Here is a 112,416-nt window from a genome sequence, read left to right as displayed (position 1 = left end):
AGGAGCCGCAGGTCGGGCCGCAGCGCCGAACGCACCTCGACGAGGAAGGCGAGGGCCAGGTCGGAGTCGAGGTGCCGTTCGTGGCACTCGTCGAGGATCACCGTGGCCACGCCGGCGAGCTCGGGATCGGCCTGCAGCCGCCGGACCAGCAGTCCGGTGGTGACGACCTCGACGAGAGTCTCGCGGGAGACCCGGCGCTCGCCGCGCACCGAGAAGCCGACCCGCTGGCCGACCTGCTCGCCGAGCAGGGTGGCCATCCGGCGTGCCGCGGCCCGCGCGGCGACCCGGCGTGGCTCGGCCACGATCACCCGGCCGCCCGGCGTGGCCAGTGCGAGCGGGACCAGTGTGGTCTTGCCGGTGCCGGGTGGCGCGACCAGGACCGCGGCCCCGGCGTCGGCCAGGGTGGCGGCCACCTCGGGCAGCACGGGACGGACCGGTAGGTCGGGCAGGGAGCCGGCGGGGATGAGCACGCGCCAAGTCTGGCCCATGCCTACGACACTTCCCGCAGTTGTCCACAGAGGCTCGCGGATCACCGGCGGATCACGGCCCGGTCGCGGCCCGGTCGCGGGCCGGAAAGCCCCGCTCACCGCCTCCCGGACCGGTACGCGCAGCGTGCACCGGTTATCCACAGGCCTGGGCCGAGGGCGAGATTTCCTCACGGCATTCGTGGCAGGGTGGCCCTTGTTAATTCTTCGGTCCGCTCATGCCTGTCCCGGTTCCGGCCTGCTTGACTGATCGACATCGACGAGGGGGTGACCGATGGGTGCGGTGGAGGTGTTCAACGCCCTACCTGCCGAGCGGTTGGAAGCCGAGCTGCTCGCCTGTTGCGCGGCGCCTGCCTGGGCTGCCACGGTCGCCGCGAAGAGACCGTTCGCGGACCGTGTCGGGGTGCTGGCCGCGGCCGACGCCGCCAGCGGGGTTCTGACCTGGCCGGAGGTGTTGCAGGGCCTGTCCGCGCATCCACGGATCGGCGAGCGGGCCACCGGTGACTCCCAGGAGGCCGCCTGGTCGCGGGCCGAGCAGTCGGCCGCCGCACAGACCGCCGACGACGTGACCAGGGCAGAGCTGGTCGCGGCCAACCGGGCCTACGAGGAGCGCTTCGGTCACGTTTTCCTGATCTTCGCGAGCGGCCGGTCGCAGGCCGAGATTCTGGCCGCCGCACGCGAGCGGCTCGGCAACGACGAGGCCGTCGAGCGGGCGGTCGTGACCGGTGAGCTGGGCAGGATCGCCCGGCTCCGGCTGGAGCGGATGCTCGATGCCCTCTGACGGTCTCGCGTCCGAGTTCCACGCCCGGATCTCGACGCACATCCTGGACACCGTCACCGGCGAGCCCGCCCGTGACGTCTATGTGCGGCTGGAACGCCGCGACTCCGACGGCTGGCGCACGATCGCCGAGGGCCGCACCGACGACGACGGCCGTCTTCGCTACGAGGTCCTGCTGCACGAGTGGCAGGCCGGCGGCTACCGCCTGTTCTTCTACGTGGAGCCGTACCTCGGTGGGGACTGCTTCTTCCCGGAGATCACGGTCGCCTTCCACGTCCACGACCCGAATCGCCATTACCATGTGCCGCTGCTGCTGAGCCGGTACGGGTACACCACCTACCGAGGGAGCTGACGAGTTGGGGATCGTGCTCGGACCGAACCGCTACGGCAAGGCGGAGACGCGCCTCGTGCGGGTGCACCGTGACGGTGACACGCACGGCCTCGTGGACTTCAATGTCAGCATCTCGCTCTCCGGCGACCTCACCGCGACGCACCTGACCGGCGACAACACCGGTGTTCTACCGACCGACACGATGAAGAACACGGTGTACGCGTTCGCCAGGGAGCACGGCGCCGGCGAGCCGGAGTCGTTCGCGTTACTGCTGGCCCGGCATTTCGTGGAAACTCAGCCTCAGGTCCGTACAGCCGAGGTCTCGATCGAGTCCTTCGCCTGGGACCGTCTGGGCCCGCACTCGTTCCGCAAGCGCGGCGACCATGTCCGGACGACCAGGGTGTCGGTTACCGGGGAGACGGCGCAGGTGGTCTCCGGTGTGACCGGCCTGGTGCTGCTGAATTCGACGGACTCGGAGTTCCACGGCTTCGTCGAGGACGGTTACACGACGCTGAAACCGACCACCGAGCGCATCCTGGCGACGGCTGTGGACGCCCGCTGGCGGCATGCCGGTGACGACACGGATTGGGCGGCCTCGTTCGCGGGCTCGCTGGAGGCGCTGATCGCGGCGTTCGCCGGTACCTACAGCTACTCGTTGCAGCAGACGCTCTACGCGATGGGGGCCCGGCTGCTCGAGGAGCGGGCCGAGGTGGCCGAGGTGCGGCTGGCCCTGCCGAACAAGCATCACTACCTGGCCGACCTGTCGGCGTTCGGGCTCGACAACCCGAACGAGGTGTTCATCGCCGGGGACCGGCCGTACGGCCTGATCGAGGGCACCGTGACGCGCGACGACGCGCCCGCCGCGACCGCGGAGTGGTGGCTGTGATCATCATCGAGAACGTCGCGGTCGCCACCGTCGACGCGGCCGGGACCGAGTTCCCCGACGGTCACGTGGTGGTCGGCGACGACGGCCGGATCGTCGCGGTGGGCGCGGGCCGGTCGGAGCTGGCCGGCGACCGGGTCGACGGCACCGGCTGCCTGGTCACACCCGGCCTGGTGAACACGCACCACCATCTCTACCAGTGGGCGACCCGCGGCCTTGCACTCGACGAGACACTGTTCGGCTGGCTGACCACCCTCTATCCGATCTGGGGCCGGCTGGACGCGGAGATCGTCGGCGCCGCGGCGGGTGCGGGTCTGGGCTGGCTGGCGCTGTCCGGCTGCACCACGAGCATGGACCACCACTACGTCTTCCCCCGTGACGGCGGTGACGTGCTGGCAGCCGAGATCGAGGCGGCCCGGTCGATCGGCCTGCGGTTCCATCCGACCCGCGGCTCGATGGACCTGAGCCGCAAGGACGGGGGCCTGCCACCGGACCACGTGGTCGAGGACACCGACGAGGCCCTGGCGGCCACCGAGGCGGCGATCGACCGCTGGCACGACCCCTCGCCGGATTCGATGCTGCGGATCGCGGTGGCGCCGTGTTCGCCGTTCTCGGTCACCACGCGCCTGATGGAGGAGGCGGCGGTGCTGGCCCGGCGCCGGGGCGTACGGCTGCACACGCATCTGGCCGAGACCGACGACGAGGAGGAGTTCTGCCTCAAACAGTTCGGCTGCACCCCGGTGGAGTACGCCGAGCGTGTCGGCTGGCTCGGCGACGACGTCTGGCTGGCCCACGGCGTGCACCTGGACGACTCGGCGATCGCCAAGCTGGGCGCCACCGGCACGGGCGTGGCGCATTGCCCGAGCTCGAACGCGCGGCTCGGCACAGGTGCGGCCCGGGTGCGTGAGCTGATCGACCACGGTGTCCCGGTGGGACTCGGGGTGGACGGCGCCGCCTCCCAGGAGGTGTCGCATCTCGGGGCCGAGCTGCGGCAGGCGCTCTACACGGCGCGTCAGCGCGGCGGCCCGAAGGCGATGGACGCCCGTGAGGCGTTGCGGCTGGGCACCATCGGCGGCGCCCGCTGCCTCGGCCGGCAGGACGACATCGGTTCGATCGAGCCAGGCAAGCTGGCCGACCTGGTGATGTGGCGGCTGGACGGACTGGGCCACGACGGTATCGACGATCGCGTGGCGGCGCTGGTCTTCGGCCCACCGGCACGCGTCGATCTGGCCCTGGTCGGTGGCCGCCGGGTCGTCGAGCGTGGGGAGCTCGTCAACGCGGACGCCGACACGCTGACCGCCGCCGCCCGGCGGGCCCACCGCCGGTTGATGGCGACCTCCTGACGGGCGGCGATGAGGGCCATGAATAATGCTCGATTACGGTACGGGGGAGTAACCACACTGAGAGGAATCGTCAACGATGACCGAGATCCTGTCCGACGAGGCCGTGGCATTTGTCGCCGACCTGAACCGGCGCTTCCGGCCTCGCCGTAACGAGCTCCTCCAGGCGCGTGCCGCGCGCCGTGCGGAGATCGCGGCCGGAGCCACGCTGGGCTTCCTGGCGGAGACCGCGGACATCCGCGCGGCCGAGTGGTCCGCCCCGCCCGCCCCGGCGGACCTTTCGGACCGGCGTGTGGAGATCACCGGCCCGACCGAGCGGAAGATGACGATCAACGCGCTCAACTCGGGCGCCAAGGTGTGGCTGGCCGACCTGGAGGACGCGAACACCCCGCACTGGTCGAACGTGGTCGACGGCCAGCAGAACCTCCACGACGCGATCCGGCGCACGATCTCGCTCGAGACCGAGAAGAAGACGTACGAGCTGAACGGCGGGCCGTACCCGACGATCGTGATGCGCCCGCGCGGCTGGCACCTCGACGAGCGGCACCTGCCGGTGGACGGCGAACCGGCCGTGGGCGCCCTGGTCGACTTCGGCCTCTACTTCTTCCACAACGCCGCCGAGTTGATCAGCAGGGGGAGTGGCCCCTACTTCTACCTGCCCAAGATGGAGTCCCACAAAGAGGCCGCCCTCTGGAACGACGTCTTCACGTACGCCCAGGAGAAGCTCGGCATCCCGGTCGGTACCATCCGCGCCACCGTGCTGATCGAGACGATCCCGGCCGCGTTCGAGATGGAGGAGATCCTGCACGCGCTGCGCCCGCACATCTCCGGGCTCAACGCCGGCCGCTGGGACTACCTGTTCAGCATCATCAAGTACTTCCGCGACAACCCGAACATGATCCTCCCGGACCGGGCCGCGGTGACGATGACGGCGCCGTTCATGCGCGCCTACACCGAGCTGCTGGTCTCCACCTGCCACAAGCGGGGCGCGTTCGCGATGGGCGGCATGGCCGCGTTCATTCCGAGCCGCCGTGATCCGGCCGTCAACGAGGTGGCCCTGGCCAAGGTCCGTGAGGACAAGGAGCGCGAGGCCGGGGACGGTTTCGACGGCTCGTGGGTGGCCCACCCCGACCTGGTGCCGGTCTGCGGGGAGATCTTCGGCCGGGTGCTCGGCGACAGGCCCAACCAGCTCGCCAAGAAGCGCCCGGACGTCGCGGTGGACGCCGCCGACCTGCTCCACGTCGCCGGCACGGGCGGCTCGGTCACCCGTGCCGGGCTGCACAACAACGTCAACGTGGCTCTGCAGTACCTCGAGGCGTGGCTGCGCGGCAACGGCGCGGTCGCGATCCACAACCTGATGGAGGACGCCGCCACCGCGGAGATCTCCCGGTCCCAGGTGTGGCAGTGGATCCACAACGGCGTGAAGCTCGAGGACGGCACCCCGATCACCGCCGAGCTGGTCGGCCGGATCGAGGACGAGGAACTCGCGAAGATCCGCGAGACGGTCGGCGACGAGGCGTGGACGGCCGGGCGCTACGACGACGCCCGCAAGCTGTTCGAGCGGGTGGCGCTCGCTGACGACTTCGCCGACTTCCTGACCAGCGCGGCGTACGACTCCATCGATTGATCGACCCCCGTGCGGCCGGGCCGGGAAGGTCCGGCCGCACCGGGGCAGGTAGGAGAGGGTGACAGGTGCGCCTGACCGGGGACGACTACGACGAGATCGACGCGAGCCTCGCCGCGCATGACGCCTTCCTGACGGCCCGCTATCCGGGCGACCGCCCGGGCCGCCAGCCGGTGCACACCGTCTACGTTCCGGCCGACCGCCTGGACGACTTCCGCGACTGGGGGTCCATCGCCCTGGAGGCGATGGACCGGCACGACTTCCCCTGGCCCGACCCGGCGGTCCGGGACAAACTCGCGCGCGAGCCGATCGAGGACCTGCGGGTCGACTTCGAGGACGGCTACGGCGTCCGCGACGACGACCAGGAGGACGCCGCGGTCCGCAAGGCGGCGGCGATCCTGGCCGGCGGACCGAGACCACCCTTCCTCGGCCTCCGGATCAAGTCCCTGGAAGCGCCCACCCGGCGGCGCTCCCTGCGCACGCTCGACCTCTTCCTCGACGGCTACCAGGACATCTTCACCATCACCCTGCCCAAGGTCAGCGGTTCCGACCAGGTCTCGGCGATGGTCACCCTCTGCGAGAAACTCGAGCGGTCGTACGGCTTGAGCGCCGGCACCCTGACCTTCGAGATCCAGGTCGAGCTGCCCTCGGCGGTGCTGGCCGCCGACGGGACGGCCGCGGTCGCCCCGCTGATCACCGCGGCGGACGGCCGGTGCACGGGCCTGCACTACGGCACCTACGACTACAGCGCCGCCGCCGGTGTGGCCGCCGCCTACCAGTCGATGGAGCATCCGGCCGCCGACTACGCCAAGGCCGTGATGCAGGCGGCCGCCGCGCAGACCGGTGTGCGCCTGTCCGACGGCTCGACGAACATCCTCCCGGTCGGTGACACCGCACAGGTGCACGCCGCCTGGGAGCTACACCGCCGCCTGGTCCGCCGCTCACTGGAACGCGGCTTCTACCAGGGCTGGGATCTGCAGCCGGCCCAGTTGCCGACCCGGTACGCGGCCACCTACGAGTTCTTCCGCGATGGCCGGGACGCCGCGATCACCCGGCTGCACCGCTACCTCGACCGGCAGGACAGCGGCATCGCCGACGAACCGGCCACCGCGCGGGCGCTCGCCGGTTATCTGCTGCGCGGACTGGACTGCGGCGCACTCGACGACGCGGGATTTCCCCGGGACCGATTGATCGGTCTGTCCTGAGGCGGAACGTGAACGGGGAGGCTGAAGTGGGTTACAGCACCGATTTCGCCGGGCAGGTGGCGATCGTTCCGCCGCTGAATCCCTCGGAGGTGGAATACCTCGATCGGTTCGCCGAGACACGGCACGAGCTCCGGGATGCGGGGCCCTATGCGGTGAGCGGATTCGGATTGGCCGCCGAGGACATGTACGGCGGCAACGAACCACCACCACAGCAGCCCGGATACTGGTGCAAATGGGTGCCTACGGCCGCCGGTGACGCGTTGACCTGGAATGGCGCCGAGAAGTTCTACGACGCCGAGGTGTGGCTCGCGTACCTCATCGACACGTTCCTCCGACCAGGCTCGGCGATCCGTGGCGAAACAGCGCCGGGATGGGTCCTGCCGCCGCTCTTCGAGCACTTCACCTGCGATCACGTGCTGAACGGGGTGATCGTCGCGCAGGGCGAGGAGGAGGACGACAGATGGCGGATCGAGGTACGTGACAACGTCGTCCACGTGGTACGCCCGCCGTCCTGGCCGGCGGACGGAGAATCGGCGGACGGAGAGCCGGCGGACGGAAGACCGGCGGGCGGAGGATCGGCGGGCGAAGGACCGGCGGGCGGAGGATCGGCGGGCGAAGGACCGGCGGACGACCACGTATTCGTGGTCGGCGCGAATGGTGATCTCCGCGATCTGGGACCGGCCGTCTCGAACGGATTCGAGAACTGATCGGCGCTCAGACCATCGAGAAGAACGGGACGATCAGCAACGCGCAGAGAGTGAGCCAGGTGGCGAACTGCTCGTGCCCGCGGTTCCCCTCCCGGACGGCCTTGTAGAGCATCGCCGCGATGAGTGCGGCGAGCCCGAAACCGGCCAGGAGCGACGGGGTGCCGGGTTCGGCGAACCATTCGGGCGCCAGGCTGACCAGCGACGCGGGATCGATGGCGGCCAGTCCGGCGAAGGCGACCACGGCGACCGCGAGGATCGCCACGGCCGTGCCGCGTAACAGGATGTTGGGGCCCGCTTCCATCGAGGGCTTCTGGTTCGTCACGCCGGTTGCCTTCCGTGATGGTCCTGATCGGTTGGACCACCTTAGCGGCCCTGGCAAATCCGGTGTGGATCGAACCTTTCCAGGTCGTGGCGAGTACTACAGGACGGGACGGCGCGAAATCCTGGAGGAGACGGTGCGGTGACGGAGAGTAACGCCGAACACGTGTGTGAGCGACCATCCTGGCAGTGCCGTGCCTGTGGTGAGCCGTGGCCGTGCCCGCCGGCGCGGACCTCGCTGGCGGGCGGGGCCGATCGCGTCATGCTGACCATGTACATGTGGGGCCATCTGGACCGGGCCATGACCGAACTGCCGCCGGGGCCGCCCGCCGAGCTCTTCGACCGCTTCCTGCGCTGGACCGACGGCCGCCTGGAAACCGCCGGCTGTGCCGTACCGCTGTCTCAGAGCGCCTGAGACAGCGGTACGGCACAGCCACGAAGATCGGGACCAGCGGTGAGGCGGCCGCGGGTGTCCGGGCACGGGTGCGGCGGTCAGAGGGTCAGGCTGCGGGGACGATCTGTTCGCGCAGCCAGGACGGGTCCGGGTTGACGTGGCCCTGACCGCCGATCACCACGGTCGGCACGGTCTCGTCGCCGCCGGTGATGGATCGGACCGTGGCGGCCGCCGATGGGTCCTGCCAGATGTCGACCCAGCGCAGCCGGTCCGCGTCGGCGCCGAGCCGGGCCCGCAACCGCAGGCAGAAGACGCAGCCGGGCCGCCAGTACACGACCGGCCGGTCATCGGAGGTGGCGTCGGCGGCTGCGCGCGGGAACGCCAGCGGCGACAGCACGAAGCCGAGCACCAGGAATGCGGCCATCAGCAGGGCGGCGGTGCCGGGCGCGCCGTCGCCGATCTTGGCGGCGGCGATCAGCACCCCACAGGTGGCTGTCAGAACCGCCGCACTCCACCGTCGCAACATGGAGCGGCACGGTACTCCGCTACCCGCGGTAACGATATCCCTGACAGGACTGATGCGCGCCGGTGCGAAACAAACCGCCGATAAGGTCGATCCATGGCTGATCTTGTAGTGCGGTCACTGCGGGCCGTGACCGCGGAGGGCGAGCGTCCGGCGGCGGTCCTGGTGGAGGACGGAAAGATCATCGCGGTGCTGCCGTACGACGCCGAGGTGACCACCGGAGCCGAGGTCGATCTCGGCGCGACCGCGCTGCTGCCCGGTCTGGTCGACACGCACGTGCACGTCAACGAGCCGGGCCGGACCGAGTGGGAGGGGTTCGCCACGGCGACCCGGGCGGCCGCGGCGGGCGGTGTCACCACGATCATCGACATGCCGCTGAACAGCCTGCCGCCGACCGTGAACCCGGACGCACTGAAGATCAAGCAGGCGGCGGCCGCCGGGCAGTGCCACGTCGACGTGGGTTTCTGGGGCGGTGCGATCCCCGGCAACGCCGCTGACCTGCCGGGCCTGCACGCCGCCGGCGTCTTCGGGTTCAAGGCGTTCCTCGCCGACTCCGGGGTGCCCGAGTTCCCGCCGGTCGACCCGGCTCAGCTGGCCGAGGCGATGAGCGCCGCCGATGCGCTGTTCGTGATCCACGCCGAGGATCCGGATCACCTGCGGGACGCGGCGAGCTCGTCCGCGTACGCCGACTTCCTGGCCTCCCGCCCGCAGGACGCCGAGCATGCCGCGGTCGCCACCGCCATCGCGGTGGCCCGTGAGGCGGGCCGCCGGGTGCACATCCTGCATCTGTCGGCCGCTTCCGCGCTGCCGTTGATCGCGCAGGCGAGAGCCGATGGGGTACGCGTGACCGCCGAGACCTGCCCGCACTATCTGACCCTGGACGCGGCCGCGATTCCCGACGGCGCGACCGAGTTCAAGTGCTGCCCGCCGATCCGGGACACGGCGAACGCCGACCGCCTGTGGGAGGCGCTGGCCGACGGCCTGATCACCTGTGTCGTCAGCGACCACTCGCCGTGCACGCCCGACCTGAAACGGCAGGACACCGGCGATTTCGCGGCCGCGTGGGGCGGGATCGCGTCGGTGCAGCTCGGTCTTCCGGTGATCTGGACCGCGGCCGCCGGACGCGGGCATACCCTCGCGGACGTGGTGAAGTGGATGGCGCGCCGCCCCGCCGATCTGGTGGGATTGCGGAACAAGGGCCGGATCGCCCCCGGCGCCGACGCGGATCTCGTGGCGTTCGAGCCGGACGCGGAGTTCATCGTCGACGCGCACGCCCTGCACCATCGGAACCCCGTCACGCCGTACGCCGGAAAGGTCTTGAAGGGCGTCGTCCGGACCACCTGGCTGCGCGGCAGTGCGGTGACCGGCGCGGATGCCGGCGGGGTCCTTCTGAGCAGAACCGAGGAGATGTGATGGACTTCACCGCACTTCCCGACCTGGCGTCGCGGGCCTTCGGCGGGGGAGTCGTGCACTTCAACGACGAGTTCTTCGCCGCCGCCGACCACCTGGTGCTGCCGGAGCCGCCGGGGCACGCGCCGAAGACGTTCGACCACAAGGGACAGGTCTACGACGGCTGGGAGACGCGCCGCCGCCGTGAGCCGGGGCACGACTTCGCGGTGATCCGGCTCGGCGCGCCCGGGATCATCCACGGCGTCGACATCGACACCGCGTTCTTCACCGGCAACTATCCGCCGTTCGCGTCGGTCGAGGCCGTGGAGCTGCCCGGTTATCCGGGCACGGACGAGCTCGAGGCCGCCGACTGGATCGAGGTGCTGCCGAAGTCGCCGCTGAAGGGCGACGGCCGCAACCTGTATCCGGTGGAGGACCGCAGCCGGTTCACGCACGTGCGCCTCAACATCATCCCGGACGGCGGGGTGGCCCGGCTGCGCGTGCACGGTGAGGTGGTGCCGGACCCCGCGCTGCTGCCGAAGGTGTTCGACGTGGCCGCCGCCGAGTACGGCGCGACGGTCGTGGACTGCAGCAACATGTTCTACGGCAACCCGCAGCGGATGCTGATGCCCGGGCTGGCCCGCAACATGGGCGACGGCTGGGAGACGTCGCGGCGGCGTGACGACGGCAACGACTGGGTGCTGGTGAGACTGGCCGCACCGGCCGTGCTCAGGTTCGCCGACCTGGACACCAGCCACTTCAAGGGCAACGCTCCGGGCTGGGCCACGCTGACCGGTTTCGACCGTGACGGCGTCGCCGTCGAGCTGCTGCCGAGGACGGCGCTGCGCCCCGATACCCGGCACCGGTTCCCGCTGGTCAAGGGACCCGAGGTGACGCAGGTACGGCTGGACGTCTTCCCGGACGGCGGCATGGCCCGGCTGCGCCTGCTGGGGCGTGCCGACCGGGAACACCTGCGTGCGAGACTCGGCCGGTGACACGTACCGTCTCTCTCGTCCTCGTCGATCCGGCGGGTGACCTGCTCGGGCAGTTGCCGCCGTTCACCGTCGGGACGCCCTGGTGGCAGGAGGTGTCCGATGTGGTGGCCGCGGCGGGCATCGACGTCACCGTGCTGCGTGTGCTGCACGGCGACCGGCCGTCCCCGCCGGGCGGGCACGTCACCTACCTGGCGATGACCTCGGAGCGTCCGGCCGGGCTGCTGCCCGCCGACGCCGGCCTGGCGCCTCATCCGCTGCGGGCGTCCTATGCCGAGCCGGCAGGCGCGTCGGCGTCGCTGGCCTGGGCGGCCGGCGCGCTGGACCGGATCGGCCTGTCCGGGACCACGGCCCGTCAGCAGCGCACCTGGAATCTGTCGGCGATCTGGCGGTTCGACCATCCGGACTCCGGGCCGGTGGCGTGGCTCAAGCAGGTGCCGCCGTTCTTCGCCCACGAGGCGGCCGTCTGCCGGCTGGTCGAGGCCGTCGCGCCCGGCCTGACGCCGTACGTGCTGGCCGCCGGTGATGAGGGCCGTGCCCTGCTCGCGCACGTGCCCGGCGAGGACCGCTACGACGCGGGCCCCGAGTTCCGCCGGGCCGTGCTGACCGCTCTCCATCCCGTGCACGAGCACTTCGCCGGGCGGCTGGACGACCTGCGCGCCGCCGGTGTGCCCGAGATGTCCCTCGAGAAGATCTTCAAGGTGGCCGAGCCGCACCTCGCCACGATCGACGGGCTGGGCGACCTGCTCGACGACCTGCCCCGCCGGCTCGCCGAGGTGGACGGCTGCGGCATGCCGGACACCCTGGTCCACGGTGACCTGCACATGGGCAACGTGATCAGCGACGGCGAGTCACTGACCATCGTGGACTGGGGCGACTCGGTCATCGGCAACGCCGCCTTCGACGTGGTGCGGCTGCCCGGCGACCCGGACCTGCTGGCCGCGTGGGCGGACCTCTGGCCGGGCCGGGACGCGCTGCGGGCCGCGACGCTGCTCGGCCCGGTCGAGTTCCTGCGCCAGGCGATCGTCTACGCGGGCTTCATGGAGAGCATCGAGCCGTCCGAGTGGCCGTACCACGCCACCGATGTCGACCGCTGCCTGCGGACGGCGGTCGAGCAGGCCGGCGGGCATCCATAGGTTTCACCGTGCCGGCGATATCTTCCGTACCGTGTCAGGCATGGAGGATGCCCGCCGGCACTATCTCGCCCAGATCCGGCGCGACGGCGCCGAGCTCTCGCCCGCCCTGGCAGAGGCGTTCGCGACGGTGCCACGCGAGATCTTCGTGCCGGACGGCTTCCACCGGCGTGACGGGCGGCGGGTCGTGCCCGCCGATCCGGAGTTCCTGCCGACCGTCTACAGCGACGACGTGCTGGTCACCAAGATGAACGGCGAGGTGCCGGTCAGCTCGTCCAGCCAGCCGTCGCTGATGGCCACCATGATCGAGGCGCTGGACGTGTGGCCCGGGCTTCGAGTCCTGGAGATCGGTGCGGGGACCGGTTACAACGCCGCGCTTCTCGCTTCGCTCGGCGCGGTCGTGACCACGGTGGACGTTCAGTCCGACGTGGCGGCACGGGCCAGGTCCGCGTTGGCGAGGGCGGGCATTGCGGGCGTACGGGTGGAAGCCGCCGACGGCTACACGGGGGGCCCGCCGGAGCGGTACGACCGGATCATCGTGACCGTCGGCGTCGCCGGCGTCTCTCCGCACTGGCTCGATCGGCTGGAGCCGGACGGCCGGATCGTCGTCCCGGTCGCGCACGGTGGCATCCACCCGGTCCTCGACGTGCGCCCCGCGCCCGCCGGCCCGCCCGCGGTCGCGGGTCCCACCGCGACCGTGGTGTGCTCGGCGGGTTTCATGGGCGCGGCCGGGCCGCTCGGCGCCCGGCACCCGCGCAGCCATCCACCCGCGGCCGTAGGCCTGGAGGACCTGGCCGAGACGTCCCCGGCCCGCTGGCAGCCGCCGCTCGATCCGGACGCCTATCGCGGCCTCTGGTATGCGGCCGCCAACTGGCACCACCGGGTGAGTCACGCCTCGATCCCCGGCCGGGAGCAGAGCTACCTGGCGCTGCTCGACGACACCGGCCGGGCCGGCGCGGTGGTGCTGGCCGACGGGGCGATCCTGGCCTCGGGCGCGGAGGCGGAGCGCTGGACCGCGGTCGGGACCGCGCTGGCCGACCGCTGGCAGGCCGCGGACCGGCCGCCGATGCGTGCGTGGCGGACCGGGTTCGCGCTGACCGGCGACCCGGCCGCGCCGATCTGGGCCCCGTCACGGTGGACCTTGTCATCGGGCGCCTAGGAAGGTCAGCACGGCCATCACCCGCCGGTTCGTGTCGTCGGTGGGTGGCAGGCCCAGCTTGGCCAGGATGTTGCCGACGTGCTTGCCGACCGCGGGGTCGCTGATGAACAGCGCGGCCGCGATCGCCGAGTTGGACCGGCCCTCGGCGATCAGCGCCAGCACCTCCCGCTCCCGGCTGGACAGCCCGGCGAGCGGGTCCTGCGGCCGGCTGATCAGGCGGCGGACCACGTCGGGGTCGACAACGGTGCCGCCGGCGACCACGGTGCGCAGCGCCGCCACGAACTCGGCGATGTCGGCGACCCGGTCCTTGAGCAGGTATCCGACGCCGTCGCCGGTGGCGATCAGGTCGGCCGCGTAGTCCTGCTGCACGTACTGGCTGAGCACCACGACCGGCAGGCCGGGGCGGGCTTGACGGAGGCGTACGGCTGCCTGAAGCCCCTCGTCGGAGAAGGACGGCGGCATCTTGATGTCGGTGACGACCAATCCGGGGTCGTGCTCCCGGACCGCGGTCTCGAGCTCGTCGGCGTCACCGACCGCGGCCACCACCTCGAAGCCGAACCGGACCAGCACCCCGACCAGGCCCTCGCGCAGCAGGACGCCGTCCTCGGCGAGCACCACGCGGGTCACAGCTCGACCCGCAGCAGCGTCGGGCCGCCTGCCGGGCTGGCCAGCAGGAGCTTGCCGCCGGCCGCGGCCACCCGGTCGGCCAGGCCGGTCAGCCCGGTGCCGCGTGCCGGGTCGGCGCCGCCCCGCCCGTCGTCGAGGACCTCCAGCGCGATCCCGTCACCGGCACGGAGCAGGCGAACCTGGACCGTCGTGGCGTGGGCGTGCTTGACGACGTTGGTGAGCGCCTCGGCAGCCACGAAGTAGGCGGTCGTCTCGATGCGCTCCGGCAGGCGGCCGGTGATCTCCGTGGCGTCGACCGTGACCGGGACCGGCGAGTTGCCCGCCAGCTCGCGGAGCGCGGCCGGCAGCCCCAGGTCGCCGAGTGTCTGCGGGCGGATGCCGTGCACGAGGTCGCGCAGCACCACCATCAGCTCCTTGGCCTGGTTGTGGGCGCGGCCCAGTGGCTCGGCGGCAGGGGAGTCGTCGGGCAGGTCGAGCCGGGCCATGCCCAGTTGCAGGGTGAGGCTGGTGAGCCGGTGCTGGGCGCCGTCGTGCAGGTCACGCTCGATCCGCCGCCGCTCGGCGTCGAACGCGTCGGCCAGCCGGGCCCGCGACTGCGCCACCTCGGTGAGCCGGTCACGCAGCCCGTCGCCACCGCCGAGCAGCCGCCGGGCCAGCGCGCCGTGCGCCGCCGCCAGCACCCCGGCGAGGTAGAGCAGGATTGGCGCCAGGACGATGCCGAGCAGCACGAACGGCACCGAACCGATCCCGCCGTTGATCACGTAGGTGCCGAACTGCCACTCGGTCAGGCCCGGGCTGAGCAGGAGCACCAGCTCGAAGACGAACAGCACGGCCACGCCGAACCAGAACGGGGGAGCGAGCAGGCCGAGCAGGGCGGCGTAGAGGACGGCGCGCCAGGTGGACTCCTCGCGGTACCGCGAGACCAGCCAGGTGACCGGGCTGGCGGCGAGCGGGCGGTGCGGCCCGGTCAGCGGCCGCTCGTCGATCAGGCCGAGCCGGCGGCGTTCCAACGCGGCCAGCGGCAGGGCCACCACCGGCCCGCAGGTGACCAGCAGGACGGCCGCGAGCAGCATCAGGACGAGCACCGCGGGCTGTGGACCCCGGCCCTCGCTGACGTCCCGGACGGCCACCATCCAGGGCAGCAGCAGCGTCCAGAACCCGGCGGCGACCGGAGCGGCGATCACCGCGGTGACCGTCAGATGCAGGAGGGACCGCCACGGCCACGAGGTGAGCAGATAGCGGCGGTCTTTCAGGGCTTTGGTGAGCACCGGCTCACGGTAGCCAGCCGGTCACCGCCCGGCCCAGCCGTTCAGGGACACCATCCGGGGTAGTGCTGGGTATACCTTTTGCGGATGAGAGCGGCCTACGACGAGATCGCGGACTGGTACGAGACCGAGTTCCTGCCGTCGACGAGGCCCGGCGATCCGCTCGGCATCCGGCGGGCGATCACCGAGCACCTCGGTCCCGGATCCGGCCGCTGCCTGGAGATCGCCTGCGGCACCGGAGTCCACGCGGCCCAGGTGCGCGAGCTGGGCTGGACGCCGTTCGGCGCCGATCTGTCGGCCGGCATGCTCGGCCACGCCGCCGGCCGTCTGCCGATCGTGCGCGCCGACGCGAGCCGGCTGCCGTACGCGGACGCCTCGTTCGACGCGGCGATCACCGTGGTGGCGCACACCGACATGCCCGCGTACCCCGCCGTGCTACGCGAGGCCCGCCGGGTGCTGCGCCCCGGCGGGCGGTTCGTCCACATCGGTGTTCACCCGGCCTTCTGCGGCGGGTTCGCCGACCGCGCCGACCCGGCCGCGGTGGTCATCCGGCCCGGTTATCTGGACGGTCACTGGACGAAGAACTCATGGACTTCCCACGGGGTACGGGACAAGGTCGGCGCCAGTCACTGGCCCCTGCCCGAGCTTCTGAACGCGTTCCTCGCCGCCGGCCTCGTGTTCGAGGGCTTCAGCGAGGGTGGCGCACCGGTTCCCACGATCCTCTCGATCAGGACATCAGCAGCATCGCGGCAGTGCCCATCAGCACCAGCATCAGGACCGCGATGAGCAGGCCCTTCTCGGCGGAGTCGGTGGCTTCGGAGATTGGCGTCGTGGTCAGGGGCTCACTGCTCATGCGTGTCGCTCCTCCGCGGGGGGATGGCGGTCGCCACTACCGGATGCGAGCGGCGGCCGGGAGGCTTACCGTGAGGGCGTCGTCGACCTCGAAGGGGTTGCAGTGCCGCCGCAGGAATGGCTTCTCTCCGCTGCAGAACGCGGCAACCCGGACACCTCCATACCCATATGGAACACCGGAAACACGGTCGAGCCACTCATTCACGGGCAAAGTTACTTCGATCGGTTGGTGACCGAGGTCGAGGCACTCGAGCCCGGTGATCACCTCTTCTTCACCGACTGGCGCGGTGACCCCGATGAGCGCACCAGTGACGGCGGGCCGACCGTGGCCGAGCTGTTCGCCGCCGCCGCCAAACGCGGCGTGGTCGTCAAGGGCCTGCTCTGGCGTTCGCACGTCGACAAACTCGCCTACAGCGAGGAGGAGAACCGCAACCTCAGCGACGATATCGAGGCCGCCGGCGGCGAGGTGCTGCTCGATCAGCGGGTCCGCCGCGGCGGGTCACACCATCAGAAGCTCGTCGTGCTGCGCCACCCGAACCGGCCGGAACGCGACATCGCGTTCGCCGGCGGCATCGACCTGTGCCACAGCCGCCGCGACGACGCCGAGCACCACGGTGACCCGCAGGCGGTGCGGATGGCGAAGGCGTACGGCCCGAATCCGCCCTGGCACGACGTTCAGCTGGCACTGCGGGGACCGGTCGTCGGCACGCTCGATCAGTCGTTCCGGGAACGCTGGTGCGACCGGGTGCCGCTCGACCAGGACGGCCCGATCGCCACGATCACCGACAGGCTGCGCGGCGAGGACATGAGTCCCGACCCGCTGCCGGAGCAGCCGCCCGACCCGCCCGAGTGCGGCCCGCACACCGTGCAGGTGCTGCGGACCTACCCGGCGATGCGCCCGCCGTACGGCTTCGCGAAGCTGGGCGAGCGCAGCGTGGCCCGCGGCTACACCAAGGCGATCAAGCGGGCCCGCCGGCTGATCTACGTCGAGGACCAGTACCTGTGGTCGAAGGAAGTCGCGCAGCTGTTCGCCGAGGCGATGAACGACAACCCGGACCTGCACCTGGTCGCCGTGGTGCCCCGGCACCCGGACGTGGACGGCGGGTTCGCCCTGCCGCCCAACCAGGTCGGCCGGGAGCAGGCCATCGAGCTGTGCAAGCGGGCCGGCGGTGACCGGGTGCACGTCTTCGACCTGGAGAACCACGCCGGTACGCCGATCTACGTGCACGCCAAGATCTGCGTGATCGACGACGTGTGGTGCAGCGTCGGCAGCGACAACTTCAACCGTCGTTCGTGGACCCACGACAGCGAGCTGTCCTGCGCGGTCCTGGACGAGACCCGCGACGAGCGGGCCCCGGCGGACCCGGCCGGGCTCGGCGACGGTGCCCGAAAGATACCCCGTGACCTGCGGCTGTCGCTTCTCCGGGAGCACTTGGACCGGGCCGACGGGGACGACGCCGACCTGCTCGATCCGGAGAGCGCGGTGGCGGCCCTGACCGAGGCCGCCGACCGCCTGCGCGACTGGCGCGACAACGGCCGGATCGGCACCCGCCCGCCGGGCCGGCTCATCCCGCACCAGACCGAGAAGCTGCCGTGGCATCAGCGGCTGTGGGCGCTGCCCGCGTACCGCCTCGTCTACGACCCGGACGGCCGGCCCTGGCGGGCCCGCCGAGCCGGCACCTGGTGAGCGGTCAGAGCACCCATTCGTCGTTGCGGATGATCTCGACGGTGCCCTTCGGGCCGGTCCCGGTGACCGTGATGCCGTCGCCGCCGATCACCACGTCGGTGTGCACGGCCGACGTGTTCAGGCCCAGCTCCTCGCGCTCCGCCGCGCCCATCTGCGGTCCGCCCGGCACGGCGAACGGGAAGCTCGAACCCCAGGCCACGTGACAACCCGCGTTCTCGTCGAACAGTGTGTTGTGGAAGACGATGCCGGTCCTGGCGATCCGGCTGTCCGAGTCGACGAGCGACACCTCGCCCAGCGACCGGGCACCCGGGTCCGTCTCCAGCTGGGCGCGCACCGCCTCCACCCCGGAGTCGGCCGACACGTCGGTGATCCGCCCGCCCGCGAACTCCACCCGCAACCCGCGCACCAGCTGCCCGTTGAGCACCAGCGGTTTCGTCAGCCTGATCCGGCCGTCCGCGCGGCGCCGGTCGGGGCTGGTGAACACCTCTTCGGTCGGGATGTTCGGCATGTACGGGATGCCCGCGGAGTCGACCAGGCCACCACCCGTCCAGCGGCAGCCCGGGATCAGCCCGACCGTGAGGTCGGTGCCGTCACCCACATACCGCACCGAGGTCAGCTCCAGCGCGTCGAGCCGTGACGCCCGGTCGGCCAGTGTCGCGGCCCGCTCCCGCCACGCGAGGGCCGGATCCGCGGCGTCCAGGCGCATGGCGGTCGAGACCGCGTCCCACAGCCGGTCGGTGTCCGGCTCGCCGAAGATCTGGTGGGCCCAGCCCGGGTTGGGCGCGCCCACCACGGTCCAGCGGAGCCGGCCCAGCACGCTCTCCCGCATCGCGCGCGTCTCGTCGAACGGGAACGCCGCTGCGCGTGCCGGATCGGCGCCATCGAGCACGTGCGGATCGGCGTCACCCAGCAGGGCGATCGACGCGACGCCCTGCTCCGCCCACTCCCGGATCCGCTGCAGCGCCCATCCGCGGCTGGTGGTCAGCGTCTCGAGACTGGCGTGGTCGACGGCGGAACGGCGCATCGGGCCGTCCGACCAGATCGGCTCCACCCAGGCGGCGCCCGCCGCGTACGCCGCCTCCACGACCGCGCGGGCTATCTCGAGGTGGGCGGTGTCCGTACGCAGGATCACTCCCTGCCCGGGCTGGATGTTGACCCCAGCCCGGACCACGACGTCGGCGAATCGCTCGATCCGGTCCATGCCGGTCAGCGTAGTCAGTCCGTGTGCGGTACGCGTGCCGCCGGAACGACTCCGAGGCGCCCCTTCTGGAAGTCCTCGAAGGCCTGCTTGAGCTCGGCCTGGGTGTTCATCACGAACGGCCCGTAATGGGCGATCGGCTCCCGGATCGGCTGCCCGCCCATCACGAACAGATCCAATTCGGTCTTCGCTTCCACCCGGATCGCCTCACCGTGACCGTAGGTGGCGAGCTGCCCGAGGCGGATCGGCCGCATGTCGGTGCCCGCGAATCCCTCGCCCGCGAGTACGTACACCAGGGCGTTGTAGTCGGTCTGCCAGGGCAGATCCAGGCGCGCGCCGGGCTGCAGGGTGATGTGGGCCAGGTTGATCGGCGTGAACGTCGACCCCGGCCCACGGTGCCCGGCGATCTCGCCGGCGATGACCCGGATCAGTCCGCCGCCGTCGTGTGTGGTGAGCAGCGCGGCCTTCGTACCGCGGATGTCCTGGTATTTGGGGTCGATCATCTTGGCCGCCCGCGGCAGGTTGACCCACAGCTGGAGCCCGTGGAAGAGCCCGCCGCTGGTCACCAGGTGCTCCGGCGGCGCCTCGATGTGCAGGATGCCCTTGCCTGCGGTCATCCACTGGGTGTCGCTGTTCGAGATCGAGCCGCCGCCACCGAGCGAGTCCTGGTGGTCCATGATCCCGTCGATCATGTAGGTGACCGTCTCGAAGCCGCGGTGCGGGTGCCACGGCGTGCCCTTCGGCTCGCCCGGCGCGTAGTCGACCTCACCCATCTGGTCGAGGTGGATGAACGGGTCGAGCTCGGACATCGGCACCCCGGCGAAGGCCCGGCGCACCGGGAACCCCTCACCCTCGTAGCCCTGCGGCGCCGTGGTCAGTCGCCGGACGGCCCGGAACTCGGTCGTGACCGGGTCCAGCCTGGGCAGCCGGGGCAGGACGAGGACGTCTTCAACGGTGATGGCTGGCATGGCTCATACCTTCCTGATCTTGGCGAAGACGTGGCCGATCACGGCCAGCTCCTCGTCGTCCAGATGGTCGATGAAGCTCTCGCGGACGGTCTCCAGGTGGGACGGCGCCGCCGCTCGCAGCGTCGCCAGCCCCTCCTCGGTCAGCACGGCCTCCTGGCCGCGCCCGTCCTCGGGGCAGCTCTCCTTGCTCACCAGACCCCTCTTGACCATGGAGCTGATCTGGTAGGTGATCCGGCTCGGCGACAGCACGAGACGGTTGGCCAGCTCACCCATGCGGATCCGCCGGTCGGGGGCGTCGGCGAGCGCGACGAGCACGTGGTAGTCGTTCATGCTCAGCCCGGTGGCGGCCCGGAGCTCCTCCTCGAGGCGCGTGTGCAGTGCCCACGAGCTCTCGATGAAGGTGCGCCAGTGCGCCAGTTGCGTCCCGGTCAGCGGTTCGGCCATGACGGGAACCATACTCCTTAAAATCTGAAACTTCAAATCTGAAAGAGATGGTGTACGGGGGTAAGGTGCGCTCGTGAAGATCCGCCGAGCCGTACCCGCCGACGCCGACGAACTGGTCCGCCTCCGGGCCGTCATGCTCGCCACCTTCAGCACAGCGACCTGGAACGACGACTGGCGCGAGCCGGCCCGCGCCTCCCTGGTCCGGCGCTTGGCCCACGACCCGGCCGCCCCGGCTCTCCCAGCGTCCTCGGCTTCCCCGGCGTCGTCGGTCTGCTCCGGCTCCTCGGCCTCCCTGGGTTCCTCCGCGTCCTCGGAGTCCTTGGCCGCCTTCGTCGTCGAGAACCCCGACGGCCCCGGCCTGGTCTCCTGCGCGGTGGGTCTCATCGAGGAGCGCCTCGGCAATCCGTTCAACCCCGATGGCCGGGTCGGGTACGTGTTCAATGTCGCCACCGACCCGGCCATGCGGCGTCGCGGCTACTCCCGAGCCTGCATGGAGGCGCTCCTGCAGTGGTTCCGCGACCAGGGCGTGCGCGCCGCGGACCTGACGGCCTCCCCGGACGGCGAGCCCCTCTACGCCTCCCTCGGCTTCACTCGCAAGCCCGACCCCGCGATGCGCCTGCGCCTCTAGACACCTTTCGCAGTCGGGGTTCCCGGCCCGTCAGCCGCATTCGTTTGAGCCGTCGGTGGCGCTCGGTCGGCTGATGGCCGGGCGTCACCGTCGTGGGCTCCGGGCTCGCGGGGTCGGTTACCGCCGCGACCCGGTGCTGGACGATCAACTAGGGCCGTTTTCGGAGCCGGGCTCCGGGATATCGCTGCCTCCGGCCCGTTAAAGGGTTCACCGCCCACGGCTGGGCGATCAGGCGGTCTGAGGAAGGGTTCACCGGCCACGGCTGGGCGATCAACAGCCCGGGGAAGGGTTCGCCGCCCACGGCTGGGCGATCAGGTGGCCCGGGAAAGGACTGTCCCCACCAGCATGTGGCCCGGGACAGGACTGTCCCCACCAGCCCCAAACAGACCCTGACCGTAAAAGGTGTCTAGACACCTTCCCGAACCAGGGCCGGACCTTCCGCGGCGATCACGTCAGGCGCGGCGATCACGTCAGGCGCGGCGATCGCGTTGGATGCAGCGGTCACGTCAGACGGCGCCGATCACGTCAGGTGGGGATGCCACATACCCGACATTCGATCGGCCGGCCGTGCCTGGCGGGCCCTTCACGGCTCGGGAAGCAGCCATAGGGCGCAGCCGGCCTCCAAAACGGCGTAGATGATCGTCCAGCACCGCGATGTCGCGGTTATCGAGCTCTGACCCGTCTGTGCGCCGGGGATCAGTCACTGCTGGTGTCGGCCCGACCTTCCGCGGTCCGGTCGCGAGCCGGCCAGCCGCATCTCCAGCATGGAATCCGGCCGCCGGTAGATGCTCGCTACGGCTCTGCTCGAGCCCTTCATCCCGCCAGCGCCCGAACAGGATCTGAACTCAGGCGGCAACGCCGGCACAAGGTCTGCCCGCGGAAGGCGGCGCCAGGCGTGCCGCCCGACGATGTTGTGAGGTTGCGCCGCCCCGTCAACCGCAGAGCCACAAGATCTGGCAAGTCGCATATCGGCGAACGGGGCGAAACGTCGGCTGGAAGGGCGACGAATGCCGCGTCGTGACGGGTCGGCCGGCTCGTCTACGGTGGCCCGGTGACCGAACTGACGACCGCTCGCCTGCGTCTGCGGCCCTTCCGGATCGAGGACGCGCCGGCCGTGCACGCCTACGCCGCCGACCCCGAGGTCGTCCGCTACATGGACTGGGGCCCGAACACGGCAGCCGACACGGAGCGGTTCATGGCCGAGGCCGTCACCCCGGCCGACGGTGTCCACCTGTTCGCCGTCGAGCGCGACGGCGCCGTGATCGGTGCCGTTCAGGTACGGGTCACCAGTGTTCTCCACGCACGCGGCGAAATGGGTTACGTCCTGGCCCGCCCGGCCTGGGGGCACGGCTACGCCACCGAGGCGGCGGCCGCGGTGCTCGGCTTCGCCTTCGATCGGCTGGACCTGCACCGGCTGGCCGCCACCTGCGACCCCGGCAACGAAGGTTCGCGCCGCGTCCTGGAGAAGGCGGGCCTCAGCTACGAGGGTCACCTGCGCGACTACCTGCACATCCGCGGCGAATGGCGGGACCGCCTGCTCTTCGCCGCCATCCGCCCGCGCTGATCAGGCGGCGGGCGTGTTGAGGGACTGTGTGAGCCGCTCGCGGGCGGCGTCGAAGTCGGCCCCGCGCTCGGCCAGGATCAGCATGGCCAGCCCCTGTCCCTCGCGCAGGATGCCGAGCGCGATGTGCTCCGGCGCGATGAAGTTGTGCTTGAGCCGGATCGCCTCACGCAGCGACAACTCGAGAACCTTCTTGTTGCGCGCTGAGAACGGCCGGTGCCCGCTGGTCGTGGCCGGGGTCAACCGCCCGAAAAGACCTTTCTTCTTCGGTACGGGACGCGGGAGCCGCAAAGCGCCGGCACCGAAGTTCTCCTCGATGGCGGCCCGCACCGCGTCCAGGTCGATGCCGATCGACTTGAGCACGGCGGCGTCCTCGGCGTCCCGGTCGGCGATGGCCGAGGCCTCGCTCCGGTCGCCCACATGCCGGACGATCGCCGCCCGTACATAATCCTCGTCGACCTCGCCACCGGCGCCCCGGAAAGCGTCCCGGACCGCGGGGTTCTCCTGGGAGACCAGCGACAGCAGGGTGTGCTCGGTGCCGATCGTCTCGTGCCCCAGCAGCCGGGCCTTCGTCTGCGCGCCGATCACCACGTCGCGGGCGGCCTTGGTGAATCGCTCGAACATCTCAGTCCTCCCGTGGATCCGGCATCGGCATCATGCGCGCGTGCTTCTTGTGAACGCCCTGGCGGGTCACGTCGAGTGCGTCGGCGATCTCCTGCCAGGACCACCCCTTGGCGCGGGCGTTGGCCACCTGTAGGTGCTCCAGCCCTTCGAGCAGGCGGCGCAGCGCCACGACCGCCCGAAGCCCGACCCGTGGATCGGTGCTCCCGGCCGCGGCGGCGAGATCGGTAGCTTCTGTCATGCTGTCAACCTACGTTGACGAATCCATCCTGTCAACCAAAGTTGACGCACGAAAGGGCCGGCCCGGGTTGTCCGGGCCGGCCCTTTTCGGTCAGCGACTCAGGCGCCGCGGCCGGTCTTCTCCTGCAGCTCGTCGATCTTGCGCGAGGCGTCCGCCTTGCTCATTCCCTCCGGGACCTCCTCGTGGGCCTCGGTCGCAAGGGTCCGCAGATAGGACTCCTGCGCCCCGGTGGCCGGCTGATCCCCGGTCGTCCAGTCGTCCGGGTCCTTGATCGCGTTGCCCGCATCCGCGGCGTCGGTGGCGTTCGTCCGGTCGGCCATGTCGCCGTCCTTTCCCTGAAGATCTCGAACGCCTGTGCCATTACCCGCCACCCCGCCACTCCATGCCACAGGGCACCCGGAAGTGATCCCCGACCGCCTGCTTCACATCCCCGGGTCGGCCGCCGCTGCGTGGTGACCCGCGCCCACCTGCGCGCCGCTGTTCACCACGCTGCCGGGTGGGCTGCCGCTGTGTGGTGATCTGTGCCCGTATGCGTGCCGCTGTTCACCGCGCTGCCGGGTGGGCTGCCGCTGTGTGGTGATCTGTGCCCGCATACGCGCCGCAGTTCACCACGCTGCCGGGTGGGCCGCCCAGCGTGGTGATCTACGCCCGCATGTGCGCCGCAATTCACCACGCTGATGGGGTGGCGGTGAGGCGTGGTGGCCGGCGGTTGTCTGCGAGTCGTGGCGGGAAACGCGGACAGGCCGACCCCGAAGGGTCGGCCTGTTCCGCGTGCGAACTACAGAAAAGCTCAGTCCCAGGCCGGCAGCGTGCCCAGCGATACGGTCAGCTCGACCGGGTGGTGCACCGGAGCGGCGACCGTGAAGCGGGCGCCGAACGGGTCGCGCAGCTCGGCGAAGGCGGTCAGCCCGGCCTCCGAAGGCTCGGTGATCACCGCGCCCCCGAGACGCTCGCAGTGGTCGGCCGCGAACTGGATGTCCTCGACCTGGAAGGCCGCGCGCCACCAGGCGCCACGGTATCCGGGAGCGAGGCCGGCGATCGCGTCGTGGCCCTGGTTGAGCCACTCGCCGGTGCCGAAGTCGTGGCGCAGCAGCCAGCCGAACGCCGAGCCGTAGAAACGGGCCGCAGCATCCGGGTCGTCGGTGATCAGTTCCGGCCACGACATCGTGCCGGGTTCGCCGCCGGCCTGCGCGCCGGCGAAGTCGTGCGCCTGCCAGAGGCCGATGATGGCGCCGTTCGGGTCGGCGACGACCGCGCGCCGTCCGCCGTGTGCCTCGGCCGGGTGGCCCAGGCAGTGTCCGCCGGAGAGCGCGACCTGCTCGAGGGTCTCCTCGAGGTCGGGCGTGCTGACGTGGGTCAGCCACCCGTCCGGCCGGTCGTACTGACTGCGGGTGAGACCGGCGACAGCGCGCCCATCGAGCTTGAACCGATCACCCGCCGACTCCCAGCCGAACAACTCTCCGTAGAACTGTGCCGCGCGTGCGGGGTCCGCACTCGCCAGTTCCACCCAGCAAGGTGTCAAGGGTGCATAGCCTCTGATCCGCATGAGCCGCTCCATGGTGGACATCCCCAGTTACCTTCGTACTCTACGGCACTGATAACGCTTCGTCACCACCAGCCGGTTCATTGTCTGGTTTAGAGCAGTTTTAAACTACTCTTGGTAAGCGGGCGAGTGATCCAGGTGACGCATCACCGGCGTCGCCGCTACACCGTGCAGCACTACGGACACGACGACGACGAATGCGGCGGTCGCCCAGACGAGTCCCGCGGCGGGGAAATCGGCATGTGTGACTGCATACGCTAGGTAATAGAACGTACCGACGCCACGGATACCGAACGTGGCGATCACCCAGTGTTCCGATGTGGTTCCCGGGGTGCCGCGCAACGCCACGAAACCGGTCAGCGGACGGATCACGAAGACCAGGGCGAGACCGGTCAGCGCCGCCTGCCAGGTGAGCGGCGCCAGCAGTCCGCCGACCACCGCACCGCCCAGCAGAAGCAGCAGCAGGACGGTCAGGAGCCGCTCGATCTGTTCGGCGAACTCATGCAGCACCTGGTGGTACTCGTGCGACCGCTCCGCCGCACGGATCGCCCGCGCCGCCACGAACACCGCGAGAAACCCATAACCCCCGACGACCTCGACCAAGCCGTACGCCAGAAAAGTCGCCGCCAGCGCCAGGAAACCCTCGGAATGCCGGGAGAGTCGTAGTGAGTCCCGCTTCGCCCGGAAGAACAGCTTGCCCAGCAGCCGTCCGATCACGATGCCGCCGACCAGCCCGACCGCACCCTTGTAGAGGACGTCGCTCAGCACCCACGTCCCGAACCACCCGGCAGGGGCGAGCCCGTGCGCCGCGATCGCGATCGCCGCGTAGACGAACGGGAACGCCAGCCCGTCGTTGAGACCCGCCTCTGACGTCAGCGCGAACCGGACCTCGTCCTCCGAGTCCTCCTCGTCGGTCGGCTCACCGACCTGCACGTCCGAGGCGAGCACCGGGTCGGTCGGCGCCATCGCCGCGCCCAGGAGCAGCGCCGACGCGGGAACGAGACCCGCCCACCACCACCCGAGCAGCGCCACCGCGGCGATCGTCACCGGCATCGCCACGATCAGCAGGCGGAACGTGGACGCCCAGCGACGGCGTCCGAACGGCCGGTCGATCTTCAGGCCGGCACCCATCAGCGCGACGATCACCCCGACCTCGGTGAGGTGTTCGGTCAGTTTCGGATGCGCCAGCGGATCGGCCGGTGGCAGGCCCAGCGGCAGCCCGAAGACCAGCATCCCCAGCCCGAGGAAGGTCATCGGCATGGACAGCGGTCGGCGCTCCAGAAGCCGCGGCAGGATCCCGGCCAGCAGGGCACCGGCGCCGAACAGGGCATAGAGCACATCGGACACCTGGATGTCCGGCAGAGTCATGCCCGCGCTTTACCCGCCAAGAGGATCTCGAACCACACCGTCGATCCGCGGACCGTCGGGTCGGTGCCCCATGAGTCGCTGAGCTCCTCGATCAGGCCCAGGCCGCGGCCCCGGCTGGCCATCGTGTCGGCGCGCGCCCGGATCACGCTGCCGCGGGTGCCGGTGTCGGCCACCGACACCAGCAGACGCTCGGCGTTCAGGTCGATGTGCACCTGCGCCGGGGTGCCCGCGTGCAGCAGCGCGTTCGTCGTCAGCTCGCTGGTGCACAGGATCGCCGCACCGATCACCGACTCCGGCACGCTCCACTCGCGCAGCCGTGCCGTCATCCACTGCCGGACCCGGCTCGGACCGGTCGGCTCCGCCGCCACCTGCATCGTCGCCGACCGGCTCGCGGCCAGAGCGTGCTCCACCGCGAGGACGGCCACGTCGTCGTCGGTCGTCCCCGGAACAGCGGCGGTCGCCAGCGAGCACAGGTTGCGCGGGTCGCCGCTCGGTGACGCGGCCGCAGCGGCGACCAGCGCGTCCAGCCCGTCGTTGAGGGGCCGGTCGCGCCGCTCCACCACGCCGTCGCTGAACATCAGGATCGTGTCGCCCGGCTCCAGGTGCACGGAACCGGTCTGCCAGCGCCCGCCCAGGCCCAGCGGCGCGCCGGGCGGCACCTTCACCAGCTCGGCGGTGGCCGGCCCGCCGGCCCGCCCGGCCCGGCGCAGCACCGGCGGCGGGTGACCCGCACTGGCCAGCGTGATCGAACCGTCCGAGGGGTCCAGCACCCCGTAGACGACGGTCACGAAGATCTCCTCGTTACGCGACTCGGCGCCCAGCGAGCCGACGAGGCGGTCCAGCCCGGCCAGCACGCTCGGCGGCGACGGGTCGGTCAGCGCCATGGCCCGCAGCGCGGCCCGGACCTGGCCCATCACCGCGGCGGCGCGCACGTCGTGCCCCGCCACGTCGCCGAGCACCATCGCGAGCCGTCCGTCGAGCAGGTGGAACGCGTCGTAGAAGTCGCCGCCGGCCGCGTTGCCGTCGACGCCCACGTCGTAGCGCGCCGCGATGCGGAACGTCTCCAGCTCGGGAAGGTGCTCGGGAAGCATGCTGCGCTGGAGCAGCTGGGCAGTACCGTGCTGGGCCTCGAATCGGCGGGCCCTCTCGGCCGCCTGTGCCACCAGCTCGGCCGCGGCCTTCAGCAGGGCACGCTCAGCCGGCAGCCAGACATGCGCCCGGCGGAAACCGAACGTCAGCGCGCCTCGCAGCGACGGCGTGCGCAGCGGCAGGGCTGCCAGGGCGCGGACCCGCCGCTCGTGCCGGTCGGAGGCCACCGCAGCGAGTGGCTCGCCATCGGCCGTGAAGGTCGCCCGCCCGGTCTCGGCCGCCGCCACCGCGGGCGCCGCCGGATCGGCGCTGATCCGCCGCCAGACCGGTGGAAGACGTTCGTCGACCTCGTCCAGCATCTCGCCGCGGATCCGGCGGACATAGCGATAGGCCAGGCCCTCGTCCACCGCCAGCACGCAATGATCGAGATCAAAGGATTCCATGGCGTACGTAAGAACGACTCGCGTGACATCGTCGATGGTCAGCGCGCCGGCCAGCCGTGCGGTGAGCTCGCCGAGGCTCTGCAGCCGGTGCACGACGTGTGTGGTCTCGGCGGCCACCGTGAGCACGCCGGCCACCGCGCCCCGCGACGTGCGGACCAACGAGTGGCCGCGGGTGTAGAACGCCGGCTCGGTGTGCCCCGGCGCGAACTGCACCTGACTCTCCGGCTCGAGCACCGACCGTCCGGTGCGGTGCACCTGCTGGATCACGTCACCCAGGCCGGGCTGGTCCCAGGCCGCGCCGAACGCCTCCGCGGCGGGCCGGCCCATGGCGAGCGGATGCAGCGAGCCGAGGACCTCGGCGTAGGCATCGTTGTAGATGATCACGAAATCGTCACCGACCGTGAGCAGCATCGGCACGGGGGAGGCGAGCGCCACCTCGACGGCCGCGCGGACCGCGGAATCCCACCCTGTGATCGGGCCGAGGGAGGTCGCCGACCAGTCGAAGGCGTGCACCAGCGCCGCGCAGCCCAGGCCGGTGTGCTGTGCTCCGGCCGCCTGCACGGGCAGCGTGGTGATCGGAGACGGGTGGAGACCCCCCGACCCGAACCCTCCCGAGCCGACCATGCGGAAAGCCTATCCCGTGTGGTCCGTTTGTACGATGCCCCACCGGCCGTCCGTCCGGTTATTGACCGATCCCTGGTACAGATCGGGCATTGATGCACGAGAAGTCTCGCGCTCATGCTCACCGTGGGTGAGCAGTCGATTCGGCCGCGATCACGATGTCCCCGGTCGACGCGGAGCCGCCGACGGCGTACCCGCGAAATGAAAAGATCTCCAAGCAGGAAAGCCCCGCCTCGCCCTGCCGCCGCCGGACGCCGCGCCCCGCCCCTGGCCGCCGGAGCCGCCTTCTTCAGATTCACGCTCGACCCTGCCCGGCCGAGCCGCCGGTCGGGTGCGCCCTCGACGGGGAGCCGTGCGCCCGGCCCGACCGCGTTCCGTTTGTGTCGTGTTCCCGCTTCGGCCGACGGCCGGATGCACTCTCAGCTGCGGTGATCGCCGATCCGCACACGTACGGGATTCGCACGGGCAGCGAGATTGTCGGGGGTTCGTGGTACTCCAGAGGCCTATGGTTCGTTGAGGCGGCGTGCCGGCTTCGGCCGCTGGTGGCCGGCCGCGGGGAGTCAGGAGGACTGATGACCGGAGACGGGCTGAGCCGTGGCCTGAGCGACATGTGGCGGTCGGTGGTGCTGTTCCTGCCATCGGCCCTGGCGTTCCTGGCGATCGTGATCGCCGGCTATCTGCTGGCCCGCCTGGCCCGCACCCTGACCACCAAGGCCCTGCACCGCGCCGGTTTCGACCGGGCCGTCCAGCGGGGCCCGGCCGGACGCCTGATCCGACCGGGCACACCGAGCGCCACCGACGTCTGCGCCCGGCTGGCCTTCTTTGTGGTGCTGCTGTTCGCGCTGCAACTGGCGTTCGGCATCTGGGGCCCCAACCCGGCCGGCGAACTGATCAATGCTCTGATCTCCTGGCTGCCCCAGGTCTTCGTGGCGATCGTGATCGTCGTCGTCACCACCGCCATCGCCCGCGCGGCCCACGACCTCACCCTGGCCGTCCTCGGCAACCTCGCGTACGCCCGGGTGCTGGCCAAAGCCGTCACGGCGGTCATCGTCACTCTCGGCGTCATCGCCGGCCTCGACCAGATCGGCATCGCCACCTCGGTGACCCGCCCCCTGCTCATCACCATCCTCGCCACCGTCGCGGGCGTCATCATCGTCGGCGTGGGCGGCGGCCTGATCCGGCCCATGCAGCAGCGCTGGGAGGGCTGGCTCGACCGCGCCGCCACCGAGTCCGTGGTGATCCGGTCGCAGGCCCGCGCCTACGCCGAGGAACGGGCCCGCCAGGCCGCCCCGCCCGCCGACGACGCCGGCCGTCCCGGTTCCGCCACCGGCTCGGCTTCTTCCAGCGGTGCCGGTCCAGGTTCGGCCGGCGGCCCCGCTTCGGCCGGCGGTCCAGGTTCGGCCGGCGGCCCCGCTTCGGCCGGCGGTCATGCCGGGCCTTCTGGGGGTGCGGACTCTGTCGGAGGTGCCGGTGCTGTGGGCGGCTCCGGCCAGGCTGGTCTCGCTTCTCCGGCCGTACCTGGTGCTTCTCCTGCCCCTCCGGCCGTCTCTGCTGCTCCGGCCGATCCCGCCGCCCCCGTCACCCCATTTGCTTCCGGCGCCCTCGCGGTTCCGGCAGATTCAATCGCTCCCGCTCGTCCCACTGATCCGGCAGGGAGCGGTGGTGGCCGAGCAGCCGGGCATGAAGCAGCGCAGCCGGGGGAGCCGGGCGGTCATGCCGATCCGGCTTCCTCCGGCTCCGAGAGCGCCGGTCCGGCAACCGGTCGCACCTCGGAGGCGAGCTCGGGTTCGGACCGGTCGGACCGGTCGGACCGGTCGGACCGGTCGGACCGGGGTGCGGACGTGGACTCCGCTCCGCCTCGGTCAGGCACCGACCTGACGGAGGGAACACGGCGGTCCGGCTACGTCACGTCGCGTGATGCCCGCCAGGCCGGAGCGGAGGACATGGCCGCCGAGGCGCGGCGCGCGGCGAGCGCTTCTCAGACGGCGCAGGCTGTCGCGGCCGGTGCGGCGGTCACCGAATTCCACGGCCAGGAGCGAGCCGGTGCGGCCGGCGGAGATCAGGGCCGTTCCAGAGCCACGCCGGCCGGGGACAGCCCGACGGGAACGAACACGCCGGCTGACGTGTCTACGGCTGGAGGCGGCTCTGAGCGTACAGAAGCCTTGAATGTCGTGCCGGCGGCCGCAGAGCACGCCACCGGTGCCGTGGCCGCGTCTCGGGATGCCTCGGGCGGCATCTCGGCGGCCGTCGGCGGCAACCCGGCAACGGGTGTCGCGGGGGCTGGTTCCCCGGCTTCAACGCTTGCGGTGGGAGACGATCCGGGCTCCGCGACAGCGACGGCCGACGGCGATGACACGAGAGCCACGCAGCGGCCTTCCGGCCCCGGCGATCCGACTGCGGCAGGTCCGTCCGCCGGTGATGAGGATCAGGCGGTTGCTTCCGGCGCGGTCGAGGCGTACCCGGCTGTCGAGGCTCATCCGGCTGTCGAGGCGTACCCGGAGGAGAGCGACGACTGGGCCTGGGAAGCACGCTGGGCCGAGGAGGAACGCCAGGCCAGAGAACGCGACGACGACGCGACCCAGATCGTCGACCCCTCGGCGGCCGGCATCGTCGACGATCGGCCACACCTGGTTCCGGGCTTCGACCGTTACGAGGACCGTCAGCCCGTGGACGACGACGACCCCACGATCTTCGTGCACATCGGCACCGCCGAGACCACCCTGCTCACGCCGGGCGTGCGGCCGACACCGGCATCCCCCGAACCACCCGCCGATGACGACGAGCCCACCGTTCCCGGCCGCAGACTCAACGCAGCCCCGGTACCGGACGACGCCGACCCCGGCGACCTGGATCGGGAGTCGGCCGCGGCCACCTCGCGTGGTTCGGACGAGCCCACGACCAGTGTCATCGCCTCCACTGCGGATACGGGTGAGCCGACGACCTCGTTCCTCGCAGGCGGTCCGGCCTATGCCGGCCACCCGGCCCCGCCACCCGGCGACGGTCCGGCAGCGGATGACGCGACGACGTCGTTTGTCGTCGGTGGTCCGGTTTCCGGTGATCCGACGGTGTCGCTCACGGCTGATGGTTCGGGTTCCGGTGAGCCGACTACGTTCTTGGTTCCAGGCGGCCCGGCTTCGGGTGATCCGACAGTTTCTCTTGCTGCCGATGGTTCGGGTTCGGGTGAGCCGACGACGTCGTTCGTTCCGGGCAGCCCTGTGTCGGGCGATCCGACAGTGTCGCTTGCCGCTGATGGTCCGGATGTCGATGAGCCGACGACGACGTTCGTCGTTCATGGTTCGCCGGGAGGGAGAGCCGCCGGCGCGGATGGTGGTGCTGGTTCGGATCCGGACGACGACCTGCCTACGACGGTCATCACTCGTGGGACGGATACCGGTCAGGTGACTGTCGTACAGAGTCCGCCGGCCGGCGACGGCGACGGCGATGACGACAGCGACGAACGGACCGTCGAGAGTCGGTAGCCGGGTCCGGCCAGCGGGGAAGTGGGCTCGTCGTCCGGCACCCGGGCCAGGGATGACGGGTCCATGGCTGAGACGCCTCCGATTAGCGGCCACTGCGCCAGTTGACTGGTCAGGAGATGCCAGGGGTGGCGTAACCGGAGTCAGCGGGGAGTGCCGCCTTCTTGGGGTAGGGCTGTGTGCTTTTGCGCACCGCTGGTCTGTGCTCAGGCGCCGGCGTTTGGCTATGCGTAACGGGCGGTGAGGGTGGCGGGCGGATGAAGGCGGCCGATCTTGTGCGGATTGGCCGTGTAGGCGACCCGAACCTCACAAGATCTGTGGAGGCGGGTGGTGGGGACGGCGGAGGCGGGTGGTGGGGACGGCGGAGGGCCGGCACCGGGTTTCCGGTGCCGGCCCTCCGCAGGCGGGATTCGGGGTGGGTGGCCGAAGAGCCCGGCCGGATGGTTCAGGTCTGGGTGGTGGTCAGCGCGGGGCAGGCCGGGTGGTTCAGGTCTGGGTGGTGGTCAGCGCGGGGCAGGCCGGGTGGTTCAGGTCTGGGTGGTGGTCAGCGCGGGGCCGGCAGGGTGCGGGCCAGCATGCAGATCGCCAGCAGTCGGCGGAGGACCCAGTCGTTGTCGGACCAGTCGATTCCGTCCTCGGGGGCGGTCCAGCCGTGCTGGAAGGCGGCGTCGCGAACTCCCTCGGCGTAGGCGGCCAGCAGGATCGCGGTCAGCGGGCGGGAATCGGCGTTGAGGCTGTCCCGGACGCCGGCGGCGTGCTGGTCGATCACCGACATGAGGCCGGGGTTCTCCTGGGCGGCGGCGAGGCCACTCACGCCTACGGCGGCGGTGAGGTCGGCGAGCGAGGCGTGGGCGGAGCGCTGAGCAGCGCGGGCGGCGGCGTTGCTGAACAGGCCATTCATGAGAAGAAACGTTAGGTACGCCAGGGTGACCTACGGGTCTCTCGACGTTGCAGGCCGGTTGAACTCGTCCGGCGCGGGAAAAGGGGCGGCGGAGAGAGCGGAGACTCGTCCGGCGCGGGAAGAGAGGCGGCGGATGGGGCGGGAGACTCGTCCGGCGCGGGAAGAGGGGCGGCGGAGAGAGCGGAAAGAGGGGAGCTGTGGTGGCTGACGACGGACCGGACTCGGGGCACCAGCGGCCGGACGGGCTGGATGACACGACAGTGCAGGCGCTCGGGAAGCTCAGTGAGGCGCTGGAGACGGTGGAACGCGTCCGCGGGCATCTCTACAGCGCTCATCAGCTCGTCGGGACGGCGGACTTCTCACTTGACGAGGCGGTTTCGCTGTTCATGCAGGCGGGGCACACCGGGACGGCGGAGCGCATCCAGCGGGAGCTGATCGGGCGCAACGTGATCCCGGGGCACTGGACGTTCCAGATCGTCGAGGAGTTCGACGACGGGTACTACGCCGAGTTCCGGGAGGTCGAGCGTGAGGCCCGGGTGCGGCTCGCCGGAGGGCGGCGGCATCTCTACGAGGCCGAGCTCAAGGAACGCAGGCGCACCCATGGACGGCGCGGACACGAGGCCCAGCCGAAGAACCCGGAAGGCCGCGAACAGCAGGACGCCGGGTTGCGGGAAGGCCGGGAGCGGCAGGACGCCGAGTAGCCGGATGAGCGGGGCGAGAGACGCGGAGTAGACGCACCCGGTCGGCAGCGGCAGGACGCCGGAGAGCCGGACCGGGTGGGAGCGCCAAGGCGCCCGGTGGTCCGGATGAGCGGTAGCCCGGGCGCGGCGAGGCCGGGCCCGGGCAGTCCGTGATGGGAGACGTTGCAGAGCGCGGAGGTTACTCCACGTAGTCGACCGTTTCGGGGCGACGGCGCTCGGCGTCGTCCGCGATGATGACAGTGGCCACCACGAGGGCCACCACCACGGCGAAGAACCAGGACGCGTCATTTACCAGTTTCGCTGCCAGGGGAGCCTGGAACGCGGCTAGGAGAAAACCCAGCCAAGCGAAGCGGCGCTGACGCTCGGAGAGGAAACCGACGGATCGCACTCGGAAAGTCTGGCTCGATATGGGCGGATCGCCGTCACCCGTTCGGCCGATAATCCGTTGTCCGATAGTGCCTGCCGTCTTGCGTCTCCGTCGCTCAATTCTTGTCGCCGCCGGGGTTGCCATGCTCGCTGTCGGAGGGGTCGCGACGGTCTGGCCGGCGCCGGGAGCACCGCCGATGCGGCTCGTCACGCCGGTCACGCCGGCGGCGCAGGAACGCATCGTGTCCGGGCCGCTACTCGACCGTACGGCTGCATGGCTCACTGTGAGTGACGCCGCAGCGCGGGTTCGGGTACGGTTCGCCCGGATGCCGGGGGTGCTGTACCGGGTCAGTACCGGTGCCGACGCGGGCGTGGCTCCGGTGGTGACCCGTCGCGGTGGCCGGGTGACGGTGCGGCTGACCAAGACCGGGCGGGACGGGCTCGATGAGGTACGGATCGTGCTGAACCGTCAGGTCCGGTGGGACATCCGGCTGCCCGCCGGTGCGGGGGAGCAGCAGCTCAACCTGCGTGACGGGCGGGTGCAGCGGCTCGAGGTGGGTTCGGCAGGGCTGGCCGAGGTGTGGCTGCCGGAGCCGGAGGGCACGGTCCCGGTCGTCTTCACCGGCGGTGTCGGTACGGCCGTGGTGTCGGTCGGGAACCGGACGCCGGTCCGGATGCGGCTCACCGAGGGGGCAGGGTCGGTAAACACGCCCTGGACCGTCAACAACGGCACCGCCGCCGGGACTGTGCTGCTGGATCCGGTGTTCCGGCGGGCGCGGGACCGGTACGCGATCCGCGCGGAGGGTGGACTCGGTGCGCTCGTGGTCCGTCAGTCCGCGGGCGGCGAGCCCCGCGTGGTCGCGCCGGCCGGCGAACCGTGGACGGCGCGGCCGAGGAACCCGGTGCGGGAACCGTGGACGGCGCCACCCGAAGACCCGGTACGCGAACCGCGGACGGTACGGGCCGGCCCGAGCCCGATCAGGAAGACCGCCGGACCGGACGTCCCGACCCGGCCGAGCCCCGCCGCGCAGGCGGCGAGGCCCTCGAAGGTGGCGAAGCCGAGTGCCGTTCAGCGGCCCGGGGAGCCTAGCGCCGCCCCGCCGGCGGAACCCGACGAGAAGGCCGCCGGACCCGAGAAGGCCGCCGGACCCGAGAAGGCCGCCGGACCCGAGAAGGCCGCCGGAACCCGATGAGAAGGGTTGAGCGGGACCACCGCATACGCCCGGAAGCCGGGAGTCGGCCCGGTGTGGCAGTCACCGGGCCGTACGGAGCCCCGGTACTCCTGCGTAGCCGTACAGAATAGGGTTAATCAGGCCCTGTGTTCCCGGTCGTGCTGGGTCCATGCGCGAGCAACGAAAACGGCCGCCCGGAGGCGGCCGTCAACGAAGCTGAGGATCACATGCCGGGCCGGTCGACCTGACCGCGCCAGGCGCCCGTCTCGATGCCGCCGCGGCTCTCGATGAACTCCTTGAACCGGTGCAGGTCGCCCTTCACCCGGCGGTCGATGATGCCGAGCTTGTCGCCGGCGGTCTCGACGATCCCCTGCGGGTCGAAGTCCATCTGCACGGTGACCCGGGTGTGTGTGTCGTCGATGCGGTGGAACGTGACCACACCGGCCTGCTTCTCGCCGTCGGTCGCGTGCCAGGCCACCCGCTCGTCGGGCAGCTGTTCGGTGATCTCGGCGTCGAACTCGCGCTTGATCCCCGCGATCTCGGTCTTCCAGTGCGTGTGGGTGTCGTCGAGCTGCCGGATCTCGCTGACGCCCTCCATGAACCTCGGGAAGTCCTCGAACTGCGTCCACTGGTTGTAGGCGGTGCGAACCGGGACGTTGACGTCGACGAACTCGGTAACCGTGCTCATGTGGCTCTCCCTTCAGTAGCTCGATCATTCGGGTGCCCGGAGGTAGATGTCCTAAACGCCGGGTAGCTTGCTGATGTGGATGCCGTGGATGCGATCGTCGTCGGGGCCGGTCACAACGGCCTCGTGGCGGCGAACCTGCTCGCCGACGCCGGGTGGTCGGTGCTGGTCCTGGAGGCGACGCCACATGCCGGCGGCGCGGTCCGGTCCGGCGAGATCACCGCGCCGGGATACCTGTCCGACCTCTTCAGCGCCTTCTATCCCCTGGGGTACGCCTCCCCGGTGCTGAAATCGCTGGAGCTGGATCTGCGCTGGACGCATGCCCCGGAGGTGTTCACCCACCTGCTCCCGGACGGCCGCGCCGCGACGGTCAGCCGCGACCTCGACCGGACCGCCGCGTCGATGGAGCGGTTCGCGCCCGGCGACGGCGACCGCTGGCGGACCGCCTACGCGGAGTGGCGCTCGGTGTCGTCGCAGATGCTGAACACCCTGTTCACCCCGTTCCCGCCGATCCGCAACAGCGTCGGCCTGGTCCGGCAGTTGCGGGTGGGCGGTGCGTTGCGGCTGGCCCGGCGCCTGGTGCTGTCGGTCCGCGAGCTCGGCTCGGAGATGTTCGACGGCGAGGGGGCGGCCCTGGCCCTGGCCGGGTGCGCGCTGCACACCGACCTGTCGCCGGAGGAGGCGGGCGGCGGTGTCTACGGCTGGCTGCTGGCGATGCTCGGGCAGGAGTTCGGCTGGCCGGTGCCGGTCGGCGGCGCCCAGGAGATCACCTCGGCGCTGGTCCGGCGCTTCCGCGGGGAGATCGTCTACGCGGCGCCGGTGTCCCGGGTGCTGGTCGCCCGGGGACGGGCCGTGGGGGTACGCACCGCGGACGGCCGGGACTGGCGGGCCCGCCGGGCGGTGATCGCCGACGTGCCGGCTCCGGCGCTCTTCCTCGATCTGGTCGGTGACCGGTGGCTGCCGCCCCGGTTCGCCGAGGACCTCGCGCACTTCCGGTGGGACGGGGCGACCGTGAAGGTGGACTGGGCGGTCCGCGGCAAGGTGCCGTGGACTAACCCGGAGGCGGGCCGGGCCGGGACCGTGCACCTGGGCGCCGACCTGAACGGGCTGACCCGCTACGCGGCGCATCTGGCCGCCGACGAGGTGCCGCCGGATCCGTTCCTGCTGCTCGGGCAGATGACGACGGCCGACGCCACCCGATCACCGGCCGGGACCGAGTCGATGTGGGCGTACACGCACCTGCCGCACCGGCAGTCCTGGGACGCCGACGTCATCGCCGCCCACGTCGAGCGGATGGAGGCGGTCGTCGAGCAGCACGCGCCCGGCTTCCGTTCCCAGGTGGTCGCCCGGCACGTGTACGCGCCGGGCGACATGGAGCGGGAGAACCCGTCACTGGTCGGCGGAGCGCTCGGCGGCGGTACGGCTGCCGCGTTCCAGCAGCTGTTCCTGCGTCCGGTGCCGGGCCTCGGGCGGCCGGACACCCCGGTGGACCGGCTGTTCCTGGGCAGCGCGTCGGCGCATCCGGGCGGCGGGGTCCACGGCGCGCCGGGCGCCAACGCGGCACGGGCCGCGCTGGTCCGCGACCGGAACCCGCTCTATCCGGCCGCGATCCGCGCGGCGCACCGGGTGATCTACCGCTGACGTTCGGCGATGTCGGCGAGCCGGCGCAGGCTCTCCACGTTCCGGCGGTGCAGCAGAAGGTCGTTGAGCTTGTTCTGGACCCAGCGCAGCGGCCCCTCGGTGAACTCCTCCTCGATCTCCACCCGGGTGGCGCCGCCGTCGACCGGGGTGAGCCGGATGTCGACCCGGGCCGCGCCCATCGGCCACAGCCCGGCGTTCAGTTTCAGCTCACGTTCGGGGGTGCAGGCCAGCACGGTCGACGAGTCGTGCAGCGACAGCGGCCAGGGGCCGGCCTTGTGATGGAGTTTCGAGCCGGGGGCCGGCCACTCCGGCTCGACGTCACGGATGTGTACGGTGCCGACCACCCAGTCGCTGTAACTCCAGCCGTCGGCGAGAACGGCGAAGACCTGACCGGGTGGGGCTTGGACGGTTCTGGTCACGATGGCCACGACCTCGGTTTACCCTGCTCAGACAGTCTGTAACGGGTAGGCCATGTTTACGGTTCGTGCCGTCGGGCATTGGCTGCGGCGTACCCGATCCCGGCCCGTTGGAGGAGACCCCGTGCACATTGCGATGATCTCCGAACCCGCTGACGTCGCCGAACTCTCGGTCGCGCTGGCCGAACTGGGCCACGACGTCCGCGTCTACACCCGTCGCGCGGATCCGGACGTCGCCGAGGTCGTGATCACCCCGAGCGGCGTGCACGTGGTCCACATCGCGGCCGGTCCGGTCCGGCCGCTGCCGACCGATCTGCTGCTGCCGTACATGGGGGAGTTCGCCCGGATCCTCGGCGAGCAGTGGCGCGACGGCTGGGCGCCGGACGTGGTCCACGCCCACTTCTGGACCAGCGGCCTGGCGGCGGTGACCGCCGCCAAACAGCTGAACATCCCGGTCGTGCAGTCGTTCCACGAGCTCGGTGAGGCCGAGGAGGTCGCGCACGGCCCGTCCCGCTCCGGCTACGAGCGGGCGCTCGGCCGGGCGGTGGACCGGGTGGTGGCGCAGACCCAGGAGGAGATGCGCGGCCTGGTCCGCATCGGTGTCCCCCGGGCGCGGCTGACCGTGGTCCCGGCGGGCGTCGACAGCGAGCGTTTCACCCCGGACGGCCCGGCCGTCCAACGCGACCCGGAACGTCCCCGCATCCTGTCGGTCGGCAAGCTGGTCGAGCGAAAGGGATTCGGCGACGTCATCCAGGCCATGCGGTACGTCCCCGGCGCCGAGGTGGTGGTGGTCGGTGGCCCGCCGCCGGAGCAACTGCCGGCCGACCCGGGCGCGCGGCTGCTGCGGTCGATGGCCGAACAGTTCAAGGTCGCCGACCGGTTCCGGCTGGTCGGTGCGGTGCCCCAGCGGGATCTGCCGAGCTGGTACCGCTCCGCCGACGTGCTGATCGCGACCCCGTGGGAGGAGCAGGCGGCGCTCGAGGCGATGGCCTGCGGCGTGCCGATCGTCGGTCCGGCCAGCGGCGCGCTGACCGAGACGGTGGTCGACGGCCTGACCGGTGACCTGGTTCCGGCCCGTGACCCGCGGGCATTGGGCGGGGCGCTGCGGCGGCTGGTCAACGACAAGGTGCGGCGGTTCACGTACGCCACGGCGGCGCTGGACCGGGCGCGGCAGGCGTACTCGTGGCGCCGGGTGGCCGCTCAGGTCGGCTCGGTCTACGCGAGTCTGCGGCGGACGCCGGCGGCCGTGGTGGAAGACTCGGTGTAGGGCGGCATCCACCGATCGGTGGATCGCTTCCCTCGCTCGCTGTTCGATTCGGGCAACCCCCTCGCCGGGTGACGCTCTATGCATGACAGTCATCGAGGTCAAGAACCTGGCGAAGAGGTACGGCGAAACCGTCGCCGTACGGGATGTGTCCTTCAGCGTCGAACGCGGTGAGATCTTCGGCATTCTCGGCCCGAACGGCGCGGGGAAGACCACCACGGTCGAGTGCATCGCCGGCCTGCGCACCCCGGACTCGGGATCGATCACGATCCTCGACGGCTCCGCGGGCGACCCTGCGCTGCGCACCCGGGTCGGCGTGCAGCTGCAGGAGGGCGAGCTGCAGGACAAGCTGACCGTCCGCGAGGCGCTGGAGCTGTACAGCACCTTCTACCCGGACCCGGCGGACTGGCGGAAGCTGGTCGACGACCTGGGCCTCACCCCCAAGCTGAAGACCCGGTACGGCAAGCTCTCCGGCGGCCAGAAGCAGCGTCTGTCGATCGCGCTGGCCCTGCTCGGCAACCCGGAGATCGCCATCCTGGACGAGCTGACCACCGGCCTCGACCCGCAGGCCCGCCGCGACACCTGGGACCTGATCTCCGGCATCCGCGACCGCGGTGTCACGCTGCTGCTGGTCACTCACTTCATGGAGGAGGCCGAGCGCCTCTGCGACCGGATCGCGGTGATCGACAAGGGTGAGGTCGTCGCCCTCGACACCCCGGCCGGTCTGGTCCAGCGGGCCGGTGACGAGCAGCGGATCCGGTTCCGCCCGTCCCTCCCGTTCGCCGACGAGCTGCTCACCGGCCTTCCCGAGGTCAAGGAGCTGCGGCGCCAGGGGGAGCGGGTCGAGATCATCGGCTCCGGCAACCTGCTGCACGCCGTCATCTCGGTGCTCGCCCGCGACGGCATCGTCGCCGCCGAGCTCACCCTGGAACAGGCAAGCCTCGACGACGCCTTCGTCAATCTGACCCGCGGGGAGTGACCATCATGACCGTCTTTCTGAAGCTGCTGCGTACCGAGATGAAGATCTCCCTCCGCGACCCGCTCTACGCCTTCTTCACACTGCTCTTCCCCGTCCTGCTGATCGCGATCCTCGGCAACGTGCCGACCATGCAGGAGGCGCCGCCGGAACTCGGCGGCCTCCGGGTGATCGACCTGTACGCCGGACTCGCGCTGGGTCTCGCGATCGGCATCATCGGCCTGCAGGGACTGCCCGCGGTGCTGGCCACCTACCGCGAGCGCGGGATCCTGCGGCGCCTCGCCACCACCCCGGTGCGCCCCGGCCTGCTGCTCGGCGCGCAACTGACGATGAACCTGATCACCGTGCTGATCTCCGCCGTGCTGGTGTACACAGTGGCCAATCTGGCGTTCGACGTGCCGATCCCGGAGTCGCCGCTGCTGTTCCTGCTGGCCGTCCTGCTCAACTGCTCCGGCGCGTTCGCCATCGGCCTGCTGCTGGCCGCGGTGGCGCCGTCCGGCAAGACCGCCAACGCGATCGGCACCTTCCTGTTCTTCCCGTTGATGTTCTTCGCCGGGCTGTGGGCGCCGCGCGAGCTGATGCCCGAGGTGCTGCAGCGGATCGGTGACTTCACCCCGCTCGCCGCCGGTCAGGACATGATGACCGACGCCCTCCTGGGACACTCCCCGGAGCTCATCTCGATTACCGTTCTCCTTGGATATCTGGTGATCTGCGGTGCCGCCGCGGTGAAGTTCTTCCGCTGGGAGTGACGATGGACAAGCCTGAGGCGCTGGAGGGATCGGCGGCGTCCCGAGAGCACTGGATCACCTGGCTGTCCTACGGAACCCTGTTCGGCTCGCTGCTGCTGGCGGTGGTCACCCGGGGCGTGGAGGAACTGCCCAAGCGCGACCTCGGCACGACCGCCGCCGTCACGATCGTCACCGCACTCTGGATCGCCTGGTGGGTGGACCTGCATCCGGCCTGGCGGTCTCGCCGGGGCCTGATGCTGACCTTCCTGGTCGGCCTGCTCGGCCTCAACGTCCTGCTGGTCATGTGCAGCCCGCTTTTCGGCGTCTTCACCTGGACCGGCTACATCTTCCTCGGTTATGCGGTGCCCGGCCGGTGGCAGCTGGCCGGCACCCTCCCGGTCGCCGCGATCAACGCGATGTCCCAGATCGGTGGCTGGAGCACCATCGCCGACGAGGAGGACGGCTACGTGATCTACCTGGCGGTCCTGCTCTGCAACCTGTTGATCGCCAGCACCATGACCTGGGTGACGCTGCGGGACGAGCGTCTGGCCGACACCCGGGTCCGCCGGATCGACCAGCTCGCCGAGGCCAACGCGAAACTCGCCGCCGCGCTGCAGGAGAACGCCGGCCTGCATGCCCAGCTGCTGGTCCAGGCACACGAGGCGGGTGTCCACAACGAACGGCAGCGGATGGCCGGCGAGATCCACGACGTGCTCGCCCAGGGCCTGACCGGCATCGTCACCCAGCTGGAGGCGGCCGAGTCGCACCCGGACGAGCGCGACCGGCACCTGGCCGCCGCGAAACGCCTGGCCCGGGAGAGCCTCACCGAGGCCCGCCGGTCGGTACAGGCGCTGCGACCGCAGCATCTGGACGCGGCCCGTCTCCCGGAGGCGATCGACGAGGTGGTGCGCGGCTGGGCGGAACTGCACGGGATCCGCGCCGACCTGACCACCACCGGCGTGGCCCGGCCACTGCTGCCGGAGATCGAGACGACGCTTCTGCGTACCGCCCAGGAAGCCCTTGCCAACGTCGCCAAGCACGCCGCCGCCGGTAGGGTCGGCCTGACGCTGTCCTACATGGAGGACGTGGTCACCCTCGACGTCCGCGACGACGGCGCCGGTTTCGATCCGGAGTCCCCGCGCGAGGTCACCGAGGAGGGTGGCTACGGTCTGCGGGCGATGCGGGAGCGGCTGTCCCGCATCGCCGGGACCCTGGAGGTCGAGTCGGAGCCGGGCGCCGGCACCGCGATCTCCGCGTGTGTGCCCGCCATCGCGATCGGGGGAACGGCATGAGCACGGTCAAGGTCGTCATCGTGGACGATCATCCGGTGGTACGCGACGGTCTGCGCGGCATGTTCGCCGGCGACGACCGGTTCACCGTGCTGGGCGAGGCCGGCGACGGCCGGGAGGCCCTGGCCGTCACCGACGCGGTCGCCCCCGACGTCGTGCTGATGGACCTGCGCATGCCGGTGATGGACGGCGTCACCACGATCCGGGAGCTCAAGGCCCGCGGGTCGGCCGCCCGTGTGCTGGTCCTCACCACCTACGACACCGACTCCGACGTGCTGCCCGCGATCAAGGCCGGCGCGACCGGATACCTGCTGAAGGACACCCCGCGCGAGGAACTGTTCCGGGCCGTCCTGGCCGCGCACCGCGGCGAGTCCGTCCTGTCGCCGGCGGTCGCCGGACGCCTGATGGGCCAGCTCCGCTCACCCGCCAAGGAACCCCTCAGCCAGCGCGAGATCGAGGTGCTCACCCTCATCGCCCGCGGGTGCGGCAACCGGGAGGCGGCGCAACGCCTCTTCATCAGCGAGGCCACGGTCAAGACCCACCTGCTTCACGCGTACGCGAAACTCGGCGTCCGCGACCGTGCGGCGGCCGTGGCGACGGCCATCGAGCAGGGCCTGATCCGCCGCGACTGAGCTAGCGGCGGGGTTCGCCGCGGTAGGTGCCGAACTGCCACAGGTTGCCCTCCGGGTCGCGGGCCGTGAAGTCGCGCGAGCCGTAGTCGGTGGTGAACGGCTCGCGGACGATCTCGGCGCCCGCCGCGACCGCCCGCTCGTGCAGCGCGTCGATGTCGTCGGCCACCACGTACGCGCCGAACGTCCCTGGAAGCAGCCGCCACGGGCTGTCCGGGTCGTCGCGTACCGAGCCGAGCATGATCCCGCCGCCGGGTGGCCAGCTCAGCTCGCAGTGGTCGACGCGGTCGCCCTCCCCGTGGACGGCGGTCTCGGAGAACCCGAACGCGTCGACCAGGAAACGGATCAGGGCGCGCGCGTCGGTGGCGTGCAGTGTCGGCCACACCTGCGGTGGCGGTGTCTTCGAGTCGGTCATGCACCCATCGTCGCGACAACCGGCGGTCCGGGATTGGACGAAACCGAACCGGTGAGAAGATCGTGTTCGTCGGCGAGCCACCGCGACGGCGCGCACCCGGCGAACGCCCGGAAGTCGCGGATCAGGTGCGACTGGTCGGCGTACCCGTGTGCGGCGGCCACGTCGGCGAGCCGCGCGCCCGGCAGCACCGCCCGCCGGGCCCGGTCGAACCGGGCGATCCGCGCCGCCTCCTTGGGCCGGACACCGATCTCGTCCCGGAACCGATCGGTCAGATAGCGCCCGCTCCAGCCGATCCTCTCCGCCGCGTCAGCGACCGGAACACCGCTGGTGACCAGGGCGAACGCGGCCCGCACAGGCGTCGGCGCGGTATCGTCGCGCAACTGGGCGCCCAGCGCCCGGTCGAGGACCGCGAACCGGCCCGGCCAGTCCGGTGCCGCCCACATCCGCTCACGCACCTCGGCCACGAACCGGTCGCCGAAGGCCGCGGCGGCGTCCACGTCCCGGTGCGCGAGCTCCGCGGCGGGCAGGCCCAGCAGCGCCCGGCAGCCGAGCGGCCGGACCGCGACCTGTACCCCGGACTGGCTGCCGTCGTGGGTGATCAGCGCCGGTGCCAGGTGCAGCCCGCCGAGCAGCGACGTGTAGGTTCCGGGCGCCTGCCGCGGATCCGGGTGCGCCGCGATGACCAGCGGCTCGTCCAGCGTGAAGATCAGCGTCAGGTACGGCGACGGCAGCCCGCGATGGGTGGCCGGGGAGAGCCCGCGCTGCCGGTAGCCGGAGTAGAACGCGATGTGCGGCCGCAGCATCGGTGCGGGCCGGACCTGCGCGTACTCGTCCATGTCCCCAGTCTGCCCCGTGTCGCGGGGCTGGACTCCGGGCACGGGCCCGGAGTCCAGCCGTGATCAGGCTCCGGCCAGGGCCTTGGCGAGCTCGTCGCGGAACGAGCGCTCGCTCTCGGTGACCGTCTCGCCGCCGATGCCGAGCAGGCCGCCGCTGGAGGCCGCGCCGACCACCTCGTCGGCGATCTCGACGAGCCAGTGCTTGTAGGTCTCCGCGTCGGCCGGCGACGCCTTGGCGGCCAGCAGGGCGGCGGCCTCGGCGGCCCGGGACACCACGTCGGCGGCGTACCCGGCCGGGTCGCCCGGCTCGATCACCGGAGCCTCCTCACCGATCTCCGGGTCGCCGGCCTCGGCGACGGCGGCCGTGGCGGCGGCCGCGACCAGCGGGCTCGCTGAGGCGCGGGCGTCGGAGATGCGGTCCAGCCCGGCCGCGCTCTCGGCCCGGGTCTTGCGTGCGCTGTCGGGACTGGCGGCGCTCGCCGCGGTGAGCACCGACTGCGGCAGGCCGGCCAGCAGCCCCCACTCGGCGTCGGTGAAACCCAGTTCGGCATAGAGCGGTTGATCCGTCACGCTGGTGTCCCTTTCATCCGTTGACCCGGTCAGCATTCTTACCTACCGCCGCCCGATCAAAACCCCTGAGGACGCAGCGCGGCCGCGTGGTCCGTACCGGATCAGGGTTTCGCCTCGTAGACGATGTTGAAAGGGGTCTCCGCGACCCGGCGGAAGCGGGTGAAGCCGGCGTCGGCGGTCAGGCGGCGGACCGGTTCCTCGCCGGCCTGGGCGCCCAGCGAGTAGCCGCCGTGCTGGGAGAGCGCGCTCGGCACGCACAGGAACGCCGAGAAGGCGTAGTAGACGCGGCCGACCGGGTTGAGGTTGTCGGCCACCGTCGGGCCGGCCGCCGGTTCCACGATCATCCAGGTGCCGTCCGGGGTGAGCTGTGACCGCACGTGCCGGGCCGCACCCAGCGGATCGCCCATGTCGTGCAGCGCGTCGAACGTGGTGACCAGCTCGTACGGCCCCCCGCTGAACCCCTGCGCGCCCGCGTTCTCGAAACCGACCCGCCCGTCCAGCCCGGCGTCCGCGGCCCGCTTGCGTGCCTGCTCCACCGACCCGTGGTGGTAGTCGGATCCGGTGAACACCGAGTTCGGGTACGCCTGCGCCATCAGCACCGTCGACGCACCGTGCCCGCAGCCGACGTCCGCCACCCGTACGCCGGAACGCAGTCGCTCCTCGACGCCGTCGAGAGCCGGAAGCCACTCGGCCACCAGATGGGCGCTGTATCCGGGCCGGAAGAACCGCTCGCAGCCGGTGAACACGTCCTCGTCGTGCTCGTGCCAGCCCAGCCCCTCGCCGGTACGGAACGCCTCGGTGATCCGCGGCTCGGCCTTGAGCGCGCCGAGCGCCAGCTGGAACGCCCCCGGCGCGAAGATCGGCCCCTCCGGGTCGGTGAGCGCGAACGCCTGCTCGGGGGTGAGCGAGTAGCGGCCGGAGTCCGGGTCGTACTCGACGTAGCCGCCCGCGGCCTGTCCGCGCAGCCACTCCTCGACGTAGCGGGCCGCCGTTCCGGTGCGTTCGGCCAGCTCCTGTGGCAGGGCCGGCGCCGTCGCGAGGGCACGGTAGAGGCCCAGCCGGTCACCGACGACGATGCCGCCCGCGGCCATCGTGGCGCCCAGATCGCCGACGAACCTGAACACGAACTCCATCAATTTTTCCTCGTTGACTGTCATGCCCTCGTTTCTACGGACGTCGCCTGCCCGCCGAATCCGTGTCGGCTACCTAGCTCAGGCATCGTCGCTACCTAGGGCGGTACCTAGAATCCGCGGCATGAGCCGGGCGCTGCTGGAGCGTGAGAGCGAGCTGAGCGAGCTGGGCGAGGTCGCCCGGCGGGCCCTCGACGGCCACGGCTCGGTCGTGCTCATCACCGGCGAGGCCGGGATCGGCAAGTCGAGCCTGGTCGAGGCGCTGCGCTCGGTGCTGCCGGCGGAGGGCCGCCTGCTCGTCGGCTACTGCGACGACCTGGCCACACCCCGCGTCCTCGGTCCGCTGCGGGACCTGGTCGGCAAGGTCGGGCCGGGGCTGACCGAGGCGCTCGGATCCGGCGACCGGGGCCGGGTGTTCGAGGCGTTCCGGGCCGAGCTGGACTGGCCCGGCCACCCGACCGTGCTCGTCGTCGAGGACCTGCACTGGGCCGACGAGGCGACCCTTGACGTGCTGCGGTACCTGGTCCGCCGGATCGCCGGCCTGCCGGTGACCCTGGTCGGGACGTACCGCGACGACGAGATCGGCACCGGTCATCCGCTGCGCGGCCTGCTCGGTCTCGCCGCGTCGACGCCGATGCGCCGGCTGCCGCTGGCCCGGCTGTCGGCGGGCGCGGTCCGCCGCCTCGTCGGTGACCGTGCCGTGGATCCGGAGCGGGTCTTCGCGGTCACCTCCGGCAATCCGTTCTTCGTCACCGAGGTCCTCGGCACCGGCGACACCGACGGCGTGCCGGCCACCGTCACCGAGGCCGTGCACGCCCGGCTGGAGGCGCTGGACCAGTCGTGCCGGGACGCGCTGGCTCTGCTCGCCGTGGTCCCGTCGGCGGTCGAGAACTGGCTCGTCGACGCGATCGTGCCGGGCGGTCTGGAGGTGCTCGCACCGGCCGAACAGCGCGGCATGCTCACGGTGACCCCGGTCCGGGTGTCGTTCCGGCATGAGCTGATGCGCCGCGCGGTCGCCGCGTCCCTGCCGGCGTCCCGGCGGATCGCCGCGAACCGGGCCGTGCTGACCGCGCTGCGCGAACGCGGCGACGCCGACCTGTCCCGGCTAGTCCACCACGCGGCCGAGGCCGGTGACACCGACCTGATCGTCCGGTACGCCCCGGCCGCGGCGGCCGAGGCGGTCGCCGCCGGATCGCACCGGGAGGCCGCCGCCCACTATCGGCTCGTCCTCGAGCACCGGGCCGCGTTCCCGCCGCCGGAGCGGGCCGATCTCCTGGAGGCGTACGCCCAGGAGTGCTACATGCTCGGACTCGACGCTCCCGCCGTCACCGCCCAGCGGGAGGCCGTCGCCCTGCGCCGGACACTGCCCGACCGGGTGCCGCTCGGTCTCGCGCTGCGGAGGCTGTCCCGGGTCTGCTGGTACGCCGCGCAGGGCCCGGCCGCCGAGGCCGCCGCCGTCGAGGCGGTCGAGGTGCTGGAGGGCGCGGGCGACGACGCCGCGCTCGCCTTCGGGCTCAGCAACCGGGCCCAGTTGCACGCTCTCGGCGGCCGTACCCACGCCGCGATCACCGCCGGGGAACGCGCGGTCGCCCTGGCCCGGGCGGCCGGCGCCCGCGGGGTCCTGTCGCACGCGCTCAACAACGTCGGCTACGCGCTCTGGGACACCGACGACCCCCGTGGCCGCCAACTGATGGAGGAGAGCCTCGCCGTGGCGGTCGAGGCCCGTGAGGACGACCACGTCTGCCGCGCCTACACCAACTACGCCTGGCATCTGATCGACACGACCCACGTGGACGAGGCGGTGGCGCTGCTGCGTGAGGGGATGGCGTTCGCCGAACGCACCGAGGTCCTCGGGTTCCTGCGCTACCTGCACATCACCATGTCGATGGCCCTGATGCTGCGCGGCGACTGGGACGAGGCCGAGACGCACGCCCGCTGGGAGGAGGGCGCGCCGTCGATGATGCGCACCCCGGCGCTGGTGGTGCGCGGCCTGACCCGGATCCGCCGGGACCGGACGGGCGGCGCCGAGATGCTCGCCGAGGCCTGGCGGGTCGCCCGCGGCATCGGTGAGGCGCAGCGGCTCGGCCCGGCCGGCGCGGCCCTCGCCGAGGCGGCCTGGCTGCGCGGCGACACCGCGGTCGCCGACCGGCTCGTTCCGGCCTACCGCACGGCCCTGGCCGCCGAGGGCGGACGGCGGCTCGCCGCGTTCGGATACTGGCTGCGGGCGCTGGGCGCGGACGTCCCGGTGGGGGAGAGCGCCCATCCGTACGCCCGGCTGGCCGCCGGAGAGTGGGCGGAGGCTGCCACCCTGTGGGCCAGGGCCGGATGCCGGTACGAGCACGCGCTGGCACTCACCCACAGCGATTCCGTCGACGACCTGCTGGAGGCGGTCCGGATCCTCGACACGCTGGACGCCGCCCCGCTGGCCCGCCGGGTCCGCTCCCGCCTGCGGGTGCTGGGTGTCACCCGGATCCCGCGCGGCCCGCAGCCCGCCACCCGCGACAACCCGGCCGGGCTGACCGGACGGCAGGACGAGGTGCTGCGCCTGCTCGCCGACGGCCTGAGCAACCCGGAGATCGCCGCCCGCCTGGTGCTGTCGGTCCGTACCGTGGACGCCCACGTCGCCGCGATCCTGTCGAAGCTGTCGGCCCGGACCCGTCTGGAGGCGGTGGCCCGCGCCCGCACCAGGGGTCTGCTGGCCTGACAGAATCGTCGGGTGCGTGAGGTGGTCGACGGGGTCTTCGAGCTCCCCCTGGGATATGTGAACGTGCACGTGGTCGTGACCGACGACGGGCTGGTACTGATCGACACCGGGCTGCCCGGCCGGTCGCCGATGATCGAGCGCGGCCTGCAGGGCATCCGCCGCTCACTGGGCGAGGTGACCACGATCCTGGTCACCCACCATCACCCCGACCACGTCGGCAGCCTCGCCGACCTCCGCAACCGGACCGGCGCGCGGGTGGTCGCCCACGCCGCCGAGATTCCGTGGATCGGTGGCGAGCGCCCACCGGTCGGACCCGGCGGCTGGCTCGGCAAGCTGATGACCCGTGCGGTCGGCACGGCCGAGCCGACCAAGGTCGACCAGTTGATCACCACCGACGGCTCGGAGCCGGTGCCCGGATTCACCGCCCTGCACACGCCGGGGCACACCCGTGGCCACGTCTCCTACCTGCTGGACCGGGCCGGCGGGGTGCTGTTCGCCGGGGACGCCGCGGCCAGCCGCCGGGGCCGGGTGACGGGGCCTCCGCGGATGCTGACCGCCGACCCGCCGCGCGCCGGCCAGAGCCTGGCCCGTCTCGCCGAGCTCGAGTTCGACCACGCCGTCTTCGGTCACGGCCGCGCCGTCTCCGGTCTGGCCGTGGAAGCCTTCCGCAAGGCCGTCTCAGGCTGATCCCGGGCGCGTCCGCGGTTACTCCTGCTCGGCGTTGACGAACTGGGGGTGGTCGAGCAGGAACGCCGGTACGCGCTCCTCCCGTACGGCTTTGAAGAAGCCGTCGACCTCGGGGAGGAAGCGCTCGCCGAGGTACTCGCCCTCGAAGATGCCGTCGCCCGGCAGGTTGACCGTGACGATGTCGTCGATGTTCAGGCTCTTCAGCTCCATCGCCCAGTCCAGGACGGTGTGGCTGCCGGGCGCGACCGTCAGCGAACCGCCGGCCGCGTCCAGGACGCCGAGCAGCTTGCTCGGGTTGGTGAGGACGTCCCGGCTCATCGCCTGCTTGGCGATCGCCTTGATGAACTGCTGCTGATGACGCTGCCGGACGTAGTCGGTCATGCCCTCGCCGTACCGCTGGCGCACGTAGTCGAGCGCCTCCCAGGCCTTGAGGTGCACCGGCTTGGCGCTCTTCTTGTAGACCTTCTGCACCCCGGTGTACGGCCGGGAGCAGCGATGGTGGCCCTGGCAGGAGGGGATCCGGTCCCGGGCGCTGCCGTCCGGCTTGAGGTGCTCGCTCTTGACGTCCATGTCGATGACCATCTCGACACCGCCCATGGCCTCGACGATCTTCTTGAAGCCGCCGAAGTTGACGATCGCGCCGGCGTCGAACTTCTTGATCCCGGTGACTCCGCTGACCGTGCTGGCGAGCAGCTGGAAGCCCTGCGCGGCGCTGTACTTGCCGTCGCCCAGGCGGCTGCCGTATGCCATCGCGGCGTTGATCTTCGTGCGGTCGGCGCCGGTGCCGGACTTCTCGAACGCCGGGATGTCGACCCGCAGGTCACGGGGCATCGAGAAGAGGTACGCGGTGTGCCGGTCGGCCGGGATGTGCGCCACGATGATCGAGTCGGCGAGGGGCGCGGTCTGCTCGTCGCGCGGGTCGATCCCGACGAGCAGCATGTTGACCGGCCCGTCGATGCTCGCCGTGGACTCCTCGGCCGGCGGGGCCGCCTCCGCCGCCTTCGGCTGGATCGGGTCGAGGAGGCTGTTGTCGGTGACGGCGTCGGAGTACTTCGCGATCAGCGCCTGGCCGGTCACCAGAGTCCCGGCTCCGGCGACCAGCACCGCCGCCCCGACGCCGACACAGATCCGGGCCCAGAGCGGAGATCGTCGTTTCGTGGATGCAGCCACTCGTCAAGCCTCCCCCGTACCGGCAACGTGCGCATGATGGCACAGCCGCACAAGTCCCTGGGAGCCTTCCCAGCGGTCAGGCGAGTGACAACAGTCGCTGCTCCACGACCACCGGGACGGACAGGGTCTTGTAACCCACCGAGTCGAAGAGGACCGTCATCCGATCCTCCTCGTAGTTCATCACCATTCCTGTCCCCCATTCACCATGACGGACCTGACTGTGTACGGGAAAGGGCCCTTCCGGCTCGGCCGCGGCGATCTCGTGAGCCGACCCGTCGGCACAGTTGTCACAGTGGTTGCACGGCCGGCGCAGTTCCTCGCCGAAGTAGGCCAGCAGTGTCTCGGTACGGCACTGCCGGGACTGGGCGAAGCCGCGCATCATGTCGGTGCGCGACTTGACCACGGCCTGCTGCCGTTCGTACTCGGCCAGGGCCGCCTCGGCCGCCGCCGCCGGGAGCGGCGCACGGGCCGGGACGGTCAGTTTGTGTCCCGTGCCGGGCCGCATCGCACCCACCTGTTCCAGCAGGTTGAGGTACTGACCGAGCTTGCGCGGCCCGAGTCCGGTGGCCTTCTGCAGCGCCGTCTTGGAGACCGGTCCCTTGTGCAGCTCGCCGGCCAGGTCGCGCAACTCGTCGGCGTCGGGGGAGCCGCCCTGGAAGAACCGCTGGATGGCCTCGTCCTCGGAACGCCAGAGCAGCAGCGCACGGGCCGGTTCGCCGTCACGCCCGGCCCGGCCGATCTCCTGGAAGTAGCTGTCCGGCGAGTCGGGCAGGGCCACGTGCGCCACCCAGCGGATGTTCGGCTTGTCGATGCCCATGCCGAACGCCGAGGTGGCGACCATGATGTCGACCTTGTCGTCCTGGAAGTCGACGTGACGCTGCTCGCGCAGGCCGGCCGCCATCCCACCGTGGTAGAAGGTGGCCGGGTAACCGGCCGTGGTGAGTCGCTCGGAGAGTTCCTCGGCGGCACGCCGGGTGGCGACGTAGATGATGCCGGGCCGCTGCTCCTCGTCGAGCATGGTGGTCAGCTTGCGCCACCGGTAGTTGTCGTCGGGGCAGTACGCGACCTCGAGGAACAGGTTGCGCCGGTCCAGCCCGGAGACGTGGATCTCCGGCTTGTTCAGGCGCAGCCGGGCGATGATGTCCTCGCGGACCGGCGGCGACGCGGTCGCGGTCAGCGCGAGCACCGGCGGCCGGCCGATCTGCTTGATCATGTCGCCGAGCGCGAGATAGTCGGGCCGGAAGTCGTGACCCCAGGCCGAGATGCAGTGCGCCTCGTCGACCGCGACGAGGCCGGGCTTGAGGGCTTTGACCTCGGCCAGCCGAGCCGGGTCGCTGAGCTGCTCCGGAGTGATGAACAGGAACTCGGCCCGGCCCTCGCGGATCGCCTCGATCGCCTCGCGCTGCTCCTTCGGCGTCTCCTGGGAGCTGACGCGGACCGCGCGGATCTTGGCGTCGCCGCGTTCGTTGAGAGCGGCGATCTGGTCCTGCTGCAGGGCGAGCAGCGGCGAGATCACCACGGTGGGGCCGGGCAGCAGGACGGCCGGGATCTGGTAGATCGCCGACTTGCCGCCGCCGGTCGGGAGCACCACGAGGGCGTCCTTGCGGCGCAGCACGGCGCGCATCGGCTTGAACTGGCCGGGGCGCAGCGTGCGCCAGCCGAAGTGGGTGCGGGCGACCCGGCGCAGGCGGGGGCCGTAGATGGGCAGTTTCATCGAGCGGAGGCTATCCGATCTTCGGCAGGATCTCGCGGGCGTACAGGTCGAACAGGCCCTGGTAGTGCGGGCCGGTGTTGGCGACGTAGATCTCGTCGAAGCCCGCGTCGGCGTACTTCCGGATCATCTCCAGGTGCTTCTCCGGGTCGTTGCCGCAGACGAAGGTCTCGGCCACCATCTCCTCGGTGACCAGCTGCGACGCCTGCTCGAAGTGCTTCGGCGAGGGCAGCACCTGGGACAGCTCGCCGGGCACGCCCGCATTGGGCCATTTCTCGTACGCGATCCGCGCGCCCTCCTCGGCGGTGCCGGCGAACGCGGCCTTGAATCCGCCCTGGGCGACCTTGGTCCCGCCGCCGGCCTTCCGGAACCTGCCGACCATCTCGCCGTCGGGCATGACGCTGACGAAACCGTCGCCGATCCGCCCGGCCACCTCGGTCGCCTTGGGCCCGAAACCGGACACCAGGATCTCGACCGGCTTCTCCGGGAGCGTGTAGATCCGGGCGTTCTCCACGGTGTAGTGCTTGCCGTGGTGCGAGAAGTTCTCCCCGGTCCAGAGCCCGCGCATCACCTCGATCGCCTCCTCGAGCATCTCCAGGCGTACGTCCAGCTCGGGCCAGGCGTCGCCGAAGATGTGCTCGTTGAGCGCCTCGCCGGTGCCGACCCCGAGCCGGAAGCGCCCGCCGGTGAGGACCGCGCTGGTGGCGGCGGCCTGGGCGATGACCGCCGGGTGGATGCGGACGGTCGGGCAGGTGACCGCCGTGGTGATGTCCAGGCCGGTGGCCTGGCTGAGTGCGCCGATCATGGACCAGACGAAGGCGCTCTGGCCCTGGGCGTCCACCCAGGGGTGGTAGTGGTCGGAGATCCACAGGCCTTGGAAGCCGGCGCGTTCCGCGCCTTTGGCCTGCTCCAGGAGCTCGGCGGGCGAGTACTCCTCGCTCGACAGGAAGTAACCGATGCGCATGGCGCCCCCGGTACCCCTATTTGCCTCCGAACATGCGGCGTATCGCCCAGAGCAGGAAGAGAACGGCGAGGGCGATACCGAGCAGTCGCACGGCGTGCACCTCGGACCAGTCGACGCCGGTCGCGGCGAGGGGCGTGAGCACGTGCACATCCTACCGATCGATCGGTCTCAGCAAATAGAAAGGTTTGTTGACTAAATACTATGGGGGGTGTGAACATAGGTCCCCGGTACGGGCAGACAAACGCATCGGAGGTACGGGGGCTCATGACCATTCACGGCGATTTGCCGGAACTGGCCGCTGCGGTACTGCAACCGGGCTTCGTCGGAACGACCGCGCCGGACTGGGTCCGCCGCTGGCTCGGTTCCGGACTCGGTGGAGTCGCCCTCTTCGCCCGCAACGTGGAGTCACCCGCACAGGTGGCGGCGCTCACCGCGCAACTGCGCGCGGAGAACCCGGATGTGATCGTTGCCATCGACGAGGAGGCCGGTGACGTCACCCGGTTCGAGTCGCGGCACGGCAGCTCCCGGCCCGGCAATCTGGCACTCGGCGCGATCGACGACCACGAGCTGACCGAGCTCGTCGCCCGCGACCTCGGCCGGGAACTGGCCGACGCCGGCATCACGCTCGACTACGCACCCGACGCGGACGTCAACAGCAACCCCGGAAACCCGGTCATCGGCGTACGGGCGTTCGGCGCCGAGCCGGAGCTGGTGGCCCGGCACACCTCCGCCTTCATCCGCGGTCTGCAGGAAGCCGGTGTGGCCGGCTGCGCCAAACACTTCCCCGGGCACGGCGACACCGCCGTCGACTCGCACCACGACGTGCCGGTCATCACCCGCTCCGCCGCCGAGCTCGACGCCTGTGAGCTGGTCCCGTTCCGGGCGGCGATCGCGGCCGGCGCGCAGTCCGTGATGACCGGTCACCTGCTCGTCCCGGCCTACGACGCGGACCTGCCGGCCACGCTGAGCCCGCGCATCCTGACCGGCCTGCTCCGCGAGGAGCTCGGCTTCGACGGCCTGATCGTCACCGACGGCATCGAGATGCAGGGTGTCCGCCGCCGCTTCGGCCTGGAGGGCGCCGCGGTCCGGGCGATCGCCGCCGGGGTGGACGCCATCTGCGTGGGCGGCGACCATGCCGACGAACAGACCGCGATCCGGCTGCGCGACGCCATCGTCGCCGCGGTCCGGTCCGGGGAGATCTCCGAGGAACGCCTGCGCGACGCGGTCGCACGGGTCCGCCGGCTGGCCGCCTGGACGACCCGCACCCAGATCGCCACCGGCGCCCGGGCGATCGCCGATGCCGCGGCCGGCGCCGAGGTCGCGGTTCTCGGCTCGAAGGTCGGTTTCGAGGCGGCCCGCCGGGCGGTCCGGGTGACCCGCGGCGAGGATGGCCCGGCCCTGCCGCTGACCGGGATCCCGCACGTGGTCGAGTTCGCGCCGACGCGCAACATCGCGATCGGCAGCGAGACACCGTGGGGCGTCGGCGAGCCGCTCACCGAGCTGCTGCCCGGCACCACCTCGGTCCGGTTCGAGCCCGCCGACCTGGAGTCGCTGCCCGACCCGTCGGCGCCCGTGCTGGCCGGTGCCGGGGAGCGGCCGCTGGTCCTGGTGGTGCGGGACGTGCACCGGCACCCGTGGATCGAGCGGACCCTGCGCGGCGTCCTCGACGTGCGTCCCGACGCCGTCGTCGTCGAGATGGGCATCCCGGTCACGGTGGCCGGCGGGGTGCACATCGCCACCCACGGCGCGACCCGCGCGCTGGGCAGGGCCGCCGCCGAGCTCATCGCCGGCGTGAACGTGCCGGAGCCGGCGCCGCAGCCGGTCGCCGCCTGAACATCACATCCCGGGAGCCGTCCGTCCCGCCGCGCCCACGAACGCGCGGCGGGGCGGATCCGGCTGTGCCGTACTGCTGTCTCAACCGCGCTGACGACAGTATTACGACACGGCCGGGGGTCAGCGGGCGATCAGGTCCTGGTACTCCGGGTGCTCGCCGATGTACTTCGCGAAGAACGGGCAGGACGGGACGACCCGATCGCCGCGTTCCCGGAGCTGATCGAGGGTCTGTCGGGCCAGCTCGCCGGCCAGGCCACGGCCGCGCAGCTCGTGGGCCGTCTCGGTGTGCAGAATTCGCACCACGCCGTCGTGCGCGCGATAGACGGCGAACGCGCCCACGACGCCGTCCGTGATGAGTTCGAACCGCTGCTCGCCGGCGTTGTCCCGGACCACGTAGTCACTCACCTTCACAGCTTATTGTCATGCGGACCCCGTACCGTAAGAAGGGTGTTGATCTCTATGCCGCGCCGCCGCATCGCCGCCGCCCTCGCCTCGGCTGCCATTGGTCTCACCCTGCTCACCGGGTGCAGTGACGATGTCAGCTGCGGGCTCGACCAGTGCACCGTGACCGTCCAGCGAGAGACCAACGCCAGCGTCAGCGTGCTCGGGGTGGAGGCCAAGTTCGTCTCCGCCGACGAGAACACCGTGACCCTCGACGTCGGCGGAGAGCAGATCCAGCTGACCAAGGGCCAGCAGGCCGTCGAGGTCGGCGGTCTGAGCTTCACCCTGTCCAGCGTGACGCAGGACGCCGTCCAGTTCGAGGTCGCCCGATAGCACGGCACGTTTGACAATCGGCGCCGCTGGTCACATTGGGGGCATGACCGCAGCCTCGAACGTCAAGCACACCGCGTCACGGGCCGCCGAGAGCAAGCCCCTGGAGCTTCTCGCTCGGGGCGGCTTCATCGGATACGGCATCATCCACCTGCTGTTCGCCTGGATCGCGCTGCAGGTGGCCCTCGGTGGCTCCGGACAGGACAGTGACCAGTCCGGAGCCCTTCAAACCATAGCCAAGCAGCCGTTCGGCAAGACCCTGCTGATCGTCATCGCCGTCGGCCTGATCGCGATGGCGATCTGGCAGGCCTTCGAGGCCGCGATCGGCGAGAGCGGCCCGCAGGACCGCCGCGCCATGGCCGAGCGGGTCCTCTCCGGAGCGCGCACCCTCCTGTACGGCTACCTCGCCTGGAACGCCATCAAGATCGTTCAGGGCGCCGGCTCGTCGATGGGTGACAGCAACTCGAGCAACGCCTCCGGCCTGATGGCCTCCGAGGGCGGCCGGATCCTGGTCGGGCTGATCGGCCTCGTGGTTCTCGGTATCGGCGTCGGCATGGCGATCTACGGCTACAAGAAGAAGTTCCAGCGTCACCTGAACACCCAGCAGATGCCGGCCGGCACCCGTCAGCCGATCGTCCGCCTGGGTATGGCCGGCTACATGGCCAAGGGCACCGCGTACGCCATCGCCGGGCTCCTCGTGGTGCTCGCCGCCGTCAACTACGACCCGAAGCAGGCCCGGGGCCTGGACGCCGCGCTCAAGACGCTGGCCGATTACTCCTGGGGCGTGTGGCTGCTGGTCCTGATCGCCGCCGGCATCGCGGCGTTCGGCGTCTACTGCCTCGCACAGGCCAAGTACCGCAAGATCTGAACCAGAACGGCCCCAGCGGCGGATGTGAGCTATCTCCGACATCCGCCGCTCGCCGGTGTTCTCAGTAGCCCCACAGGCAAGGCTGGACTCCGGCCGGATTGCCGTCGTGGGAAGGAAGATTGTTTATGACCGCCCTGTTGGCCGTCGCCGGTGCCGCGGCTGTGGCGATCGTGTTCGTCGAGATTGTGCACTGGTTGATGAAGAGACTCGGACGGCGCTCACCTCTCGCCGCCGACCTGGCCCGGACCATGCACCGCCCGTTCCAGGCGACCGTCGTGCTGGTCGCGGTGCAGCAGGCCGTCCGGATCTGGGCCGATGAGTTCCCCGGCCGCTCCGGCGTGGTGCACGCCCTGGTGCTCCTCTGCATAGCGGCCGCCGCCTGGCTGGTCGGCGCCACCCTGCTGGTGCTGGAGGACATGGCCCTGGCCCGCTGGCGCACCGACGTGCCGGACAACCTCAAGAGCCGCCGGATCAAGACCCAGGTGGTGATGCTGCGCCGGGTCACGGTGGCAGCCATCGTGGTGCTCACCATCGGCGTCATGTTGATGACCTTTCCGGACATCCGAGCTCTGGGCGCCAGCGTGCTCGCCTCGGCCGGCGTGATCAGCGTCGTCGCGGCACTGGCCGCGCAGAGCACCCTGGGCAATGTGTTCGCCGGGCTGCAGCTCGCCTTCAGTGACGCGATCCGGGTCGACGACGTGGTCGTGGTGGAACAGGAATGGGGCCGGATCGAGGAGATCACCCTCACCTATGTGGTGGTGCAGATCTGGGACGACCGGCGGCTCATCCTTCCGACGTCCTATTTCACCACCAAACCTTTCCAGAACTGGACGCGTACGTCGTCGGCCGTGCTCGGAACGGCCGAGATCGACGTGGATTGGGCGACCCCAGTCGAGCCGGTACGTTCCGAGTTGCAACGTGTCTGCGAGGAGTCCGACCTGTGGAACGGCAAGGTCTGCGTGCTCCAGGTTACCGAGGCGACCGACGGCCGGATCCGGCTGCGGGCCCTGGTCAGTGCGGACGACGCGGCGGCCCTCTGGGACCTGCGCTGTCTGGTCCGTGAGCGGCTGGTCGCCTGGATCTGGCAGCACCAGCGGACCGCGGTGCCGCGGATGCGCGCCGAGGTCGAGCCGGCCCGGGCCGTTCCGCTGCAGATGGACGGTCACCACCGGCCGGACGCGGACTCCGGCGGGGCCAGGGTCTTCAGCGGCGGCGTGGACGGTGACGCCCGCGGAGCGGTCTTCGGAGGACCCGACCCGGTTGCGTCCGAGCGCAAGGATTGAGGGAGCTCTGATCAGGGCATACCCCGATCACACGGAAAGGGGGACATGATGACCGATGTCGTGAACGGCGTTCCCGTCCGGCCGACCACCGAGAAGTCGACCGCGGAACTGGTGCAGCAGGCCAGCGAACAGCTGAGCCGACTGGTCCGGGACGAGATCACCCTCGCCAAGGTCGAGCTGGCGGAGAAGGGCAAGCGGGCGGGCATCGGCGCCGGCCTGTTCGGCGGTGCCGGTGCCTTGGCGATGTACGGACTGGGTGCGGCGATTGCGACCGGGATCATCGCCCTCGACCTGGTACTTCCGCTCTGGCTGGCCGCGCTGATCGTCACCGTGGTGCTCTTCGCCATCGCCGGTGTGCTCGCGCTGCTGGGCAAGAAGCAGATCAGCCGCGCGGTTCCACCGGAACCGTCGGCAGCGATCGAGAGCGTGAAGGCCGATGTCGATGAAGTGAAGCACGCGGTCAAGGAGCGTGGGAGGGCATGAACGACCGGAGGGAGATCATGCCCTCACCTGGCTGCGCTTTTGAATCCGGAGGGGCGGGACAACTATGAGCGACAACAACGGATCCGCCGCCAAACCGGACCTGGTGGCGCTGCGGGCCGACATCAGGCAGACCCGCGCCGACCTGGGTGAGACGGTGCAGGCGCTGGCCGCCCGGGCGGACGTGAAGGCACGGGCACGCGAGCAGGTCGATCTGACCAAGCAGCGGGCGCGCGCGCAGGTCGATCTCACCAAGCAGCGGGTGCTGACCAAGGCTGCCGAGATGACCGGGCGGGTGCGCGAGACACCGCCGCGCGAGCTGGTGCACCAGGCCGGTTCCACGGTCCGGGCCAATCCGGTTCCCGCCGTGCTGGTGTTCGCCGGCCTGGCGGCGCTGGCCGGGATCATCCTTATCGTCCGAGGGAGGCGTTGATGGCGGGCAAGTTGCAGAAGGTGGCTCTGAAGCCGGTGAACGTGGCGCTCGGATTCGCCGCCGGTGCGGCCGCCGGGTTCCTTTTCAAAGAGGTGTGGAAGCTGGTCGCCGGGGACGACGACGCCCCGGACGCCGGTGACCCTGATCGTGGCTGGGGAGAGATCCTCACGGCGGCCGCTCTGCAGGGTGCGATCTTCGCGGTGGTGAAGGCCGCGGTCCATCGTGGCGGTGCCATCACGACCGAGAAACTGACGGGTGTCTGGCCGGACTAGATCATCTCTTGTATAGACAACTGTCTTGGCGGTCCCCCACTTCGTTCGACAGAAGTGGGGGACCTTTTCCATATCGGTCACCCATTATTGGATTCCTTCGAGGGGCAGCTTTACGGCCCGATTTTCGGGTACAGTGTGGCCAGTTTTTGCGTACGTGGTTCGCTGCTTCTGCCTGACCCGCGCGACGCCGGCCCCATCCCGGGGGGTTCGGCGGGTGTCACGAGGGCCCGGCGGATGGGACGTCCTCTGAAAAGGCCGCCTCACGGCGCCGCTGCTCGAAAACGGTCATCGGCCCCGCGCTGCTGCGGTTGGGCGGGCCGGCATTTTCAGAAGGAGAGTTCAGCATGGCGCAAGGAACCGTGAAGTGGTTCAACGCAGACAAGGGCTTCGGCTTCATCACCGTCGACGGCGGGGGTGCTGACGTGTTCGTCCACTTCTCGGCCATCCAGACGAGCGGCTACCGCACTCTGGAGGAGAACCAGCGGGTGGAGTTCGAGATCGCCCAGGGCCAGAAGGGCCCGCAGGCGGAGCAGGTTCGCCCGCTCTGAGACCTAGTAACCGGTCGTGAGACCGGGCGCCGACCGCCTGGCGGAGGTCGGCCCGACCGTGGCCCCGCACCCTCATCGAGGTTGCGGGGCCTCTTTCGTGCCCTGCAGTGCCGCCCGTTTACTGCTGACCGCTGGAGCGCCGGCGCATCCCGACGACGATCAGCGCCAGCCCGGCGACGATCAGCGCGCCGCCGGCCGCCGCCCAGAAGGTCTGTCCGCTCATCAGGCCGTCACCCAGGTAGTCAAGCCCCTGGAGCGTCCACACCCCACCGATCACGAGCGCCAGCAGACCGAGAGACATGGTGAGCCAGCCTCTCAACCGCGGCGGCTCGGTTTCATTGTTCACCATTTGTCGTGTACCTGCGGGCGAATCAACTCATCGTAGACCGCGGTGATCATTTCTCGGGTTTCCGGCGATAGCGGTGCGAGGCCGGCCGCTGCGGCGTTCGCCCGCGCTTGTTCCGGGTTGCGGGCGCCGGGGATGACGACGGTGAGGCCCGGCTGGTCGATGATCCAGCGAAGCGCGAATTGCGCCATCGTGGCTCCGGCCGGCACCAGCGGACGCAGCCGGCTCACCGCCTCGAGACCGACCCGGAAGTCCACCCCGGAGAACGTCTCGCCGACGTCGAACGCCTCGCCATGCCGGTTGTAATTGCGGTGGTCGTCCGCGCCGAAGGTGGTGCCCTCGTCGTAGCGCCCGGAGAGCAGGCCGCTGGCGAGCGGGACCCGGGCGATGATGCCCACGCCGGCCTCGGCGGCGGCCGGCAGCACTCGCTCCAGCGGCTTGAGCCGGAACGCGTTGAGGATGATCTGCACGCTGGCGACGCCGGGCCGGGCGATGGCCGTCAGGGCCTCGTCGGCCCGCTCGACGCTCACGCCGTACGCCGCGATCCGCTTCTCCTGGACCAGGGTGTCGAGCGCGTCGAAGACCTCGTCCGACGAATACACCGACGTGGGCGGGCAGTGCAGCTGCACCAGGTCGAGCGTGTCCACGCCGAGGTTGGCGCGTGAACGGTCGGTCCAGGCACGGAAGTTGTCCAGGTGGTAGTTGCCGTGCTCCTGGGCGACGCGGCGGCCCATCTTGGTGAAGACGGTCAGGCCGGGCTTGTCCTTGACGAAGGAGCCGATGATCTGCTCGCTGCGGCCGTCGCCGTAGACGTCGGCGGTGTCGATGAAGGTGACGCCGGAGTCGACGGCGGCCTGCAGGGTGGCGTGCGCGTCGGCCTCGCTGACCTGGCCCCAGTCGGCGCCCAGCTGCCAGGCGCCGAGACCCACCACGCCGACGTCGCGACCCAACCTGCGAAAGCTTCGATTTTCCACGTCGTGACAGTACCGCTCGTCTGTTAGCGTCAAACAAGACGTACGTACGGTTTAGGAGGTTGGTATGTGGGATCCCGCTGTCTACCGCCGGTTCGGAGCCGAGCGCTCGCGTCCGTTCTTCGACCTCGTCGGCCGGGTCGGTGCGGAGAGTCCACGAGCCGTCGTCGATCTCGGCTGCGGGCCCGGTGAGCTGACGCGCACGCTCGCCGAGCGCTGGCCGGCGGCACGGGTCGCCGGTCTCGACTCGTCGCCCGAGATGATCGCCAAGGCGGCCGCCGAACCCGGTCCGGTGGAGTTCCGGCTCGCCGGCATCGGCGACTGGCATCCCGATCCGGACACCGACGTGGTGGTCACCAACGCCGCCCTGCAGTGGGTGCCGGGACATCAGGAGATGCTCGCCCGCTGGGCCCGGGAACTGCCCTCCGGCGCCTGGCTGGCGATGCAGGTGCCGGGCAACTTCGACAGTCCGGGACACCGGGCCGCGCGGGAGCTGTCCCCGGTCGGGCTCCGGGCCGACCCGGTGTCCGATGCCGCCGGCTACGCGGAGATCCTCACCGCGGCCGGAGCGATCGTGGACGCCTGGGAGACCACTTATCTGCACCTGCTGCCGGCGGACGGGCCGGAGCACCCGGTGCTGCGCTGGATGGAGGGCACCGCCCTGCGGCCGGTGCGCGCGGCCCTCGACGACGCGGCGTGGGCCACGTTCCGCGCCGAGCTGGCCGAGCGGATCATCGCCGGCCATCCGGTGCGGCACGGCCTCGTGGCGTTCCCGTTCCGCCGTATCTTCGTGGTGGCCTCTATTCAGTGATCAAGGAGATCTCTTGTCCGATCTGACGTTGTTCATCGCCGGTCTGCCCAAGGCCGAGCTACACGTCCACCACGTCGGCTCGGCGTCCCCGCGGATCGTCGCCGAGCTGGCCGCCCGGCACGAGGGCAGCTCGCCGGTGCCGGCCGACCCGGCTCTGCTCGCGGACTATTTCGAGTTCCGCGACTTCGCCCACTTCATCGAGGTCTACCTCTCCGTGGTGGACCTGATCCGCGACGACGAGGACGTCCGGCTGCTGACGTACGAGATCGGCCGCGAACTCGGGCGTCAGAACGTGCGGTACGCGGAGCTGACCGTCACGCCGTATTCGAGCGTCCGCCGGGGCATCCCGGCCAAGGCGTTCTGCGAGGCGATCGAGGACGCCCGCACCGGCGCGGCCAGGGACTTCGGGGTGGACCTGCGCTGGTGCTTCGACATCCCGGGCGAGGCCGGGCTGCCCGCGGCGGAGGAGACCCTGCGGATCGCCCTCGGCGAGCGGCCCGAGGGCCTGATCAGTTTCGGCCTGGGCGGGCCGGAGATCGGGGTGCCGAGGCCGCAGTTCAAGCCGTACTTCGACCAGGCCCGCGCGGCCGGTCTGCACAGCGTCCCGCACGCCGGCGAGACCACGGGCCCGGAGACCGTCTGGGACGCCCTGCGTGAGCTGGGCGCCGAGCGCATCGGACACGGCATCGCCGCCGCTCAGGACGACCGGCTGATGGCGCACCTGGCCGAGAACGGGATCCCGCTCGAGGTCTGTCCCACCTCGAACCTGCGCACCCGGGCCGTCGCCGACCTGGACGAGCACCCGATCGCGACCCTGGTCGCGGCCGGTGTCCCGGTCAGCGTCAACTCCGACGACCCGCCGATGTTCGGCACCACGCTGGAGCACGAGTACGCGACCGCGGCCCGCCTGCTGAAGCTGGACACCGCCGGAGTCGCCGAACTCGCGCGCGCCGCCGTCCGGCACAGCTTCCGGCCCGCCCAGGGCAAGGCCGGACTGCTCGCCGAGATCGACGCCTACGCGGCCGCTCAGGGGTAGAGCGGGTCCTGCCAGCAGGCGACCATGGTCACCGTGCCGATGGTCAGGATCGTCAACCAGCGGACCAGCCTGCGCCGGGTGAACCGGGCCGGATTATCGTCCGGCTCGGTCTCCCGCCTGCTCAGCACATCGGGCATTTCGCTTCATCTCCCGTCAGGGCGGCCCGGTCGGGGCCGCGTCGGGGCGGCCTAGTCGGGGACCGCCGTCCAGCTCTGATGCCGCTGCTCGGTGTCCTTCTGCAGCACCAGCACACGCTGCGTGCCATAACGCTGGGTGCCCACCCCGATCACCAGGTCGCCGGAGGTGGTACGGATCGTGAAGCCGTACGCCGAGGCGCGCAGCGTCCACCGGGCCCCGCTGCCGGCCTGGCAGTCACCCTGCACCAGTGGCGCCCCGGCGACCGCTGCGCCGCCCAGCGGGACCGCGCACCGGTTGCTCGCCTTGGAGACCAGCGAGTACGTTTTGTTCCCGGCCGGCACCAGCTGCCACTGCTGCTGAGTGCCGCCCTCGTCGTTGCCGAGCACGACCGGGGTGCCGTCGGCGGAGCGGGCCGCGTACAGGTCGGCCGCACCGCCGGTCAGCGAGTTGGTCAGCACGAACCACGAGTTCTGCACCGGCCGGGCCGACGGCGCCGTCACCGCGGTGCCCTTGGCCAGGTAGCCGAGCTTGCGGTTACGGACCTCCACCTTGTACTTGGCGTCCGGCTTGAGGCCGATCAGACGGGCCCGGGTGGAGCGGGTGGTGGCCACCGGCTCGCCGTCGACCGACACCTCGTAGTCGGCGTCGGCCGCGGCCGAGCTCCAGGTCAGCCGTACCGAACCGCTGGTCGGCTCCCGGATCTCCAGCACCGCCTGCACGCCGTCGTTGGTCACGCCCGGCGGTGCGCCGGGCAGTTTCCCGTCGGGCTGATCGCCGGTGCCGGCCGGCGGTGTCGGGGCGGTGTTGTGCTTCGCGACCGGGGTCACGGCCAGGCCCGGCGGCGTCGCCGGGGCGTTTCCGGGGGTGTCTGGGGTGGCGCCGGCGGACCCGCTCGGGGTCGGCTCCGGTGACACCGGGCCGCTCGGCGTGGGAGTCGCGGCACTCGGCTGCGGCGCGGGCGCCGACGGGGTGGCCGGTGCGGGCGCGGCCGGCTTGCCGGCGTCGTCCGGAACCGTGGCGCCCGGCACGTCGGGGACGTCGTCGCCGCCGTCGCTGCGCAGCAGGAACTCGCTCAGCGCCACGTTCCAGTGCTCGTCCAGGTAGCTGCCCGGCTCCGGGTTGGTGCTGAAGTAGTCGTCGTGCCCGCAGTCGAGGCGGTTCTCGTTCTTCTTCGGGCACACGTTCTTCACCGGCTTGCCGGTCCGGTCCTTGCCGCACAGCAGGTCGTACTCGTCCAGGCAGCTGCCCGCGCCGGTGGCGTTCGGCGAGTCGGTCAGGACCGCGCCGAGCGCATGGGTCAGCTGGTGGGCGGCCATCGCGGAGCTCCAGCAGCCGGAGTCCACGCGGGCGTACGACGGGCCGCCGTTGTTGCGGTTGCCGCGGATGGGCCGGGTGTCGTTGACGTACGTGGAGATGCCGCAGTAGAGGGTCGTGTCGGCGAACATCAGGTACTTGCGGTCGGTGCGGTTGTAGCCGAGTCCGCGCAGCGCGTCGATGGTCGCCGCGAACGAGCGCAGCGAACCGTCGGGCAGCTGCACCTCGGCCACGTCGGCCCGGCAGTCCGGCGTCGTCACGTAGCGGATGTGCCGGGAGCCACCTGTCTCGCCCGCGCTCGCGTCATAGATCGCGTCCACCCCGGCGGCCCAGGTGCGGAACGAGTTGAGGAACTTCGGGTACCGGCTCGCGGTCGCCGACTCGTGCAGGTAGAGCAGCTGCACCCGCTTTCCGGTGCGGCCGTCGCCGGCGCAGGCCACGTCGTCCGGGCCGAGGATGAAGTCGGCCTGACCGGGAGCAGCGTCCGGCACCAGCGCCGGGGCGTCCGCGGTGATCGCGCTGCCGCCCTCGTCGCGGGCGATCTCGGCGTCGCCGGGCACCCGGCCGCTCTCCCGCTTGACCGTGGTGAACTCGTCACTGCCCGCGGTCACCGGGGCGACGCCGCGGCGGACCGAGAGGCCGTCCGGCGCCGGGTCGGGCCCGTGCGTGCAGGTCTCGTCGTAGACCAGGTAGGCCCCGGCGCAGACCGAGCCGGACGACGCCAGGCGCAGTCCGCTGTAGACCAGTCCCTGCTCGGGGGCGTCCTTGGGCAGAGCGGTCAGGGCGTAGTCGTCGTCGGCCGGTCCGGAGCTGATCACGGACGGGCCGACCACGCCGCCGACCCCGAGCAGGGCCAGGCCGAGGGCTACCGGAAGCATCCGGAAAGTAGCGGAGCGTGTCTGCGGAGGTTTTGGAGGGCTGGCCGCGCGGCGCCGTCCAGGTGGCGGCGACCCGCGGAACGTCGGCCGGCGATGCGCGGACACGGCGTCTCCTCGTCGAGCTGTGTTGCGGTGGGAGGGGTCCATGGGGTGACCGCCTCCCACCGCACGGTGGCTTCGCGGTTCGCGGCGATGGGGACGCGCTGCGGGTTGCGATCCGGGAAGCCGGATGGGATCTGAGGGAACAGTGCCAGCCCTGCGCGTCCAGGGGAATGTTCCTAAGAAACTTATAAGCCAGCGCTGTGTCGTTCGGGGGATACGGCGGCTCATTCCCGTCCTCGTTGCCAGCGTCGTCGTTCAGGGTCGCGGTCCTTCGCCGGCCGCCCACGGCCGACGAGCCCGAACCGGCTCGGTTGTTTCGGGGTGGCGTCGGCGTCCGCCAGCAGCATCACGATGCTCGCCCCGCCCATAGCGGCCCGGTCGATGCTGACCGAGCCGCCGGTGGCCTGCGCCACCCGCCGGGCGATGTCCAGGCCCAGGCCGGTCGAGCCCTGCTGGCTCTGACCGCGCCGCAGCGCCCGCTCGGGATCTCCGATGCCCGGGCCCGCGTCGTCGATACGCAGCGCCACCCAGCCGTCCCGCCGGGAGAGCGCCACCTCGAAGGCCGCCCCCTGCGGGGTGTAGCGGAACACGTTGCCCAGCACCGCGTCGAGCGCGGCGGCCAGCTCGGCGCGGGCGACCGGCACCGGAACGCGCACGTGCGCCCCGACCACCCGGTACTGCCGCTCCTGGTCGGAGGCGAGCGCCGACCAGAACATCATGCGTTCCCGGACCACCTCGCTGGCGTCGCAGAGCCCGTCCTCCGGCTCGGCGGCGACCCGGTCCGCGACGGCCTGCCGGGTGGTGTTGATCAGGTTGTTGACCTCGTCCTCCAGGGTGGTGATCGCGGTCCGGATGCGCCGGATCCCGCGTCGCCGGTCCACCTCGTCGGCGGTGAGGTCGATGATCTGGGTGTCGTCCGGGTCGAGCGCCTCGGCGTCCAGGCGCAGCGCTGTCAGCGGGGTGCGCAGCCGGTGCGACAGGTCGGCGACCAGCTCCCGCTCGTCGGTCCGGGAGGTGACCAGCCGGTCGGCCATCCGGTTGAAGGCGTAACCCACCTCGGTCAGCTCACGAGGGCCCGAGGGGGAGATGCGGACCTCGAGGTCGCCGTCGCCGACCGCGAGCGCCGCGTCGACCAGGTTGCGGGCCGAGTCCACGGTGCCCCGGGCCAGCCGGTCCACGACCACGACAGCGCCACCGACCAGCACCACGGCGAGGCCGAGCAGCAGCCACCAGTCGCGGGCGGTGTTGCGGTCCAGCACCGAGTCCGGCACGAACGCCTCGACCACCAGGGTGCGGTCGCCGACCTTGACCGTCCGCAGGTGGACCACACCGCCGTCGACGTCCTCGACGGTCGGCTCCGGCTCGACCGCGGCCCGGTCGATCAGGGCGGCGTCGGCCCGGCCGCCGGAGGAGGCGGCCAGCCCGGGGGTGTGCACCACCGGGACACCGCCGGCCTGCGTGATCGCGGCGGCGACGCCCTTCTCGCCGGCCCCGGACACGAGGGCGCCGGCGACCGTGGCGGTGCGTTCGGCGGCCTCGGCCACGGCGGCGTCACGGTGGTCGTCACGCAGGCTCCAGCCGAGCGGGACGAGGAAGACCAGCGCGGCGACGGCGGTGGTGGCGGCCGTGGTGTACGCCAGCCGCAACCTCAGTCCGGCGCCACCAACCGGAATCCGACCCCCCGCACGGTGCGCAGGTAGCGGGGCTTCGCCGCGGACTCGCCCAGTTTCCGGCGAAGCCAGTACAAATGCACGTCGATGGTCTGGTCCTCGCCGACCGATGGCTGTCGCCATACCTCCTCCAACAGCTCACGACGGGAAACCACTCGGCCCGGGCGGGCGGCGAGGTAGGCCAGCAGGTCGAACTCCTTGCGGGTCAGCGCCAGTGGCTGATCACCGAGGGTGGCGCTGCGCTCGCCGACGTCCACCCGTAGCTCGCCCACCTCGTGGACGGCCGGTTGCGCGGCCCGGCTGGCCCGGCCCACGCGGCGCAGCACGGTGGCTATCCGGGCGTCCAGATGGGCACCGGTGAACGGCTTGACCATGTAGTCGTCGGCACCGGCCCGAAGCAGCCGCACGACCGTCTGCTCGTCGTCGCGCGCGGTGGCGATGATGATCGGCACATCGGTGATGCCGCGCAGCATACGCAGGGCGTCCGACCCGTCCAGGTCGGGCAGCCCGAGGTCGAGGACGACCAGGTCGGGCGTCTCCGCGGCGACCCGCCGCAGAGCTTCCAGGGCGGTGCCGACGGCGTGCACGGCGTGCCCCCGGTCGGCCAGCGACCGGAGCATGGCACCGCGCACGACATGATCGTCTTCGACGAGCAACACCGTGGCCATGCGAAGACCGTAGCGTCCCCGGCGGGGAGAACCTAAAGGGTGATCGAACGAGAGTCTTTAATGACACTCAGTGATGGAATACGATCCGAGTTACCGATGTCATTCACCCTCTTTCCCGGTACGCGCCTGGCCCTCGCCCGCGACAGCCTCGCCGGCCTCAGTGTCGGCGACGCACTCGGCGCCCAGTACTTCGTGCCCGGTAACAAACCCTCCGACCTTCTCGACGCCCGTGTCCCCGCCGCTCCGTGGGAGTGGACCGATGACACCGAACAGGCCTGCGCCCTGGTGGCCGTCCTGAACGAGGGCGACTTCGACCGCGACGCCTTCGCCGAGCTGCTGGCCCGGCAGTTCGAGCCCTACCGCGGCTACGGTCCCGGAGCGGTCGTCATGCTCCGCGAGATCCGGGAGGGGCTGCCCTGGCCGATCGCCGCGGCCGCCGCGTTCAACGGGCAGGGCTCCTGCGGCAACGGAGCGGCGATGCGGGCCGCCCCGCTGGGCGCCTGGCATGCGGATTCGCTGGCGCGTGCGGCTACCCAGGGCGTACGCGCGGCCGAGGTGACCCACGCACATCCGGAGGGCATCGCCGGCGGGGTGGCGGTGACCGTGGCCGCCGCGGTGGCGGCCGCCGCACGGCTGAACGGGCACCGGCCCGATCGGGGGCAGTTGCTGCGCGCGACGGCCGGGCACACGCCGGCCGGTGTCGTGCGGGACGGGCTGAAGGAGGCCGCGGCCCTGACCGGCGGGGTGGCCGAGGCGGCCGCCCGGCTCGGCAACGGTGGCCAGGCGACCGCGCAGGACACCGTTGCGTTCGCGCTCTGGGTGGCCGACCGTTATCTCGGCGACTTCCCGGCGGCCGTGGCGGCGTGCGTCGTGGCCGGCGGCGACGTCGACACCACCGCGGCGATCGCCGGGGGAGTCGTGGCGGCGTACACCGGGATCGACGGGATCCCACCGGCCTGGCTCGCCGCCCGGGAGCCGCTTCCGGCGTGGCTGGCCGCCGCGAGCGGAGAGTAATCCGCAGGCGGATAGCATCAGGGCGACTCATCACCGTCTGAATGTCACCGTCTGAATGGAGATCACCGTGTCTGCACCCCGTACACCCGTCGTGGCCGACCCACTAGTCGTCCCGGCCGGGACTACGGCGGCCGACGCGGTGGCCGCCGCCGGGCTCCCGGCACACGGGCCGAAGGCCGTCGTCGTGGTCCGCGAGGCCGACGGCCGGCTGCGCGACCTGAACTGGTCGCCCGCCGCCGACACCGAGGTGACCCCGGTCGCCATCGACACCCCGGACGGCCTCGACGTGCTGCGCCACTCGACCGCGCACGTGCTGGCGCAGGCCGTGCAGGACGTGTTCCCGGAGGCGAAGCTCGGCATCGGCCCGCCGATCCGGGACGGGTTCTACTACGACTTCGATGTCGAGAAGCCGTTCCAGCCCGAGGACCTGACGAAGCTCGAGAAGCGGATGCAGGAGATCATCAAGGCCGGTCAGACCTTCAACCGCCGGGAGTACGGCACTCTCGACGAGGCCAAGGCCGAGCTGAAGAGCGAGCCGTTCAAGCTCGAACTGGTCGACATCAAGGGCGACGTGGACGAGGAGGCCGCGGCGGTCGGCGCCGGCGAGCTGACCCACTACGACAACCTGGACAAGGACGGGAACCGGGTCTGGGGCGACCTGTGCCGCGGCCCGCACCTGCCGTCGACCCGGCTCATCCCGGCGTTCAAGCTGATGCGCTCGGCCGCCGCCTACTGGCGCGGCTCGGAGAAGAACCCGCAGCTGCAGCGCGTCTACGGCACCGCGTGGCCGTCACGGGACGAGCTCAAGGCGTACCTCAACCGTCTCGCCGAGGCCGAGCGCCGGGACCACCGCAAGCTCGGCACCGAGCTGGACCTCTTCTCCTTCCCCGACGAGATCGGGTCGGGTCTCGTGGTCTTCCACCCCAAGGGCGGTGTGATCAAGCGCGAGATGGAGGACTACGTCCGGGCCCGTCACATCGAAGAGGGCTTCCAGTACGTCGGTTCGCCGCACATCACCAAGGAGGGCCTGTTCCACACCTCGGGTCACCTGCCGTACTACAAGGACACGATGTTCCCCCCGATGGAGCTGGAGGGGGCGAACTACTACCTCAAGGCGATGAACTGCCCGATGCACAACCTGATCTTCAGGTCGCGCGGGCGGTCCTACCGTGAGCTGCCGATGCGCCTGTTCGAGTTCGGCACGGTGTACCGCTACGAGAAGTCCGGTGTGGTGCACGGCCTGACCCGGGTGCGGGGCCTGACCCAGGACGACTCGCACTCCTACGTCACTGCCGAGCAGGCGCCGGACGAGATCAAGCACCTGCTGAACTTCGTCCGCTCGCTGCTCGACGACTTCGGCCTGGACGACTACTACCTCGAGCTGTCGACGCGTGACCCCGACAGCTCGAAGTTCATCGGCACCGACGAGCAGTGGGAGAAGGCGACCAAGGTTCTCGAGGACGTGGCCACCGAGTCTGGTCTCGAGCTGGTCCTCGATCCGGGTGGCGCGGCGTTCTACGGCCCGAAGATCAGTGTCCAGGCGAAGGACGCGATCGGGCGTACGTGGCAGATGTCGACCATCCAGTACGACTTCAATCAGCCGGCCGGCTTCGGTCTGGAGTACCAGGCCGCCGACGGATCCCGCCAGGAGCCGGTGATGATCCACTCGGCGAAGTTCGGCTCGATCGAGCGGTTCTTCGGCGTGCTGGTCGAGCACTACGCGGGCGCGTTCCCGGCCTGGCTCGCGCCGGTGCAGGTGGTCGGCATCCCGATCCGTGACGACCACGCCGACTACCTGGCCGAGTTCGTCGCGAAGCTCAAGAAGGAGGGCATCCGCGCCGAGGTCGACTACTCGACCGAGCGGATGCAGAAGAAGATCCGGACCGCGCAGCAGCAGAAGATCCCGTTCATGGCGATCGCCGGTGACGACGACGTCAACGGAGGCACCGTGTCGTTCCGCTACCGGGACGGCTCGCAGCGCAACGGCGTCTCGATCGACGAGGCCGTCGCCCACGTCGTCGAGGTGGTGCGCTCCCGTACCAACGTCGGGCCCTCGGCTGTTTGATCTTTGAGGTGGCCGGTTTCCCGCCATGGGGAACCGGCCACCTGCGCATAGGATGCGATCGTGAGCGAGCGGGCGGGCACGGGTGATCCGGACGGGCTGGAGCGGCTCTGGACGCCGTACCGATTGGCCTACGTCTCCGGCGTGGACCGGCCCGAGGGCGGTTACGAGAAACCGGCGGGCTGCCCGTTCTGCCTGGCCCCCGGACGGCCCGAGGCCGAGTCCCTGGTCGTGGCCCGCGGTGAGCTGGTGTTCGCGCTGCTCAACCTCTATCCGTACAACCCCGGGCATTTGATGGTCTGCCCTTATCGGCACGTCGCCGACTACACCGACCTCACCGAGGACGAGACGGTCGAGGTGGCGGCGTTCACCCGGACCGCGATGCGGGTGATGCGCACGGTCAGCAGTCCGCACGGCTTCAACCTGGGCATGAACCAGGGGTCGGTGGCCGGTGCCGGCATCGCCGCCCATCTGCACCAGCACATCGTGCCGCGGTGGGGTGGCGACGCGAACTTCATGCCGGTGATCGGCCTGACGAAGGTGCTGCCGCAGTTACTCTTCGACACCCGTGACCTGCTGGCCAAGGCCTGGCCGGCCGCCTAGCGCGCGGATCCCGGCGACGATCTGCTCGGCCGACGGGGCGCTCGCCGGGTCGGTCAGCCACTGGGTGAGCACGCCGGACATCAGGGCCATCTGCACCGAGCCGAGCGAGGCGACGGTCTCCGGGTCGACCTGATCCTCCGGCAGCCCGGTCAGCATCGCGGCCATGCCGGACCGGCCGGCCGCCATCCCGCCGGCCATCTGCTCGCGCAGCGCGGGGTTGTGCTCGGCCTGCAGCATCGCCTCGATGCTGGCCAGCCAGAGCTGCCGATCGGTCTGGATCGACCGGATCACCCGGCGCCAGAACCGCAGCATCGGATCGTCACCGGCGTCGCCGTCGTCGGGCCCGGCCAGGGCGCGGCCCAGTGCGTCGCCCCACTCCTCGACGGCGCTCAGCATCGCGGCGGTCATCAGAGCCTCGGTCGAGCCGTAGTGGTAGCCGATCGAGCCCAGGTTGGTGCCGGACAGGGCCACCACGTCGCGGGCGGTGGTGCGTGCCCATCCCTTCTCCAGCAGCGCCTTTTTCGCGCCTCGCAGCAACTCCTCGCGGTGACCCATGGCCGCGATCCTAACTTCTATACAAACGTATAAGACGTTTGTATAGTAACGGCATGACGAACTCACGGGTGTTGATCTCAGGTGCCGGCATCGGCGGTCCGGCTCTCGCGTTCTGGCTGGTCCGGCGGGGCTACGAGGTGACCGTCGTGGAACGCGCCGACGGGCTGCGCGAGGCGGGCTACAAGGTGGACGTGCGCGGCTCGGCGACCGAGGTGCTGCGCAAGATGGGGCTGCTCGCCGCCTGCCAGGTCGCCGACACCGGCATGCGGCGGGTCACCTACGTCAAGCGCGACGGCGGCCCGATCGCCACCCTCCCCGCCGACCTGCTCATGGGCCGCCGCGGCGACGACCTGGAAATCATGCGGTGGGATCTGAGCCGGATCCTGCACGACGCCACCGCCGGTGCGGTGGAGTACGTGTTCGGTGACGCCATCGCGACCCTGGCCGACGGGCCGGACGGCGTGGACGTGACCTTCGAGAACGGCGCACCCCGGCGCTTCGACTACGTGGTCGGTGCCGACGGCCTGCACTCGGCGACCCGGCGCAAGGTGATGGGCGAGGTGCCGCTGAGCCACCTCGGCGCCTACATCTCCATCTACACCGTGCCCAACCTGCTCGGCATCGAGCGCGAGGAGATCATGTACAACCGGCCCGGCCGGCTGGTCTTCGCCTACGCCATGGAGCGGGACCAGCCCGCCAAGGTCGGCCTCACCTTCGCCGCACCGCGGCTCGACTACGACCGGCGCGACGTCGGCGGGCAGAAGGCACTGGTCCGGGCCGCGTTCGCCGGTCAGGGGTGGCGGGTCGGCGACTTCCTGGCGGCGATGGACGACGCGCCCGACTTCTACTTCGACTCGCTCAGCCAGGTCGAGCTGCGGTCATGGTCGGCCGGCCGGGTGGCGTTGCTCGGTGACGCCGCCTACTGCCCGTCACCCGCTTCCGGGCAGGGCACCAGTCTCGCGCTGGTCGGGGCGTACGTGCTCGGCAGGCACCTCGGCACGCCGGACGGGTTCGCCGCCTACGAGCGGGAGATGCGGCCGTACGCGGAGAAGAATCTCGCCTTCGGCCGCAAGATGGCCAAGGACATGGTGCCCGGTGGCCGCCTGAGCATCGCCTTCCGCAACTACGGCATGCGGACCCTGAAATACCACCCGCGCAAGGAGCAGATGATCGACAGGATTCTCGCGCCGATGCACGAGGCGGCCAACGCCATCGCGATCTAACGAGAGGTGGCGTGGTCCTTGCGGACGGCCTCGGCGAGGTGCGGGGGCATCGGTTCGTGCCGGACGTATTTCCGGGTGAACGTGCCGGTGCCCGACGTGAGGGCGCGCAGCTCCACTACGTACCGCACCAGCTCCGTCGCCGGAACCTCGGCCCGCACCAGGCTGGCCTCGCCCACACTGCCGGACTCGCTGCCCATCGGGCGGCCGCGGCGGCCGGAGAGGTCGCTCATCACCGCACCCACGTACTGATCCGGAACCCGGACCTCGATCTCGTCGACCGGTTCCAGCAGAGTGATCGCGCCCTGCTCGGCGGCGGCCCGCAGCGCCAGGGCGCCGGCGGTCTGGAACGCCGCGTCCGACGAGTCGACGCTGTGCGCCTTGCCGTCGTAGAGCGTCACCTTCAGGTCCACCACCGGATAGCCGGCCGCGATGCCCTTCTCCAGCTGCGCCCGCACACCCTTCTCCACCGACGGGATGTAGTTGTGCGGCACCGCACCGCCGACCACCTTGTCGACGAAGACGAAGCCCTCACCGCGCGGCAGCGGCTCCACCTCGATGTCGCACACCGCGTACTGGCCGTGGCCGCCGGACTGCTTCACGTGCCGGCCGTGACCTTTGGCACCGCTGCCGAAGGTCTCCCGCAGCGACACCTTGACCGGCTCGGTGTCCAGCTCGACGCCACCGGAGCGGAGCCGCTCCAGCACCACGTCGGCGTGCGACTCGCCCATCGTCCAGAGAACCAGCTGGTGGGTCTCCGGGTTGCGCTCCAGGCGCAGTGTCGGGTCACCCGCCACGAGCCGGCCCAGGTTCTTGGCGAGGGCGTCCTCGTCGGAGCGGGTCTTGGCCACCACGGCGATCGGCAGCAGCGGCTCCGGCATCGTCCACGGCGTCATGAGCAGCGGATTGTCCTTGCTCGACAGGGTGTCGCCGGTCTCCGCGCTGCCGGACTTCGTGATCGCGCAGATGTCACCGGCGATCGCCTGAGGGATCTCGCGCAGCTGCGCGCCGAGCGGGCTGTAGACGTGCGCCACGCGCTCGTCGGCGTCGTGGTCGGGGTGGCCGCGCTCGGCCATGCCGTGCCCGGAGACGTGCAGCGTCTGGTCGGGGCGCAGGGTGCCGGAGAAGACCCGGACCAGCGACACCCGGCCGACGTGCCGGTCGATCGTGGTGCGGACCACCTCGGCGACCAGCGGGCCGTCGGGGTCGCAGACGATCGGCGAGCGGGGCGAGCCGTCCACCCCGGTGACCACCGGCAGATCGTGCTCCAGCGGCGACGGGAAGCCGCTGGTCAGCAGGTCGAGCAGAGCGTCCAGGCCGACGCCCGTGTGCGCGCAGACAGGCACGACGGGGTAGAAATTGCCCCGCGCGACGGCCTTCTCCAGGTCCGGGATCAGCGCCTCGGTGCTGATCAGCTCACCGCCGATGTAGCGGTCCATCAGGGTCTCGTCCTCGCTCTCGGCGATGATCCCCTCGATGAGCGTGTTCCGGTCGTCGGCGATCGGGTTCAGGTGCTCCGGCTCGGCCTCCCGGGCGACCGGCGGGTAGCCCTCCGAGTAGTCCAGCACGCGGAGCGTGACCAGGCCGAGCAGCCCGGCCGTCGACTGCCCGTCGTCGCCCAGCATCGGCTGGAAGACCGGCAGCACGTTGTCGCCGAACGCCTCCTGGCAGTCCTGCAGCGCCTGGTCGTACTCGGCGCGCGGGTGGTCGAGCCGGGTGATCGCGACGGCACGCGGCATGCCGACCGCGGCGCACTCCTCCCAGAGCGCGACCGTGGATTCGTCCACCCCGTCGACCGAGGAGACCACGAACAGGGCCGCGTCCGCGGCGCGCAGACCGGCCCGCAGCTCACCGACGAAGTCGGCGAAGCCCGGGGTGTCCAGCAGGTTGATCTTCACGTCGTCGTGCACCAGTGGCGCGCAGGCCAGCGCCACCGAGCGCTGCTGCCGTACCGCCGCAGGGTCATGGTCGGTCACCGTGGTGCCGTCCGCCACACCGCCCGCGCGCGGGATCGTGCCCGTGGCGGCGAGCAGCGCCTCCACCAGGGTCGTCTTCCCCGAGCCGGAATGGCCTACCAGCACCACGTTGCGAACTCTGCCGGGCTCGGTCACCACCGGCGCACCCGCGCCGGCAAGCCCTTTCTCCGAAGTCTTCTGCGCCATGCCGAGCGCTCCCGTCGTTTCCAGTTCGTTACGCCGCTGTTCTTCGAATCCCACACCCGGCGCGGTGGGGGCCGCAAGGACCTTCAGCCTTCGAAAGGTGCCGGATGGTGACGATACGGCCAAGCCGGGGGTCGGGCCGTACCGCCGCTGGTCGCGCGCCGTTATGGTGGGACGGCCATGGCAAAGATCGTTCAAACAACGGCCCGTGCCGTCGTCTCGTACGGCGTCAACCCGCTCGCGCGTTTCCTGCTCCGGATCGGCGTGTCGCCCAACGCGGTCACCGTCGCCGGCACCGTCGGTGTGCTGATCGGCTCGTACTTCGGTGCGCAAGGCCACCTCTTCTGGGGCACCGTGATCGTAACCGCCTGTGCGCTCACCGACGTGCTCGACGGCACAATGGCCCGGATCAAGGGCACCACCGGCAAGTTCGGCGCGCTCCTCGACTCCTCCATGGACCGGATCGCCGACGGCGCCGTGTTCGGGGCCGTCGTCTACTACCTGGCAGGAGAGGGCAACCCGTACAACGGGGTGATCGCGGCCCTGATCAGCCTCGTCTTCGGCCAGGTCGTGTCATATGTCAAGGCACGCGCCGAGAGCCTCGGCCTGAACGCCGACGTCGGTATCGCCGAGCGCCTGGAGCGGCTGCTCATCGTCGGTGCCGGCGGCCTGCTCGGCGCCGCTGGACAGGACTGGGGCCTGCCCGCGGCGCTGTGGGTGCTCGCCGCCCTCGCCGTGATCACCGCGTTCCAGCGGCTCATCCACGCCGCCCGGACCGAGCCGAAGGTACCCACCGAGTGAAGGACCGACTGATCGATCTCGGCTACTCGGCCGGGTGGGGGATCGTCCGGGCGCTGCCACTGCCGATCGCGAAGCGACTGTTCCGGGCCGCGGCCGACCGGGCCTACAAGGGCAACGGGCCGGCCACCCAGCGACTGCGCCGCAACCTGCGCCAGGTCGTCGGCGACGACATGCCCGACACGCTGGTGCGGGACGGGCTCCGGTCGTACGCCCGATATTGGATGGAAGCCTTCCGCCTGCCGTCACAGAGCCGTGCCGACTTCCTCGACGGGTTCTTCATGGTCCCGGAGAGTTACCAGAAGCTGAAGAAGGGCGCCGCCGACGGCAGGGGCGTGATCCTGGCGCTGCCGCACGTGGCGAACTGGGACGTCGCCGGCGCCTGGGTCGTCTCGCACGACTGGCCGCTCATCACGGTGGCCGAACGGCTCAAGCCCGAGTCGCTGTTCGAGCGCTTCCTGGAGTACCGCGAGAAGCTCGGCATGAAGGTGCTCCCGCTCACCGGCGGGCAGCGACCACCGCTCGACGAGCTCGCCGAACACCTCGAGAAGGGCTGGGTCGTCGCGCTCCTCGGCGACCGTGACCTGTCCCGGAGCGGCGTCGAGGTGGAGTTCTTCGGCGGGCGCACCCGGATGCCCGCGGGTCCCGCGATCCTCGCCATCCGCACCGGCTCCCCGCTCTACGCCGTCGACCTGTGGTTCGACGAGAAGCGCACCATGTCCCGGATGCGCGAGGTCGTGCCACCCGCCGAGGGCCCGCTCGACGAGCGGGTCAAGAAGACGACGCAGCTGCTCGCCGACGCCTACGCGGCCGGTATCGCCGACCACCCGCAGGACTGGCACATGCTCCAGAAACTGTGGCTCTAGGAGGATCGGTGCGGATCGGGATCGTCTCGCCCTACTCCTTCGACGTCCCGGGCGGTGTGCAGAACCACATCATGGACCTGGCCGAGGCGCTGCTCGAGCTCGGTCACGAGGTCAGCGTCCTGGCGCCCGCCGACGACGACGCCGAACTGCCTGCCTACGTCGTCTCGGCCGGGCGTGCGGTGCCACTGCCTTACAACGGCTCGGTCGCCCGGATCTCGTTCGGTCCCCTCTCCACCGCCCGGGTCCGACGCTGGCTCAAACAGGGCGAGTTCGACGTGCTCCACGTGCACGAGCCGCTCTCGCCGAGCCTGTCCTTCCTGGCCGTGCTCTCGGCCCGCGGCCCGGTCGTCGCCACCTTCCACACCGCGATGACCCGCTCCCGGGCGCTGTCCGGTCTGCAGAACTTCCTCCAGCCCGCGCTCGAGAAGATCACCGCGCGGATCGCGGTCAGCGAACTGGCCCGCAAGGTGCAGGTCGAACACCTCGGCGGCGGCGCGGTCGAGATCCCCAACGGCGTCGCGGTGCGCAAGTTCGCCTCGGCGCAGCCATTGCCGGGATGGCCCGGCGAGGGCGGGGCGCTCGGTTTCCTCGGCCGTTTCACCGAGCCTCGCAAGGGCTTTCCTCTGCTGCGTACGGCCTTCGTGTCGCTCGCCCGGCAACGGCCCGGCCTGCGCCTGCTCGTGGCCGGACCCGGCGACCGCGCCGACCTCTACGACGACATTCCGGCCGATCTGCACGACCGGGTCGAGTTCCTGGGCCTCGTCTCCGAGCCCGACAAGGCACGGATGCTGCGCAGCGTCGACGTCTACGTGGCCCCGAACACCGGCGGCGAGAGCTTCGGCATGATCCTCACCGAGGCGATGGCGGCCGGCGCCACGATCGCCGCCAGCGACCTGGACGCGTTCCGCCGGGTCCTCGACGGCGGCCGCGCCGGAGCCCTCTTCCCCAATGGTGACCAGGCATCTCTCGCCCGCTTGCTCGGCGAGCTGCTGGATGATCCACGCCGGCGGGCCGACCTGGCATCGTGCGCCCGGCTCGCGGTCGGAGCGTTCGACTGGCCGAGTGTGGCCAACCGGGTGCTCGAGGTCTACGCGACCGCCATCGAGGCCACCGATGGGAGAGTTTTCGACGAGGAGTGGTCCTGACCACTGGTGCCGCAAAGTACGGGCACTACGATGCCCGGCATGTGGTGGGTGGTGGGAGTCGTCGTGCTGGCCGCGATCTTCTCGGCGTACCTCGGCTGGACCGCCCAGCGGGTGGAGCGCCTGCACACTCGGGCCCGGTCGGCCGAGCGTGCTCTGGACGCGCATCTGCTGCGCCGTGCCGCGGCCGCCGCGGTCGTCGCCGAGCAGGCCGAGGTGGTCGAGCTGTACGCCGCCGCCCGCCTCGCGCTCGACGCCGACCCGGGCGAACGCGAGTCCGCCGAGAACGACCTGACCCGGCAGCTGCGGGCGGTCGTGCTCGACCCCACCGACCCGGCGGTGCGCACGCTGATCGCCACCAGCCGGCGGGTCGTCCTGGCCCGGCAGGTCCACACCGATCTGGTACGCGACGCGCTGAGCGCCCGGCGCCGGGTCTTCGTCCGGCTGCTGCGGCTGGCCCGGCGGTACCCGCGTCCGTCGTACTTCGACATCGTCGAGCCGGCCCTCCCGGATCTGCCACCACCTGTCCCGGTTCCGGCCGCCCCGCCCGAGGACGTCCTTCCCGCCCAGGCCCTCTGAAACGCCGAAGGGCCCCGCGCGGTGCGGAGCCCTTCGGCGCGGGAAGGCGTTACCAGCCGCGCTCGGAGAGACGGTGGGGGACCGGCTCGTCCTCGACGTTGATGCCCACCATGGCCTCGCCGAGACCGCGGGAGACCTTGGCGATCACGTCCGGGTCGTCGTGGAAGGTGGTGGCCTTGACGATCGCGGCGGCGCGCTGGGCCGGGTTGCCGGACTTGAAGATGCCGGAGCCGACGAAGACGCCCTCGGCGCCGAGCTGCATCATCATGGCGGCGTCGGCGGGGGTGGCGATACCGCCGGCGGTGAACAGCACCACCGGGAGCTTGCCGGCCTCGGCGACTTCCTTGACCAGCTCGTACGGCGCCTGCAGCTCCTTGGCCGCGACGTAGAGCTCGTCCTCCGGCAGTGTCTGCAGGCGGCGGATCTCGGCGCGGATCCTCCGCATGTGGGTGGTGGCGTTGGAGACGTCGCCGGTGCCGGCCTCGCCCTTGGAGCGGATCATGGCCGCGCCCTCGGTGATGCGGCGCAGCGCCTCGCCCAGGTTGGTGGCGCCGCAGACGAACGGCACGGTGAACCGCCACTTGTCGATGTGGTTGGCGAAGTCGGCGGGGGACAGCACCTCGGACTCGTCGACGTAGTCGACGCCGAGCGACTGCAGCACCTGGGCCTCGACGAAGTGGCCGATCCGGGCCTTGGCCATCACCGGGATCGACACCGTGTTGATGATGTTCTCGATCATGTCGGGGTCGGACATCCGGGAGATGCCGCCCTGCGCGCGGATGTCGGCGGGCACACGCTCCAGGGCCATGACCGCGACGGCGCCCGAGTCTTCGGCGATCTTGGCCTGCTCGGCGTTGACCACGTCCATGATCACGCCGCCCTTGAGCATCTCCGCCATGCCGCGTTTGACGCGGGCGGTTCCGATGGCGGGCTGGTTCTCAGACATGTGGGTTCGGCTCCTAGTGCGGGATCGGCTGACGGAACGGACTCTACGAAGCCGAGCCGCCTGTTCCGATAGCCAATCGGGCGGCCGGTGGCCTGCTTTATATGGTGTGCCGGTGAACATCGGAGTGCTGGCCCTTCAGGGCGACGTGCGTGAACATCTGTCCGCGCTGGCCGAGTCGGACGTGCTGGCCCGGCCGATCCGCCGTCCGGAGGAGCTCGCCGACGTCGACGGTCTGGTGATCCCCGGCGGCGAGTCGACCGCCATCAGCAACCTCGCGGTCTCCTTCGGGCTCCTCGATCCGATCCGTAAGCGGATCGCCGACGGCATGCCGGTGTACGGCTCCTGCGCCGGCATGATCATGCTGGCCGCGAAGGTGCTGGACGGACGTCCGGACCAGGAGTCCTTCCAGGGCATCGAGATGACGGTACGACGCAACGCGTTCGGCCGGCAGGTCGACTCGTTCGAGGCGTCGGTGGAGATCGAGGACATCGAGGGCGGCCCGTTCCACGCCGTCTTCATCCGCGCCCCGTGGGTCGAGGAGACAGGCCGCGACGTGCGGGTGCTGGGGCGCGTGGCTGACGGGGCCGCCGCCGGTAGGATTGTGGCCGTTCGGCAGGGGAACCTGCTCGCCACGGCTTTCCACCCGGAGCTCACCGGCGACCTTCGTGTCCATCGGTACTTCGTCGAGATGGTCCGCCAGGCCCTTTGATCACAGCGGAGGTTACGCATGTCCGGCCACTCCAAGTGGGCGACGACCAAGCACAAGAAGGCCGTCATCGACGCCAAGCGCGGCAAGATGTTCGCCAAGCTGATCAAGAACATCGAGGTTGCGGCCCGGACCGGCGGTGGTGACCCGTCGGGTAACCCCACGCTCTACGACGCCATCCAGAAGGCGAAGAAGTCGTCGGTCCCCAACGACAACATCGACCGCGCGGTCAAGCGGGGCTCCGGCCTGGAGGCGGGCGGCGCCGACTGGCAGACGATCATGTATGAGGGCTACGGCCCGAACGGTGTGGCGATCCTGATCGAGTGCCTCACGGACAACCGCAACCGGGCGGCCACCGAGGTGCGCACCCGGCTGACCCGTAACAACGGCACGTTCGCCGACGCGGGCTCGGTCTCCTACCTGTTCAACCGCAAGGGCGTCGTGATCGTCCCGAAGGCCTCGCTCTCCGAGGACGACGTGATGCTCGCCGTCCTCGACGCCGGCGCCGAGGAGATCAACGACCTGGGCGACGCGTTCGAGGTGGTCAGCGAGCCGACCGACCTGATCGCGGTGCGGACGGCGCTGCAGAACGCCGGCATCGACTACGACTCGGCCGAGTCCTCGCTGGTCCCGACGATGAGCGTCGAGGTGGACGAGGACGCGGCCCGCAAGGTGCTCAAGCTCGTCGACGCCCTGGAGGACTGCGACGACGTGCAGAACATCTACTCGAACGCCGATATCTCGGACGAGGTAATGGCTGCTATTGACGAGTGACATGATGTCAAGGTTCTAGTGGGGTGAGGGGGTGACCGTGATGACCGAGCCAGGTCTGCGTCTGCCCCCGATCGAGGACATCGATGTCGAAGATCTCGCTGCACTGCCCCGTGGCTACCGTTACGAACTGCACCGGGGGAACCTCGTCGTCATGACGCCGACAAGCTTCTGGCACAAAGCGCGTGGCCAGGCGTCTGATGTTCATCCTTTTCGCGGCCGGGCTCGATGTGCTCCAGGACTGTGGAGTGAAGGGAGTCCGGCCGCGGGATCTTCGCCTTCCGGATCTCGGAGTGCTTGTTCAGCCCTCCCCCGGGGAGCCGGCCAGCTATTCGTACCTGCCGCCGTCTGCCTATGCCATGGTCATCGAGATCGTCTCGAAGAACTCTCCGAACGGTGAGTTCTTGGAGAAGAAGCTCTGGTATGCCGAGCACGGCATCCCGGAGTACTGGATCGTCGAGGAGACCCCGGACCGTTCCGACGAGGACGGCGTGATCACGATCCTGCGGCTGGACGAGAGCAGCGACAAACCCGACTACCTGGAGGTCCGGTCGCTGCTGGTCTCCGAGCTGGAAACCGAGTACCGCTCCTAGACGGGGTCGGCGGCCAACCAGGACATGTACTGGACCAGGGCGCCGACCACCAGGACGCAGAAGATCACGTAACGCAGCGTCCGGTGCAGCTGGCACCTCAGGTACGCGTGCACCCAGGCGATCTCCGCGTCGGCCAGCGCCTCCAGGTCGGCCCTGGCCGTACCCTCGATGACCGCGGCCTTGCGCAGCGCCAGGCTGCCACCCCGGCCGAAAAGCGGGACAGGCGGTTCCGGCGGCCGCATCACCCGGACCTCGACCTCGTAGATCTGATCCTCGCGCCACTGCCCGGTTCGCACGGCCAGGCGCTGCCGCATGTAACCGTCGGCACGCCGGAACAGGCGCAGCCGACGCCAGCGGCCGGCCAGATCGGTGAGCACGGCCAGATAGATCTCCTCCGAGATCGTGGCGTCGCCGACCAGACGGGCGGCCTCGGAGCGCAGCCAGGACGCATGCATGGTGACGAAGGCGACGTAGTCGCCCGGCGGCTCGTCGTCCATCGGCGGAATGAGGTGCATGTCCGACCTCCCGGCCCCCATCGTCGAGGCGTGTCGGTCGAGGCCGCAAGAGGTCCGCGTATTAGGGTGTCGAACACACGTACGCGAGGGGGAGGCAGTCTGTGCGGGTGCTCGGCATCGATCCGGGGCTGACGAGGTGCGGCGTCGGCGTCGTCGAGGGGATGCCGGGGCGTCCGGGCAAGCTGATCGGCTACACCGTGGTCCGCAGCGATCCCGACGAGGACATCTCCCAGCGTCTGCTGCATCTCGACCGCACACTGGCCGAGCTGGTCGCCGCCTATCAGCCCGAGAGCGTCGCCGTCGAGCGGGTGTTCTCGCAGCACAACGCACGGACGGTGATGGGCACGGCGCAGGCCAGCGGGGTCGCGATCCTGGCCGGGGCCCGGGCCGGGCTGCCGGTGCAGACCTACACCCCGAGCGAGGTGAAGGCGGCCGTCACCGGTTCCGGCACGGCCGACAAGGCGCAGGTCACCGCCATGGTCACCAGGTTGCTGAAACTGTCCGCGCCGCCCAAGCCGGCCGACGCGGCGGACGCCATCGCCATCGCCATCTGCCACATCTGGCGTGGCGGGACCCGTATGAAGATCGAAGCCGCAGCCCGCAGGAGCCTGAGATGATCGCCAGCGTGCGCGGTGTGGTCACCGCGATCCTCCACGACAGCGCCGTGGTCGAGGTGGGTGGTGTCGGCATGCGGGTGCTCTGCACGCCGAACACGCTCGCCGGGCTGCGCACCGGCGCCGAGGCACGGCTCGCGACCACGCTGATCGTCCGGGAGGACTCGCTCACCCTCTTCGGCTTCGCCGACGATGACGAGAAACAGCTCTTCGAGCTGCTCCTGACGGCCAACGGGGTCGGTCCACGCATCGCGCAGGCGGTGCTCGCGGTTCATCAACCCGATGTCGTACGCCGGGCGCTGTCCGGTGGTGACGTCGCGGTCCTGACCGCGGTGCCCGGCATCGGCAAGCGCGGCGCGGAGAAGATGATCGTCGAGCTCAAGGACAAGATCGGTCCCGTCGGGCTCGCCGGGAGCGGCTCGGCCGGCCTGCTGAACGGCGCCTGGCAGGAGCAGGTCCGGCAGGGCGTGCTCGCGCTCGGCTGGACGGCGACGCAGGCCGATCAGGCGGTGGCCGCGGTCGCCGAGACGATCGACGGTGAGACCCCGCCCGTGCCGGTGCTGCTGCGCCAGGCGATCCGTCTGCTGGGCAAGACCCGATGACCTCGCCGGAGAGTGACGGCCTCGTGTCGCCGGACGCCTACGACGAGGACCTGGACGCCGAGGCCAGCGTCCGCCCGCGCCGGCTCGCCGACTTCATCGCACAGCACCGGGTCCGCGACCAGCTGGAGTTGTTGCTGAAGGCATCGATGGGCCGGGGTACGCCACCCGACCACATCCTGCTGTCCGGCCCGCCCGGCCTGGGTAAGACCACCCTGGCCAACATCGTGGCGGCCGAGCTGGGCACCGGTATCCGGACCACCAGCGGCCCGGTGATCGAGCGCTCCGGCGACCTGGCCGCGATCCTGACCGGCCTGGGGCCGGGCGACGTGCTGTTCATCGACGAGATCCACCGGATCGCGAAACCCGCCGAGGAGCTGCTCTACAGCGCCATGGAGGACTTCCGGGTCGACGTGGTGGTCGGCAAGGGGCCGGGCGCGACCGCCATCCCGCTGGACGTGGAACCGTTCACGCTGGTCGGCGCGACCACCCGGGCCGGTCTGCTGTCCGGGCCGATGCGTGACCGGTTCGGTTTCGTCGCGCATCTCGACTTCTACTCGCACGAAGACCTGGACGCGCTGCTGCACCGGTCGGCGCGGATCCTCGGCGTGCAGATCACTCCGGAGGGCTCGGCGGAGATCGCCCGTCGCTCGCGGGGCACCCCGCGTATCGCCAACCGGCTGCTGCGCCGGGTGCGTGACTTCGCCGAGGTACGCGCGGACGGCGTGGTCACCGAGGCGGTGTCGAAGGCGGCACTGCAGGTCTACGACGTCGACGCACTCGGACTGGACCGGCTGGACCGGGCGGTGCTGCGCGCACTGATCGAGTCGTTCAAGGGCGGCCCGGTCGGTCTGTCCACCCTGGCCGTGGCCGTGGGGGAGCAGTCCGACACGGTCGAGGAGGTGTGCGAGCCGTTCCTGGTGCGGGCCGGTCTGCTGGCCCGGACCCCGCGGGGCCGGGTGGCCACCGAGGCCGGCTGGGCACACCTGGGGAAGACGCCGCCGGCGGATGGGCGATCCGGGGTGTTTCAGGGTGACCTGTTCGCCCGGGACACGTGATGAGGGCAACTTATCCCCCGTGATGTGAACGTGACGTGTGCCGCATTCGTTATCTCCAGGTTGACCTATTAGACTCGCCGCCGTTCCATCCGGATTCGCATATTGCCGCGGCGCCCGCCCACCCGTTGCGCCGGCGGCTGACGGAAGGCGTTTTTTTCGTGCGCGAGGCAAGTTATGCCCAGGCCGCCGGCGGCGGTGGTGATCTCTCGTTCTTCCTGATCATCGCCCTGTTCTTCGCCGTCTTCTACTTCTTCATGATCCGTCCGCAGCAGAAGCGGCGCCGTGAGGCACAGGACATGCAGAACACGCTCGGTCCGGGGGACCAGATCGTGACGATCGGCGGGCTGCACGGCACCGTCACCGGTGTCGCCGACGGCGAGGTTCTCCTGGAGATCTCGCCCGGCGTCGAGGTGCGTTTCGCGCGTCCGGCGATCGCCCGGGTCGTTCAGAAGTCCGGTGAGGTCATTCCCGAGCCCGACGTCGACGCGCCCGTCGCGGAGGCCGGCGAGCCGGAGAGCCCCGTCACCGAAACTCGTAAGCAGGACTGACCCGCATTTCCCGAACGCACCGGCCCGGGTTGAGTTAGGCGGGGCCGGTGCGTCAGCCCGCCGTTCGACAGTCGACGGCCGGTCACAGACTTCAGAGCGTCGCGCCGTGCGCGGCCGAACACAGGGAGACCAAAAGCCGTGGCACGACCACCACAGGGACAAATGCATCCTGGACGCCAACTCGGCGTGCTCGGTCTGGTCTTCGTCGTCCTCTATCTGTGCGTCTTCTTCGCCGCCGGTGCCAGCGGCGGCTGGAAGGAGCGCCTGGAGCCGAAGCTGGGCCTTGACCTCGTCGGTGGCACGCAGGCCACCTACATCGCCTCGCAGCAGGGTGGCCAGCCCACCCCGGAGGCCATGGAGCGGGCACGCGAGATCATCGAGAGCCGCGTCAACGCGCTCGGTGTCTCCGAGGCCGAGGTCGTCATCCAGGGCAACAACACCATCGTCGTCTCGCTCGCCGGTGAGGCCAAGGAGCAGCTGAAGAGCCTCGGGCAGGCCGCCAACATGCGGTTCCGCCTGCTCACCGCCGTGACCGGGGACGTGGCCGCGGCTGCGGTGAACCCGCCGAGCCCGGCGCCCAGCGCGTCGGCGAGCGGCAGCGCGGACCCGTCCGCCCCGGCGGTCGCCCCGTCGGCGGGCGCCAAGAGCGGCGCCCCGGCAGCCTCCTCGTCGCCGTCGACCGGCGGCCAGGGTGGCGGCGAGGCCGCTCCGGCCCCCAGCGTCACCCCGTCGGTGGCACCGTCCGCGGCCGCTCCGGCCGCGTCGGCCTCCGCCGCGGCTCCGGCGCCGGTCACCGCGGACATCAAGCAGCAGCGCGAGGCCGTCGCCAAGAAGGTCGGCGCCGAGGCCTGGGCCGCTGCCGAGAAGCTGACCGCGCCGGTCGACCTCTCCACCGACCCGAAGGCCGGCCTGCCGTTCAAGGCGTTTGCCGGCCTCTCCGGCGAGGAGGTGAACGCGCTCGACCCGAAGATGCAGTTCAACGTCCCGACGATCAGCTGCGACCAGCTGAACAAGCGTCCGGACGGCGCGATCGACGACATCAGCACCGAGGTGGTGGCCTGCTACAACGGCGCCAAGGTCGTGCTGGACAAGGCGGAGGTCGTCGGTGACGACATCAGCAGCGCCTCGCCGCAGATCGACCAGCAGAGCCGCTGGGTCGTCTCGCTCGACTTCGACAGCGAGGGCCAGAAGAAGTGGGCGGCGCTGACCCGTAAGGCGTTCGAGGCCGGCACCACCGAGCCCTGCTACATCGCGGCCAGCGCGTTCGGCCCGTCCTCCGACGGCCAGACGCACTGCGCGGTGGCCGTGGTCCTCGACAAGGAGGTCATCTCCGCGCCGCAGATCCAGGCCGTGCTCACCGGCCAGTCGCAGATCACCGGTGACTTCACCGCGGCGACCGCCAAGGAGCTCGCCGACCAGCTGAAGTTCGGCGCCATCCCGGTGACCTTCCAGGCCGGCCCGGCCCAGACCATCACCGCGACCGTCGGTGGCCAGCAGCTCGAAGCGGGTCTGCTCGCCGCCGCGATCGGCCTCGGCCTGGTGGCGATCTACTCGTTCTTCTACTACCGCCTGCTCGGCCTCGTGATCTTCCTGAGCCTGGGCCTCTCCGCCCTGCTCACCTTCGGCGCCCTGGTCTTCCTGGGCCGCTCGATCGGCTTCACCCTGACGCTGGCGGGCATCGTGGGCTTCATCGTCTCGCTCGGTGTGGCGGCGGACTCGTTCGTCATCTACTTCGAGCGCCTCAAGGACGAGATCCACGAGGGCCGCAGCCCGCGCAGCGCGGTGCCACGGGCCTGGCACCGGGCACGGCGCACGATCATCTCGGCGAACGCCATCACGATCATGTGTGCCGTGGTTCTCTACATCGTGTCGATCGGTCAGGTTCAGGGCCTCGCCTTCGCGCTCGGTCTCTCGACCGTGCTCGACCTGCTGGTGGTGTTCCTGTTCCGGCACCCGATCATGACGCTTCTCGCCAGTTCCCGGGCGTTCCTGTCGCCCAGGGTCAGCGGCCTCGGCCGCGTCCTGCGCCGCAGCCAGACCGAGGAGTCCGTCTCCTCGCGCGTGAAGGAGGCCTGACATGGCCGGATCCGGTTTCGCCAACCGCCTGTACCAGGGCGAGGCGAACATCAACATCGTGGGCCGCCGCAAGATGTGGTTCACCATCGCAGCCGTGCTCGTGCTGATCTCCATCGGCAGCTTCGCGATCAACCGGTTCCACCTCGGCATCGAGTTCGCCGGTGGTAGCGAGTTCACGGTGCCGGCGCAGGTCGCCGGGAAGACCCTCACCCAGGAGGAGGTCTTCGACGCGGTGAAGGCCGCGGTGCAGACCGTCGAGCCCGAGTCGCAGGTCAACTCGGCGCAGAAGGTCGGCGACGGCGCGGAGGCCAACTACAAGGTCCGCTCGGAGGCCCTGACCCCCGAGGACATGCTGAAGGCCAAGGCGGCCCTGGCCACCGACCTCGGCATGGACGAGGCACAGATCAGCGACCAGCAGGTCTCGTCGGCCTGGGGCGGCGCCGTCATCAACAAGGCGCTGCTCGGCCTGGCAATCTTCCTGGTACTGGTCACGGCGTACCTGGTCGTCATGTTCGAGTGGCGGATGGCGGTGGCGGCGCTCCTGTCGCTGCTGCTCGACCTGATCCTGACGGCCGGCGTCTACTCGCTGGTCGGGTTCGAGGTCACGCCGTACACGGTGATCGGCTTCCTGACGATCCTCGGTTATTCGCTCTATGACGTGGTCGTCGTCTTCGACAAGGTGCGCGAGAACACCCGCGGCATCACCGGCGGCAGCACCCGGACGTACGACGAGGCCACCAACCTCGCCGTCAACCAGACCCTGATGCGTTCGCTGAACACCGGTCTGGTGGCCCTGCTACCGGTCGGCGGCGTGCTCTTCATCGGCGCCGGCCTGCTCGGCGCCGGCACGCTGAAGGACCTCGGCCTGGTCCTCTTCGTCGGCATGGGTCTCGGCGTGATCTCCTCGATCGTGTTCGCGGCCCCGGTGCTCACCGCGCTCAAGGACCGCGAGCCGCGGATCAAGGCGCACACCGCCCGGGTGCTGGCCCGGCGGGCGCAGCGGTCGGACGACGTGGCGAGCGGCGAGCGCCGCCCGGCCAACCGGACCGCCTCGGACGAGGTGCCGGCGTTCGCCGGTGGCACCACCCCGCGGCCGGGCGCCCGCCCGGTCGGCAAGCGCAGCGGTGGCGGGGCCGGTAACCGGCCCGGTGGCAAGCGCCGCTGACGTTCGACGCTGAGTGACGGCCCGCTCCCCTCGCCGGGGGCGGGCCGTCACTCGTCTAGGCTGTCCGCCGTGAGTAGCGAGATCCCCGCGGTTGCCGGCGACAGTGGTCCGGAGCTGGCGGCCCTGGTCGCCGGCGGCACCGTCGACGTTCCGGACTTCCCGAAACCGGGCATCGTCTTCAAGGACCTGATGCCGTTCTTCGGTGACGGCCCGACGTTCCGCAAGGTCGTCGACGGCATCGTCGCCCACTACGGCGCCGGCGCGTTCGACGTCGTGGCCGGGGTCGAGGCGCGCGGGTTCTTGGTGGCGGCGGCGATCGCCTACGCCACCGGCACCGGCGTGGTCCCGGTCCGCAAGGCGGGGAAGCTGCCGCGACCGGCCTTCTCCGCGGCGTACGCGCTGGAATACGGCGAGGCCACCCTCGAGGTGACCGAGGGCGCCTTCGTTCCCGGACAGCGCGTCCTGGTGGTCGACGACGTGCTGGCCACCGGTGGCACCGCGGGGGCGACCATGGACCTGGTGGAGCAGGCCGGCGGTGTGGTCGCGGGGTTCACCGTGCTGATGGAGCTGGGCTTCCTCGACGGCCGTGAGAGGCTGAGCCCCCGCAAGGTACACGCACTGTTGACCGTTTGATCCGTCTTCGATGTTCTTCGCCCGGCCGGGCACGCTTTATTCGTAGGTTCGGCCGGGGTATTCGGTGAGGCGGTGCGGGTAGGATGGGCGTTCCGAACAGACCAGTTGATCCCGGCGAACGTGTGAGGAGGCCGGTGTCCAGCGACGTCGCCCCTCCGGCGGAGGGCACGGTGCAACCGACCCAGAACTCGGGCGATGGCACGCCCGGTGACAAGGTGGCCGCTGGCGATCTGGAGAACACCCAGCCGCTCGCGCCCGCGGACGAGCCGAGTGGCGGGTTCGGTGGTCTTGCCAGCGCACCCACCGGGCGGCGGGTGCGCGCCCGGCTCGCCAGGTTCAACGCCCCATGGCAGAGCACGCAGGTCAGCGAGGTTCTCGAGCCGCTGATCGCGACACACCGTGCCAGTCACCCCAAGGCCGACGCGCGGGCGCTGCAGAAGGCGTTCGACGTCGCGGCACGCTGGCACTCCGGGCAGTACCGGAAATCCGGCGATCCCTACATCACACATCCGCTCGCCGTCGCGACGATCCTGGCCAATCTGGGTATGGACACCACGACGCTGGTGGCCGCCCTGCTGCACGACACCATCGAGGACACCGACTACTCGCTGGAGAACATGCGCAACGACTTCGGCGCCGAGGTGGCGCTGCTGGTCGACGGCGTGACGAAACTCGACCGGGTCAAGCTCGGTGACGCCGCCAAGGCCGAGACGATCCGCAAGATGGTCGTGGCGATGGCCAAGGACCCGCGGGTGCTGGTCATCAAGCTGGCCGACCGGCTGCACAACATGCGCACCCTGACCTTCCTGCCCCGCGCCAAGCAGGAGCAGAAGGCCAAGGAGACGCTCGAGATCCTGGCCCCGCTGGCCCACCGCCTCGGTATGAACACGATCAAGTGGGAGCTGGAGGATCTGGCCTTCGGCACACTCTTCCCGAAGCGGTTCGAGGAGATCAACCGCCTGATCGGGGAGCACCAGCCGCAGCGTGAGGCGCTGCTGCGCCAGGTGACCAACCGGGTCCAGCTCGACCTGAAGTCGGCGAAGATCAAGGCCGAGACGACCGGCCGCCCGAAGCACCTCTACTCGATCTACCAGAAGATGATCGTCCGGGGTCGCGACTTCAACGACATCTACGACCTGGTCGGCGTGCGCATCCTGGTCGACACGGTCCGCGACTGCTATGCGGCGCTCGGCGTGATCCACGCGAACTGGCAGCCGGTTCCCGGCCGGTTCAAGGACTACATCGCGATGCCGAAATTCAACATGTACCAGTCGTTGCACACGACGGTGATCGGCCCGACCGGCAAGCCGGTCGAGATGCAGATCCGCACGTTCGCGATGCACCGCACGGCTGAGTTCGGCATCGCCGCGCACTGGAAGTACAAGGAGCAGAAGGGCGCGACGATCGTCGGCCCGCCGGCGCACATCGACGAGATGACCTGGCTGCGGCAGCTGCTCGACTGGCAGCGGGAGGCGAGCGACCCGTCCGAGTTCCTGGACGCGTTGCGGTTCGACCTCTCCAGCCAGGAGGTCTACGTCTTCACGCCGAAGGGCGACGTGATCCCGCTGCCGACCGGCTCGACGCCTGTCGACTTCGCGTACGCGGTACACACCGAGGTCGGGCACAAGTGCATCGGCGCCCGGGTGAACGGCAAGCTGGTGCCGCTGGAGTCTCCGCTGTCCAACGGCGACGTGATCGAGATCTTCACGTCGAAGTCGGCGACGGCCGGTCCCACGCAGGACTGGCTCGGGTTCGTGAAGAGCCCCCGCGCCCGGACGAAGATCCGGCAGTACTTCAACAAGGAGCGCCGCGAGGAGGCGATCGAGGACGGCAAGGAGGGGATCGTCAAGGCGATGCGCAAGCAGGGCCTGCCCCTGCAGCGCATGCTGACCAGCGAGAACCTCATGACGATCGCCCGCGATCTGCACCTTCCCGATGTGGCGTCGCTGTATGCCGCGGTCGGGGAGAACGCCGTCTCGGCCCAGTCCGTGGTGCAGAAACTCGTCGCCGGGTTCGGCGGCGAGGAGGGCGCGGTCGAGGACATCGCCGAGACCGCCGTCGCGACCCGTCCGCCGCGCAACCGCAGCTCCGCGCAGGACCCCGGGGTGGTGGTGAAGGGCGTCTCGGACGTCTGGGTGAAACTGGCCCGCTGCTGCACCCCGGTTCCCGGTGACGCGGTCTTCGGCTTCGTCACCCGCTCCGGCGGCGTGAGCGTGCACCGGGAGGACTGCGCCAACGCCCAGGACCTGCGCGAGCAGTCCGAACGGGTGGTCGAGGTCAGCTGGAAACCGACGTCGGCGTCCACGTTCCTGGTGGCGATCCAGGTCGAGGCTCTCGACCGGCACAAGCTGCTGGCCGACGTGACGCGGGTGCTGTCCGAGGAGCGGGTCAACATCCTCTCCGCGACGGTGACGACGACACGTGACCGGGTGGCGGTGAGCCGCTTCACCTTCGAGATGGCCGACCCCAAGCACCTGGGCCACCTGGTCGCCGCGGTGCGCAAGGTGGACGGCGTGTTCGACGCCTACCGGGTGACGTCCGGCGCCTGAGCAGACAACGAAAGAGGGGCGGTCCCGATCGGGACCGCCCCTCTTTTCAGTGCCGGAGAATCAGGCGACCGTCATCTTCTTGATGACGACCTCGGTCTTCGGGTGGCCACCGCCGGGCGACGGCTCGAAGGCCTTGTCGTCGCCGGCCTTGACCACGTTGCGGACGATGTCGAGACCCTTGTCGATGACACCGAGCAGCGTGTAGTTCGGCGGCAGGACGGTGTCCTCGGAGCAGATGAAGAACTGGCTGCCGGTGCTGCCGGGAGCGCCGGTGTTGGCCATCGCGATCGAGCCCGCCGGGTACGGCTTCTTGGTGTCGGTCGGCAGGTTCTCCTCGACCATGGTGTAGCTCGGGCCGCCGGTGCCGTCGGTGTCGCGGTACCCCGCGCCGACCGCGAACGGGTCACCGCACTGAAGGACCTTGAAGCCGTCCTGGTTGACCATGCGGTGGCACTTCGAGTTCTCGAAGAAGTTCTTCGCCGCGAGGTGCTTGAAGCTGGCGCCGGTGCAGGGCGCCTTGGACAGGTCGACCTGCGCTGAGATGACACCGAGGTTGGTGTCGAACGAGACGGTCGCCTTGCCGGTGTTCGGCACGTTGACGGGCGGGAGTCCGACGTCCTTGACCTTGTTGCCGCCGGTCTCCGCGGACGGGGTCCAGAGGCAGTTGACCGTGCCGGGGCCGGCCGGGGGCGCGCTCGGCTGCGGTGCCGCGGCGCTGGGCTCGGCGTTGGGGTCGGTGCTGGCCGAGGGGGCGGCCGCGGTATCGGTGCTGTCCTTCTTCGTGGCCTGGACGATGAACCAGGCCGCGCCGGCGATCACCACGACCGCGAGAGCCGAGCCGATGATCGCCTGGCGCTGCCGGCGCTTACGGGCGGCCGTCGCGCGCTCGGCCATCTCCTTCTCGAGCCGGGCCCGCGCCGCCGCGCGTTGCCGGTCCTTGATCGACGACACGGTCTCCTCCATGCTGCTGTCTCTGCCTTCAGAAGTCACGACTGGGCACCTGCCGAGGGAGCGACGCTGGCGGCGGCCGAGGGGGCCGTGCCGGCGCCGGCCGGGCCGACGGTCAGGGTCTTGATGGTGATCTTGTCCTTCGGCTTGACCTTGTCGCCGCCGCTGTTCTCGACCGTCTCGGTCTTGGCGATCGCGGCGAGCGTGTCCAGGCCGCCCGTCACCTTCCCGAGGATCGAGTAGCCCGGCGTGGCGGTGGCGAAGTCTTTGTGGAAGATGAGGAACTGGCTGCCGTTGACGCCCTGCGGGTTGCCGAGCACGGCGACCGTCCCCTTGGGGTAGAGGACCGGGGCCGGCGTGCCGGGTGCGGCGCTCGCGCTGGGCGCCGGTGACGGCTGCTCCGGCGCGACGGGCAGGTTCTCGTCGTAGTAGCTGTACGTCGGACCACCCTGCCCGCTGCCGGTCGGGTCGCCGCAGCGCAGCGCGCCCTCGGCGGTCAGCTCGTGGCACTCGGTGTTGTCGAAGAACTTCTTGCCGGCCAGGTACGAGAAGCTGGTGGCGGCACACGGCGAGCTCGCCACATCGACCTCCACCACGATCGGCGCGCCCTTGTCGGTGCTGATCGTCATGGTCTGCGTGCCGGACTCGGGGATGTCCTTCGTGGGCGGTGTGCCGACGTCCTTGAGGTCGGGGTTGCTCGCCGTGCCCAGCGGCGTCCACAGGCAGACGTCCGTGGCGGTCGTCTCGGTGGACTCCTCGGAGTCGAAGGCACCGCCGATCCAGGCACCGCCGAGACCCACGAGCAGGACGGCGAGGGTGGCACCGACACCCGCCGAGATCCGGCGGCGGCGGCGCTCGCGATCGGCGCGGCGGGCCTGCTGCCGCTCATATTTGGCCCGCGCGAGCTTGCGCTGCCGGTCCTTGCTGGAAGCCACCGAACGCTGTCCTTCCCTGCCTCGGGCCACAGGAACGCCTGTGCATGTCAAGGGGTGCGGCACGCCACACGCCCGCAAGAGTGTACGGGTACCTCCTGAGAAAGTGGCGTGCGCCCGTCCGGCTACTCTCGTTACGATTCGCATTCGTCCGGAGAGAGGTTGCCACCGTGCTCGTGACCGGCTTTCCGGCCCAGGCCTTCGGCACCAATTGCTATGTGGTCGCCGCCGGTGAGGGAGAGCAGTGCCTGGTGGTCGACCCGGGTATCGGCGTGCTCGATCAACTCGAGGAGACGCTGGCGAAACACCGTTTGTCGCCGGCCGCCGTGCTGCTCACGCACGGCCACCTGGACCACACCTTCTCGGTCGCCCCGGTCTGCGGCGCGCGCGGCATCACGGCCTACGTGCACCCCGCCGATCTGGAGATGCTCGCCGATCCGGCCAAGGGTCTGAGCGCCGACCTGACATCGATGTTCGGTGGCCGTCTGCCCTACACCGCGCCGGAGGACGTGGCCGAGCTGACCGACGGCGCGGTCCTCACCATCGCCGGCATCGAGGTGACCGTCGACCATGCGCCCGGCCATACCGGCGGGTCGGTGCTGTTCCGCCTGCCCGGAGCAACCTCCTCCTGGGACGCTGAGGAGATCTGTCTCTCCGGGGACGTGCTCTTCGCGGGCTCGATCGGGCGCACCGACCTGCCGGGTGGCAGCACACCGACGATGATGGCCAGCCTGCGGGACAAGATCCTGCCGCTGGCCGACGACACCGTCGTGCTGCCCGGCCACGGACCGGCCACCACCATCGGCCGTGAGCGCGCGTCGAACCCGTACCTGCGGGAGCTGACCGCGGCGCCCGGCCGCTTCCTCTAGGAGACACGAAAGTGCCCATTTCCGGCTTTCCCGAGTGGCTGCCGCCCCAGCGCATCATCGAGCAGCAGGTGCTCGACAAGATCCGGTCCACCTTCGAGCTGTACGGCTACTCGTCCCTCGAGACGCGGGCCGTCGAGCCGCTGGACACCCTGCTCAGCAAGGGCGAGACCTCCAAGGAGGTCTACCTGCTGCGCCGCCTGCAGGAGGACGACCCGTCCGCGAAACAGGACGACCAGCTCGGCCTCCACTTCGACCTGACCGTCCCGTTCGCACGGTTCGTCACCGAGAACAACGGCAAGCTGCAGTTCCCGTTCAAGCGCTATCAGATTCAGAAGGTGTGGCGCGGTGAGCGTCCGCAGGAGGGCCGCTACCGCGAGTTCCTGCAGGCCGACATCGACGTGGTGAACCGGGACACGCTGCCGTTCCACTTCGACACCGAGATGCCGCTGGTGATCGGCGACGTCTTCAAGTCGCTGCCGATCCCGGACGCGACGATCCTGGTCAACAACCGGAAGGTCTGCGAGGGCTTCTACCGCGGCCTGGGCCTCGAGGACACGGCGCAGGTTCTGCGTACGGTCGACAAGCTCGACAAGATCGGCCCGGAGAAGGTGGCGGCCGCTCTCGTGGAGACGGCCGGTGCCACCGACGCGCAGGCCGCGGCCTGTCTCGCGCTGGCGGAGATCTCGTCCACCGACGGCTCGTTCGCCGACCGGGTCCGCGCACTCGGGGTGAGCGACCCGCTGCTCGACGAGGGTCTCGGCGAGTTGCTCCAGGTCGTCGAGACCGCCGCCGAGCACGCGCCGGGCCTGGTCCGCGCCGAGCTCAAGATCGCCCGTGGCCTCGACTACTACACCGGCACGGTGTACGAGACGATGCTCCAGGGCTACGAGCGGTTCGGCTCGATCACCTCGGGCGGCCGGTACGACAACCTGGCGTCGGTCGGCAACACCCGCTTCCCCGGCGTCGGCATCTCGATCGGCGTCTCACGTCTGCTCGGCCTGCTCTTCGGGCACGACGCGCTCGCCGTGTCCCGCTCGGTGCCGACCTGTGTCGTGATCGCGCTGGCCGCCGAGGACAAGCGGGCCGAGAGCGAGCGGATCGCGTCGGCGCTGCGCCGGCGGGGGATCGCGACCGAGGTGGCCCCCACGGCGGCGAAGTTCGGCAAGCAGATCCAGTACGCCGACCGGCGCGGGATCCCGTTCGTCTGGTTCCCGGGAGAGCCGGACACGGTCAAGGACATCCGCTCCGGTGAGCAGGTCGAGGCGGACGCCGCGACCTGGCAGCCGCCGGCAGTTGATCTCCACCCGAACGTGTCAGCGCGCTGACACTGCGTAAGTCTGGTCCAGCGGCTACCGTGAGCGGATGCCGCTGGACCAGACCTCGCTGCTGATCGAGCTCGAGCCTGTCGTGGCCACCAACCTCGACCGGCATCTGGCGCTCGCCAAGGAGTGGTTCCCGCACGAGTACGTGCCGTGGAGCGAGGGCCGGACCTTCGACGGTCTGCTGGGCGGTGCGGAATGGCGCCCCGACGACTCGAAGCTGCCGGACGTGGCGCGGACCGCGCTGATCGTCAACCTCCTCACCGAGGACAACCTCCCCTCGTACCATCATGAGATCGCTTCGCTCTTCGGGCGGGACGGCGCCTGGGGCACCTGGGTGCACCGCTGGACCGCGGAGGAGGGGCGGCACGGGATCGCCATCCGTGACTATCTGACCGTCACCCGCGGTGTGGACCCGATCGAGCTGGAGCGGGCTCGGATGGCCCACATGCAGTCCGGCTACGTCAACGACCACAACGACGAGATGCTGCACACCATCGCGTACGTGGCGTTCCAGGAGCTGGCGACCCGGATCTCGCACCGCAACACCGGGCGGGCCACCGGCGACCCGATCGCCGAGCAGCTGCTGGCCAGGGTCGCGGCGGACGAGAACCTGCACATGGTCTTCTACCGCAACCTGCTGGCCGGGGCGTTCGACCTGGCGCCGGATCAGGCGATGCGGGCGGTCGCCGACGTGGTGGCGGCGTTCGAGATGCCCGGCGCGAACATCGAGGGCTTCGGCCGCAAGGCGCTGTCGATCGCGCTGGCCGGCATCTATGACCTCCGTCAGCACCGCGACGAGGTGCTCGCCCCGGTGCTGCGGCAGTGGAATGTCTGGGACCGTACCGGCCTGACCGGTGACGGCGAACGGGCGCGGGAGGAGCTGGCCGAGCACATGAGCACCCTCGAAACGCAGGCGGCGCGGTTCGAGGAGCGGCGCGAGGCGCGGAAGAAGCGGCGCGGGGAAAGCTGAGCCGCATTCGGATTGACCGGATGTTTCGGTTTTGTTCCGATTAACCTCAGCAGTGTGGAGGCGACCAGCCGGCTTTTGATCATGGGTGGGGCAGCGGGACCCGCCCTGCTGAGCCGGTTCGTGGAGTTGTCCGGAGCGGCCGCCGCCCGCATCCTGGTCATCGCGACGGCCAGCGAGTCGCCGGAGACGGCCGAGGCCACGTACATCGAGAAGTTCGAGGCTCTGGGCGCCGGGTCGGCCCGCGCCCTGCGGCTCTCCTCACGGGTCGAGGCGAACGATCCCGCCGCCGGGCCCGTCCTGCGCGAAGCCACCGGGATCTTCTTCACCGGTGGTGACCAGGAGCGCATCACCGGGGTCCTGGGCGGCACCGCCGCCGACACGCTCCTGCACGAACTGGTCGCCGGCGGCCGGGTGGTGCTTGCGGGGACCAGCGCGGGCGCGGCGATGATGTCCGCCACCATGATCACCGGTGGTGACCGGCCCGGAGTGGCCGCCGACAGCGTGCGCACCGGGCCGGGACTCGAGTTCCTGCCGTGCGTGGTGATCGATCAGCACTTCGCCGAGCGCGGCCGCCTCAACCGGCTGCTCAGCGCGGTCGCCCGCTACCCCCACGAACTGGGCGTGGGCATCGACGAGGACACCGCCATCCTGACCGGAGGCGACAGCTTCGAGGTCCTCGGCAGCGGGGCGGTGACGGTGGTCGACGCCGGCGCCGCGACCGACATCCGGGTCCCACCGGCCGGGCCGATAGCGCTCGCCGGGGCCCGTATCCACGTGCTGCCGGCCGGCTGCACCTTCCACCTCACGGGCCGCCGACCCGTCACCGGCCCGACCTCCCCAGAACGGGAACGAGCCGCATGAAGATCGAGAGCCTGCGCCGCCTGCGCGGCCCCAACGTCTATCTCTCCCGGCCGGCGGTGGTGGCCCGGCTGCGCCTGGACGACCTCGCGGGTGTGGAGACCACCGACTGCACCGGTTTCACCGAGCGCCTGCTGCGGGCGGTGCCGGGTCTCGCCGAGCACCACTGCGCGGCCGGTTCGCCCGGCGGATTCATCAGCCGGCTGCGCAACGGCACCTATTTCGGGCACGTCAGCGAGCACGTCTGCATCGAGCTGTCCCAGCTGATCGGGCGGGACGTCAGTTTCGGCCGGACGGTGGGCACCAGCGAGACCGGTGTCTACGACGTGATCATGGAATGCCCGATCGACGAGTCCCCGGAGTCCTCGGTGCCCCGCGAGCTGCTGACCGCCGCGATCGACCTGGTCCGGGAGGTGCACGGCGGGGCCGGGCCGACGGCCCGCGCGCTGGAGGAGCGCCTGGCCGGCCTGGCCGCGCTCGCCGAGCGGGAGGCCACCGGGCCGAGCACGCGGTCGATCATCGTGGCCGCCCGGCGGCGCGGCATCCCGGTGGAACGGTTCGACGACCTCAGCCTGCTGCGGCTCGGCTGGGGCCACCGTCGGCGGCTGGCCTGGGCCGCGATGACCGACCGGACCAGTGCCGTCGGCGTCGACATCGCCGGGGACAAGCACGTCACCAGGCGGCTGCTCGACGAGGCCGGCATCCCGGTCGCGGCCGGAGGAGCGGCCGAGACCGCCGCGGACGCGGTCCGGCTGCTGGACGAGCTGGGCGCCCCCGTGGTGGTCAAGCCGCGGCACGGCCGGCAGGGCCGGGACGTGGCCCTGCACCTGACCACGGCGGACGAGGTGAGCCGCGCCGTGGACGCGGTGGGCGGCGAGGCGGTGGTGGAGCGCCAGCTCGACGGCCGCGACTACCGCGTGCTGGTGGTCGCCGGTGAGGTGGTGGCGGCGGCGGAGCGGGTCGCGCCGCACGTCACCGGGGACGGCCGGGCCACCGTCGCGGAACTGGTGGAGCGGGTGAACGCCGACCCGCGCCGGGGCCCCGGTCACTCGCGGGTGCTGACCCGGATCGACCTGGACGAGACCACCGACCGGGTGCTGAGCCGCCAGGGGCGGACCCGGGAGAGCGTTCCGGAGACCGGCGAGACGGTACGGCTCCGCGAGACCGCCAATCTCTCCACCGGCGGCACCAGCCGGGACGTGACCGACCAGGTACACCCCGACGTGACCCGGCTCTGTCAGCGGGTCGCCGCGCTGATCGGCCTGGACATCGCCGGCATCGACCTGCGCCTGCCGGACATCGCCGCCGCTCTGCCACCCTGCGACGGGCCGGCCACCTCCGGGGTGATCGAGGTCAACGCCGTACCGGGACTGCGCATGCACCTCGCACCGGTGCACGGCCGCCCCCGTGACGTCGGCGACGCGATCGTTCGCGCGATGTTCCCCGGCGGCTCCGACGGTCGCATCCCGGCGGTCGCGATCACCGGCACGAACGGCAAGACCACGGTGGCCCGGCTGATCGCCCACCTGCTCAGCGGCAGCGGCATGCGGGCCGGGATGACCAGCACCGACGGGGTGGTCATCGACGGGCGCACGATCCAGGTCGCCGACGCGACCGGCCCGCGCTCGGCGCAGATGGTCCTCGGCGATCCGCAGGTCGAGGTGGCGGTGCTGGAGACGGCCCGCGGCGGGCTGCTCCGGCGCGGGCTGGGCTACGACTGGACCGACGTCGGGGTGATCACCAACATCACCGCCGACCACCTGGGCCAGGACGGGCTCGACTCGATCGAGGACCTCGCGCACGTCAAGGCGGTGGTGGCCGAGCGGGTCCGGGACGGCGGGACGCTGGTGCTCAACGTCGACGACCCATGGGTCCGCAGTCTGGCCGACCGCCCTCGGGTGCGAGCCGACCGCAAGCGGCTGGTCTGGTTCGGGATGGATCCGGCCAACCCGGTGCTCACCGAGCATCTGGCGCGCGGCGGGGCGGCGTACGTGCTGCACGACGGCTGGCTGGTGCAGGCGACCGGGGCCCGGCGCACCCCGCTGCTGCGGCTGGCCGAGGTGCCCGGGGCGTACGGGGGAGCGGCCCTGCACGTGGCGGCGAACGCGCTGGCCGCGATCGCCGCGGCCCGCGCGCTGGGCGCCCGGCCGGAGCACCTGGTCGACCGGCTCGCCGAGTTCGACCCGAGCGTGGAGAACCCGGGCCGGGGCACCCTGTTCCGGCTCGGCGACGTCTCGGTGTTCGTGGACTACGCGCACAACCCGGCCGCGCTGGCCGCGACGCTGCGCACCCTGCACCGGCTGTGGGGCGCCGAGCGCTGCGTGGCGGCGGTGACGTTGCCCGGAGACCGGCGCGACGATCTGCTCGCCGCCTCGGCGCAGATTCTGGCGGACGGCCTGACCAGGGTCGTGCTCTACGAGGACCACGATTCGCGGGGCCGGGCTCCCGGCGAGGTCTCCGGACTGGTGGAGCGGGAGATGCGGGCCCGGCGCCCGCAGCTCACCGCGATCCGGGCGGACGGTTACCGGGACGCCGTGACCGCGGCGCTGCGGATGGCCGGTCCGGGCGAGGTGGTCCTGGTGATCTACGAGAAGTGGGCGCCGATGCGATCGTGGCTGGCCGAGCTGGGTGTGACGCCGGCCGGTGGGACGCCGGTCCCGGCCGGGTTCGCGGCGCTGTCGTCGCCGGCGCCCGGGGCGACGCTCCAGGTCGCGCGGAGCCTCACCGGCATCCCGGCACGCGGCTGACGCGGTTGACAGATCATGGACAGATTTGATCTCCCTGCGTAGCTGAATGTTGACCCGTTGTGAACGCTGCCATCGCGAACTCACCCGGATGGTTGAGAGTGAAAGTTCCGACGAAACGGGCAAAACGTAGGCGTTGTCGTGGCGCTACGTGCTGCGCCGGTGGCCACGCGCGTGCGGTGTCCCCCTTCCGGGGGCCCCACCAGTGCCGACGCACGGTAATGATGCGCAGGTAGATCGGCCTTGTGACGGGTCGAACTGGTGACCGATAGGGACTAACATCCTCGCCGTCGATGGGGGATGCTCGGAGTCCGAATCAACGGGCCCGACTCGCCCGGCGTCGGACGGCATGGCGGTGCGGTCCGGCGGTTACCTAGAAGCGCGCATGTGGGGGCACATGAGCACGACGGACCTGCCCGGTGCGGGCCTGCTCGCCGGTCGCTACCGACTGGTCGAGCGGCTCGGTGCCGGCGGGATGTCAGTGGTTTGGCGAGGGTTCGACGAAGTCCTCGGGCGGCAGGTCGCGGTCAAGGTCCTGCCGCCGTCCACGAGTGCCGACCCCTCGTTCCGGCGCCGGTTGCGGGCGGAGGCACAGGCCGCCGCGCGGCTCACGCATCCGCACATCACCAATGTCTACGACTACGGCGAGGCGACCACCGTCGACGGTGAGCCGGTGCCGTACGTCGTGATGGAGCTCGTCGACGGCGAGTCGCTCGCGGCCGTCCTGGCCCGGGTGCGGATGCTGCCGTGGCCCACCGCGGTGCGGATCAGCGCCGAGGTGGCTGCCGCTCTGGCCTCCGCGCACGCCCGGGGCATCGTGCACCGCGACGTGACCCCGGCCAACGTGATGCTGACCCCGGCCGGCGCCAAGGTCGTCGACTTCGGCATCTCCGCCCTGATCGGGGAGAACGACACCGACCCCGACGGCAGCCTGATGGGCACGCCGGCCTACCTGGCGCCCGAGCGGCTCGAGGGCGGCCAGGTCAGCCCGGCCACCGACGTGTACGCGGTCGGCCTGCTGATCTACCGCATGCTGATCGGCCAGCTCCCGTGGGATGTCGGCACCACCACCGCGCTGCTGCGCGCCCACCAGTACGTCGAGCCCGAGCCCCTGCCACCGGTGGAGGGCCTGCCGTATTCGGTCGAGTCCCTGATCGCCCGCTGCCTGGAGAAGCATCCGGTCGACCGGCCGTCGAGCGCCGAGCTGGCGAGCGTGCTGGCCGGTCTCTCGGCCGGTGCGCCCCTGGTCACCTCGGGCTTCGAGGCGGACTGGGAGGACGGCGAGGACACGTTCATCCTCCCCTCCGGGTACCCCTACTCGGGCTTCGGCCCGGCGGCCGCGGCAGCCGGCGACCGGCCCACGGCAGGGTCGGGGCAGCCGGCCGATCCGGACGCCGTGCACCCGATCGTCGCGGCCGCGGCGACCGAGCCGAAGCCGGCGCCCGCGGCCGACCGTGTGCCGTCGCTGCGGCACAGCGCCGCGGGTGGGCCACCGGCGACGCCTCCGGCCACCCGTCCGCCGAACCGTGCGCAGGTGCGGATCCGGCGGGTCGTCGTGGTCGCGGGCACGGTTGCCGTGCTGAGCGGCCTCACGTACGGCTGGACGGCCCTCGGGCAGTCGGGCCGGACCGACCCCGCCGCCGCCGGTGCGTTGCCACCCGGGCCGAGCGTCGTCCCGGCGTCCGGCGAGTGCGTGGTCAGCTATGCGGTCTGGTCGGACGCCGACGGCCGGTTCAAGGCGCAGGTGACCCTGGCCAACCGCGCCGACGTCCCGGTCCAGGGGTGGAACCTGTGGTTCCTGATGCCGGGTGACCAGACCCTCAAGGGCACCGGCAAGGTCGCGCTGACCCAGCAGGACCGGCAGGTCCGGGTGACGTCGAAGGCGGCGATCGAGCCACAGCGCACCACCACCGTGCAGATCACCGGGCGCTACATCGAGAGCAACCTGCCCCCGATGGTCTTCAAACTCAACGACCAGACCTGCGAGACGTACGTGTCCGCGGAGCCGGGGGAGCCGTCCCTGCCGGTCGAGATCCTGGACAACGGCGACGTCCGCTTCGGCAACCCGACCACGTCGCCGGGCATCTCGATCGGCCCGAGTGGCAGCGTGCACATCACCCCGACGCCGACCGGGACGAAGAAGCCGACCGGCAAGCCCGACCCGGGTACCACCACGCCGTCCACCCAGCCGAGCAACGGCGGGGGGCCGACGATCTCGGTCGAGCCCTCGGTGCCGCCGTCGGTGGGTCCGACGAGCGAAAACCCGGGTGTGGGCGAGACGACCACGACGCCGACCAACTCGCCGCCTCCGGTGCAGCCGGACGAGGACTGCGACGTCGACTTCGACAACTGTCCGGACACCGGTACCTGACAGGACCTGGTTGTGCATCCGTTCGGCCACGGAAAACCGGAGGCCGAACGGTGTACCACCGCGTTACGGTGAACTCAGACCGACAGGCGCTTCTGCTTCGATCCGAGGTCCGGATTGCGGCATTTTGGCACGGCGTGGCTGCCGGCCCGCGCGGCACCCGAGTGGATGATGGGCGACGACCCGGGTACATCGTGGTGTCAGCCGAGTTCAAGCAGGTCGTCGACATCGGGGAGTTCGACAGATGATCAGCACAGCAGTGAAAGACCTGGCCGCCGAGGCGCTCTTCGTCTCCTACCTCCAGCCGTCCCAGGGCCCGACCCGGGTCGCCGTGCAGGAGGCGATCACCGCGATGATCCTGCGGTACGGCAGTGACGGCTGTGCCGCCGGCGTGGCGGAGGAGTTCGGCGACCACCCGGACGTAGCGGTGCGGCGGATGGCGTGGGTGCACACCGAGCTGGCCGAGGTGCTGCAGTTGCGCGCACCGGTACTGCATTGACGTCTCGGCTTCGCCAGGACCCGGTCGTGAGAACGGCCGGGTTCGGCGTTTAAACCTCAGGGGTCCGTGGTGGTCCCCTCATTCCTGAGGTTTTTCATGAAAAAACTCCACAAAAGCAACCGAGTTCCGCGCCCGCTGCACCCAACGGCCTCCACTGTTCTTCTCGTAAGCCGGTTTCACCAGCCGGTTAGTACCAGCGAGGAGGACATACGTGACCACCACGACCGAACTCCCCGCCGCCATCGGCACGATCCACGACGTACCGTCCGGGCGTGACATCGAGGACCTGATCCGCGAGAACATGCCGATGGTTGGCCACCTGGTCCGGGAACTACTCAACCGGGTGCCGGGTCATGTCCACGCGGATGACCTCTCGTCGGCCGGTTTCGCGGCTCTGCTCGGCGCGGCCCGTTCTTTCGACGTGACCCGCGGTATCCCCTTCCACCGTTTCGCCGCTGTCCGGATCCGGGGCGCCCTGCTCGACGAGCTGCGCGGCCAGGACTGGGCGAGTCGATCGGTGCGGGCGCGGGCGCGGCGTGCCGCCACCGCGCGTCAGGAGCTCACCGCGGCGCTCGGCCGCACACCCAGTGACGCCGAGGTCGCCGAGATGCTCGGCATCGGCGTCAACGAACTGGCCAGCGTCGAGGACGACGTCCAGAAGGCCTCCCTGCTCAGCCTCCAGGGGTTCCCCACCGGAGCGGCCGAGGAGATGGTGCCGGAGACGTCGGAGGGGCCCGAGGACCTGCTGCTCAAGCGGGAGCGACTCGGCTATCTGCACCAGGCCATCCAGGCTCTGCCGGAACGCCTGCGGCAGGTGGTGGAGGAGTCGTTCCTGCAGGAGCAGCCGCTCAGTGAGGTGGCGGCACGGCTCGGCGTGACCGAGTCCCGGATCTCCCAGCTGCGGACCGAGGCGTTGCGCCTGCTGCGCGAGGGCCTGAATTCGTCGCTGGCGCCGGAACTGCTGACCGTGGCGGCGGGCGGACCACGTACCCGCAAAGGTTGCCTGCAGAGGCGCCGGTCGGAGTACTTCGCGAAGGTCGCCCAGCAGGGCAGCCTGCACACCCGCCTGGCGCTCACCGACAGCCACGGCGTGCCGATCGCGGTCGCGGCCTGACGAGGCCGAGCTGAGGGGGTGGCTCGCGGCCACCCCCTCAGCGTCGCCGCAGCAGCGTCACGCCGAGCGCCGCGATCCACAGCCCCCACGCCGTGCTCCCGATCAACCCGGCCGGCTCCCAGACTCCGAAGCCCGGCACCGCGGTGGCCAGCACGTCACCCTGGTTGAGCAGGTAGAGCAGGGACGCGATCAGCCCGGTCACCCCGATCCAGCGGGGGAGCACCCCGGTCCGCAGCGCCACCACGGCGACCGTCACCGACCAGGCCACCGCCAGCACCTGCCCGAGGTGTTCGCCGAGCAGCGCGCCACCGAACTGATGCTGTGCCGTCCAGGCCGCCTCCACCGCGATCCGGGTCGCCGGGTCGCCGCCGGCCCACGACGTGGCCAGCGCCGGAACCACGAAGACCCAGCGCAGGAACCCGATCAGACTCAGCAGCGCCGAGGCCGCGCCGATCGCGCCCGCCGCGCGCAGCACCGGGTCGGTGCCGCGTCCCAGCGCCGCCGCCAGCAGCAGCATCGGCAAACCCACCAGCGCGTACGTCCACGCCACGGCGAACCACGTCACTATCAGCGAGGTGCCGCCGGCGTGGAAGGACTCCAGCACCACCGGCGCCGGTTCGCGCAGGATGTCCGGCCAGTCGAAGGTCGCCGACAACACGCTGGAGGCCACCGCGAAGGCGGCCGCCGCCACGAGGAGGAGCCCACCCGTCGCTCTACGAAGATCCATGAGATCACCATTTCTGTACGCCGTGCAGAGTTAACCCGTGGGCTGAATCGTGTACGGTGTGCAGAGATAAGTCAAGGGAGCTGCATGAGACCGGGCCCGAAGCGCGCTTTCACCGGGGACGACGTGCTCGACGCCGCATTGGCGCTGATGGACGCCGGCGGACCCCCGGCGCTGTCGATCCGGCGGATCGCCGCCGCACTGGGCGTGACGCCGAACGCGGTCTACACCTACTTCCCGGACAAGTCGGGCATCGAGCAGGCGCTGATCGAGCGGCTGCTCGGCGAGGTGAACCGGTCCGCCCCGGACAGCGGCGACTGGCGAGCCGATCTCGAGACGCTCGCGGTCGACCTGCGCCGGCGGCTGACAGCCCACCCTGGTGCCGTGCCGCTGCTGCTCGGCGGCGCGATGAACGGCCCGGAGGCGTTGTTGCTGGGCGAGCGCCTGCTCGAGATCCTGGCCCGGGGAGGACTGCCGGCCGGGGCGGCCGCGCGGGCGGCGTACCTGATCATGGTCTATGTCCTCGGGGCGATCGCCCTGGAGGTCGCCGACGTGCCGCAGACCGGCGCGCTGTCGCCCGAGACCGAGCGGATCGCCGCCCGCCGGACGGCGATGTCACAGGTGCCGGCCGAGCTCTTCCCCCGGACCGCGGCCTCGGTGGACGTGTCGGCCGCCTGGATCGGCACCGACCAGTACCTGTGGGGCCTGCACCGGGTCCTCGACGGCCTGCCCGCAACCTGACGCGGCGGCCGGATTCGGTTGCCTCGAGGTGCTCGGGTACGCCCTCGCGGTCCGATTCGTCTCAGACGGCGGGCGCCAGCGTCGGCTGCTCGCAGAGTGGATCGAGAGCGCCGGCCACCGTGCGGATGTCGGCCCCCACGGCGGTGGCGAGCATTCCCGGCCCGGCCAGCGGCATCACCGCGGCATCCGGTCCGGCCGGGCCCGCGGGCAGGCCGACGCCGACGGCCACCAGCGTGCCGACCGCCCGGCCGCCGAGCACCGCCGCGCCGTCCCAGCCGGGCGCGCCCGGACCGACGGCCAGCTCGTGCCGGTAGAGCGTGAAACCCCCGTACCGGATCATGGTGTCCTGGCGAACCGAGCCGGAAGGTTCCTCGTGCCGCCCGCAGACGAGATCGTCGCGCCACAGCAGCCTGCCGCCCTCGCCGACGTCTACCCTGGTCACGGCAATGTGATCGCAGCCGTCCGCAGCGATCAGCGGCTCCGGCAGCCAGTGCAGCACCCCGCCGCCCGCGACCGTGGCGGTGATCGTCAGCCGCGACGGCGGCGCCGGCCGGCCGGGCAGCGCCAGCGAGGCCGCCACGCTGCGCATCTCCAGCCGGGCGCCCGGCCCCACCTCGATGTCCAGCCGCAGCTCGTCACCACGCAGCGGCCCGGCCGCCCCGCCCACGAGATGAACCGTGGCCCAGCCGTCCGCCGGCCGCCCGGTACGCCGCAGCAGCAGCGGTGACTCCCCGCGCAACACCGCGAGCCGGGTGCCGCCCCGCCCGTCGCCGGCCGCGACGATCCGTGCCTCCGCCCGCACCTCAGACCCGGGCCGCGACCAGGCCGCGGATCCAGTCGGCGACCGGCGTGGCCTGCTTGTCCTCAGCCAGCGAGAGGAACACCGTCGGCAGGTCGTGCCGCCGCGCCCGCGCGTCCCGGTCCATCACCGACAGGTCCGCGCCGACCATCGGCGCCAGGTCGGTCTTGTTGATCACGAGCAGGTCGGCGGTGGTCACACCGGGACCACCCTTGCGCGGCACCTTGTCCCCGCCGGACACGTCGACCACGAAGATCTGCTGGTCGATCAGGCCCTTGCTGAACGTCGCCGTCAGGTTGTCGCCGCCGCTCTCCACCAGCACCAGGTCCAGCGGCCCGAGCTTCTCCTCGAGATCCTCCACCGCGTCCAGGTTCGCTGAGATGTCGTCGCGGATCGCGGTGTGCGGGCAGCATCCGGTCTCCACGGCACGGATCCGCTCCTCCGGGAGCACGCCGTTGCGCAGCAGGAAGTCGGCGTCCTCGGTGGTGTAGATGTCATTGGTCACGACCGCGAGCCGCAGCTCCTCGCCGAGCGCCCGGCACAGAGCCGCGACCAGCGCGGTCTTGCCCGACCCGACCGGCCCGCCGATGCCGATGCGCAGCGCGCGGGGCCCGCCGTGCAGCGGCTGATGCGGGTCGACGCCGGGCTCCGGGTGCGTGTGCGGAACCTCGTCGGGGTCGTGCTCGTGCAGTTCCGGGTGCATGTCGTCCTGCCCTTCCCAGATGTTTCGGTCCTGGTCGTACGTCAGTCGGCGATCTTCTTGTTCGGCTCGTGTCTTTCGTTCGGCCTTCGGGGTCTCGGCTTGGTCTTTCGGAAGGCGAACGCGGCTTCCCCGAGGCGGACTCGGCCCTCTCAGGAGGCGAACAGGCGGACCTCCCAGGTGGCGTGGTGCTCGGCGCCGATGTCGAGCAGGGGAGCGCCCGCGGCGGGCAGATCGTCGACCGGGTCGCCCGCCCGTGCCGCCGCGGCCGCCGCGATCCGGTCACACTCGGGGGCCAGACGAGCCAGGAGCGCGTGCACCGCGTACGGATCAAGCCCGAGAAGCCGGACTCCCGCACTCGCCGAGCCGGTCACCAGACCGTGCGCCGCGGCGATCGAGGCGTCGGCGGGCGTCAGCCCGGCGGCCGCGGCCAGAACACCCAGCGCGACCGGCTGATGCGGTTCCCGTCCGATCGGCGGCAGCGACCACATGGCCCGCCCGGCGCGTAGCAGCGCCCGGCCCTGCGCCCGGGACGCCTTGCGCAACGCGGGCGACGGGGTACGAGCGTCCAGGCCGCCGTCCAGTTCCGCGCTGCGGGTCACGTCGGCACAGGCCGCCGCCGCGAACGCCGCCGACACCAGGCCGGTGGTCGCGAGCTTGCCTCGCAGGAACCCGGCCAGCCCGTCGACGTTCCGCACACGTCCGTTCGCGATCTGCGGCTCCAGCCCACCGGAGTGCGCATGCCCGCCCGAGGGCAGCCGCCCATCAGCAAGCAGCAGCAACGAGGCAAGACTCACGCCGCCACCCCCACCAGTGCCGCCACCCCCACCAGTGCCGCCACCCCGACCAGTGCCGCCACCCCGACCAGTGTCGCCGCCGCCGCCGCTTTCGCCGCCGCTTTCGCCGCCGCTTTCGCCGCCGCTTTCGCCGCCGCCGCCGTTGCTGCTGCCGCCGTCGCTGCTGCCGTTGCTGCTGCCGCCGTTGCCGTCACCGCCGCTCTCGCCGTTGCTGCTGCCGCCGGCTCTATCGCGATCTTGTGAGCTTTGGGTGGAACGTCCCACCCGAATCTCACAAGATCGACGGAAGGGCGGGGTTTGGCGTAGTCGCCCGTCGAGATCTTGTGACTTTCAGGCGAGACGTCCCGCCGGAACGTCACAAGATCCGCGGGCTGGTGTGGTGCGGCCAGACCGCGACGTGCCGCAGAGCGGTGGGGTACCGCAGGGCGGTGGGAGGCGGCGGGGTAGTGGGGTGCGGCGCAGTAATGAGGTGTGGCGTGGAGGCGGGATGCCGCGATCTTGTGGTTTTCGGGCGAGACGTCCCGCCGGAACGTCGCAAGATCGGCGGGCTGGTGGGGTGCGGCCAGGCCGCGGAGCGCCGTAGGACGGCTGACTGCGGTGTGGTGGCCAGGTGCGGCGATCTTGTGGATTTCGGGCGAGACGTCCCGCCGGAACGTCGCAAGATCGGCGGGCTGGTGGGGTGCGGCCAGGCCGCGGAGCGCCGCAGGGCGGCGGACTGCCGCAGGGCGGTGGACTGCCGCAGGGCGGTGGACTGCCGCAGGGCGGTGGAGCGTGGCGTGGTGGTGGTGGGGTGCGGCGATCTTGTGGTTTTCGGGTGGGGCGTTGCGCCGGAACGTCGCAAGATCGGCGGGCTGGTGGGGTGCGGCCAGGCCGCGGGGTGCCGTAGGACGGCTGACTGCGGTGTGGTGGCCGGGTGCGGCGATCTTGTGGATTTGGGGCGAGACGTCCCGCCGGAACGTCGCAAGATCGGCGGGCTGGTGGGGTGCGGCAAGGCCGCGGATCGCCGCGGGGCGGTCGACCGCCGCAGGAAGGCGGAGCGCCGCAGGAAGGCGGACCGCCGCAGGGCGGTGGGGTGCGGCGGGGCGGTGGGGTGCGGCGGGGCGGTGGTGGGAGGAGACTGGGTGGGGCATGTCAGAAGAGGAAGTAGCGCTGGGCCATCGGCAGGACGTCGACCGGGTCCGGCTCGATCACTGAGCCGTCGATGCGTACCTCGAAAGTGTCGGCCTTGACCTCGATGCGGGGCATGGCGTCGTTCAGGGGCATGTCCGCCTTGCCGACCGACCGCGTGTCGCTCACCGGGACCAGCGCCCGCTTGACGCCGATCCGGTCGCTGAGCAGCGCGTCGATGGCCGCGGGAGCGACGAATGCGACCGATGTCTGGGCCGGGACCACGCCGTAGGCGCCGAACATCGGGCGGGGCAGCATGGGCTGCGGGGTGGGGATGGAGGCGTTCGCGTCGCCCATCTGCGCGTAGGCGATCATGCCGCCCTTGAGGACCAGCGCGGGCCGTACGCCGAAGAATGCCGGATCCCAGAGGACCAGGTCGGCGAGCTTGCCCGGTTCGATCGAGCCGACCTGCTCGGCCATGCCGTGAGCGACCGCGGGGCAGATCGTGTACTTCGCGACGTAGCGCTTGGCCCGGTTGTTGTCGGCGGCGCCGTCGCCGGCCAGCGACCCGACGCGGGCCTTCATGACGTGCGCGGTCTGCCAGGTACGCATGACGACCTCACCCACGCGGCCCATGGCCTGCGAGTCCGACCCGATCATGCTGATCGCGCCCAGGTCGTGCAGGTAGTCCTCGGCCGCCATGGTCGACGGGCGGATGCGGCTCTCGGCGAACGCCAGGTCCTCCGGCACGGCCGAGTTCAGGTGGTGGCAGACCATCAGCATGTCGAGGTGCTCGCTGAGGGTGTTGCGGGTGTACGGCCGGGTCGGGTTGGTCGACGACGGCAGGATGTTCGGGTGCGACGCCACGGTGATGATGTCCGGAGCGTGCCCGCCGCCCGCGCCCTCGGTGTGATAGGCGTGGATGGATCGCCCGGCGATGGCCCGCAGGGTCTCCTCGACGAAGCCGGCCTCGTTCAGCGTGTCGGTGTGGATCGCGATCTGGACCCCGGACGCGTCGGCCACGGTCAGGCAGGCATCGATCGCCGCGGGCGTGGTGCCCCAGTCCTCGTGCAGCTTGAAACCGCCGGCCCCGCCGCGCAGCTGCTCCCACATCGAGTCGGCGGACATCGTGTTGCCCTTGCCGAGCAGCAGCACGTTGATCGGCCACGTGTCCAGTGACTCGAGCATGCGGGCCAGGTGCCAGGCGTTCGGGGTGACGGTGGTGGCCTTGGTGCCCTCGTCGGGGCCGGTGCCGCCGCCGATGATGGTGGTGATGCCGGCGGCCAGGGCGGTGTCCAGGATCGTCGGGCTGATCAGGTGCACGTGGCTGTCGATCGCGCCGGCGGTGACGATCTTGCCGTTGCCGGCCAGGATCTGGGTGCCGGGGCCGATGACCAGGTCGGGGTGCACGCCGTCCATGGTGTCGGGGTTGCCGGCCTTGCCGATGGCGACGATCAGGCCGTCGCGGATGCCGACGTCGGCCTTGACGATGCCCCAGTGGTCGAGCACGACGACGCCGGTGATGACGGTGTCGGGTGCGCCCTCGGCGCGGGTGGCCCGGCCCTGTCCCATCGACTCGCGGATCACCTTGCCGCCGCCGAAGACGACCTCGTCGCCGGGCACGGGGCCGGCGCTGCGGTCCTCTTCGATCTCGATCAACAGGTTGGTGTCGGCCAGCCGGATCCGGTCACCCTTGGTCGGGCCGAGCAGTGCCGCGTAGCGACGACGGTCCAGAGTGCTCACCGTGGGCTCCCGTTGTGCTCGCCCTCGCCGGTGTCCTCGTAGAGGGAACCGGCCGGCTCGATGTCGGTCAGGTCGGGCTCGGGCGGGGGCGGAGCCTGGTCGAGGGGGCCGCCGGCCAGTCCCCGCAGGCCGGGCACGATGCGGTTGCCGCCGAGCGCCACGAGGACGATGTCGCGGGGGATGCCCGGCTCGAACCGGACGGACGTGCCGGCCGGGATGGCGAGCCGGTGGCCCCAGGCAGCGGTCCGGTCGAACTCGAGGGCCGCGTTCGACTCGGCGAAGTGGAAGTGTGATCCGACCTGCACCGGACGGTCGCCTGTGTTCCGTACCGTCAAGGAGATCGTGGGTTTGCCGGGGTTGATCTCGATGTCCCCGTGACCGAAGAGGATCTCGCCGGGAATGGTCATGAGATCGGCCCGTGCACCGTGACGAGCTTGGTGCCGTCGGGGAAGGTCGCCTCGACCTGCACCTCGGCCAGCATCTCGGGCACGCCGTCCAGGACGTCCTCGCGGGTGAGCACCCGCCGGCCGGCGTCCATCAGCTCGGCGACGGTACGGCCGTCGCGCGCGCCTTCCAGGAGGAAGGCGGTGATGATGGCCGTGGCCTCCGGATAGTTCAGCTTCAGGCCCCGGTCGCGGCGGCGCTGGGCCACGTCGGCCGCGACATGGATGAGCAGTCTTTCCTGCTCGTGCTGACTGAGGAACAAAGGGACCTCCTGCTGATCGCGCCCCGGAATGCTCGCAGGTGGACGTTTCCGACGTGTAACCCGAAAGTTACCTGGGCAGCCGGGCGGAGAGCAGCGGAACCAGCATCGAGGCGTACTTCGTGGTGATGTGGTCGTCGTCGCGCCAGACCAGGACGTTGCCGACCACCGCGGGGCACGAGTCGGTGGTGCAGAACCACGGGACCGGGTCGACCACCCGCACGCCGTGGGTCTTCGCGGTGCGGTCGACGAGCACCTGCCGGTCGGGCAGCGCGACCGAGTCGGCCGCCGGCGCCACGCATTCGGAGATCCGGCGCGAGTTCTCGGCCAGGCACTCCGGCGCGTCCTGCCCGGGCCACGGGGTGTCCCGGATCTGCACCAGCGTGGTCTTCGTGCCCTTGATGGCCCGGAAGGTGGTGTCCCAGCCGGTCGCCCACAGCGGATCGACGGTCACGGCCGGGGCCTTGAGCCGGTTGCCGGCCTCGTCGAGCAGCGGGTTGCCGTCGTTGCCGCTGGAGGAGACCACCACGAGGTACGGCTTGGCCTGCTTGATCTCGGCGAGGACCTGCCCGCGCCAGACCGGGCACTCGGTGTAGGCGCGCTTGAGGGCGGTGCTGAAGGTGCGCACCGAGGCAGCGTGACAGGCGCTCTTGGTGCGGACCATCAGCTGCCAGCCGCGCTGCTTGGCGATCGCGTCCATGGCCGGGAACCAGTGCGCCGCGTGCGAGTCGCCGAAGAGGTAGACGACCCGCTTGCCGGCCGGGTCACCGAAGACGCACGGCCCGGGCGCGGTGGTCTCGAGGTATTCCAGGTGGCAGTTGACCGCGTAGTAGTCGGGTTTGTCCCGCCGTGCGGCCTCGACCTTGGGCGTGATGTTGACGGGCAGCGCGCCGGTGCCGACCGAGGCCGCGATGATCCGGCGCAGCTCGGTCTCCGGTCCGGCGGCCGCGGCGACGACCCGGGTGGTGTCGACGGCCGCGGCGCCCTTCGCCAGCTGCGGCGGCTTCATGATGCCCGCCTGGGCGATCAGCGCGGCGAGCGAGGAGAGCGCGAGGCCGACGGCCAGGCCGCGGCGGGCCCGGGCCTTGACCCACGACTGGTTACGGGCCGGGTTCTCCACGAGGTGGTACGACCCGATCGCCAGCACCAGGGAACCGGCCGCCAGGCCGAGGTTGAGCGGGATGTTCGGCTCGACGTCCGGCATGTGCGGGACGATCATGAGGACCGGCCAGTGCCACAGATACCAGCTGTACGAGTACTTGCCGATCTCCTGGAACGGACGGGTCCCGAGAATCGACACGGCACCTCCGCGCGGTGCCGAGGTGCCACCCGCGATGATCGCCGCCGAGCCGAGCACCGGCAGCAGTGCCGCATAGCCGGGGAAGGCCGTCTCCTCGGTGTAGAGGAAGGCGGAGACGACGACGGCCGCGAGTCCGA

The 112,416-nt window shown here is 70.9% G+C and carries 114 protein-coding genes (2 of these 114 only partly in view); 66 read left to right on the top strand and 48 right to left on the bottom strand.

Annotation, left to right across the window (positions count from 1 at the left end; translation table 11 throughout):
- A protein-coding gene (hrpB, locus tag CLV67_RS31095; protein ID WP_239166602.1) for an ATP-dependent helicase HrpB crosses the window boundary here: on the bottom strand, positions 1 to 470 show its 5' end (the start). Its footprint begins 2,044 nt before the window's first position; 470 of the gene's 2,514 nt are visible here — the first part of the coding sequence; it begins with the start codon at positions 468 to 470; its stop codon lies beyond the left edge, outside the window.
- 289 nt (positions 471 to 759) lie between these two features.
- On the opposite strand from hrpB, the gene uraD reads away from it, so the two are divergent.
- The 7 genes from uraD to CLV67_RS31060 all read left to right on the top strand — a co-directional run bounded on the left by uraD (position 760) and on the right by CLV67_RS31060 (position 7,353).
- Entirely contained in the window at positions 760 to 1,266 is a 507-nt protein-coding gene (uraD, locus tag CLV67_RS31090) for a 2-oxo-4-hydroxy-4-carboxy-5-ureidoimidazoline decarboxylase (RefSeq protein ID WP_170154069.1), read from the top strand.
- A complete protein-coding gene (gene uraH, locus CLV67_RS31085; protein ID WP_106324708.1) occupies positions 1,256 to 1,615 on the top strand; it encodes a hydroxyisourate hydrolase in 360 nt (119 codons plus the stop codon). The genes uraD and uraH overlap by 11 nt, the downstream gene beginning before the upstream one ends.
- A 13-nt stretch (positions 1,616 to 1,628) precedes the next feature.
- On the top strand, positions 1,629 to 2,480 hold the full coding sequence (gene pucL / locus CLV67_RS31080) for a factor-independent urate hydroxylase (RefSeq protein ID WP_239166605.1): 852 nt from the start codon (positions 1,629 to 1,631) through the stop codon (positions 2,478 to 2,480).
- Positions 2,477 to 3,820, top strand: coding sequence for an 8-oxoguanine deaminase (locus CLV67_RS31075; protein WP_106324704.1), 1,344 nt, complete (start codon positions 2,477 to 2,479; stop codon positions 3,818 to 3,820). Before pucL ends, CLV67_RS31075 begins: the two co-directional genes overlap by 4 nt.
- Before the next feature lie 76 nt (positions 3,821 to 3,896).
- The gene (gene aceB, locus CLV67_RS31070) at positions 3,897 to 5,444 is read left to right on the top strand and encodes a malate synthase A (RefSeq protein WP_106324702.1); all 1,548 of its coding nucleotides are present in this window, start codon (positions 3,897 to 3,899) and stop codon (positions 5,442 to 5,444) included.
- Between the two features lie 65 nt (positions 5,445 to 5,509).
- Positions 5,510 to 6,646 carry a DUF6986 family protein gene (locus CLV67_RS31065; RefSeq protein WP_106324700.1) on the top strand — a complete coding sequence of 379 codons (1,137 nt, stop codon included), beginning with the start codon at positions 5,510 to 5,512 and terminating at the stop codon, positions 6,644 to 6,646.
- Between the two features lie 26 nt (positions 6,647 to 6,672).
- Positions 6,673 to 7,353 carry a hypothetical protein gene (locus tag CLV67_RS31060; RefSeq protein ID WP_203737406.1) on the top strand — a complete coding sequence of 227 codons (681 nt, stop codon included), beginning with the start codon at positions 6,673 to 6,675 and terminating at the stop codon, positions 7,351 to 7,353.
- Between the two features lie 7 nt (positions 7,354 to 7,360).
- Here the strand turns inward: CLV67_RS31060 and CLV67_RS31055 are convergent, their stop codons facing one another.
- On the bottom strand, positions 7,361 to 7,675 hold the full coding sequence (locus CLV67_RS31055; protein ID WP_106324698.1) for a hypothetical protein: 315 nt from the start codon (positions 7,673 to 7,675) through the stop codon (positions 7,361 to 7,363).
- 258 nt (positions 7,676 to 7,933) lie between these two features.
- Between CLV67_RS31055 and CLV67_RS53675 the strand changes: the two genes are divergently transcribed.
- Positions 7,934 to 8,086, top strand: a complete 153-nt coding sequence (locus CLV67_RS53675; RefSeq protein ID WP_239166603.1) for a hypothetical protein — start codon at positions 7,934 to 7,936, stop codon at positions 8,084 to 8,086.
- An 85-nt stretch (positions 8,087 to 8,171) separates the two neighbouring features.
- On the opposite strand, the gene CLV67_RS31045 is transcribed toward CLV67_RS53675, so the two are convergent.
- Complete coding sequence (locus tag CLV67_RS31045; protein WP_106324694.1) at positions 8,172 to 8,591, bottom strand: glutaredoxin family protein; 420 nt, start codon at positions 8,589 to 8,591, stop codon at positions 8,172 to 8,174.
- 93 nt (positions 8,592 to 8,684) lie between these two features.
- Here CLV67_RS31045 and allB point away from each other — a divergent pair, with 93 nt between their 5' ends.
- The 4 genes from allB to CLV67_RS31025 are packed head-to-tail and all read left to right on the top strand — an operon-like array spanning position 8,685 to position 13,261.
- Positions 8,685 to 10,001 (top strand): allantoinase AllB, encoded by a 1,317-nt coding sequence (allB, locus tag CLV67_RS31040; protein WP_106324692.1) that lies wholly within the window; start codon positions 8,685 to 8,687, stop codon positions 9,999 to 10,001.
- On the top strand, positions 10,001 to 10,972 hold the full coding sequence (gene alc / locus CLV67_RS31035; protein WP_106324690.1) for an allantoicase: 972 nt from the start codon (positions 10,001 to 10,003) through the stop codon (positions 10,970 to 10,972). The genes allB and alc overlap by 1 nt, the downstream gene beginning before the upstream one ends.
- The gene (locus tag CLV67_RS31030; protein WP_106324688.1) at positions 10,969 to 12,105 is read left to right on the top strand and encodes a phosphotransferase family protein; all 1,137 of its coding nucleotides are present in this window, start codon (positions 10,969 to 10,971) and stop codon (positions 12,103 to 12,105) included. Before alc ends, CLV67_RS31030 begins: the two co-directional genes overlap by 4 nt.
- 40 nt (positions 12,106 to 12,145) lie before the next feature.
- Positions 12,146 to 13,261, top strand: a complete 1,116-nt coding sequence (locus tag CLV67_RS31025; protein ID WP_106324686.1) for a protein-L-isoaspartate O-methyltransferase family protein — start codon at positions 12,146 to 12,148, stop codon at positions 13,259 to 13,261.
- On the opposite strand, the gene CLV67_RS31020 is transcribed toward CLV67_RS31025, so the two are convergent.
- Together CLV67_RS31020 and CLV67_RS31015 are read right to left on the bottom strand one after the other, a co-directional pair.
- Complete coding sequence (locus CLV67_RS31020; RefSeq protein ID WP_106324684.1) at positions 13,247 to 13,888, bottom strand: response regulator; 642 nt, start codon at positions 13,886 to 13,888, stop codon at positions 13,247 to 13,249. The two genes, CLV67_RS31025 and CLV67_RS31020, sit on opposite strands and share 15 nt — an antisense overlap.
- Positions 13,885 to 15,156, bottom strand: a complete 1,272-nt coding sequence (locus CLV67_RS31015) for a sensor histidine kinase (RefSeq protein WP_106324682.1) — start codon at positions 15,154 to 15,156, stop codon at positions 13,885 to 13,887. The genes CLV67_RS31020 and CLV67_RS31015 overlap by 4 nt, the downstream gene beginning before the upstream one ends.
- An 84-nt stretch (positions 15,157 to 15,240) precedes the next feature.
- On the opposite strand from CLV67_RS31015, the gene CLV67_RS31010 reads away from it, so the two are divergent.
- Positions 15,241 to 15,939 (top strand): class I SAM-dependent methyltransferase, encoded by a 699-nt coding sequence (locus CLV67_RS31010; protein WP_106324680.1) that lies wholly within the window; start codon positions 15,241 to 15,243, stop codon positions 15,937 to 15,939.
- On the opposite strand, the gene CLV67_RS54365 is transcribed toward CLV67_RS31010, so the two are convergent.
- Positions 15,881 to 16,006: a hypothetical protein gene (locus tag CLV67_RS54365; RefSeq protein WP_275414926.1), complete on the bottom strand. Its 126-nt coding sequence runs from the start codon at positions 16,004 to 16,006 to the stop codon at positions 15,881 to 15,883. The genes CLV67_RS31010 and CLV67_RS54365 overlap by 59 nt on opposite strands.
- A gap of 102 nt (positions 16,007 to 16,108) precedes the next feature.
- Between CLV67_RS54365 and CLV67_RS31005 the strand changes: the two genes are divergently transcribed.
- Complete coding sequence (locus CLV67_RS31005; RefSeq protein WP_106324678.1) at positions 16,109 to 17,692, top strand: phospholipase D family protein; 1,584 nt, start codon at positions 16,109 to 16,111, stop codon at positions 17,690 to 17,692.
- A gap of 4 nt (positions 17,693 to 17,696) precedes the next feature.
- On the opposite strand, the gene CLV67_RS31000 is transcribed toward CLV67_RS31005, so the two are convergent.
- The 3 genes from CLV67_RS31000 to CLV67_RS30990 are packed head-to-tail and all read right to left on the bottom strand — an operon-like array spanning position 17,697 to position 20,302.
- Positions 17,697 to 18,893 carry an aminopeptidase gene (locus CLV67_RS31000; RefSeq protein ID WP_106324676.1) on the bottom strand — a complete coding sequence of 399 codons (1,197 nt, stop codon included), beginning with the start codon at positions 18,891 to 18,893 and terminating at the stop codon, positions 17,697 to 17,699.
- Between the two features lie 14 nt (positions 18,894 to 18,907).
- A complete protein-coding gene (locus tag CLV67_RS30995) occupies positions 18,908 to 19,858 on the bottom strand; it encodes a pirin family protein (RefSeq protein WP_106324674.1) in 951 nt (316 codons plus the stop codon).
- 3 nt (positions 19,859 to 19,861) lie between these two features.
- Positions 19,862 to 20,302 (bottom strand): MarR family winged helix-turn-helix transcriptional regulator, encoded by a 441-nt coding sequence (locus CLV67_RS30990; RefSeq protein WP_106324672.1) that lies wholly within the window; start codon positions 20,300 to 20,302, stop codon positions 19,862 to 19,864.
- Between the two features lie 73 nt (positions 20,303 to 20,375).
- On the opposite strand from CLV67_RS30990, the gene CLV67_RS30985 reads away from it, so the two are divergent.
- The gene (locus tag CLV67_RS30985) at positions 20,376 to 20,930 is read left to right on the top strand and encodes a GNAT family N-acetyltransferase (protein ID WP_239166604.1); all 555 of its coding nucleotides are present in this window, start codon (positions 20,376 to 20,378) and stop codon (positions 20,928 to 20,930) included.
- A gap of 1,051 nt (positions 20,931 to 21,981) precedes the next feature.
- Entirely contained in the window at positions 21,982 to 22,494 is a 513-nt protein-coding gene (locus CLV67_RS30980) for a GNAT family N-acetyltransferase (RefSeq protein ID WP_106324670.1), read from the top strand.
- Here the strand turns inward: CLV67_RS30980 and CLV67_RS54815 are convergent, their stop codons facing one another.
- From CLV67_RS54815 to CLV67_RS30950, 6 genes are all read right to left on the bottom strand, one after another.
- Positions 22,495 to 23,115, bottom strand: a complete 621-nt coding sequence (locus CLV67_RS54815; RefSeq protein ID WP_106324668.1) for a Clp protease N-terminal domain-containing protein — start codon at positions 23,113 to 23,115, stop codon at positions 22,495 to 22,497.
- 1 nt (position 23,116) lies between these two features.
- Complete coding sequence (locus CLV67_RS30970; protein ID WP_106324667.1) at positions 23,117 to 23,353, bottom strand: helix-turn-helix domain-containing protein; 237 nt, start codon at positions 23,351 to 23,353, stop codon at positions 23,117 to 23,119.
- Between the two features lie 98 nt (positions 23,354 to 23,451).
- Positions 23,452 to 23,673 carry a DUF3072 domain-containing protein gene (locus tag CLV67_RS30965; protein WP_106324665.1) on the bottom strand — a complete coding sequence of 74 codons (222 nt, stop codon included), beginning with the start codon at positions 23,671 to 23,673 and terminating at the stop codon, positions 23,452 to 23,454.
- A gap of 470 nt (positions 23,674 to 24,143) precedes the next feature.
- A complete protein-coding gene (locus CLV67_RS30960; RefSeq protein WP_239166606.1) occupies positions 24,144 to 24,860 on the bottom strand; it encodes a VOC family protein in 717 nt (238 codons plus the stop codon).
- Positions 24,861 to 25,004: 144 nt separating this feature from the next.
- Positions 25,005 to 26,264, bottom strand: a complete 1,260-nt coding sequence (locus CLV67_RS30955) for a cation:proton antiporter (protein WP_239166607.1) — start codon at positions 26,262 to 26,264, stop codon at positions 25,005 to 25,007.
- Complete coding sequence (locus tag CLV67_RS30950; protein ID WP_106324663.1) at positions 26,261 to 28,420, bottom strand: ATP-binding SpoIIE family protein phosphatase; 2,160 nt, start codon at positions 28,418 to 28,420, stop codon at positions 26,261 to 26,263. The genes CLV67_RS30955 and CLV67_RS30950 overlap by 4 nt, the downstream gene beginning before the upstream one ends.
- Before the next feature lie 569 nt (positions 28,421 to 28,989).
- On the opposite strand from CLV67_RS30950, the gene CLV67_RS53660 reads away from it, so the two are divergent.
- The gene (locus CLV67_RS53660) at positions 28,990 to 31,896 is read left to right on the top strand and encodes a mechanosensitive ion channel family protein (protein WP_239166608.1); all 2,907 of its coding nucleotides are present in this window, start codon (positions 28,990 to 28,992) and stop codon (positions 31,894 to 31,896) included.
- A gap of 541 nt (positions 31,897 to 32,437) precedes the next feature.
- On the opposite strand, the gene CLV67_RS30940 is transcribed toward CLV67_RS53660, so the two are convergent.
- Positions 32,438 to 32,794, bottom strand: a complete 357-nt coding sequence (locus tag CLV67_RS30940; protein WP_106324661.1) for a DUF6401 family natural product biosynthesis protein — start codon at positions 32,792 to 32,794, stop codon at positions 32,438 to 32,440.
- Between the two features lie 200 nt (positions 32,795 to 32,994).
- On the opposite strand from CLV67_RS30940, the gene CLV67_RS30935 reads away from it, so the two are divergent.
- Positions 32,995 to 33,495, top strand: a complete 501-nt coding sequence (locus CLV67_RS30935; RefSeq protein WP_373873176.1) for a hypothetical protein — start codon at positions 32,995 to 32,997, stop codon at positions 33,493 to 33,495.
- Positions 33,496 to 33,673: 178 nt separating this feature from the next.
- On the opposite strand, the gene CLV67_RS30930 is transcribed toward CLV67_RS30935, so the two are convergent.
- Positions 33,674 to 33,883, bottom strand: a complete 210-nt coding sequence (locus tag CLV67_RS30930; RefSeq protein WP_106324657.1) for a hypothetical protein — start codon at positions 33,881 to 33,883, stop codon at positions 33,674 to 33,676.
- Positions 33,884 to 34,058: 175 nt separating this feature from the next.
- On the opposite strand from CLV67_RS30930, the gene CLV67_RS52775 reads away from it, so the two are divergent.
- Complete coding sequence (locus CLV67_RS52775; RefSeq protein ID WP_203737411.1) at positions 34,059 to 35,054, top strand: toast rack family protein; 996 nt, start codon at positions 34,059 to 34,061, stop codon at positions 35,052 to 35,054.
- 202 nt (positions 35,055 to 35,256) lie between these two features.
- On the opposite strand, the gene CLV67_RS30920 is transcribed toward CLV67_RS52775, so the two are convergent.
- A complete protein-coding gene (locus CLV67_RS30920; protein ID WP_106324655.1) occupies positions 35,257 to 35,721 on the bottom strand; it encodes an SRPBCC family protein in 465 nt (154 codons plus the stop codon).
- Positions 35,722 to 35,796: 75 nt separating this feature from the next.
- Between CLV67_RS30920 and CLV67_RS30915 the strand changes: the two genes are divergently transcribed.
- The gene (locus CLV67_RS30915; protein WP_106324653.1) at positions 35,797 to 37,359 is read left to right on the top strand and encodes a phytoene desaturase family protein; all 1,563 of its coding nucleotides are present in this window, start codon (positions 35,797 to 35,799) and stop codon (positions 37,357 to 37,359) included.
- Here CLV67_RS30915 and CLV67_RS30910 read toward each other — a convergent pair.
- Positions 37,350 to 37,778, bottom strand: coding sequence for an SRPBCC family protein (locus CLV67_RS30910; protein WP_307833885.1), 429 nt, complete (start codon positions 37,776 to 37,778; stop codon positions 37,350 to 37,352). The two genes, CLV67_RS30915 and CLV67_RS30910, sit on opposite strands and share 10 nt — an antisense overlap.
- 121 nt (positions 37,779 to 37,899) lie before the next feature.
- Here CLV67_RS30910 and CLV67_RS30905 point away from each other — a divergent pair, with 121 nt between their 5' ends.
- From CLV67_RS30905 to CLV67_RS30885, 5 genes are all read left to right on the top strand, one after another.
- Entirely contained in the window at positions 37,900 to 39,042 is a 1,143-nt protein-coding gene (locus CLV67_RS30905) for a glycosyltransferase (RefSeq protein ID WP_307833886.1), read from the top strand.
- An 82-nt stretch (positions 39,043 to 39,124) separates the two neighbouring features.
- A complete protein-coding gene (locus CLV67_RS30900; protein ID WP_106324647.1) occupies positions 39,125 to 40,018 on the top strand; it encodes an ABC transporter ATP-binding protein in 894 nt (297 codons plus the stop codon).
- A 5-nt stretch (positions 40,019 to 40,023) separates the two neighbouring features.
- Complete coding sequence (locus CLV67_RS30895) at positions 40,024 to 40,764, top strand: ABC transporter permease (protein ID WP_106324758.1); 741 nt, start codon at positions 40,024 to 40,026, stop codon at positions 40,762 to 40,764.
- A 2-nt stretch (positions 40,765 to 40,766) separates the two neighbouring features.
- Complete coding sequence (locus CLV67_RS30890; protein ID WP_106324645.1) at positions 40,767 to 42,035, top strand: sensor histidine kinase; 1,269 nt, start codon at positions 40,767 to 40,769, stop codon at positions 42,033 to 42,035.
- Positions 42,032 to 42,664 carry a response regulator gene (locus tag CLV67_RS30885; protein ID WP_106324643.1) on the top strand — a complete coding sequence of 211 codons (633 nt, stop codon included), beginning with the start codon at positions 42,032 to 42,034 and terminating at the stop codon, positions 42,662 to 42,664. Before CLV67_RS30890 ends, CLV67_RS30885 begins: the two co-directional genes overlap by 4 nt.
- A gap of 1 nt (position 42,665) precedes the next feature.
- Here the strand turns inward: CLV67_RS30885 and CLV67_RS30880 are convergent, their stop codons facing one another.
- The 4 genes from CLV67_RS30880 to CLV67_RS30865 all read right to left on the bottom strand — a co-directional run bounded on the left by CLV67_RS30880 (position 42,666) and on the right by CLV67_RS30865 (position 45,639).
- Positions 42,666 to 43,076 carry a VOC family protein gene (locus CLV67_RS30880; protein ID WP_106324641.1) on the bottom strand — a complete coding sequence of 137 codons (411 nt, stop codon included), beginning with the start codon at positions 43,074 to 43,076 and terminating at the stop codon, positions 42,666 to 42,668.
- Entirely contained in the window at positions 43,073 to 43,912 is an 840-nt protein-coding gene (locus tag CLV67_RS30875) for an AraC family transcriptional regulator (RefSeq protein ID WP_106324639.1), read from the bottom strand. The genes CLV67_RS30880 and CLV67_RS30875 overlap by 4 nt, the downstream gene beginning before the upstream one ends.
- Before the next feature lie 63 nt (positions 43,913 to 43,975).
- Positions 43,976 to 44,482, bottom strand: coding sequence for a hypothetical protein (locus CLV67_RS30870; protein ID WP_106324637.1), 507 nt, complete (start codon positions 44,480 to 44,482; stop codon positions 43,976 to 43,978).
- A 101-nt stretch (positions 44,483 to 44,583) separates the two neighbouring features.
- The gene (locus CLV67_RS30865) at positions 44,584 to 45,639 is read right to left on the bottom strand and encodes a class I SAM-dependent methyltransferase (protein WP_106324635.1); all 1,056 of its coding nucleotides are present in this window, start codon (positions 45,637 to 45,639) and stop codon (positions 44,584 to 44,586) included.
- A gap of 97 nt (positions 45,640 to 45,736) precedes the next feature.
- On the opposite strand from CLV67_RS30865, the gene CLV67_RS30860 reads away from it, so the two are divergent.
- A complete protein-coding gene (locus CLV67_RS30860; RefSeq protein WP_170154068.1) occupies positions 45,737 to 48,316 on the top strand; it encodes an ATP-binding protein in 2,580 nt (859 codons plus the stop codon).
- 12 nt (positions 48,317 to 48,328) lie between these two features.
- Entirely contained in the window at positions 48,329 to 49,003 is a 675-nt protein-coding gene (locus CLV67_RS30855; protein ID WP_239166610.1) for an MBL fold metallo-hydrolase, read from the top strand.
- 18 nt (positions 49,004 to 49,021) lie between these two features.
- On the opposite strand, the gene CLV67_RS30850 is transcribed toward CLV67_RS30855, so the two are convergent.
- From CLV67_RS30850 to CLV67_RS54360, 4 genes are all read right to left on the bottom strand, one after another.
- Positions 49,022 to 50,173 (bottom strand): LCP family protein, encoded by a 1,152-nt coding sequence (locus CLV67_RS30850; RefSeq protein ID WP_239166611.1) that lies wholly within the window; start codon positions 50,171 to 50,173, stop codon positions 49,022 to 49,024.
- A 76-nt stretch (positions 50,174 to 50,249) separates the two neighbouring features.
- The gene (locus CLV67_RS30845) at positions 50,250 to 51,887 is read right to left on the bottom strand and encodes a RecQ family ATP-dependent DNA helicase (protein WP_106324633.1); all 1,638 of its coding nucleotides are present in this window, start codon (positions 51,885 to 51,887) and stop codon (positions 50,250 to 50,252) included.
- 10 nt (positions 51,888 to 51,897) lie between these two features.
- The gene (locus tag CLV67_RS30840; RefSeq protein WP_106324631.1) at positions 51,898 to 52,848 is read right to left on the bottom strand and encodes a TIGR03557 family F420-dependent LLM class oxidoreductase; all 951 of its coding nucleotides are present in this window, start codon (positions 52,846 to 52,848) and stop codon (positions 51,898 to 51,900) included.
- A gap of 16 nt (positions 52,849 to 52,864) precedes the next feature.
- The gene (locus CLV67_RS54360) at positions 52,865 to 52,990 is read right to left on the bottom strand and encodes a hypothetical protein (RefSeq protein ID WP_275413259.1); all 126 of its coding nucleotides are present in this window, start codon (positions 52,988 to 52,990) and stop codon (positions 52,865 to 52,867) included.
- A gap of 122 nt (positions 52,991 to 53,112) precedes the next feature.
- Here CLV67_RS54360 and CLV67_RS30835 point away from each other — a divergent pair, with 122 nt between their 5' ends.
- A complete protein-coding gene (locus CLV67_RS30835; RefSeq protein WP_106324629.1) occupies positions 53,113 to 54,681 on the top strand; it encodes a glycoside hydrolase family 3 protein in 1,569 nt (522 codons plus the stop codon).
- Between the two features lie 120 nt (positions 54,682 to 54,801).
- On the opposite strand, the gene CLV67_RS30830 is transcribed toward CLV67_RS30835, so the two are convergent.
- Entirely contained in the window at positions 54,802 to 55,086 is a 285-nt protein-coding gene (locus CLV67_RS30830; RefSeq protein WP_106324750.1) for a GNAT family N-acetyltransferase, read from the bottom strand.
- A gap of 42 nt (positions 55,087 to 55,128) precedes the next feature.
- Between CLV67_RS30830 and CLV67_RS30825 the strand changes: the two genes are divergently transcribed.
- The 7 genes from CLV67_RS30825 (at position 55,129) to CLV67_RS30795 (ending at position 59,336) form a co-directional block, all read left to right on the top strand.
- Entirely contained in the window at positions 55,129 to 55,455 is a 327-nt protein-coding gene (locus tag CLV67_RS30825; RefSeq protein WP_373873177.1) for a hypothetical protein, read from the top strand.
- Between the two features lie 43 nt (positions 55,456 to 55,498).
- Positions 55,499 to 56,320, top strand: a complete 822-nt coding sequence (locus tag CLV67_RS30820; RefSeq protein ID WP_106324625.1) for a DUF1206 domain-containing protein — start codon at positions 55,499 to 55,501, stop codon at positions 56,318 to 56,320.
- A 125-nt stretch (positions 56,321 to 56,445) separates the two neighbouring features.
- Positions 56,446 to 57,603, top strand: a complete 1,158-nt coding sequence (locus tag CLV67_RS30815) for a mechanosensitive ion channel family protein (RefSeq protein WP_106324623.1) — start codon at positions 56,446 to 56,448, stop codon at positions 57,601 to 57,603.
- Positions 57,604 to 57,651: 48 nt separating this feature from the next.
- A complete protein-coding gene (locus CLV67_RS30810; protein WP_106324748.1) occupies positions 57,652 to 58,086 on the top strand; it encodes a phage holin family protein in 435 nt (144 codons plus the stop codon).
- Positions 58,087 to 58,150: 64 nt separating this feature from the next.
- The gene (locus tag CLV67_RS30805) at positions 58,151 to 58,516 is read left to right on the top strand and encodes a DUF3618 domain-containing protein (RefSeq protein WP_106324621.1); all 366 of its coding nucleotides are present in this window, start codon (positions 58,151 to 58,153) and stop codon (positions 58,514 to 58,516) included.
- Positions 58,516 to 58,788, top strand: a complete 273-nt coding sequence (locus tag CLV67_RS30800) for a DUF4235 domain-containing protein (RefSeq protein WP_106324619.1) — start codon at positions 58,516 to 58,518, stop codon at positions 58,786 to 58,788. The genes CLV67_RS30805 and CLV67_RS30800 overlap by 1 nt, the downstream gene beginning before the upstream one ends.
- A gap of 344 nt (positions 58,789 to 59,132) precedes the next feature.
- Positions 59,133 to 59,336, top strand: a complete 204-nt coding sequence (locus CLV67_RS30795; RefSeq protein WP_011905669.1) for a cold-shock protein — start codon at positions 59,133 to 59,135, stop codon at positions 59,334 to 59,336.
- A 118-nt stretch (positions 59,337 to 59,454) separates the two neighbouring features.
- Here the strand turns inward: CLV67_RS30795 and CLV67_RS30790 are convergent, their stop codons facing one another.
- Entirely contained in the window at positions 59,455 to 59,637 is a 183-nt protein-coding gene (locus CLV67_RS30790; protein ID WP_239166612.1) for a hypothetical protein, read from the bottom strand.
- Between the two features lie 41 nt (positions 59,638 to 59,678).
- Entirely contained in the window at positions 59,679 to 60,656 is a 978-nt protein-coding gene (locus CLV67_RS30785) for an aldo/keto reductase (protein WP_106324615.1), read from the bottom strand.
- A 64-nt stretch (positions 60,657 to 60,720) separates the two neighbouring features.
- On the opposite strand from CLV67_RS30785, the gene CLV67_RS30780 reads away from it, so the two are divergent.
- Both CLV67_RS30780 and CLV67_RS30775 read left to right on the top strand, forming a co-directional pair.
- A complete protein-coding gene (locus tag CLV67_RS30780) occupies positions 60,721 to 61,464 on the top strand; it encodes a methyltransferase domain-containing protein (protein WP_106324613.1) in 744 nt (247 codons plus the stop codon).
- Positions 61,465 to 61,477: 13 nt separating this feature from the next.
- On the top strand, positions 61,478 to 62,500 hold the full coding sequence (locus tag CLV67_RS30775; protein WP_106324611.1) for an adenosine deaminase: 1,023 nt from the start codon (positions 61,478 to 61,480) through the stop codon (positions 62,498 to 62,500).
- On the opposite strand, the gene CLV67_RS52140 is transcribed toward CLV67_RS30775, so the two are convergent.
- From CLV67_RS52140 to CLV67_RS30760, 4 genes are all read right to left on the bottom strand, one after another.
- Positions 62,491 to 62,637 carry a hypothetical protein gene (locus CLV67_RS52140; protein ID WP_170154067.1) on the bottom strand — a complete coding sequence of 49 codons (147 nt, stop codon included), beginning with the start codon at positions 62,635 to 62,637 and terminating at the stop codon, positions 62,491 to 62,493. The two genes, CLV67_RS30775 and CLV67_RS52140, sit on opposite strands and share 10 nt — an antisense overlap.
- Before the next feature lie 51 nt (positions 62,638 to 62,688).
- Positions 62,689 to 64,830, bottom strand: a complete 2,142-nt coding sequence (locus tag CLV67_RS54355; RefSeq protein ID WP_275414927.1) for an RICIN domain-containing protein — start codon at positions 64,828 to 64,830, stop codon at positions 62,689 to 62,691.
- Between the two features lie 326 nt (positions 64,831 to 65,156).
- Complete coding sequence (locus CLV67_RS30765; RefSeq protein WP_239166613.1) at positions 65,157 to 66,578, bottom strand: HAMP domain-containing sensor histidine kinase; 1,422 nt, start codon at positions 66,576 to 66,578, stop codon at positions 65,157 to 65,159.
- Positions 66,579 to 66,580: 2 nt separating this feature from the next.
- Positions 66,581 to 67,270, bottom strand: a complete 690-nt coding sequence (locus CLV67_RS30760) for a response regulator transcription factor (protein ID WP_043525920.1) — start codon at positions 67,268 to 67,270, stop codon at positions 66,581 to 66,583.
- Positions 67,271 to 67,366: 96 nt separating this feature from the next.
- Here CLV67_RS30760 and CLV67_RS30755 point away from each other — a divergent pair, with 96 nt between their 5' ends.
- From CLV67_RS30755 to CLV67_RS30745, 3 genes are all read left to right on the top strand, one after another.
- The gene (locus CLV67_RS30755) at positions 67,367 to 68,284 is read left to right on the top strand and encodes an ADP-ribosylglycohydrolase family protein (protein ID WP_106324607.1); all 918 of its coding nucleotides are present in this window, start codon (positions 67,367 to 67,369) and stop codon (positions 68,282 to 68,284) included.
- A 67-nt stretch (positions 68,285 to 68,351) separates the two neighbouring features.
- Positions 68,352 to 70,349: a threonine--tRNA ligase gene (gene thrS, locus CLV67_RS30750; protein ID WP_203737412.1), complete on the top strand. Its 1,998-nt coding sequence runs from the start codon at positions 68,352 to 68,354 to the stop codon at positions 70,347 to 70,349.
- Positions 70,350 to 70,409: 60 nt separating this feature from the next.
- Entirely contained in the window at positions 70,410 to 70,949 is a 540-nt protein-coding gene (locus CLV67_RS30745; RefSeq protein WP_239166614.1) for an HIT family protein, read from the top strand.
- On the opposite strand, the gene CLV67_RS30740 is transcribed toward CLV67_RS30745, so the two are convergent.
- The gene (locus CLV67_RS30740) at positions 70,899 to 71,504 is read right to left on the bottom strand and encodes a TetR/AcrR family transcriptional regulator (protein WP_106324601.1); all 606 of its coding nucleotides are present in this window, start codon (positions 71,502 to 71,504) and stop codon (positions 70,899 to 70,901) included. The genes CLV67_RS30745 and CLV67_RS30740 overlap by 51 nt on opposite strands.
- 53 nt (positions 71,505 to 71,557) lie before the next feature.
- Here CLV67_RS30740 and CLV67_RS30735 point away from each other — a divergent pair, with 53 nt between their 5' ends.
- A complete protein-coding gene (locus tag CLV67_RS30735) occupies positions 71,558 to 72,727 on the top strand; it encodes an FAD-dependent monooxygenase (protein ID WP_106324599.1) in 1,170 nt (389 codons plus the stop codon).
- On the opposite strand, the gene CLV67_RS30730 is transcribed toward CLV67_RS30735, so the two are convergent.
- Complete coding sequence (locus CLV67_RS30730) at positions 72,724 to 74,886, bottom strand: elongation factor G-like protein EF-G2 (RefSeq protein WP_106324744.1); 2,163 nt, start codon at positions 74,884 to 74,886, stop codon at positions 72,724 to 72,726. The two genes, CLV67_RS30735 and CLV67_RS30730, sit on opposite strands and share 4 nt — an antisense overlap.
- A gap of 177 nt (positions 74,887 to 75,063) precedes the next feature.
- Between CLV67_RS30730 and pgsA the strand changes: the two genes are divergently transcribed.
- Genes pgsA through CLV67_RS30715 form a run of 4 tightly spaced genes read left to right on the top strand, consistent with a single transcriptional unit; the run spans position 75,064 to position 78,268 of the window.
- Positions 75,064 to 75,684, top strand: a complete 621-nt coding sequence (gene pgsA, locus CLV67_RS53650) for a phosphatidylinositol phosphate synthase (protein ID WP_239166615.1) — start codon at positions 75,064 to 75,066, stop codon at positions 75,682 to 75,684.
- Positions 75,681 to 76,547, top strand: coding sequence for a phosphatidylinositol mannoside acyltransferase (locus tag CLV67_RS53645; protein WP_239166616.1), 867 nt, complete (start codon positions 75,681 to 75,683; stop codon positions 76,545 to 76,547). Before pgsA ends, CLV67_RS53645 begins: the two co-directional genes overlap by 4 nt.
- A gap of 8 nt (positions 76,548 to 76,555) precedes the next feature.
- A complete protein-coding gene (locus tag CLV67_RS30720) occupies positions 76,556 to 77,692 on the top strand; it encodes a glycosyltransferase family 4 protein (RefSeq protein WP_106324597.1) in 1,137 nt (378 codons plus the stop codon).
- 30 nt (positions 77,693 to 77,722) lie between these two features.
- Positions 77,723 to 78,268 (top strand): hypothetical protein, encoded by a 546-nt coding sequence (locus tag CLV67_RS30715; protein WP_106324595.1) that lies wholly within the window; start codon positions 77,723 to 77,725, stop codon positions 78,266 to 78,268.
- A gap of 49 nt (positions 78,269 to 78,317) precedes the next feature.
- Here the strand turns inward: CLV67_RS30715 and pdxS are convergent, their stop codons facing one another.
- Positions 78,318 to 79,214 carry a pyridoxal 5'-phosphate synthase lyase subunit PdxS gene (pdxS, locus tag CLV67_RS30710; RefSeq protein WP_106324593.1) on the bottom strand — a complete coding sequence of 299 codons (897 nt, stop codon included), beginning with the start codon at positions 79,212 to 79,214 and terminating at the stop codon, positions 78,318 to 78,320.
- Between the two features lie 112 nt (positions 79,215 to 79,326).
- On the opposite strand from pdxS, the gene pdxT reads away from it, so the two are divergent.
- From pdxT to CLV67_RS30695, 3 genes are all read left to right on the top strand, one after another.
- Positions 79,327 to 79,923 carry a pyridoxal 5'-phosphate synthase glutaminase subunit PdxT gene (pdxT, locus tag CLV67_RS30705; protein ID WP_203737413.1) on the top strand — a complete coding sequence of 199 codons (597 nt, stop codon included), beginning with the start codon at positions 79,327 to 79,329 and terminating at the stop codon, positions 79,921 to 79,923.
- Positions 79,924 to 79,941: 18 nt separating this feature from the next.
- On the top strand, positions 79,942 to 80,694 hold the full coding sequence (locus tag CLV67_RS30700; RefSeq protein WP_106324589.1) for a YebC/PmpR family DNA-binding transcriptional regulator: 753 nt from the start codon (positions 79,942 to 79,944) through the stop codon (positions 80,692 to 80,694).
- Between the two features lie 197 nt (positions 80,695 to 80,891).
- Positions 80,892 to 81,284: a Uma2 family endonuclease gene (locus tag CLV67_RS30695; RefSeq protein WP_106324587.1), complete on the top strand. Its 393-nt coding sequence runs from the start codon at positions 80,892 to 80,894 to the stop codon at positions 81,282 to 81,284.
- Here the strand turns inward: CLV67_RS30695 and CLV67_RS30690 are convergent.
- Positions 81,281 to 81,799, bottom strand: coding sequence for a hypothetical protein (locus CLV67_RS30690; protein WP_106324585.1), 519 nt, complete (start codon positions 81,797 to 81,799; stop codon positions 81,281 to 81,283). The genes CLV67_RS30695 and CLV67_RS30690 overlap by 4 nt on opposite strands.
- A 101-nt stretch (positions 81,800 to 81,900) precedes the next feature.
- Here CLV67_RS30690 and ruvC point away from each other — a divergent pair, with 101 nt between their 5' ends.
- The 8 genes from ruvC to CLV67_RS30650 all read left to right on the top strand — a co-directional run bounded on the left by ruvC (position 81,901) and on the right by CLV67_RS30650 (position 91,041).
- Complete coding sequence (gene ruvC, locus CLV67_RS30685) at positions 81,901 to 82,416, top strand: crossover junction endodeoxyribonuclease RuvC (protein ID WP_106324583.1); 516 nt, start codon at positions 81,901 to 81,903, stop codon at positions 82,414 to 82,416.
- Positions 82,413 to 83,015, top strand: a complete 603-nt coding sequence (gene ruvA, locus CLV67_RS30680; RefSeq protein WP_106324581.1) for a Holliday junction branch migration protein RuvA — start codon at positions 82,413 to 82,415, stop codon at positions 83,013 to 83,015. Before ruvC ends, ruvA begins: the two co-directional genes overlap by 4 nt.
- Positions 83,012 to 84,070 carry a Holliday junction branch migration DNA helicase RuvB gene (ruvB, locus tag CLV67_RS30675; protein WP_106324579.1) on the top strand — a complete coding sequence of 353 codons (1,059 nt, stop codon included), beginning with the start codon at positions 83,012 to 83,014 and terminating at the stop codon, positions 84,068 to 84,070. The genes ruvA and ruvB overlap by 4 nt, the downstream gene beginning before the upstream one ends.
- A gap of 218 nt (positions 84,071 to 84,288) precedes the next feature.
- Entirely contained in the window at positions 84,289 to 84,618 is a 330-nt protein-coding gene (gene yajC / locus CLV67_RS30670; RefSeq protein ID WP_106324739.1) for a preprotein translocase subunit YajC, read from the top strand.
- Positions 84,619 to 84,780: 162 nt separating this feature from the next.
- Positions 84,781 to 86,694: a protein translocase subunit SecD gene (secD, locus tag CLV67_RS30665; protein WP_106324577.1), complete on the top strand. Its 1,914-nt coding sequence runs from the start codon at positions 84,781 to 84,783 to the stop codon at positions 86,692 to 86,694.
- Between the two features lies 1 nt (position 86,695).
- Positions 86,696 to 87,859, top strand: coding sequence for a protein translocase subunit SecF (secF, locus tag CLV67_RS30660; protein ID WP_106324575.1), 1,164 nt, complete (start codon positions 86,696 to 86,698; stop codon positions 87,857 to 87,859).
- Between the two features lie 69 nt (positions 87,860 to 87,928).
- Positions 87,929 to 88,492, top strand: coding sequence for an adenine phosphoribosyltransferase (locus tag CLV67_RS30655; RefSeq protein ID WP_106324573.1), 564 nt, complete (start codon positions 87,929 to 87,931; stop codon positions 88,490 to 88,492).
- Between the two features lie 134 nt (positions 88,493 to 88,626).
- A complete protein-coding gene (locus tag CLV67_RS30650) occupies positions 88,627 to 91,041 on the top strand; it encodes a RelA/SpoT family protein (protein ID WP_106324571.1) in 2,415 nt (804 codons plus the stop codon).
- Between the two features lie 60 nt (positions 91,042 to 91,101).
- On the opposite strand, the gene CLV67_RS30645 is transcribed toward CLV67_RS30650, so the two are convergent.
- Both CLV67_RS30645 and CLV67_RS30640 read right to left on the bottom strand, forming a co-directional pair.
- On the bottom strand, positions 91,102 to 92,004 hold the full coding sequence (locus CLV67_RS30645) for a peptidylprolyl isomerase (protein ID WP_106324569.1): 903 nt from the start codon (positions 92,002 to 92,004) through the stop codon (positions 91,102 to 91,104).
- A 23-nt stretch (positions 92,005 to 92,027) separates the two neighbouring features.
- Positions 92,028 to 92,924, bottom strand: coding sequence for a peptidylprolyl isomerase (locus tag CLV67_RS30640; protein WP_106324568.1), 897 nt, complete (start codon positions 92,922 to 92,924; stop codon positions 92,028 to 92,030).
- 167 nt (positions 92,925 to 93,091) lie between these two features.
- Between CLV67_RS30640 and CLV67_RS30635 the strand changes: the two genes are divergently transcribed.
- The 8 genes from CLV67_RS30635 to CLV67_RS30600 all read left to right on the top strand — a co-directional run bounded on the left by CLV67_RS30635 (position 93,092) and on the right by CLV67_RS30600 (position 103,665).
- Positions 93,092 to 93,790, top strand: coding sequence for an MBL fold metallo-hydrolase (locus CLV67_RS30635; protein WP_106324566.1), 699 nt, complete (start codon positions 93,092 to 93,094; stop codon positions 93,788 to 93,790).
- An 11-nt stretch (positions 93,791 to 93,801) separates the two neighbouring features.
- Entirely contained in the window at positions 93,802 to 95,115 is a 1,314-nt protein-coding gene (hisS, locus tag CLV67_RS30630; RefSeq protein ID WP_106324564.1) for a histidine--tRNA ligase, read from the top strand.
- A gap of 37 nt (positions 95,116 to 95,152) precedes the next feature.
- Positions 95,153 to 96,082 carry an acyl-ACP desaturase gene (locus tag CLV67_RS30625; protein ID WP_106324562.1) on the top strand — a complete coding sequence of 310 codons (930 nt, stop codon included), beginning with the start codon at positions 95,153 to 95,155 and terminating at the stop codon, positions 96,080 to 96,082.
- Positions 96,083 to 96,136: 54 nt separating this feature from the next.
- Positions 96,137 to 96,943: a cyanophycinase gene (locus CLV67_RS30620; RefSeq protein ID WP_239166617.1), complete on the top strand. Its 807-nt coding sequence runs from the start codon at positions 96,137 to 96,139 to the stop codon at positions 96,941 to 96,943.
- Positions 96,940 to 99,687, top strand: a complete 2,748-nt coding sequence (gene cphA / locus CLV67_RS30615) for a cyanophycin synthetase (RefSeq protein ID WP_106324558.1) — start codon at positions 96,940 to 96,942, stop codon at positions 99,685 to 99,687. Before CLV67_RS30620 ends, cphA begins: the two co-directional genes overlap by 4 nt.
- Positions 99,688 to 100,081: 394 nt before the next feature.
- Positions 100,082 to 102,055 carry a serine/threonine-protein kinase gene (locus CLV67_RS30610; RefSeq protein WP_239166618.1) on the top strand — a complete coding sequence of 658 codons (1,974 nt, stop codon included), beginning with the start codon at positions 100,082 to 100,084 and terminating at the stop codon, positions 102,053 to 102,055.
- 241 nt (positions 102,056 to 102,296) lie between these two features.
- The gene (locus CLV67_RS30605; protein ID WP_106324554.1) at positions 102,297 to 102,551 is read left to right on the top strand and encodes a hypothetical protein; all 255 of its coding nucleotides are present in this window, start codon (positions 102,297 to 102,299) and stop codon (positions 102,549 to 102,551) included.
- Between the two features lie 211 nt (positions 102,552 to 102,762).
- Positions 102,763 to 103,665: a sigma-70 family RNA polymerase sigma factor gene (locus tag CLV67_RS30600; RefSeq protein WP_106324552.1), complete on the top strand. Its 903-nt coding sequence runs from the start codon at positions 102,763 to 102,765 to the stop codon at positions 103,663 to 103,665.
- A gap of 37 nt (positions 103,666 to 103,702) precedes the next feature.
- Here the strand turns inward: CLV67_RS30600 and CLV67_RS30595 are convergent, their stop codons facing one another.
- Positions 103,703 to 104,392, bottom strand: coding sequence for a DUF4386 domain-containing protein (locus tag CLV67_RS30595; protein WP_106324550.1), 690 nt, complete (start codon positions 104,390 to 104,392; stop codon positions 103,703 to 103,705).
- An 84-nt stretch (positions 104,393 to 104,476) separates the two neighbouring features.
- On the opposite strand from CLV67_RS30595, the gene CLV67_RS30590 reads away from it, so the two are divergent.
- On the top strand, positions 104,477 to 105,130 hold the full coding sequence (locus CLV67_RS30590; RefSeq protein WP_106324548.1) for a TetR/AcrR family transcriptional regulator: 654 nt from the start codon (positions 104,477 to 104,479) through the stop codon (positions 105,128 to 105,130).
- 61 nt (positions 105,131 to 105,191) lie between these two features.
- On the opposite strand, the gene CLV67_RS30585 is transcribed toward CLV67_RS30590, so the two are convergent.
- From CLV67_RS30585 to CLV67_RS30575, 3 genes are all read right to left on the bottom strand, one after another.
- The gene (locus CLV67_RS30585; RefSeq protein WP_106324546.1) at positions 105,192 to 105,932 is read right to left on the bottom strand and encodes an urease accessory protein UreD; all 741 of its coding nucleotides are present in this window, start codon (positions 105,930 to 105,932) and stop codon (positions 105,192 to 105,194) included.
- A gap of 1 nt (position 105,933) precedes the next feature.
- Positions 105,934 to 106,632 carry an urease accessory protein UreG gene (gene ureG / locus CLV67_RS30580; RefSeq protein ID WP_106324544.1) on the bottom strand — a complete coding sequence of 233 codons (699 nt, stop codon included), beginning with the start codon at positions 106,630 to 106,632 and terminating at the stop codon, positions 105,934 to 105,936.
- A gap of 149 nt (positions 106,633 to 106,781) precedes the next feature.
- Positions 106,782 to 107,327, bottom strand: a complete 546-nt coding sequence (locus CLV67_RS30575; protein WP_239166619.1) for an urease accessory protein UreF — start codon at positions 107,325 to 107,327, stop codon at positions 106,782 to 106,784.
- Between the two features lie 42 nt (positions 107,328 to 107,369).
- Here CLV67_RS30575 and CLV67_RS52135 point away from each other — a divergent pair, with 42 nt between their 5' ends.
- Positions 107,370 to 107,669, top strand: a complete 300-nt coding sequence (locus CLV67_RS52135) for a hypothetical protein (protein WP_170154061.1) — start codon at positions 107,370 to 107,372, stop codon at positions 107,667 to 107,669.
- An 888-nt stretch (positions 107,670 to 108,557) separates the two neighbouring features.
- Here CLV67_RS52135 and CLV67_RS30565 read toward each other — a convergent pair.
- From CLV67_RS30565 to CLV67_RS30550, 4 genes are all read right to left on the bottom strand, one after another.
- Complete coding sequence (locus CLV67_RS30565) at positions 108,558 to 110,276, bottom strand: urease subunit alpha (protein ID WP_106324540.1); 1,719 nt, start codon at positions 110,274 to 110,276, stop codon at positions 108,558 to 108,560.
- Positions 110,273 to 110,683, bottom strand: coding sequence for an urease subunit beta (locus CLV67_RS30560; protein WP_106324538.1), 411 nt, complete (start codon positions 110,681 to 110,683; stop codon positions 110,273 to 110,275). The genes CLV67_RS30565 and CLV67_RS30560 overlap by 4 nt, the downstream gene beginning before the upstream one ends.
- Complete coding sequence (locus tag CLV67_RS30555; RefSeq protein ID WP_106324536.1) at positions 110,680 to 110,982, bottom strand: urease subunit gamma; 303 nt, start codon at positions 110,980 to 110,982, stop codon at positions 110,680 to 110,682. Before CLV67_RS30555 ends, CLV67_RS30560 begins: the two co-directional genes overlap by 4 nt.
- Positions 110,983 to 111,049: 67 nt before the next feature.
- Positions 111,050 to 112,416, bottom strand: partial view of an acyltransferase family protein gene (locus tag CLV67_RS30550; RefSeq protein ID WP_239166620.1) — the 3' portion only. Its footprint extends 664 nt past the window's final position; only the last 1,367 of its 2,031 coding nucleotides appear in the window; its start codon lies beyond the right edge, outside the window; it ends in the stop codon at positions 111,050 to 111,052.

The organism is Actinoplanes italicus (genome assembly GCF_003001815.1).
Lineage (GTDB): Bacteria > Actinomycetota > Actinomycetes > Mycobacteriales > Micromonosporaceae > Actinoplanes > Actinoplanes italicus.
This window is presented reverse-complemented; position numbering and strand designations above follow the sequence as displayed.

Coding starts and splice junctions, on each gene's coding strand:
- uraD (WP_170154069.1), top strand. CDS start 760: ATGGGTGCGGTGGAGGTGTTCAACGCCCTACCTGCCGAGCGGTTGGAA.
- uraH (WP_106324708.1), top strand. CDS start 1,256: ATGCCCTCTGACGGTCTCGCGTCCGAGTTCCACGCCCGGATCTCGACG.
- aceB (WP_106324702.1), top strand. CDS start 3,897: ATGACCGAGATCCTGTCCGACGAGGCCGTGGCATTTGTCGCCGACCTG.
- CLV67_RS53675 (WP_239166603.1), top strand. CDS start 7,934: ATGCTGACCATGTACATGTGGGGCCATCTGGACCGGGCCATGACCGAA.
- CLV67_RS31045 (WP_106324694.1), bottom strand. CDS start 8,591: ATGTTGCGACGGTGGAGTGCGGCGGTTCTGACAGCCACCTGTGGGGTG.
- allB (WP_106324692.1), top strand. CDS start 8,685: ATGGCTGATCTTGTAGTGCGGTCACTGCGGGCCGTGACCGCGGAGGGC.
- alc (WP_106324690.1), top strand. CDS start 10,001: ATGGACTTCACCGCACTTCCCGACCTGGCGTCGCGGGCCTTCGGCGGG.
- CLV67_RS31025 (WP_106324686.1), top strand. CDS start 12,146: ATGGAGGATGCCCGCCGGCACTATCTCGCCCAGATCCGGCGCGACGGC.
- CLV67_RS31010 (WP_106324680.1), top strand. CDS start 15,241: ATGAGAGCGGCCTACGACGAGATCGCGGACTGGTACGAGACCGAGTTC.
- CLV67_RS54365 (WP_275414926.1), bottom strand. CDS start 16,006: ATGAGCAGTGAGCCCCTGACCACGACGCCAATCTCCGAAGCCACCGAC.
- CLV67_RS31000 (WP_106324676.1), bottom strand. CDS start 18,893: ATGGACCGGATCGAGCGATTCGCCGACGTCGTGGTCCGGGCTGGGGTC.
- CLV67_RS30995 (WP_106324674.1), bottom strand. CDS start 19,858: ATGCCAGCCATCACCGTTGAAGACGTCCTCGTCCTGCCCCGGCTGCCC.
- CLV67_RS30990 (WP_106324672.1), bottom strand. CDS start 20,302: ATGGCCGAACCGCTGACCGGGACGCAACTGGCGCACTGGCGCACCTTC.
- CLV67_RS54815 (WP_106324668.1), bottom strand. CDS start 23,115: ATGTTCGAGCGATTCACCAAGGCCGCCCGCGACGTGGTGATCGGCGCG.
- CLV67_RS30970 (WP_106324667.1), bottom strand. CDS start 23,353: ATGACAGAAGCTACCGATCTCGCCGCCGCGGCCGGGAGCACCGATCCA.
- CLV67_RS30965 (WP_106324665.1), bottom strand. CDS start 23,673: ATGGCCGACCGGACGAACGCCACCGACGCCGCGGATGCGGGCAACGCG.
- CLV67_RS30955 (WP_239166607.1), bottom strand. CDS start 26,264: ATGACTCTGCCGGACATCCAGGTGTCCGATGTGCTCTATGCCCTGTTC.
- CLV67_RS30950 (WP_106324663.1), bottom strand. CDS start 28,420: ATGGTCGGCTCGGGAGGGTTCGGGTCGGGGGGTCTCCACCCGTCTCCG.
- CLV67_RS53660 (WP_239166608.1), top strand. CDS start 28,990: ATGACCGGAGACGGGCTGAGCCGTGGCCTGAGCGACATGTGGCGGTCG.
- CLV67_RS30940 (WP_106324661.1), bottom strand. CDS start 32,794: ATGAATGGCCTGTTCAGCAACGCCGCCGCCCGCGCTGCTCAGCGCTCC.
- CLV67_RS52775 (WP_203737411.1), top strand. CDS start 34,059: ATGCGGCTCGTCACGCCGGTCACGCCGGCGGCGCAGGAACGCATCGTG.
- CLV67_RS30920 (WP_106324655.1), bottom strand. CDS start 35,721: ATGAGCACGGTTACCGAGTTCGTCGACGTCAACGTCCCGGTTCGCACC.
- CLV67_RS30900 (WP_106324647.1), top strand. CDS start 39,125: ATGACAGTCATCGAGGTCAAGAACCTGGCGAAGAGGTACGGCGAAACC.
- CLV67_RS30895 (WP_106324758.1), top strand. CDS start 40,024: ATGACCGTCTTTCTGAAGCTGCTGCGTACCGAGATGAAGATCTCCCTC.
- CLV67_RS30890 (WP_106324645.1), top strand. CDS start 40,767: ATGGACAAGCCTGAGGCGCTGGAGGGATCGGCGGCGTCCCGAGAGCAC.
- CLV67_RS30885 (WP_106324643.1), top strand. CDS start 42,032: ATGAGCACGGTCAAGGTCGTCATCGTGGACGATCATCCGGTGGTACGC.
- CLV67_RS30880 (WP_106324641.1), bottom strand. CDS start 43,076: ATGACCGACTCGAAGACACCGCCACCGCAGGTGTGGCCGACACTGCAC.
- CLV67_RS30875 (WP_106324639.1), bottom strand. CDS start 43,912: ATGGACGAGTACGCGCAGGTCCGGCCCGCACCGATGCTGCGGCCGCAC.
- CLV67_RS30865 (WP_106324635.1), bottom strand. CDS start 45,639: ATGACAGTCAACGAGGAAAAATTGATGGAGTTCGTGTTCAGGTTCGTC.
- CLV67_RS30860 (WP_170154068.1), top strand. CDS start 45,737: ATGAGCCGGGCGCTGCTGGAGCGTGAGAGCGAGCTGAGCGAGCTGGGC.
- CLV67_RS30845 (WP_106324633.1), bottom strand. CDS start 51,887: ATGAAACTGCCCATCTACGGCCCCCGCCTGCGCCGGGTCGCCCGCACC.
- CLV67_RS30840 (WP_106324631.1), bottom strand. CDS start 52,848: ATGCGCATCGGTTACTTCCTGTCGAGCGAGGAGTACTCGCCCGCCGAG.
- CLV67_RS30835 (WP_106324629.1), top strand. CDS start 53,113: ATGACCATTCACGGCGATTTGCCGGAACTGGCCGCTGCGGTACTGCAA.
- CLV67_RS30820 (WP_106324625.1), top strand. CDS start 55,499: ATGACCGCAGCCTCGAACGTCAAGCACACCGCGTCACGGGCCGCCGAG.
- CLV67_RS30815 (WP_106324623.1), top strand. CDS start 56,446: ATGACCGCCCTGTTGGCCGTCGCCGGTGCCGCGGCTGTGGCGATCGTG.
- CLV67_RS30810 (WP_106324748.1), top strand. CDS start 57,652: ATGACCGATGTCGTGAACGGCGTTCCCGTCCGGCCGACCACCGAGAAG.
- CLV67_RS30805 (WP_106324621.1), top strand. CDS start 58,151: ATGAGCGACAACAACGGATCCGCCGCCAAACCGGACCTGGTGGCGCTG.
- CLV67_RS30800 (WP_106324619.1), top strand. CDS start 58,516: ATGGCGGGCAAGTTGCAGAAGGTGGCTCTGAAGCCGGTGAACGTGGCG.
- CLV67_RS30795 (WP_011905669.1), top strand. CDS start 59,133: ATGGCGCAAGGAACCGTGAAGTGGTTCAACGCAGACAAGGGCTTCGGC.
- CLV67_RS30790 (WP_239166612.1), bottom strand. CDS start 59,637: ATGTCTCTCGGTCTGCTGGCGCTCGTGATCGGTGGGGTGTGGACGCTC.
- CLV67_RS30780 (WP_106324613.1), top strand. CDS start 60,721: ATGTGGGATCCCGCTGTCTACCGCCGGTTCGGAGCCGAGCGCTCGCGT.
- CLV67_RS52140 (WP_170154067.1), bottom strand. CDS start 62,637: ATGCCCGATGTGCTGAGCAGGCGGGAGACCGAGCCGGACGATAATCCG.
- CLV67_RS54355 (WP_275414927.1), bottom strand. CDS start 64,830: ATGCTTCCGGTAGCCCTCGGCCTGGCCCTGCTCGGGGTCGGCGGCGTG.
- CLV67_RS30760 (WP_043525920.1), bottom strand. CDS start 67,270: ATGGCCACGGTGTTGCTCGTCGAAGACGATCATGTCGTGCGCGGTGCC.
- CLV67_RS30755 (WP_106324607.1), top strand. CDS start 67,367: ATGTCATTCACCCTCTTTCCCGGTACGCGCCTGGCCCTCGCCCGCGAC.
- CLV67_RS30740 (WP_106324601.1), bottom strand. CDS start 71,504: ATGGGTCACCGCGAGGAGTTGCTGCGAGGCGCGAAAAAGGCGCTGCTG.
- CLV67_RS30735 (WP_106324599.1), top strand. CDS start 71,558: ATGACGAACTCACGGGTGTTGATCTCAGGTGCCGGCATCGGCGGTCCG.
- CLV67_RS30730 (WP_106324744.1), bottom strand. CDS start 74,886: ATGGCGCAGAAGACTTCGGAGAAAGGGCTTGCCGGCGCGGGTGCGCCG.
- pgsA (WP_239166615.1), top strand. CDS start 75,064: ATGGCAAAGATCGTTCAAACAACGGCCCGTGCCGTCGTCTCGTACGGC.
- CLV67_RS30715 (WP_106324595.1), top strand. CDS start 77,723: ATGCCCGGCATGTGGTGGGTGGTGGGAGTCGTCGTGCTGGCCGCGATC.
- pdxS (WP_106324593.1), bottom strand. CDS start 79,214: ATGTCTGAGAACCAGCCCGCCATCGGAACCGCCCGCGTCAAACGCGGC.
- CLV67_RS30700 (WP_106324589.1), top strand. CDS start 79,942: ATGTCCGGCCACTCCAAGTGGGCGACGACCAAGCACAAGAAGGCCGTC.
- CLV67_RS30695 (WP_106324587.1), top strand. CDS start 80,892: ATGTTCATCCTTTTCGCGGCCGGGCTCGATGTGCTCCAGGACTGTGGA.
- CLV67_RS30690 (WP_106324585.1), bottom strand. CDS start 81,799: ATGCACCTCATTCCGCCGATGGACGACGAGCCGCCGGGCGACTACGTC.
- ruvA (WP_106324581.1), top strand. CDS start 82,413: ATGATCGCCAGCGTGCGCGGTGTGGTCACCGCGATCCTCCACGACAGC.
- ruvB (WP_106324579.1), top strand. CDS start 83,012: ATGACCTCGCCGGAGAGTGACGGCCTCGTGTCGCCGGACGCCTACGAC.
- secD (WP_106324577.1), top strand. CDS start 84,781: ATGCATCCTGGACGCCAACTCGGCGTGCTCGGTCTGGTCTTCGTCGTC.
- secF (WP_106324575.1), top strand. CDS start 86,696: ATGGCCGGATCCGGTTTCGCCAACCGCCTGTACCAGGGCGAGGCGAAC.
- CLV67_RS30645 (WP_106324569.1), bottom strand. CDS start 92,004: ATGGAGGAGACCGTGTCGTCGATCAAGGACCGGCAACGCGCGGCGGCG.
- CLV67_RS30625 (WP_106324562.1), top strand. CDS start 95,153: ATGCCGCTGGACCAGACCTCGCTGCTGATCGAGCTCGAGCCTGTCGTG.
- cphA (WP_106324558.1), top strand. CDS start 96,940: ATGAAGATCGAGAGCCTGCGCCGCCTGCGCGGCCCCAACGTCTATCTC.
- CLV67_RS30610 (WP_239166618.1), top strand. CDS start 100,082: ATGAGCACGACGGACCTGCCCGGTGCGGGCCTGCTCGCCGGTCGCTAC.
- CLV67_RS30605 (WP_106324554.1), top strand. CDS start 102,297: ATGATCAGCACAGCAGTGAAAGACCTGGCCGCCGAGGCGCTCTTCGTC.
- CLV67_RS30595 (WP_106324550.1), bottom strand. CDS start 104,392: ATGGATCTTCGTAGAGCGACGGGTGGGCTCCTCCTCGTGGCGGCGGCC.
- CLV67_RS30590 (WP_106324548.1), top strand. CDS start 104,477: ATGAGACCGGGCCCGAAGCGCGCTTTCACCGGGGACGACGTGCTCGAC.
- ureG (WP_106324544.1), bottom strand. CDS start 106,632: ATGCACCCGGAACTGCACGAGCACGACCCCGACGAGGTTCCGCACACG.
- CLV67_RS52135 (WP_170154061.1), top strand. CDS start 107,370: ATGCCCGCCCGAGGGCAGCCGCCCATCAGCAAGCAGCAGCAACGAGGC.
- CLV67_RS30560 (WP_106324538.1), bottom strand. CDS start 110,683: ATGACCATTCCCGGCGAGATCCTCTTCGGTCACGGGGACATCGAGATC.